The sequence below is a fragment of the Hahella sp. CR1 genome (genome assembly GCF_029813005.1).
Classification (GTDB): domain Bacteria; phylum Pseudomonadota; class Gammaproteobacteria; order Pseudomonadales; family Oleiphilaceae; genus Hahella.
This window is the reverse complement of sequence record NZ_JAPELK010000005.1, coordinates 173,014-288,356: the sequence shown is the minus strand read 5'-3', so window position 1 is coordinate 288,356 and position 115,343 is coordinate 173,014. Positions and strand designations below refer to the sequence as shown.

Here is a 115,343-nt window from a genome sequence, read left to right as displayed (position 1 = left end):
GCCGTGGCGATTATCCAGCAATACATCGCCCATGGCGTGGACTGGATCAAACACCGCGTACGCATCAACTATCAGGCTCTGATCGCCGGCGGCGTGCTGCTGGCGGCCCTTACCGGCGCCGGCGCCTGGGCGTTCGACCGTCCCTTCCTGACCAGCTGGTTCGATCATTTTCATCTGCCCTGGATCGGCGACTTCGAACTCGCCAGCGCCATGCTGTTTGACCTTGGCGTCTATTTGACTGTGGTGGGCGCCGCCATGCTGATTCTGGCGAATCTGGGCAAGCTCACCACCAGCGAGCGCCCGGCTTTTGAAAACGGCGACGCCCCGCGCGCGCCTGCGACGCATCACAAAGAGGAGTTTTAAATGGAAGGCGTTTACGCATTCTGTGTCGGCCTGCTGACGGCCTGCGGCGTATTCTTATGCCTGCGCGGACGCACCTTTTCTGTAGTGCTTGGGCTGACGCTGCTGTCCTACGCCGTCAACCTGTTCCTGTTCGCCAGCGGGCGCCTCGCCCTGTACGGCGCAGCGGTCCTGGGCTCCACTGAAAAATATGGCGACCCTCTGCCACAGGCCCTGGTGCTGACCGCCATCGTCATCGGCTTCGCAATGACCGCCTTCCTGGTCATCCTGGCGATGCGTTCGCGGGCGGACCTGGGCAATGATCATGTGGACGGACGCATTCCCTCAGAGCCTTCTCTGGTGCAAAGACGCACGGGGAGAAAAGGATGATGCAGCATTTGCCAATCCTTCCCATCGTCATTCCCTTGCTGGCGGGCGTCCTGTTATTGCTGCCCCCGCTCTGTCATTCCCTGCCCAGACAGCGTTTCATCGCCGTCGCAGTGAATCTGGCGCTGATCGTCACGGCGGTCATGCTGCTGCAGCGGACGCATCTGGAAGGCGCTCTCACCTACGCCTTGGGAGACTGGCCGTCGCCCTTCGGCATTGTACTGGTGGCGGACCGCATTTCCGCTCTGTTGACGCTGCTCACCTCTTTGCTGGGCCTGGGCGCATTGCTGTACGCCTGCGCCGGCGACGACAAAAACGGCATGTATTTTCACCCGCTGTTTATGTTCCAGCTTATGGGCGTCAACGGCGCGTTTCTGACCGGTGATATTTTCAACCTGTTCGTTTTCTTCGAAGTGCTGCTTATCGCTTCCTATGCCTTGCTGATCCATGGCGGCGGCAAGCAGAAAACACGGGCGGCGGTGCACTACGTGATTATTAACCTGGTGGGTTCCTGTCTGTTTCTGTTCGCACTGGGAACGCTGTATGGCGTCCTGGGCACGCTCAATATCGCGGACATGGCCGCCAAAGCCACGCTATTGGGACCGGATGAACAACCGCTGGCGAAAGCGGGCGGGCTGCTGTTATTGGCGGTGTTCGGCTTGAAGGCGGCGCTGCTGCCGTTCTATTTCTGGTTGCCGCGTTCGTATTCCTCCGCCTCCGCGCCAGTGGCCGCCTTGTTCGCCATCATGACCAAGGTGGGCGCATACAGCATCCTGCGCATCCACACGACGATTTTCGGCGCCGGCGCCGGCGCATTGGCGGAAATCGCCACCCCATGGCTGCAGCCTCTGGCGTTGCTGACGCTGATCATCGGCTCCATCGGCGCGCTCGCCAGCCCCAGTTTGCGCACGTTAACCGCCAACCTGACGCTGGTCTCCATGGGCATTCTGCTGACCGCCATCGCCCTGCAGCGCGCTGACGCCACTGCAGCGGCGCTGTACTACACCATTCACACCACTCTGGTTACCGGCGCGCTGTTCCTGTTGGCGGACATGATCGGACGACAGCGCGGCAAGGCGGAGGACCGCTTCGTCGCCTCACGGCGCATGCAGCGTCCGGTTGCTTTGGGCGTCGCCTTTATTATCGCCGCCATCGCCGCCACTGGCGCACCGCCGTTGTCCGGTTTCGTCGGTAAAGTGCTGCTGTTGCAGGCCACAGAAGGTCCCGTAGAAGCAGGCCTGATCTGGCCCATCGTGCTAATTAGTGGACTGGCGGCGATTATCGCCCTGTCCCGCGCCGGCTCGTCCCTGTTCTGGCGTCACAGCGAAGATGCGCCTGTGGCGGAGCCGACGCCGGCGCTAAGGATAATCGCGGTCTATCTGCTGCTGGCGGCCTCGCCTCTGCTGGTCGTGTTCGGCGGACCGATTACCGAATTTACTGACGCCGCCGCAACGCAATTGCATGACTCAGCCGCCTTGAGCGGCATGATGCAACAAGGAGGCTCCTGATGGTTAACCGCTTACGCCTGTTCTGGTTTCCCTCGCCCTGGCTCAGCCTGCTGTTGTTCGTCGCCTGGTTGATGCTCAACAACAGTGCGGCGCCGGGTCACTTGGTGTTGGGCGCTTTATTGGCTATCGCGATTCCAAGACTGACCGCCCGACTTGGCGACCCACAGCCCACCATGAAACGGCCTGTCCTGGCGATCCGCTATGTTCTGCGCGTGCTGGGCGATATTATTCGCGACAACTTCCGCGTCGCCCTGTTGATCATGGGGCCGAATCAGCGTTTGCAGCCTGCTTTCGTGGCCTTGCCGCTGGCACTGCACGAGCCTCTTCCTCTCACCATTCTCGCTGGCACCATCTCGTTGACCCCTGGCACCGTCAGCGTGGAGATCTCCGAAGATAAGCTTTGGCTCTATATCCACACCTTGCACCTGGACGACGAGGCCGAGCTGATTGCACATATCAAAGGCCGTTACGAAGCCGCCTTGAAGGAGATATTCGAATGCTGAATCTGGCTCTGCAAATCGCCATCGGCATGGTTTCCATCGCCATGCTTCTCAACCTGTGGCGTCTGCTGCTGGGCCCGGAACCCGCCGATCGGATTCTGGCCCTGGAAACCATGTATCTGAACAGCATGGCGCTGATCATTCTGTTTGGACTCTGGCAAGGCGCCGCCCTGTTCTTCGAGGCCGCGCTGCTGGTGGCCATGCTAGGCTTCGCCAGTACGGCGGCGTTGTGCAAGTTTCTTCTGCGCGGCGACATCATCGAATGACGCCGGAAAAGTATGTGAGAGTACTGATATGAGCTTTACGGTAGAACTGATTATCTGCGCTTTGGTCCTGCTTGGAGGCCTTTTCGCCCTGCTGGGCTCCATTGGCGTATTGAAGATGAGCGACTTTTATACCCGTCTGCATGCGCCAACCCTGGCCGCGACAGTGGGCATGGGATCGCTGTTGATCGCCTCCATTATCGCCTTCACTGTGCGTGAGCAACGCCTTTCCGCCCATGAACTGCTGATTACCCTGTTTGTGATGATCACCGCGCCAGTTACGGCGCATATGCTGGCGAAAGTTGCGCTGCACCAACGCCAGCAGTCGGTCGCAAACACCCGGAATAAGGCGCTGACCGAAAAGATACGCAAGCGCCTGCCGCCGGAGTAAACAAGCTAAGAGATAGGCTTCGTAGCAACTCTATATTGCCCGGTCGAAGGGGAATTATTCTCCGCGCCGGGTCTCCGCTATCGCGTCCGCCTGAATAATCGAGTAAAATACTCGGCCATTTTTTAATCAATCCTCCCGGTGAGTTCTGTATGCACGCGGCGCGTCCTCTGTTTTCCTATCAACGCTATTGGGCTGAATGCTTCGGCACGGCGGAATTTCTGCCGATGTCGCGCAAGGAGATGGAGGCGCAGGGCTGGGACAGCTGCGACATTATCATCATCAGCGGCGACGCCTATGTCGATCACCCCAGCTTCGGCATGGCGGTAATTGGGCGTCTGTGGGAATCCCATGGTTTCCGCGTCGGCATCATTGCGCAGCCGGACTGGTCCTCGAAAGACGCCTTCATGGCGTTGGGCAAACCCAACCTGTTCTACGCTGTGTCCGCCGGCAACATGGACTCCATGATCAACCGCTACACTGCGGATCGCAAACTGCGTCACGACGACGCCTACACGCCCAATAACGAAGGCGGCAAACGTCCAGACCGCGCCGTACTGGTGTACACCCAGCGCTGTAAAGAAGCTTACAGCGACGTGCCGGTGCTGGTCGGCGGCATCGAAGCCAGTCTGCGCCGCATCGCTCATTATGATTACTGGTCGGACAAAGTGCGCCGCTCGGTTCTGTTCGACTCCAAGGCCGACCTGCTGGTCTACGGCAACGCGGAAAGAGCGGTGGTGGAAATCGCCCATCGCGCCGCCGCCGGCGAACAAATGAAAGACATGACCAATATCCGCGGCACCGCGTGCGTATTGTCTGAACTTCCCCACGACTGGGAAATGAAGGACTCCACTCGCATCGACAAGCCCGGCAGGGTCGATCCGCTGCCCAATCCTTATGTGTACGCCAATGAGGAAGGAACGGAAGAAGGCTGCAGCTCCAAGCAGGCTGTCGCTAATGAGCCGGAAGAGCAAGTGGTGCATATTCTGCCTCCCAGCGGCGGCCACAAGCGCTTTATTCAGCTGCCCTCCTACGAGAAAGTACGCAACGACCCTGTTCTGTACGCGCATACGTCCCGCGTGCTGCACCTGGAAACCAACCCGGCCAACGCCCACACGCTGGCGCAGAAGCATGGCGACCGTTACCTGTGGATGAACCCGCCAGCGATTCCGCTACAGACCAAGGAACTGGATGACGTTTTCGAATTGCCTTTCCAGCGCATTCCTCATCCTGCGTATGGCAAGGCGCGTATTCCCGCTTACGACATGATCCGCTTCTCCGTGAACATCATGCGCGGCTGTTTCGGCGGTTGCTCCTTCTGCTCCATCACCGAGCATGAAGGACGCTGGATTCAAAGCCGCTCTCAGGATTCTGTCATCCGCGAGATCGAGAATATTCGCGACAAGACGCCTGGCTTTACCGGCACTATCTCCGACCTGGGCGGCCCCACCGCCAACATGTATCACCTCAACTGTAAGAGCGAGGAGATTCACGCCAACTGCCGTCGCTTGTCCTGCGTTTATCCGACGATCTGTAAGAACCTGAAAACTGATCACTCGGAGACCACGCAGCTATACCGTCGCGCCCGCGCGCTACCCGGCGTGAAGCGGGTGATGATCGCCTCCGGCTTACGCTATGACCTGGCGGTGGAAGATCCTGAATACGTACGCGAGCTGGTGACTCACCATGTCGGTGGCTATCTGAAAATCGCACCGGAGCATTCTGAGGAAGCGCCCCTGTCGAAAATGATGAAGCCTGGCATGGGCACCTACTACAAGTTCAAGGAGATGTTCGAACGCTTCTCCAAAGAAGCGGGTAAAGAACAGTATCTGATTCCCTACTTCATCGCCGCCCACCCAGGCACCACGGATGAAGACATGCTGAATCTGGCGATGTGGCTGAAGGAAAACGGCTTCCGCGCCGATCAGGTGCAGGCGTTCTATCCTTCTCCGATGGCCAGCGCCACCGCCATGTATCACTCTGAGCGCGATCCCTTGCACCGCATCAACTATAAGACGGACAAGGTATACATCCCGAAAGGCGAACGGCAGCGCCGTCTGCATAAAGCGTTTCTGCGCTATCACGATCCGGACAACTGGCCCATGCTCAGAGAAGCCCTGCAGCGTATGGGCAAGGCGCATTTGATTGGCTACGGTAAGAAGCACCTGGTGCCGCCGACGCAGCCAGCGAATCACCCCAGCGCCAAGAAGTACGGCTCCAAGCTGAATCCGCAAGGCGGACAGCCGCGCAAAGGCCGGGCTCTAACCCAGCACACTGGCCTGCCTCCCCGTCAGGGCGCTGGGCCCAAGCGCGGAAAACCTGCTGGACGCTCGCCGGCGAAAGGCTGATAACAGCATATCTGGCTTCAGATGACGTCCGTCGTCTGAAGCTTTTCTTCAGCCTCAGTGCTCACAGGCTCAGCACTCGGGCTTAATCCATTTTTTTCCTTGCCCATTTCCCTCGTCCTTACGCCTTTACGATTCTCTTTACCGCTCTCCCAGACACCGCAGATAACCCCCAGAACAATGCTGGTCGGCAGAACCATGTACGGCATAACAAACTTCATTTGAGGCGACAGAGGAAAAAGCAGAAAGAACACGCCGTAGTCGATCAAAGCGACGACCATGCTGATCAGCGTGATATGCAGAACCACCGTCTTTCTCGAATATTCCTTAAAGTAGGTCCACAGGAAATATCGACTGACCGCTGCTGAAAATAAGACTGAATAGATGACAAGAGGGAAGATGCCTGGCGGCAGCTCCTCAACGCCCAAAAAGGCCACCAGATAACCAGCAATGGTGGAGATGAAAATAGAACCTAAATAGACTCCCAGCGTTTCAACGCCCCTGTCCATGAAAGAGTCAGGAGCTTGAATCGCACCCATTACGAAGATAACCGTAACAAAGGAAAACGCGCTAAAAAACGGCCCGGTGATAAGCGTGAACAGTAATACTCGTAACTTCATATGATCCTTGCGCTACTGCCGGCTGTTAGTCCTGCACGTCGACAGCCGCTCGATTAAATCCGAGCGGCATTATGCGCACATAGACTCACGACCGCCAGAGCGGGACCAGGAAGGCGAGCTGTCAGTCCTCCTTATATAAAACTGACTCAATTCTTTTTAAGTTCATAGGTGAAGCCCGCCATATCCGCCGTCATCGTGTCGCCATCGAAAGCCAGCACTTTGATTTTGGCGTAGCCCAGGTCAATGGTTTGTCCTTTCACCGTGAAAGCGTCGGGAGAAATACGCCGCCCACCCAGGTTCTGATAGAAGTTATCGCCCTCGAATTCCCACTTGTCATTTTCGTCGTCAGACTCTCCGTTCATGGACAGAATCAACCAGCTTCCCTGCAAGGCCTGCTTGCTCAGCTCCGCCGCTTGCGCGCCTATCGCGAACAGCGCCAGAGCAGTAAATATGACTATTCTTTGCATTGCTTGCGTTTCCATTACCCATTGAAAGGACTTAAGCATAGTCGAAAGAGCGTTAACCGACGTCACGACGTTGCAACAACTCTTCCGCCTCCGCGTACGCCGCCTTGATGTGAAGCCTGAGCTGCTCCAGCAATGCCTGATAGCGAGCGTCGTCGCGCTGCCCCCCTTTAACCAGCTGTTCCAGCTCCGCCGCCAGCTCAGACACTCTGTTGGCCCCCACTGTGGAGGACATGCCTTTGAGACTGTGATAATTCCGCCGGGTCTCCTCAGGGTCCGAAGGCCATTGCGCGGGATATAGCTCCATCAATTTCGGCGCGTCGCGCAGAAACAGCTGAATGGCGCGGCAGTATATCCCCCAGTTGTCGCTCATTCGCGCCAGCGCGCAAGCGGAGTCTATGGCGCCGCTGCTCTCGATGGCGCAACCAGCGGTTTCCTGTGGGACAGTCTCCGTTTCTGGCGGAGCCTCCATTACCGATTCCATTTCTTTTACTGCTTCTTCTTTCGCTTCCGCCTCCGGAGAAGCGGTAGCTGGCGTTGGCGTTGGCGTTGGCGTTGGCGTTGGCGTTGGCGTTGGCGTTGGCGTTGGCGTTGGCGTTGGCGTTGGCGTTGGCGTTGGCGTTGATTCCAGTGAGCTATCCCAGCCCGTTTGTTCTATCAATACTTCCAGTAGATGATCAAAGTCGAAGGGTTTGCCGACATGCTCGTTCATTCCCACGGAGAGCGCCGCCTCCCGGTCCGAGGACATGGCATTGGCGGTCATGGCGATAATCGGCAACGCATTCATTTTCAGTTTGCCGCGAATCTCACGGGTGGCGGTATAGCCATCCATGCCCGGCATCTGGATATCCATCAGCACTGCATCAAACATCGACTCCGCGCTCTGTATCGCCGCCACCGCTTCCAGACCGTCCCCGGCAATGCTTACATTCGCCCCTTCGCTCTGCAGCAGCTCCATAGCCACCTGCTGATTGGTAGGGTTGTCCTCAACCAGCAAGATGGTCATCCCATGCAGGCGTTTACCCGCGGCTGCACCGTTGACGCGATTACGGGAGCGATCCAGCTTCAGGGTATCCGAGGCGGCGTCAAGAATCATGGAAGCGGTCACGGGTTTGGTGAGATAACCGTCAATCGTGTTCGGCGAGGACAGACGACGACGCTCCATCTCATCACGGGCCTGAGCGCTCACCATCATGATCAGCGGCGCCTGGCCCGCCGGATATTGCGCCTTGATCAGCTCTGCGGCCCGCCAGCCATCCATGCCGGGCATCATCCAGTCCATCAGCACCAGGTTGTAAGGCGTGGCGAAATCCGCCGCCTCCATTAACTTGTCGACGCCCTCCTCGCCGCTGACTGCGATCTCCACCGACCAGCCAAAGGATTCAATCACGCCTCTGAGCACTTCTCTGGCGCTGGCGTTATCATCCACCACCAACACACGCAGCCGTTTAGGCAGACTGCAGGCTTTTTTCGCCGCATTCCATGGCTGCGCCCGGAGACAAGAGATAGAAAAGCGGAACAGGCTGCCCTCGCCTTCCTTGCTTTCCGCCGTAATTTCTCCTCCCATCAAACGCACCAGACGCCGACAGATAGCCAATCCCAGACCCGCGCCGCCGAAGCGCCGGGCGGTTGACGCCTCCGCCTGCGTGAAGCCTTCGAAGATGCGCTGCAACTGCTCTGGAGAGATGCCGATACCGGTGTCGCGCACAGCGAAAGACAAAACCAGATTATCATCTTGCGCAGACTCCAGTCTGACGGATATCTCCACTTCGCCCTGCTCCGTGAACTTCACGGCATTGCCCGCCAAGTTAATCAGAATCTGCTGCAAACGCAGACCATCCAGCTCCAGCCAGTCAGGAATTTTCGGATCAACGTCAAACAGCACCTCCAGCGGTTTGTCGCCAATATTGGCGGTGATAATGACCGCCACATCCTGCAGCAGTTTATCCAGGCTGCAGGGCTCCAAATCCAGAGTCAGTTTGCCAGCTTCGATTTTGGAGAAGTCCAGAATGTCGTTAAGAATGCCCAGCAAAGCTCTAGCGGAAGACTCCGCCTTCTGCACATAGTCTCGCTGACGCTCTTCCAGATCGGTGCGCTTGAGTAAGTTGACCATCCCCAGAATCGCGTTCATGGGCGTACGGATTTCATGACTCATATTGGCCAGAAATTCCGATTTCGCGTTACTGGCTTTATCCGCCATCGACTTGGCTTCACGCAGACGCTGTTCGTACTCACGCTGTTCCGTGATATCTCGGTTGACGCCAAGCACCAATATCGGTTTACCCAGATCATTGAATTCCACCACCGCGGCGGCCTGCACATAGCGCACTTCGCCACTGGGGCGCACAATGCGATAAATAGGGTCGTATACCCCCTCCCCCGCCAGCGCCGCCTCCAGTTTCGCCACCGTGGACGCCTCGTCTTCCGGATGCAGCGCGTGACGCCAGTGGCGATGGCTCAGGCCGCCTGTATTCAATTCATAGGGCGCTTGATAGATCTCGAACATCTGCCGGTTCCAGGTGAGCGTGTCGCTCTCCAGGTCCCAGGTCCAGATTCCCAGCTCAGCCACTTCCGCCGCTTTCAGCAGCTGATCGCGCATGGAAGTCAGATTGCGTCTGTCCTGCACCTGCCGGGAGATATCCGTGGCGACGCCAAGGTAGCCGCTGGTCCGGTTATTTTCATCGCGCAGCTCGGTCACAGAAAGTTGCACAGGAAAACGGGAACCGTCTTTACGCACATAGGTCCATTCGTGTTCATTGGGCAGGCCGCGCTTGGTCTTGGCGATGAATACCTCAAAGCCCGGCGCCAGTTTCTCATCCAGTTCTTCGGAAAACTCCCGCGCCCGCGCCGCCACTTCCTCCCGCAAATGGAAAACTGCGGGCGTTCTTTTACCCACCATTTCCTTCGTGCTGTACCCCAGCATACGCTCCGCTGCAGGATTAAAGAGCGTGATCACGCCCTCCAGGTCCGTGGCGATAATCGCATTGCCGGCATTGTTGAGAATCGCCTGTTGCAGCGCCAGATAGCGCTGTATTTCCGCCGTCCGCGCCTCGACCTGACGTTCCAGAGACGCATTCAATTCGCGAATTTGATTCTCTATGGAGATCTGGCGGCTGATATCGCGAATCGTCTTGGCGGCGCCGACAATCTCTCCATCCGCGTTTCTGATCGGAGATACGGACACCGACACTTCCACCATCCGGCCATTCTTGCATTTACGCTGAGTATTGAAGGGTTTCACAGGTTCACCCTCTCCAATCATGCGCAGGATATTTTCTTCTTCCGCCACTCTCTCCGACGGCACAGTGAGCTTTTGTACGAAACGCCCAATCGCCTCATCGCGACGAAAGCCGAACATCAATTCGGCGCCCCGATTCCAATCCGTAATGACGCCGTCCAGGTCCATCCCCAAAACCGCATCCTGGGCGCTCTCCACAATCGCCGCCAATCGCGCCTGACCGGCGCTGACCAGTTGTCGCTGCCGCATGTTCAACCAGTAGAGATACAAGAAGCCGCCGACCACCGCCATGCCGCCAAGCAAAGCCAGCATGATATTCGAAACGATACGCCCAACTCGTTTCTCAGCCATCTCCTGAGGGTAGGTAATGTAGAGCTTTAGAAACCGGTCCGGCTGCCCCTCCTGCAAAGGCAGATCCCGACTCGTTACCAGTAATCGGCCCTCCTCTTCTCCTTCAAATAAAGACATGGCGCCGAACAAATCAGCATCGACCTGCTCCTGTGTAAATTCATCCTCCCAGACATGTCGCCTGCCCAGGTCGAACCCAAACGTTTTGTTATCATCAGGATGAATCAAAAAGTCGCCGGCCTGATTAGTGAGGTAAATGTTATATCCCGGCGGCGTCTGCTCCGTAATGTCGGCAAACATGAACTCCGCGCTCATATTGATCACCAGAACGCCGAACACAGAGCCGGCGGAGTTAATAACCGGAGTCGCCACCCTGATTGTCGGCACATGCGGCCATTGCACCATCCCGTATTCACGATTCAGGTTCAGGTCTGACACATACAAAGAACCGGGCGGAATCAAAATCGCCTCCTGGAAGTAGCCTTGTTGCGCTTTCGGCTGCAGCTCGTCATCCGAGACAATCTCTGGAAGCTCACCGATGCGGTCGACCCTGACGATCTCCCTGCCGCCGTCCGCAACGCCAATTAAACGCACCTGCGTGACCTCGGGATGAGTCACCACATAGCCGGAGAAAATCGTATTCAAGCGCCGCCGCCACAGCGCCAGGGAACTATCTTCCCTGACATCGTAGCCATCGTTTTCCGAAGCGCGCACGATGCCTTGAATGGGAGGAGTGAAGAGGAGAAAGCGCACATCGTGGGAAAGCCCTTCCAGTCGCTGGGTAAACTTCTCCGAACGGAAAGCAATCTGCGCCTGCATCAGCGAGTCCGTTTCCGCATAAAGCCGGCGACGCTCAACGCCGATACTGATGTAAATGACAAGCAGACAGACGCCGACAACGACTATCAGCGCAGATAGGATTCGCCATTGAGCTGAGGAGGATTTCCCTGACATCCAAGCTCCCGTCGCCTGTTCGGCGGGCCCGAACAAGCGCCCCGCCAATGGCCAGCCGCCTCCTCGCGCCAGAATGAGAAGCCGCCCCGCCAGGATTTATGACGACGCCGCTTTTTATCTATAAGAGATTAGCTGAAAAATCAGGACTACGCGGGTTCGTGTTTAGTCGCTTTGTTACGGCGTCACGGCTCTCCTGCATTAAAGCCACGAAAAGTGAGCTTTTTAGTACGCTTTTTTTGTTGGGAGTATCGACTTCATGACTATAAGCGCGCCAATATATAAAGCAGTGGCGCTATAGAGCGCAATGGTATAGCCATGCATGAAGTATATTTCTACAGTAAAGTTATTTATCCCCCACTGCGCCCCGAACCATCCAAGCATTACTAACGAAAAGGCAATCGCCAGGATTGTACGTCGCTCCCATAATGACGATATTGAGGCCAAATAGTATTTCTTCCTCCTACTCCAACTGAAAGTCGTAATAGCGTAAAAGAAGTATACGAATATGCTTGCCACCAACGGCGCAGATAATATGTCCAGTATTCCAAACGGGATATTGTACTTAGTCATCCAATACACTAGCGTGATGGAAGCTAAAACCCAAATGACAATTTTTAAAAATGTACGAGCCATTTTTCTCCCTGCATTTATTACTCTAATATGATGACCCTCCACGCCTATAAATAACGGAAATTCTTGGCGCGCACATACACCGAATACAATATCCCGGTCGATTAGCGCAAAGACGATAGATCAAAGGAAAGCTCTATGAAAGTAATATCAAAAGAAAACGCCGAGCATTACATCTGGGGAGAACGCTGCGACGGCTGGCATCTGGTTAAAAGTCCGACATTAAGCGTTATCCAGGAGCGGGTTCCCAGCGGCTGCTCGGAAGTGCGCCACCTGCATCAGAAGGCGGAACAGTTCTTCTTCGTCCTATCCGGCATTGCGACGCTGGAGGTCAGCGGAGAAACCTATACCCTGTATCCTCACCAAGGCAAGCATGTCCCCGCCGGCGCGCCTCATCAACTAAGGAACGAGTCAACAGAGGAATTAATTTTCACGGTAACCTCAACCCCGCCCAGCCATGGGGATCGGATTGAGCAGAATAAATAGAGGGAACGGTCAGCAATCACCAGCCTCTGTGCGAGCCTTCAACATAATTATAGAGATACTGCGTATCTGTCTCCTCAGATTATCGCAAACGTTCCATAGAAATACGCCACCCCAGTTTTGGCGCATCAAATAGATCAAACTTAGATCGCCGGCATTGAATTAATATTCCAACGGAGAACATGAAATGAGCTGGTACGCAGTCAAGAGCCTTTACCATTTTGGAATCAAGGAGTCAGGCAAAAATATTTACGAAGAACGCATCGTATGTTTTAAAGCGAAGAGTTTCGATTCCGCTCACGCAAAAGCCTTAAAGGACGCTGAGAAATACGCAAAGGACTGCAACTTCGAGTTACACCCGGAGCAAAGTGCTTATAAACAAGACGGAAAAAAACTGAGAAACGGATATGAAATATGGTCTGTATTATATGAGTCAGACCTGGACCTGGAGGCTTTCTATAATGAGCACTATCTCAAGTATGACTACAATCCCGATTCCTAAAGCGCTTCACACAAGAGTTTAAAGGGCCGCATACAAAGTATTGCTCACGCCCCAACCATAAGCGCGCCCTTGTCGTCAGGCTTATTAAGTCCCCTCACTCCGGCTTCCGATAAGCCATGACCTGACAATATTTACGATAGGCCAGGTCGCGACACTCTTCCTCTGGTGTCAGCATATCCGGTTGAATGCCGGTGAGTTCCATCAGACGGCGCTCCAGTTCAGGTTGCGCCTCAATGTCGCCCTCATGAGAGATATGTCTGACGGTAATGCCTTCACGTTGCAGAGCATAGGCGATCAGCAGGCTACGATGGCAGCTGGCGGGGTCTTTCTCGGCGCACATAAGAGCGATGCGAAAGCCTTTATCCATTCCGTCTTTCAGTCTTTCCACCCCACTCTGAAACAAATCGGATTGAATCAGGCGGTCAAACTGCACCTGTCGGCTTTCGTCGTAGTGGGCCGGGTCTTTGGAGCGCGGTCCCAATTCCTCGCCAAGATAGACGTAACGTAAGCCATGCTCCTTGAGGTGCTGGATCAGGGTTTCCCGATGGTAGTCGTGAAAGGCGCGACTATATGGCACAGAGCGGACATCAGCGACCACGTCGATACGATGGTTCTGCAACTGGCTGATAAAGACGGCTACCGGCTTGGTGGCGTAGCCAATACTGTAGAGCGAAGACGTTGAAGCGCTCATTCCGATGTGACTTCCGTCGGCTCCAAGGTCAACCAGCGTTCATCTATCCGAGTGGAGAAGCCCGCTGCGCGCGGATGCCCGCCGCCGCCGAACTTTATCGCCACTTCCGCTACATTGACGCCATCTTCCGTAGATCTTAGCGACCAGCCGCGCTTACCGCCTTTATCACTATACCCTGCCGCGAAGGGATGCCCCTGCGCCAGCACATTGAGCAACTCGCTGGTCACCGCCAGAGGGCAGTTAACAATAGGCACCGCATAGCCGGCGACCTCGCCCATCACCGCCCGTCCCTTGTAATACTCGATCATCTGTTCACGAAACCGGTTAATGGCGCGTCCCTCGTCCGCCAGACGCGACAAGGCCGCCCCTGACTGCGCCAGCTCATCCCATACCTCAAAGTCCTTGGGATAAGACATCAGCGCCGCATTGACGTCACGGCTGTCAGCGATGCGCCATTGCCAAAGGTCGCGGTCCTGAATCATCGCCAGCAAAGCTGGAGGCGGATCTTCATGAAAATACTCCCAGGCGATCACCGCGCCGGAGCGGCTCATATCGAACGTCAGACTTAAATTCGGGCATTCCTGATCCAATCCGGCGACCTCTTCCGCCGCGCTGATATGGTGATCCAGCACGATAACGGCGTCAGCGCTGGCGCACAGTTGCTTCAACGCCTCTCGCTTGTAACAGAAGTCCAGCAGGTAAACGCGCTTGCCCGCGCAGTCCGGCGGCGGTTCGCCGTGGGTCGCCGCGTAGTAGTCCGCATCCTGTTTATCCAACATCGTCAGACGGCGGTACGCCGCATAAGCCGCGCCGAAGCCATCGAGGCAATTGCCATGATAAATTACGAGAGTCTGAGTCACCGATCGCTCACCTTAACAGTCCTTATAACTGCATATATACGCTAAGTTCAGAGGACGGCTCAACGCCACTTTCCGGTAAGCCAAAATGAAAAAGCCCGACTCTCCTTCAGGAAAGCCGGGCTTTCGTAGAGCAGAAACAGCCTATGGCAACAGCATGCCGCGGATCATGAAATACAACAGGGCCGCCAGCAACGCTGACACAGGCACTGTAATAACCCAGGCGGCCACAATCTTCTTGATGCTGGCGCGCTTGACGAGTTCTTCACGATACACATGCTTCAAACGCTTGCGCTCTTCTTTGGTGAGAGGGACGTCTTCTTTGTGCTTTTTGGCCTGCTTCAACATCTGCTTCATGTCTTCCACAGACGCTTTTTCGAAGTTGTTCAGAAACTTCTGCAGCTTCTCACGCTCCAGGCCTGCATGCTCATCCAGAATAAGGTGCAGCTGGCTGGCGTAGTTCACTTTCAGGTATTCCCGCAGGAAGCCCACGCCAAAGACCGCGCCGACAGCGATATGAGTGGAGCTGACCGGCAAGCCCAACTGAGAGGCCACAATTACCGTGATCGCCGCGGCCAGCGCGATACAGAAAGCCCGCGTCTTATCCAGCTCAGTGATCTCGTTGCCAACCGTCTTGATCAGCTTTGGTCCGTACAACAGCAGGCCAATGGAGATACCCAGCGCGCCGACCATCATTACCCACAACGGAATGGACGCCTTTTGCACGATACCGTGATTAACGATAGCGTCATTGATCGCCGCCAACGGCCCGATTGCGTTGGCCACGTCATTGGCGCCATGAGCGAAGCTCAGCAACGCCGCCGCGAAGATCAAAGGCACAGTGAACAACTTGTTGACGCTTTCACGGGTGTTTTCCATTTTCCGTGCGGCGCGGCCCACCAACGGCAACAGCGCAAAATACAACGCGGCGGCGGCAGCGAGACCCGCCAGTAAGGCAGTCATGAAGTCCAGCTTGATAATGTTTTTAGTGCCTTTCAACAGCAGGTAGGTGACAAACGCCCACGCCATGATCGCGATAAGAACAGGAACGTAACGACGGGCCGCGCCCAGTTTGTCTTCTTCATACAGCATGGAGCGCTTGATGAAGTACAGGGTTCCCGCCGCGATAACGCCGCCCAATGCCGGCGAAATGACCCAGCTGGCTACGATAGCGCCCATTTGTCCCCAGTTCGCAACGCCAAAGCCGCCGGCTGCAACACCCGCGCCCAATACGCCGCCAACAATGGAGTGCGTGGTAGATACCGGCGCGCCCAGGTAGGTCGCCACATTCAGCCACAGCGCGCCGGCTAACAGCGCAGCCATCATCAGCCAAATAAAGGTGGTTGAATCTTGAATGAACTCCGGGTTGATAATGCCGTTCTTGATGGTGCTGACTACGTTGCCCCCGGCGACCAGCGCGCCCAGCGCTTCAAATATCGCCGCCAGCGCCAGCGCGCCCAGCAGAGTGATCGCTTTCGAGCCCACAGCGGGCCCCATATTATTGGCTACGTCGTTGGCGCCGATATTCAACGCCATATAACCGCCGATCATAGCGGCGACTACAAGCAGGTATCCTCCCTCAAGATCGCCGATCCGAAGATTGGTGTATATCAGGATGCCCAGAATAAAAAGTAGCGCAATACCAATGCGAGCCAGTTCTTGCTGCCCACTGGAGGCGGCCTCTTCCAACTGACCCAGGTTGCGAAACTCCATCAGATTTTCCCCTCAGTAAATTTGAAGGCGCAACTTTAACAAAACAGTCATCTGATGGACATAGTCCAAAATCGCGGAAATAACGGCTATTAACGGGGAAATTCCTGGAAGATTGATCTGCGTCTCGCCAGGTTATTGATTCAACCGATTATTTTGTATACATTAAGCGAGTTCGTGCATCAAGAGAAGGACTGACGTCCTCACCAACCTGCCGACCTGGGCAAGGTGGTGCCAGAACCGTTACAGGAAACATTTTGTTTAAGTCATTAATGTCGATTACCAAACGAATTACCAAGGGCATGTTACCAACCGGTAAATAAGCCCCGATCGTTTGCGCCTCTTTAGGCAATAGACATTAGAAAAAACTCCCACGTGCGGGAATGACTTAATCAAAAGACTGTTTTCCGGGTTCTGAGATGTGGCCATCCTGGCAACTCACAGGCAAGCCCCACGTCAGTTCTCGCACGTTTTAATCGATAGTATTAACGTGGAGAACCAAGAACATGTCATTAACCGCTTCATTAGCAGATCAAGCTGAGGCCCATGAGCTTCAGGATCAGCCCGAGCTACCGCCGCCCGGTCTCGAACAGCTTCTCACGTCCGGCGCGACGATCAGTCATTACGTTCACCTTTGTCCCTTGTATGTTTGGATGGCGCACGGCTCATACCGGTGCAAAACTCAAGGAAGCCACGCCTGCTATTGGGTCTACGCGGAATACCGCGACCGCCGCGGCGCCAGCCGTTACGCCAGCTTCCGGTTTTCTTCCGCGCAACAGGCTCTGGATTTCGTACGCTTTAGGCTGGCTGCTATTTCACTGCTGGGAATCAGCTCCGAACAAACCCATCGCCGCCCGTTAGGTTAATCCGACGGGTGCCGCCTGATTTCCTGATCTTTCGCCGACCGCCGCCATCGCATTCCGAAATAATATTTAACAGTTGTTGCGGGAAATACCTGATAGTGTCGGCAATTTATCGAATATATGTGGACTATAATAGAAACAGTCACTTGCAGAGGCGGCCATAACAATAAGACATGACAGAGCGTAACCGCAAAACCAACTTCCATCTGTTAAGCGCAGTCCTCGACGAAGAAGCCAAAGTCGTTAGCGTCATTAAAGCGCTGGCTTATGCAGCGTCCTTCATGTCCTTCGCTATCGGCGTGAAGTCCTGGCTGTGGTCCCATACTGCGCACGCATCCGCGCTGTTCCTGTTTTGCGCGCTGATGTTGATGAACGTGATTTCCTACAACCGCACTCTCAATCAGCAACTGTTCAAAACCCTGTTCTTGTGGCTGGTGGGTCTTTTATTCCTGTATCTCATCGCCGGCGGCGGCGAGAGCAATACCGGCATTCTGTGGTTTTACGTGTTCCCGCCCTTCGTCTTTTATGTGGCGGGGCTGCGCACCGGCAGCTGGATGTTGATCATCATGGTGGCGCTGATCGCCATTATCTTCCGTTTCCCGGAACTCCCCTGGGTGCGCACCGTCTACAATCTGGATTTCCAACTTCGCTTCGCCGCCACGGTTTCCTTCGTCTCCGTCTTCGCCTTTGTAATGGACCATTCCAGACGCAAGGCGCGCCAGGAGCTGATCAACATGGCGCGCCTGTATGAAAAAGCCGCCCGCACCGACGAACTGACCCAATTGCCGAACCGACGCGACATGCAGCAACAGCTTGAGAAAGAGTATTTCCGCTACAAGCGTCATGGCAGCCACTTTTCGGTGATCCTGCTGGATATCGATCACTTCAAAATGATCAATGACACATACGGCCACGACGCCGGCGACTTCGTACTGATGAAAATTTCAGAGTTATTGGTCAACGCCTGCCGCAAAATGGACATGGCGGCGCGCTGGGGTGGCGAGGAGTTCCTCATTCAATTGCCGGATACCTCATTGGTGCAGGCCCTGACTTTGGCGGAAAGGCTACGCAAGAGCATCGAGGCCAGTCCGCTGCAGTACAAAAACCAGGATATCAGCTACACCATCAGTTGCGGCGTCTGCTCCATCAGTCAGGCGAAGGATCTGGCCTCTCTATTAAAGCAGGCGGACGTCAATCTGTATCAGGCCAAAATCAAAGGCCGCAACATGGTGATTCCGTTAGTGGTGCAAAAAGCCAGCGAGGATGAGCCCGTCTAAGCCCGTCAAGTCATCGCCATAATCGCGCCCCACTCATGGGGTTCTACCGGCATCACAGAAAGCCGGCTGCGTTTGACCAGCGCCATGTCCTGAAGCGCCGGATTCAGCTTAATCTCCGCCAGCGGAACGACCTTTTTCAATTTGCGCACGAATTTCACTGAGACGCACCACCAGCGGGGGTTCTCCTCCGTGGACTTGGGGTCGTAATAAGGCGACTCCGGATCAAAAGAGGACGGGTCCGGGTAGGCTTCCCGGCAGACTTCCGCGATACCCGCCACGCCCGGTTCGGGGCAACTGCTGTGATAGATGAACACCTGATCGCCCACTTTCATATCGTCGCGCATAAAATTACGCGCCTGATAATTCCGCACGCCATCCCAGCCGGACACGCCTTCCGGCGAGTTCGCCAGATCATCGATGCTGAATGCGTCGGGTTCAGTTTTCATCAGCCAGTACGCCATAGGTTTGTCCTCCTGTTGAGATGCGGGATGGCGGGGTCTAAACAATAAATGCAAAGCCGGGAAAATTCTAATGCGGCGCACTCCGATAACAAATCCTGGCGGAGACGCTTAAAATTCCTGGCGCGGATGCTTACAATACCCGACTGAATTAATCGGACATTGAATCGTCCCAGTAACCGGGAAAGAGCATGAAAAAGATTGTTATCTGCGTCGGCACGGTGTACGGCGCCGCGCTGGAAGCCGCCGAGGCGGTGCAAAAGGTGCTGAATGAGGAAGGATATGAAGCCCGGGTGGCGCAAAATCCCACTCTGGAAGACATCACGGAAACAGACTCCGCCGCGCTGATCTGCACCTCCACCACCGGCAGCGGCGACCTGCCCGACAACATCGCGCCTTTATATACGGCGCTGACCACGCAATTCCCCAATATCGTCGGCAAGCCTTTTGGCGTTATCACCCTGGGCGACAGCTCTTATTTCGACAGCTATTGCGGCGCAGGCGAGCTGATGGAGCACGCCATGACCGAGCTGGCGGCGGTGAAAGTGGGAGACGGTCTCAAGATCGACGCGATGGAAACCGCCGATCCCGCCGCGGAAGCCGTCGCTTGGGCGCAAACCTGGGCGCAGCAATTGGCTTAACCTTTCTCGTCGCCACGCCAGTCTACGACTACTTTCAACAGGCCATTGATTCTCAATGGCCTTCCCTTTCTCTCTCCGATGAACGCCCCAGGTTGGCGTGATCGCCCATCCCTACCTAATCTTAAGTTGTATACGCCGCCTTCGCTTCTCCCCATTACCGCCTTGATGGGGCGACGCTAATTGCTGAATTCAAAAGAACAATGCCAAATATCAAAGCGTTCCTGTTCCTATGTCTGCTCGCGCTAAGCGCCCACTGCCTGGGGGAAGCAGCGCCGCGCAACTATGTCAGCGCGGAGGATAAGGCGATACCGGTTGTCGACTACTGGCGGGACGTTACCGGGGAAGAAAGCCTGGAGGAACTGCTCAGCCACGCCGACCACTCTTGGGAGACCATCGCCGCCAACCACGCCAATTTCGGCTATACCAAAGACAGCTTCTGGTTCCGTTTCACCCTGGCCAACGCCACCGATAAGCCGAAACGTCGTCTGCTCGTAGTCCGAGCGCCTCATCTGGATGATGTTGTCTTTGTCGAGCTGATCAATGGCGAGGTCGTCCGGCGCAGCCAGACCGGCGAATACTACCCGTTCAGTCAACGGGAGACCCTGCACCCTCTTTATATCTATCCCGTGGAGCTGGAGCCCGGCGAAGCCCATGAGTTTATGTTCCGCATTCAAAGCGAGGGTTCCCTGAGCCTGCCTCTGGAAATATGGAAGGAAGACGCGTTCTACCTGCGCAATGATCGGGAGGCCCTCACTCACGGACTTTATTACGGCTTCCTGCTCTTCGTCGTCACCTTCAACCTGTTTATTTTTCTGGCGCTCAGAGAGCCCATGTATCTGTTCTACGTCATCTTTACCCTGATGATTCTACTGGTGCAGGCGACGTTGCAAGGCCGCACCTTCCAGTTCCTCTGGCCCACCGTACCGCAGCTGCAGAACTTCACTATCCTGGTCTCCGTGCCGCTAATCGCGCTGTCGGCGGCGGAGTTTTCCCGGCGTTTCCTGAAACTGCCAGTCAAAGCCCCGCGTCTGAATTACTTGTTGATCGGCATCAGCATCGCCGGAGCGGCTTCAATCGTCGGCGTATTCGCCGCGCCTCCGCACTTGTCAAAAGGCGTGTCCACCGCGTTAGTGCTGGTGACCGACCTGATACTTGTCATTATCGGCCCCTATCTCTGGTGGAAAGGCGTGCGCTCCGCTCGCCTGTTTACCTGCGCCTGGCTGATGCTGGAGTTGGGCGCCAGTTTGACCCTGTTGCTGGTCCTGGGGGTCGTTCCCCATAACCTGCTGACCGCTTACGGTTTCGAAATCGGCTCCGCCGCGGAAGCCGTGCTGCTGTCGGTCGCCATTGTGGAGCGCATCTATGTTGAGCGGAACGAGCGTCTCAAAGCCCAGGAGCAAATCATCGAAGAGCAGCAGGAACTGCAATTGCTGGAGCAACGCCGTTTATATGAGGCGACCCACAGCCATGTCACCGAGCTGCCCAGCCGCGCCTACCTGGAGCGCTTCATCACCGATCGCATCAGCGCCAGGCCCGGCTCCGCCTTTATGGCCTGCCTGATCAGCCTGCAGCGCTACCGTGACATAGACCGCACCCTGGGCAACGAAAACGCGCGCCAGCTGATGTATCAGATCGCTCATCAGCTCAATGAGTTCGTCGAAACGCTGGATGGCGTCATCCCCATCGAGCAGTCCGTACAGGGGCCGCTCTACGTGGCGTCCCTGGATGAAATCACCCTGGCGATGCTGCTGGAGCGACGCCGCGACAGCGAAGACGACCAGGAAGTGCTGGCCTTGTCGAAGTTTCTGGGGCAACGCATCCAGTTCGGCTACCTTTCTCTTGATCTCGATCCGCGCTTTGGCCTCGCGGCCTACCCCCATCACACAGACAGCGCCGAAGGCCTGTTGCGACTGGCGCGCATCGCCTTGGACGCCACCCATCACAGCAAGGGCTGCGCCGCGGTTTACCAGTCTCAGTACAACCCTTACAGCGAGCGGCGCCTCACCCTGCTGGCGGAGCTGGACAAAGCTATCGACGCCAATAAGCTCAGTCTGCATTTCCAACCGCAATTGGACATTGAGGCCGATGTCATTACCGGGTTTGAGGCGTTGATCCGCTGGACTCATGACGACTTCGGCCAGGTGTTCCCGGATGAGTTCATCCCCTTGGCGGAGCAGGCCGGACATATCACCAAACTCACACTCTGGGTGATCAAGCAGGCTCTGGGCCATCTACAGGAGTTAAGCGAAGCCGGCTACGAAGACATCGGTATTGCGGTAAATATTTCCATGGTGGATCTGGAGAACAACAGCTTTATCGAGAAGGTGCAACGATTACTGGCTGGCGCCAGCGTTCCCCCGGCGCGACTGACGCTTGAACTCACAGAGACCGCACTCATGCGTGATCCCGAGGGGGCGCTATCGGCGCTGCAGGCCCTCAGAGCGGCAGGCGTGTTGATTGCGCTGGATGACTTCGGCGTGGGTTACTCTTCTCTCTCCTATATCAAGAAGCTGCCCCTGCATAAGGTGAAAATTGACCGCTCCCTGGTCAGCGATCTCGCCAGCGCACCGGACGCAGGCGTCGTGGCGCGCACCGCCATCGATATGTCCCATGGACTGGGCTACGAGGCGATTGCGGAAGGCGTGGAGGATGTTGAGTCGCTCAATCTGCTGCGATCCATGGATTGCCGTTACATTCAAGGCTACTGGCTGGCCCGGCCAATGCCCTGGGAGTTCGCCATCGAGTGGCTGCGCACTTACGCCGCCCATGCTCAAGAGCGGGCGGCGGAACGAGATATGCGCGCCAAGTCCGGTTGAGGCGGTTACAGCGCGGATATCGCGCGGGTTTCACCGATTTTCATAACGCGTCTCTGCGGCCCCGAGCCAGGAGCCATAAAACGGTCTCGCGGCTCCCAGAACGGTTCAGTGGTCAGTCTCACCGTGCCCCAATGCATTCCCACCAATCGCGCCGCTTTCAGGTCCTTGCCCATTGAAACCGCTTCTTCCGGGCTCGCGTGCACCCCCGCGAAAACTTCCCGCGGCGCATAAGCGCCGATAGGCACTAAGGCGATATCATAAGGGCCGGTTAACTCGCCAATGCGCTTAAATTCATCGCCATATCCGGTATCGCCGGCGAAGAAACATTTAACACCCCCGCCCTCTATCGCGAAGCTCGCCCACAATGTCTGGTCCGCATCCCAGAGCGAACGCCCTGAAAAGTGATAGGCCGGCAGCGCAGTGTAAAGCACGCCGTGAATACGGCAGCTCTGATACCAGTCCAACTCGACAACTTTGCGATAGCCTAAGCGGATAAAATCCGAGCGTAACCCCAAGGTTGTCACTACCTGCACATTTTCTTTGTTCTTCACCCGCGCCAGCGTCGGCGCATCAAAATGGTCATAGTGATTGTGGGACATGACGATGACGTCGACATCCAGATCTTCAATCTGCAGCGGCGACGCCACCAGACGCTTTGGACCGCTGAACTGCAGAGGCGACGCCCGCTCCCCCAGAAACGGGTCCGTCAGTATTCTCTGATCCCCCAGACGCAGATAAAAGCAGGACTGCCCCAGCCAAGTCAGACTTTGTTCCGCCTGCGCCGCCGCTAACTCCGCCATCGCCGCATCACGATGCAGGCAATGATCGTGAGTGGCGCGCACCGGGTCATTGCCATGACGGAACAGCTCCCACAGGACTTTCGCCATCTCCGAGGAATGCCGGCCATCATGATGCCCTCCTGGCGGAGACCGGAAGCGACCGCCAACATGGTGGGGGCGATTGCGGTATGCGTGGGGAACATCCAGGTCCAGTATTTTGGTCATGCGCCAGTCTCTCAGTGATAATAGAAGTCTTCCGCCTCCAAACTATCCAGAGGCGTTTAGTATTAAGAATAAAGCATGCTCTGAGGCTCAATCCGTGCGACGACGAATCAGCGCCTCTTGCGCGGTGGAGGCCACCAGCCGACCGGAACGATCATAGATCAGGCCGCGATTAAAGCCGCGACCATGGGAGGCGCTGGGACTGTCCATCGCGTACAACAGCCAGTCATCCACGCGAAAGTCGCGATGAAACCAGACCGCGTGATCCAGACTCGCCACCTGCATGCCGCGTTGAAAAAAAGAGACCCCGTGAGGGTGCAGGCTGGTTCCCAACAGACCGAAATCCGATGCATACGCCAATACGCAATGATGCCAGCGCACGCCCTCAGACATGTCGCGCACCGCACGAAACCAGTTGTACTTTTTCGGCTCCTGCTTCTCGGGATTCAGAGGATTAACCGGATTCAACGGGCGAATCTCGATCGGGCGCTCACGGGTCAGCTGTTCACGACGACTCTCAGGGATCAGATCCTTGAAACGACGACGCATCTCCAGCTCCGATACGATGCCCTCCGGCCCTGATACGTCAACCATCGGCTCTTGATGCTCAAACCCCTGTTCAGGCGTCTGGAACGAAACCATGAGAGTAAGTATTTCCTTACCATGCTGGCGGGCGGCGACGCGCCTGGCGCTGAACGAGCGGCCATCACGAATCGGCGTCACCTCATAAATAATGTCATGGTCTGGGTCGCCAGCGCGCAAAAAATAGGCATGCAGGCTATGGGCGACCCGCGTCTCATCCACTGTGCGGTAGGCCGCCATCAGCGCCTGACCGACAACCTGACCGCCAAATACGTTTTTAAATCCCAGGTCTTCGCTTGAGCCCTGAAACAGGCAATCATCAAGCGCGTGCAGCTGCAACAAATCCAACAGTTTCTGGACTACATCGTTCATCTTGCTTTCCTGTTTGAGTAGGTCATAAAACTTTAACTGACCGCCGACCAGCAGTAAATCAACCCGCTTTTCGGGACGGCTTGCGTCGAATTTCAAATGCTCCTAACCTAAAGCAGGTCGCCTTAGTGATAAGCGCCCCGTCCTTTTATTGACTTGGAAGACGTCTAAGTATAAAAAGCAGCCCGCAGCTATCGGGCTGGCTAACGATCAATACTACAGCTTCCGGAGACCGGCAAAATGAAAAACGCCGTCAACATCGCCTTTCCCGACCCCGCTTATTCGCACGCCTGTCCGGGCTGCGGTCGTCCAGCTCAATGCGATCTGGAGAAAGGCAAATCCACATGCTGGTGCTTCTCCCTCCCGCCTTCGGGACTGACCTCCGAGTTATTCACGGAAGGCGCGAAGTGTTACTGCAGAAGCTGTCTGAACGAGCGCCTGAAAGCCAAGCAAAGTGAGGCGGACGCGGCTGACTGAGCATTATTAAAGAGCGCTAGCGCCGCCTTCAACTGTAAGGGGCGAGTCTGTCGCCGCCATGAACAGTCGATGATTCTGAATATAATGATAATCCATGTTTGGTAAACTTTGGCCCGGCGTCATTTTGAGCTAGTATGCCAGCCAAATAACGTACAACAGAACGACATAAGAAAAGTTCAACTGGGGAAGACAGATAGACTCTGCATTCGGCTTTGTCGCCGCCTCAAATCAAACACGGACTACCGAATAATGTTTATTTCCAAAAAGCTATATCGTCTCTTCACCGCCTCCTCTTTGGCCCTGGCTATCGCAGCCTGCAGCAGCACACCCGTGCTGAAACAGGAGCCCGCCGCCGTTTCTCTGGATGAGGCGAAGCAGCTATACGCCCAAATGGAAACCGCGCGCGACAACGGTGTGCATCTGTACGCGCCGGATGCTTATGGAAAAGCCGTGGAAGCCTATAATGAAGCGCTGGACCTTTCCCGCAGCAAACCCACTGTCGCCGCCGCCAAGGCCCAGGCTGGCCTGACCTACGCCGCCCAGGCGGAAAAGCAGGCGGACGCCGCCCGCGGAAAACTGCAGGCCATTGCGAACGCCCGTCAGGCGGCGATAGCCGTGAGCGGAGATGAGCTGCTCGGAGACGAGTTCGCTTCCGCCGACAAGCAACTGCGCGATATCGCCGCGCAACTGGAGAAGCAACCCGGCGCCGACAACAGCAAGGCCCAGACCGCCCTCGCAGGCGTATACCGGGATATCGAACTGCGCTCACTGAAACTGGACGTGACAGGCAAAGCCCGCAAGGCGATCGAACAGGCCCGCAAAGAAGATATCGACGACCGCGCTCCTAAAACCCTGCGGGTAGCGGAAGAGGAAATGTTGCTGGCACTGTCCACACTGGAAAATGACCGCACGCAACAGGAAAAGGCTCGTCGTCACGCCAACAGCGCCCTGACCCAGGTGCAACACGCCCGCGCCATCGCCGCCCAGGCCGCAGACTTCGACGCCAAAGACGCCAGTCTGGAAGATATTTTACTCTGGCATGAGGCCAGACTGGCCGAGGCCGTGCAGCCTGTCGTTCCCGAGATTCCTTTCGAGAAAGGGCCTGCGCAGGTCAAAGAATCCATCAACGAAGCCCTGAACCGTCTACAGCAAGAAAAGCTGACCCTGCGTCATGCTTTGGCTGAAGCGGAAGTTCGCGAGGTCCAAAGCGCAGCCAGCCTGGAGACAATGAAGCAGGAAATGGATCAGAAGCTGCTGGCGGTCCAGTTGGAGACTGACGCGGCCAAACGCGCCAGCGAGGAAATCCAACGCCGCTTTGAGTTCGTGCAGGAACTGTTTACCCTGACGGAAGCCGATGTTTACCGGCAGAACGCCAATGTGCTGATCCGCGCCCACGGCTTCAAGTTCGCCTCCGGCTCCAGTGAAGTGCAACGTGACAACGTCACCCTGCTGAACAAGATCATCGACGCAATTGAAGCCTTCCCCAATTGCAAAATTCGCATTTCCGGTCATACTGACAACCGCGGCGACCGGGCCCTGAACCAGTCTCTTTCTGAGAAGCGCGCCAGCAACGTCGCCAGTTTCCTCGCCAATGTGGGCAGCATAGATTCCAGCCGGATAGAAGCAGAAGGCTTCGGAGCCTCCCGTCCGGTGGCGAACAATGACACCAAAGAAGGGCGCGCGGCTAATCGCAGAGTTGAAGTGCTGATTATCAACGACGCCAATCTACCTTAGTTCAATATTTCCTTGGTAACTTATGAAAATAGCCATTTTGTCGCGCAATCCTTCTCTTTATTCCACCTCCCGTTTGAAGGAGGCAGGTGAAAAAAGGGGGCATGAGGTGCATGTAATCGACACACTGCGTTGTTACATGAACATGGCGACCCACAAACCCACCATCCATTACCAGGGTCAGGTGCTGGAAGGGTTTGACGCCATCATTCCCCGGATCGGCGCATCCATCACTTTCTACGGCACGGCGGTATTGCGCCAGTTCGAAATGATGGGAGTATTTCCGTTGAATGAGTCCGTGGCCATCTCACGCGCCCGCGACAAATTGCGCTCATTGCAGTTGCTCTCACGCAAAGGCGTGGGCATGCCGGTCACCGGATTCGCCCACTCCCCTGACGACATTCGCGACCTGATATCCATGGTCGGCGGCGCGCCGCTGGTCATCAAGTTGCTGGAAGGCACACAAGGCATTGGCGTGGTGCTGGCGGAAACCCGCAAGGCCGCGGAAAGCGTTATCGAAGCCTTTATGGGCCTGAAAGCCAACATTCTGGTGCAGGAGTTCATCAAGGAAGCTGGCGGCGCCGATATCCGTTGCTTCGTCGTCGGCGATAAAGTGGTCGCCGCCATGAAGAGGCAGGCTCAGCCGGGCGAATTCCGCTCCAACCTGCACCGGGGCGGTCAGGCGTCGGTGATCAAGATTACTCCCGAGGAGCGCTCCACCGCGGTAAGAGCCGCCCGCGTCATGGGCTTGAACGTCGCTGGCGTCGACTTGTTGCGCTCCAACCACGGCCCATTGGTCATGGAGGTTAACTCCTCACCAGGCCTGGAAGGCATTGAGAACGCAACCGGCAAGGATATCGCCGGTTTGATTTACGCCTTTATCGAGAAGAAGATTCAGGAGAATAAATCCAGCACCCGCACCAAGGGTCAGGGCTGAGATAACAAGGGCCCCGTTCAGTCGTTATGAATGGGGTCCAATTGCTGAGCCAGTTTCTGCTTTTCCATCACATGCGCACCGGTTAACGCAAACCCTTCCAATGCGCCCTTGGCGTTGACGAACAGGGCTTTGACGTCACACTCTCCGGACTGCTCCACTTGCCAGTCGCCTTCCGCGCCAACCGGCGGCGGAGCCACCACTACCGGACAAGCCGGCGTTTTCACCACTACCGGCATCACCCCGTAACTGACCTTGGTCGGCTCACCCGCCAAACTCTTCGCCAGGGCTTTAGCGCATGCCATCAGCGGCAGGACATACAGCAGCACATGCCCGTCTACTTCCGCGCAATCGCCCAATGCATAGACATCCGGCGCGCTGGTGCGCATTTCCCGGTCCACGACAATGCCTCGGTTAACCTGAACGCCAGCATGTTTGGCGAGAGACGTACGCGGTCGCAGTCCGACGGCTGACAGCACGATATCCGCCTGCACCTTGACGCCGTTATCCAATGTCAGCGCCACGCCGTCGCCAGTATCCTCCACCGCTGTCGCCACTTGTCCCAAATGGAATACCGCGCCCTGGCTCTGCAAGCCTTTCACTACCGCATCGCCAGCGGCCTTCGGCAGCATGCCCGGTAGCGCCGTATCAGAGGGCGCAATCAGCTCCACCTCGTAACCGCCTTGCAACAGGTCGTTGGCGAACTCACAGCCAATCAAGCCGGCGCCGAGAATCGCCACTCTCTTTTTCTCTTGCAAGGCTTCGCGAATGCGACGGTAATCCATCAAGTCATTCACTGCGAAAACCTTACCTGCGCCGGAGCCGGGTATATTCAGATGAATCAGATCCGCGCCCCAGGCCAGCACCAGTTTGCTGTACTCCACCACCTCATCCCCGATGTACAAACGATGGCCTTCCGGGCCCAGCGCCGTCACCGTGGCGAAGGTGCGCACTTCGATATTCAATTGCTCCGCCATCTTGCCGGGGTCCGCCATGGACAGTTGATCCGCGGTTTTGGCTTTAGCGAAGCCAGTGGAGAGCATCGGCTTGGAGTATGAATGGCCGTCGTCCGCCGTCAGCATCAGCACTGGCGCGTCTTTATTGAGTTTGCGGAACTCACGGGCCAGCGTATAGCCAGCGAGACCGGTTCCGATAATGACGATGGGCGCAGTATCCGGCATGACGTATCCTTTTAGGTTTCAAGTAGAGAATTGAGCGGCTTGGAGAGCGAATTAACCGATTTGAATCATTTCAAAGTCTTCTTTGCCGACGCCGCAGTCTGGGCAAATCCAGTCTTCCGGCACATCTTCCCAGCGGGTTCCGGGAGCGATACCGTCTTCGGGCCAGCCTTCCGCCTCATCATAAATGTATCCGCACACCACACATTGCCATTTACGCATCACAGTATCCTATTCAAATTTGTCAAAAAAGCCGCAAAGAGCTTCTTATTTATGGTAAAACGCCTGATTCACAGTGAGTGCATTTATAAGGTTCCGGCCGGCATTGATCAAGTCATTCCGGGGCTAAATCGTTATACTAGGCTTTGTTGAGGCGCCGGCGTCGCCAACAAAGCCGGTAACTTTTATAAATTCTTAGAACATTCATCATCACAACGGTAACTCTCAGGTAATTCCAATGTCCCATAATATGGAAAACATGCAGCAGGTATTTCAGGAAGCAGACTGCCTATTCGACGAAACACAGGTAGACCAGGCGATCGAACGTCTGGCGCAGGAAATCACGGCGCAGCTGAAAGACAGCAACCCTTTGGTGTATTGCGTGATGACCGGCGGCGTCGTGTTCGCAGGCAAGCTGCTTCCCAAGCTGCGCTTTCCGCTGGAAGTCAGTTATATTCACGCCACCCGCTACAACAACCAGACCAGCGGCGGCGGTCTGAAATGGAAAGTGGAGCCGGCGGAAAACCTGGAAGGACGCACGGTCATCATCCTTGACGATATCCTCGATGAAGGCGCCACCCTGCATGCCATCTGCGATTATTGCCAAGACAAGAAGCCGGAAAAAGTCTACACCGCCGTGCTGGTGGACAAACAGCATGAACGCAAGGTCTACCCCGGCCAGAAGTGCGATTTCACTGGCCTGGAAGTCGCTGACCGCTACATATTCGGTTATGGCATGGACTACAAAGGCTACTGGCGCAACGCACCCGGCATCTACGCCGTAAAAGGCCTTTAAGCCAAGCCCGCCCGGGCGCTAAACCAATTCACTAACAGGCGATGTTGGTTCCTTACCTCTTATGCATGAAGCTAATCTGAGTCAGTTTTTGGTGCTGATAACCGCGGCGGTCGTTGTATCGTCGCTGTTCCGGCGCATGAACATTCCCTCTGTCCTGGCTTACCTCGCGGTGGGCCTCGGCGTTGGCCCTACCGCTTTGGGGTGGGTGGATGACGTAGAAACGATCCAGGTGCTGGCGGAGTTCGGCGTGGTGTTTCTGCTGTTCTCCCTGGGACTGGAGTTCTCTCTGGCCAAGATGATTGCTTTACGCAAGGTGGTGTTCAACCTGGGCGGTTGGCAGGTGGCGGTGAGCAGTCTGGTAATCTTCGGTATCGCCCGGCTGTTCAAAGCCAGTACGGAAGAGGCCATTATCATCGCCGGGGCCCTGGCGCTGTCCTCCACCGCGGTGGTCAGTAAAGAACTGGTGCAGCGCAACGAGCTGGGCCAGCCGCACGGCGTGATGTCGATGGGGGTGCTGCTGTTTCAGGACCTGGCGGCGGTTATCTTTTTGATTCTGATCCCGTTTTTGGCGGGCGGCTCAGATAGTTCTCTGGCGGCGGCCCTGGCCATCACCCTGGGCAAAGGCGCTCTGCTATTCGCGTTGATGCTGGCGATTGGAAAATACCTGCTGCCGTTTATTTTCACGGAAGTCGCCAAGTCCCACTCGGAAGAACTCTTCGTTCTGACCGTACTGATGGTGTCTCTGCTGGCGGCGGCCTTGACCCACAGCTTCGGGCTATCCATGGCGCTGGGCGCGTTTATCGCCGGCATGATGCTGTCGGAGACCCACTATAAACATCAGATTGAGGCGGATATTCGCCCTTTCCGCGACCTTCTGCTGGGCCTGTTTTTTATCAGCGTAGGCATGATCGTGGACTTCCAGGAAGTGCTCGCCAACTGGCCGTGGATTATCCTCATCACTGCAATGCTCCTGCTGGCCAAGGCGACGCTGATCGGCGCCCTCGCCTATCGTCACCAGAAAGACAGGGCCGTGGCGCTGAAGACCGGCCTCTATCTGGCCCAGGGTGGCGAATTCGGTTTCGCGCTCTTCGCATTGGGCGAGAAGTTCCAGCTGATATCCAAACAAGCTGGCGCAGTGGTGATCACCACCGTCATTCTCAGTATCACATTGACGCCCTGGCTGATGAATCTGGCGCGCTATCTCAGCGCCCGCTTCCCTTCCGACAAAGGCCAGAGCGTCGCCCAGACTCGCATGGAAGCCTTAACCGACGCCTGTTCCGAACTGGAAGGCCATGCCATTGTCTGCGGTTTCGGCCGGGTCGGACAGACCGTCGCCCGCTTCATGCGTCGCAGCAGCATGCCCATGACCGCCGTAGACAAGGACCCTGTGCGGGTAAAAGAAGCCGCAGCCGCAGGCGAACCCGTGCACTATGGCGACTCCGAGCGGTTGGATATTCTCAAGGCGCTGGGCCTGGAACGCTCTCGTCTGCTGATCATCACCTACGCGGATGTGGACAAGAGTCTGGCGGTCATACGCAAGGTCCGCTCCACTGGCTCCAATGTGCCTATCCTGGTGCGCACGGCGGATGACTCAAAAATGTCGTTGCTACAGGAAGCGGGAGCGACGGAAATCGTACCGGAGACGCTGGAGGCCAGCTTGATGTTGGTGACTCAAGTGCTTACTCTTATGGGCGCGCCGGCCAGGAAGATCCATCGTCAAATCGAGGAAGTGCGCCGTAGCCGCTACAAAATGCTGCACGGTTATTACCCAGGTATTAATTCCCAGTTGGTCGGCGCTGACGGCACGCCGCTGGAAAAACTGCATGCGCTGACGCTGCCGGATGGCGCTTACAGCTGTCATCGCTCTCTGGCGCAGATGAAACTGGCCGCCTGTAATGTCGACAGTATTCGACGCGGTGATGAGGAATTCTTCGACCCTGCCGGTGATTTCATTCTGCAGCCTGGCGATACGTTGATCCTGCATGGATCGGCGGACCAGGTTGAACAGGCGGAAAACAAGTTGCTGGGCGGCTAAGCTTGAACGCAGTTGCAAACCACACACTAAATCAGGATTCTGTTTGGCTATGAAATCCCAAGGGCGCCCACTTCCATCCCTGGCGGAACAATTCAAGGCGAAATTGCCGGTATATATCGACCTCACGCGACTGAACCGCCCTATCGGAGCCTATCTGTTGCTCTGGCCGACACTGTGGGCACTATGGCTGGCTTCAGAAGGCTTCCCCTCCATCAAGAACCTGTTCATATTCGTCTTCGGCGTGCTGCTGATGCGCTCGGCAGGCTGCGTTATCAACGACTACGCCGACCGCCGCATAGACATGCACGTGGAGCGCACCAAAGGTCGTCCATTTGCGCAGAATCGAGTGACGGAAAAAGAGGCGCTCACCCTGTTCGGCGTTCTGGTTGGGGTTTCTTTCATACTGGTGTTGTTCACCAACGCGCTGACAATTTATCTCTCCGCTGGAGCGCTGGCGCTGGCTTCAACCTACCCCTTCATGAAGCGCCATACTTACCTGCCCCAAGTCGTACTGGGCGCCGCCTTCGCCTGGGGCATCCCCATGGCTTTCGCTGCAGAATTGGGCGCCGTTCCCCAGCAGGCATGGCTGCTGTATACCGCAACGGTGGTATGGACCGTCGCTTATGACACCATGTACGGCATGGCGGACCGGGAGGACGACCTTAAGATCGGGGTCAAATCCACCGCCATTCTATTTGGCGAGGCTGATCGCGCCGCCGTGGCGGGCCTGCAGGTATTGACGCTGGGCATCCTGTTCATGGTTGGCGCGCAATACGAGCTGGGCGTTTACTTCCAAATGTCCTTGATCGTCGCCGCCGTGCTGTTTGTGTATCAGCAGCACCTGATTCGCGCCCGCGTTTCCCAGAACTGTTTCAAGGCGTTCCTTAACAATCACTGGGTCGGCGCAGCCGTGTTTCTCGGTTTGGTTCTGGAGTTTATTTTCCGGCCCTAAAGCCCGTCCCGCCTCGCTTACAGCCCGACTGCAAACAGCCGGGCTCATTTCCATCACATTAATTAAGCGCCTGTCATATACTTGTAACAAAACGCCGTTGTAATAATTCGGCAATCGAGTATTCAAAAAGGTGTTTTGCATGGCAAGCAAACAAGTTCTCATTGTGGACGATGAGCCCGCCATCCGGGAAATGATCGCAGTCGCTCTGGAAATGGCTGACTATGACTACCTGGAGGCAGGGGACGCGCGGGAAGCGCATGCGTTGATCATTGATCAGAAGCCTGATCTCATACTGCTGGACTGGATGCTTCCCGGCGTCAGCGGCATTGAATTCGCACGCAGACTGAAGCGCGATCAAAACACCTCGGAAATCCCTCTTATCATGCTCACCGCCAAAACCGAAGAGGACAACAAAGTCCAGGGCTTGGAAGTGGGCGCAGACGATTACATCACCAAACCATTCTCTCCCAGAGAACTGGTCGCGCGCCTGAAAGCGGTGCTGCGCCGTACCGCCGTACAAGGCATGGAAACCCCCATTGAAGTCGAAGGACTGCGCCTCGATCCAGTGTGCCACCGCGTCACCGCCAAGGGCGATGCGCTCAACATGGGCCCCACGGAATACAAGCTCCTGCAGTTCTTTATGACGCATCAAGAACGGGTGTATACTCGCGGGCAGCTTTTGGATCAGGTATGGGGCGGCAACGTCTACGTGGAAGAACGCACGGTTGACGTGCATATTCGACGTTTACGCAAAGCGCTGGAGCCCAGTCATCATCATCTGGTTCAAACCGTGCGTGGGACGGGCTATCGCTTTTCGACCCGAGCGCCATAAGCGCCGCGACCCGTCTTAAAAAATAAATAATTCCAAAAGAAGTATTCATAAAACGCATGCGCAATCACTGGCGTCATTATGTACGGCTACTGGTTTACAGTTTGCTGGGCTGTATCGTTGCCGGCCTTATTATCGGTTCAGTAGCTTGGGCGCTGGTGTTCGGCCTCACCGCCTATCTGGGATGGACGCTCACCCAGGCGTTTCGCATGCATCGCTGGCTGTATCAAGCAAAAATGGAAGACCCTCCCGAGAGCCGCGGCCTATGGGGAGATCTGTTCGACGGCATTCATCGTCTCCAGGTTCAGCACTATCGCTCCCGCGATCGACTGCAAGCCATGATCGACCGCATCCAGGAGTCCACCAACGCCCTTAAAGACGCCGTCGTCATGACCAATAGCGAAGGCGCCATGGACTGGTGGAACCAATCCGCAGAGAAGCTGCTGGGCTTCAAATACCCGACCGACCGGGGCCAGTTGATTTACAACCTGATCCGCACGCCTATTTTCAAGCGCTACTTCACCTCCAAGAAATACCAAGAACCGTTGATCCTCAACGCCCCCAATAATCCCAACTTGAAGTTACAGTTTCATATCACGCTGTTCGGAGAAGACGACCGCCTGCTACTGGTGCAGGACGTGACGCGGCTATATCGTCTGGAAGAGATGCGACGGGACTTCGTTTCTAACGTATCCCATGAGCTGCGCACGCCATTGACGGTCATATCCGGCTATCTGGAGACCCTCATCGACAACGCGGATGAGCTGCCGCCGCGCTGGAATCGCGCCTTGAATCAGATGCAGCAACAAGCGCAGCGCATGGAAGCCCTGGTCAATGATCTACTGCTGCTTTCCCGCATAGAGAATGACGGCTCCAACTTCAAAGCCACGTTGGTGGATGTGGACAGCATGCTGCGCGCTATCTGCGATGACGCCCGCGCCCTGAGCCAGGAAAAAGGCCACCGCATCGAGCTGAACCTGGAAAGCGGCGCCGGGCTTACCGGTAACGAAACTCAATTACACAGCGCTTTTTCCAATATTGTTATGAACGCAGTGAAATACACGCCTCCCAATGGCGAGATTCGGGTGCGCTGGTTCGAGGACAAGAAAGGCGTGCATTTCGCCGTAAGGGACAGCGGCATCGGCATCGATCCCCTGCACATTCCCAGACTGACGGAACGTTTTTACCGGGCTGACCCTTCACGCGCCGCGGACACTGGCGGCACAGGGTTGGGACTGGCGATCGTCAAGCATGTCCTGATCAACCATGATGGCGAGCTGGAAATCACCAGCCACATCGGCGAGGGCAGCACCTTCACCTGCCACTTCCCGCGCAGCCGCATGGCTTCTGCGGAAGCGTTGGCGGAAGCTGAGGATGTCAGCGATTAAACAGGGTTAGAATTTGGCGATAAACTTGGACAGCGACGCCATCTTATCCGGGTCCTCATCCACAAACCGAATAACGATGCTGATAAAGTCCGTGTCCACCCGCTTCTCAACCGCCTGCAGCATGTGTACGTAGCCGTTGATCCGCTCCAGAGTTTCGCCATCGTCGACTTCTATATCCACCACGGCGGGATCAAGAATCATCGGAAACTTCTGCCCCCGTTTGGCGATCACTTTCACTTCAGTCAAAGTAATAGCCTTGATCACACAGGGCAGGTTGAACTCAGCAAAGCGAATCTGCGCCAGCGCTTTCTTGCCAGAGGTTGGGTCCGGCGCTGATTTTTTGGGCGCAGTGGCGCCGCCAGTCAACAGGGCCGCACTGTCAGCAAACGGGCCTGGCGTCGCGGCTGGAGCCGAGGCCTGCTTGGCGCTGTCAGACGCCTGCATCAATACGGAAGCGGAATCAGAGCCCGGACGGGCCGAAGAGGACTTTTCACCAGCAGCGCGTTTAAGTTTGGCGGCCAATTGCTTGTTCACTTTCTGCGCCAGCATTTCAGGACTAAAGGGTTTGCCCAGATAATCGGAAACGCCGCTCTGCACCGCTTCCACCACATGGCCACGATCCCCTCGGCTGGTCACCATAACGAAGGGCGTTTTCTTGTAGGCGTCTTGTCCGCGCGCCCACTGCAGCAACTCAAGTCCTGACATTTCCGGCATTTCCCAGTCGCACAGGATGAGATCATAGTGCGTCTTATTCATCAGGATCTGCGCTTTTTTCCCGTTGATGGCTTCTTCCACCGTCACCTGAGGAAAATAGGTTCGCATCGCCCGCTTGACCATATCCCGGACGAAACTCGCGTCATCAACCACCAACACCTTTAAAGCCATGTCAGAGCTACACTTTCCGTTAATCACATAACTATAAGGCTAGCACTGTCTGACAAAATTCCCACTTTATTCAGTACTTAAGCGGCGGCGTAACGACCACGCCGCCGCTGCAGGATCACCTCACCGTTACTCCTGCGCCAGAAGCGGGGTTTGCTTTGGGTAACTGACCGTGCTCTTCCAGCCAGAATTTAACGCCGCCGGCGACCGCCGCCTGCATGGACACCAAATTCACAATAGGAATCAAAGTGCTGCCCCAAACGCCTAAGCCGAAGCCCAACGTCCGACTGCGACGCTCACGCATGAAACGAATCACATCATCAATTTTGCGCTTGTTGTTATCCGCAGGATAATCCACAAACTCAAGCGCCATGATCCAGGAGGAGAATACCGCCCATAACACCGGCGACAATAGGTTTACCAGTGGAATAAAACTGAGCACAAATGTAACTACAAATAGACCTAAGGCGCGAGGCAAGTAATAAAGAAACTTTTTGACTTCGCGCCAAACACTGGCGGGAATATTCATAATCACTTGCTTCCAAGGGGTGTCTTCATCCACCTCTTTTCCAGTCAGCAACTTCTGCGTCTGCTCCGCCAACAAACCATAGAAGGGAGCGCCAACCAGTGTGGCGACAAACACAAAGGTGTAAAACACCAGAACGCCCACCAGAATGGCGAAAACCAGCCACACTAACCAGCGCAAGAAAGACAGCCAGTCTGGTAGCCAGCTGACCATGGCGTCCACCCAGCCGGAGAAGTAAGCGCTCATGCCCCAGATGAAGCCGATAAATACCAATATATTGATAATCAAAGGGATAATGACAAAGACCCGCAGCTTGGGATGCTGAATCAGGCGAAACCCCTCAAGCAGGTCGTTAAAGCCTTTAGCGAATAATTTCACGCTCTTTTCCTTTCTGCCTCATACAAAAAATTAGTGAGAGCCGCCGTAGCACTCAATTTAAAGGCTCCGCGCTAAGGCGAAACCGGGACGCGCTCATTTTTATTTGAAATGTCCGCAATTGACGGTAGCGCATATCCACCTGAAGCAGTTGCGTCAACGCATCCCGCAGTTCAGGGTCCACGGCGCAGCCGAACATGATCGCAGATATGGCGTTGGAGGGAAACTTACAAAGGGACAATGCCTCACCATCCCAATGTATTTGCTTCTGTCCCGTATCCAAGGGGCGCAACAAGCGCCATTCCCCCTCTCCAGAAAACTCAGTGGAGCGCTGAAACAAAGGACTGAAGCCGAATGCGCCAGTCTGCGGCCGCTCGTCACAATATTCGACTTTTTTGAACGTTTGCGGGCTGTCTTGATAGTGACCATCCATTAGTCCCGCCTTATCAGGATCGATCTCCAGCGCGACGCCGCGATGGCGATCCCCCTGAAACCGCCACAGCGCAATACTTTCAACAGATTCAAACAGACCAAGCCCCCCCAACGACAGCATAAAACGAGGGCTCAGAAACAAAGGATCGCTCGCGACACCCTTCAATAATATGGCTTCTATTTCTTTGCGTTTATGCTTGGCCTGCTGCAGATAATACTCGAAGGTGACCAGACTGCTCAGATCCTCTGGAAGCGCGTCATATTGCCGCTTTACTTCCGCCACGAACTCCGCTTGAGTGATATCCCTGACCGGAGCGGCCGCCAAGGGAAGTTCTGGATTCAGAAAAGGGTCGTGCAAGCCGTCCAGCCCACGTAAAGGCAATTTACCCTCTCTCAAGATGGTAATGCTCAGCTTGTCGGCGTACAGATATAATTTCATGTTTTGATGCCCAGGAAGCGCTTTCCCATGTTCAGTTTGTCTCAATTATATAAAAGCTTGATCGTTCTTGGAGGACATTGGTCCGCCCGTGTCGCCTTCTACGTACTGATGGTGGTGGGGCTGGTCATTGCGCTCACTCCCAACGAGTACACGCCGTTGGGAACTGTGAACGATAAAATACGGCATGCGTTTTCTTTCGCCGTCATGAGCGGCATGGCTATGTGGAGTCACCGTAATAGCCGAGTCCTTCATGTTTTTATCGCCATGACTTGTTATGGCCTGCTGATTGAAGGCTTGCAGAGCTTGATTCCCTACCGGGACGGCAGCTTGGGAGATATTGTAGCCAATACTATCGGCATTGCGATTGGCGTGTCCCTGGCGAACTGGCTGGTAGTCTCCGCTCGCCCCACCAAAGCCTCCTACTGAAACCGTCCATCGGATTTCTCTGACAAGCAGGCTTCTACAGAAAATGCACTAATGTATTAGTAGTAAGACATCAGCCTTAAATCTTGTGCGAAATATCTCACAAAGCCGTAGGAAATTAGCGGAAGTTACTGTAATCATTACGGATTTACTTGCTGAGACATTTCGTAACACGTTGTTTTATATAACCTTTTCAAAACAGAGCGAGTTAAGCGGCGTACCCGCTCTTGAAGATTGTCACAAAAAGGTCATTCGGCCCGAGGTATATTTACAACCGTCAAGGCAGACAAGGAAATGGAATCCAGCCAGGATGGTTTCTTCGCAGGAAGCGAAGGGAAGCAAGGATAAGGAATGATGCTTGAGGGAATTTTTGGAGTTAATCCAGGAATAAAACAGGATAAAGTTGGCGCATAGGATGGCGCTTTACCAAGGAACGGCGGATCGGAATCCAAAACCTATTCCAAATGAGGCGACCTGATTAGTCGCCTTTTTTTTCGCCTGAGATATGGCGGCGCCCGCTCTCGTAAATTCTCACCTCATTAAACTCTTCGAATTCATTGAGATCCGGAAACGTTCTGCCTGACGCAGTCTTCTTTAACTCATATCCAGGCGCCGACAGATTACGCACCCGCGAATCCGCTAACAGCACTTTCGACGCTTTATCCCGCCACTCCGGCAACCATTGCAGGTTGTCTCGATCATAGAGAACATCCGCCGCCGTGATCACATCAGGCTTGTCGGCAGACGGCAGCGTCTCACACACCCTCACCTGCACGCCATTCAACACCGCATTCTCCGCCGCCGCCACTTGCGCCGCCAAATCCAGGTCACAGGCCATGACGGCGGAGGCTCCCGCCAGCGCTGCGGCAATCGCCACCACGCCGGACCCCGCTCCGATGTCCCACACCGTTTTGCCCGCCACCAGCTCAGGGTGATCCAGAATATATCGCGCCAACACCTGCCCACTGGCCCAGCAAAAACTCCAGTAGGCCGGTTCAGCGACGACAGCCTGGGCCTCATCATGGGAGAGCGGCCCTTCCATCACTGCAGGGTCGAATAGATACAGACGGATTTCAGGAATAAGCGGCGGTGCGGCCACCCGCAGAGCGCTGCGAGGCAACGTGCGCTGCAGCAAAGGCAGTAACAAGTCCGACATGAGAGGTTCATCCACTACTGAACGTAAATTATCGAATAAGACGAAAATTCCAGAAAATAGCGGCCATTATGTCACAAATAGCGCCAAATCAAGGGAATCCGGTTATGAAAACTTTTCGTAGACTCTAGCTTGGAATTTGCGTCAGATTTTCGTCACACCTACGGAAATGCACTTATTGCGCGGCTAACTCCAGGATTCTGCGCGTAAAAGCGCTTGGCAGAGCGTCGGCTTCTGCTAGACTAGCGCTGTCTGGCTTCAATGTCCGCGCGCTCGCCGTCATCCTTTGCAATGCAATACCCAACCCCACCCATGCCAGGTGGCGGGCGCTGACGCATAAGAACTAAAACCGCTAAGGAGTCTTCAATGGAGAACCTAGATCAGTATTTAGATAAGGGCGTCGAACTGGTGATGGAGTACGCGCCGCAATTGTTGCTCGCCATCATTACTCTCATAGTAGGTATGTGGCTGATCAACAGAGCGCTCAAGTTCACAGATGACCGCCTGCAGAAGAAGTTTGATCCCACACTCACCAAGTTCGTGCACAGCATTGCGTCAGTGGGTCTCAAGGCGTTGCTGCTGGTCAGCGTTGCGCAAATGGTGGGCATTGAAACGACTTCCTTTATCGCCGTCTTAGGCGCCGCCGGCCTGGCTGTTGGCTTGGCTCTGCAGGGCAACCTGTCGAACTTCGCCAGCGGCATCATGATCCTGGTGTTCAAGCCTTTCAAAGTCGGCGACGTGATAGATGGAGCCGGCTACATCGGCACAGTCAGGGAAATCCAGATATTCACCACGGTCGTAATGACGCCGGATAACCGCCGGGTCATTATTCCCAACTCCAATCTGGCGAATAATCCCCTGATCAATATCGCAGCGGAAGCAACCAGACGTGTGGACATGGTATTCGGCATCAGCTACGGCGACGACATCGACAAAGCTAAAAATATAATTAAATCCATGCTGGAAGCCGATTCACGCGTGTTGAAAGATCCAGCCCCCGTGATCGCCGTCATGGCGCTGGCGGACAGCTCCGTTAATCTCGCCGTACGCCCCTGGGTCGTTACTGCGGATTACTGGCCGCTGTATTTCGACATGCATGAGAACGTGAAGAAGCGCTTCGACGAAGAAGGCGTCACCATTCCGTTCCCACAAAGGGATGTCCACATTTATCAAGAAACTCAATAAATCCCTTAATCCCTTTTATTTTTGGAAAGTTCCCCCCGGGCCGGCAGGTTCGGGAATAGATTACACAAAGAGGTGGCAATGAAAGCAAAACTACTCCCATCTATTTTACTTATGGGCGCTATTGCATCCGCGCAGCCGGCGCTTGCCGACGGTCGCGAAAAAGGTGCGTATTTCACCGGCCTGCTCGGCTACACATTCTTCGACCATGAGCGTCAAATTGAAGATGATCCCAGTTTGGCCGCAGGTTTGGGCTATAACTTCACGCCAGCTATTTCCGCTGAAGTTCTGATTGGCGCTGCGGATTTAGAACGCAAACATAACGCCGGCTATCTTGATGGCGTGTTCTACCGTGTAGACGCTCTCTACCACTTCAACCAGGGTGAAGCATGGCGTCCATATATTGTCGGCGGCGCCGGCAACTATAGGCTCAAAGACGATGAAGGCGGCAGAAACGAAGAGACTCAATACAATCTGGGCGCCGGTATCAAGCACGCCATCAGCGAATCTATGGACGTTCGCTTTGACGCCCGCGGCGTGTATGGCGATGAAGACGAAACCAAAGACGCCATGCTGAACCTGGGCTTCACTTACATGTTCGCCTCCGCCGCGCCTGCTCCTAAGGATAGCGACAGAGACGGCGTATATGACGACGAAGACGCCTGCCCTGGCACGCCTTACGGCGCTAAAGTCGACGTTCGCGGATGTGAGGTGATTGGCGATGCGGACGGTGATGGCGTGACCGATGACAAAGATCAGTGTCCCAACACCAAAGCCGGCGCGCGCGTTGACGCCACAGGCTGCCCTGTTGTCGGCGACGATGACGCAGACGGCGTACCGAACGAAAAAGACCAGTGCCCGAACTCTCCGGCAGCGGCGAAAGTGGACAGCAGAGGCTGCCCTCTGGACACCGACCGTGACGGCATCACCGACGGTCTGGACGCATGCCCTGACACGCCCTATGGCGCTAAAGTGGACAACCGCGGCTGCCGTATTCAGTTAAGCGAGACGGTCACCATTACCATGAACGTCACGTTCCCCACTAACTCAGCGGCCATTCCAGAGGAGTTCGTGTCAGAAGTAGAGAAACTGGCTGAATTCATGCGCCAGTATCCAGACACGAAAGCGGTTGTTGAAGGACACACTGACGATCGCGGTCAAGACGCCTACAACCAGAAGCTGTCTGAGAAGCGCGCCAGCGCTGTGCGTCAGATGGTCGTTGAACGTTTCGGCATTGCTGGCGAGAGAATCTCCAGCGTCGGTTACGGCGAAGCCCGTCCAATTGGCGATAACAACACCGCAGAAGGCCGTAGCGCCAACCGTCGCGTTGTCGCAGTCGTAGAAGCGACTGTTAAAACTAATCAATAACGGCTCATTCGCCAGATAATCCAAGCAAGGGGAACTCAGGTTCCCCTTTTTATTTTCCCAACCGTTACCCAGTTCCCAACTTTCAGCCCCGCTATTTGCTGCAATCGCAACTTAATAGGCTATCTTAATTATTAAGAGCGAATGTTTCTTATCCAGGCTGGAGGTGGCTTATGCCTGTACAATCTTTGAAGAACTTCCTCGATGGACATCAAGTCCGATATGTGTCGATACAGCACTCCCCGGCTTATACCGCTCAGGAGATCGCTCAATCCGCGCATATCTGCGGGAAGATGCTCGCAAAAACCGTGATTGTCATGATGGACGGCAAATTCGCGATGGCGGTTATGCCCGCGACATCGCGTATTCGTTGGGACCGGTTCATGCGCGCGATGGGTACGGATTTCATCGAATTGGCGGACGAAGAGGACTTCAAAGACCATTTTGCGGAATGCGAAGTCGGCGCCATCCCTCCTTTCGGCAATCTGTACGGCATGTCCGTCTATATGGACGAGCATCTGCGCAATAACGAAGAGATCGCCTTCAGCGCAGGCACTCACAGCGAAATACTGCGCATGTCTATGAGCGCCTATGTCGACTTAGCGCGGCCGCTAATCATGAATGAAGGGTTCGTTCAGCCCAACAGCCCGCCGCTACAGCGGGTGCGGCAAGGCCGTAAACGCGCCCACAGGCACGCCTGACCCCGGAGCAGTCAATATTCGCCAGCATAGACCGGCAGCGTTGCCGATATACAAATATCTGTCGCTTGTGCTGGCGGCGTTATGGCTGCACGCGGGCTTCGCCAGCGCGGAGAAGCCCACGCTGATCCTGGGCGGCCCTCCCTGGCCGCCTTACCTGGATGAAGATCAGATCCACCGTGGCCTGGCCACGGAAATCGTGGAGTCCGCCTTCAATAAAGCCGGCTACCCGGTACAGATAAAGATTTTGCCCTGGCCTCGACTATTGCGCGCAGCGGAATTCAAAGAAGTCGATGTCATGATCGGGCTCTGGTGGACGCTGGAAAGAGAAGAAGTCTTCGTCTTTTCCTCCCCTTATTACGTCAACGTCATTGGTTTCGCCGCGCCGACAGAGAGCACATTCAAACCGGCGCGTCTCAGCGACCTCACCAACGCCCGCATCGGCGTACGCCAAGGCGCCCGCTTTTGGAGTCCATTTGACTTCTCAACATCGCTCAACAAAATCACCGTTAATACCACGGAAAGCGCCCTCAATATGACCGCTGTCGGGCGTCTGGATCTGACCGTAGAGGATGTCAGGATTCTGCATAGCCTCATCAACCATGATGACCGGCTTAGCGAGCACCTGAAGATATTGCCTCTCCCCCTGGTGTACCGCCCTCTGCATATGGGGGTTCGTCGTAACCTGGACAACGCCGAGACCATCGTCGCCGACTTCAACGCAGCACTGGCAGAGCTTCTGCAAAGCGGCTGGGTGGCGACCATCTATCGGCGCTACGGCATAGCGGAGAGCCCTCTGGATATCCTTACCCGCACGCCGCCTTCCATGGCGGACGAATAAGGCCCTGGAGCCTGCGCCGAGGCTTTGCAGTCCCCTTCCCTCTTCCTCTATCATTAGGCTCCCGGCTTATCCAGCCGCCGTCCGGAACCTATTGACATTACTATGACAGACAAGGCTTCTTCCCAGCTCAGCGCCGCTCCCGATTATGACGTCATTATCGTCGGCGGAGGCATGGTCGGCGCAGCCATCGCCGCAGCGTTAAAGAACACGGCGTTAAAAACGGCGGTGATAGAGAGAGAACTGCCCGCGCCCTTCAACCCAGATGAAACCCCGGACCTGCGCGTATCCGCGATTAATTTCGCCAGCGAGCAGTTTCTCACCCAGATTGGCGCCTGGAAGCATACACTGCATATGCGCGCCCATCCCTACCAACGCCTGGCGGTGTGGGAAAAACTGGGCAATCCTTTAGGCGAGCGGTTGTCGTCGGTGGTCAACAAAACAGAGTTCGACTCCCGCCATGTTGGCCACTCTCATCTTGGTCACATCGTTGAAAACCGGGTCATTCAATTGGCGCTGCTGCGTGTGGTCGAGCAGGCGGAAAACGTAACCTTGTTCAGCGGTCGGCGCATTCACGCCATCAACTTTCGCGCATCGTCGCCTGAAGTCATGCTGGATGATAAAACCCTGCTGCGCGGACGCTTAATCGTCGGCGCCGATGGCGGCTCTTCCCTGGTTCGGGAGCAGGCGCAACTCGGGTTGCTCAGCGACGCCTATGAACAGCATGCGCTAGTGGTTAGCGTCGCCATCGCCGGCGAGCCTCAAAATATCACCTGGCAGGCATTCCGACCTAATGGGCCTCTGGCGTTCCTACCCTTGTGCGCCATCGACGGCGTCGCCTACGCCTCATTGGTCTGGTACGACCAGCCTGCCAAATTAAAGGCTTTACAACAGCTCTCTCAGGACGAATTTATCCGCGCCCTGCGCAAAGAGTTTCCCCGTCAGTTGCCGGAACTACGCCAAGTGCTCGGCAAAGGCTCATTCCCCCTCGTGAAACGACACGCTCAACACTATGTGGCTCAGGGCGTCGCGCTGGCGGGGGACGCCGCGCATACAATTAATCCCCTGGCGGGACAGGGAGTTAACCTCGGGTTTCAGGACGCCGCCGCCCTGGCGGAGGTGATTCAACAAGCTGCAGAGCGAGGACTGGACATCGGCGATCTGCAGACTCTGCGTCAATATGAGCGACTGCGCCGAGGAGAGAACCTTAAAATGATGACGCTGATGGATGGATTTTATTACGCCTTCAGCAACAACCTCGCCCCGGTGAAACTGGCGCGCAACCTGGGACTCGGGCTTGCTGGCCTGTTAGGACCGGCGAAACGCAAAGTCATCGCCTACGCCATGGGACTGAATGGCGCACAGACGGAACGTCCGTTGACGCGCTGACTGTCGCAGCAAAACATAACCACACCGTAAACGCAGCCAAAGGATGCAAGACCATGTCTGAAACGATTTTCAGCAAAATCATCAAACGGGAAATCCCCGCCGACATTATCTACGAGGATGAGTTCTGTCTGGCGTTCAACGACATCAACCCCCAGGCGCCAGTGCATTTCCTGGTCATTCCCAAAAAGCCCATCGCCACCATCAACGATATTGAAGAACAAGACCGCGAGTTAGTGGGCCACTTGTATATCGCCGCGGCTAAAATCGCCCAAGAAAAAGGGTTTGCCGACGACGGCTACCGCGTGGTGATGAACTGCAACGAAAACGCAGGACAAACGGTTTTCCACATCCACCTTCACGTTCTGGCGGGGAAACCTCTGGGCTGGCCGCCTTATACGGACAAACTCAAAGTCTAGGCTTGCCTTCTTAGACGATAGACAGGGTAAGGTGAACTTACCCTTTCAACTCCCTTCCGAGACCGCCAAAGGCGACTCAGATTGCAGAGCGCTGCGTTCCAGCCAGTCGCCCACACGTTGCGCCAGACTCTCTGAATACTTGATCCAATTGAAGTGTCCCACACAGGCGCCGCCGAAATCAGCGTCCGTCAGACGCCAGTGCGTTACCTCCGCAGAAGGCATTTTGCGATACAGGTTCGCCACGGCTTCAGCCGGAGCCAGTTCATCGGACTCGAAGGAAATCGCCAGCACAGGCTTGGTGACCGCCTCCAGCAGACGCTCATAATTTATCGGGCTTCGCTCCGGGTAGTAGTCGCCAGTGCGGGCATTGCGCGCCCAATCACGAATCAGGCGACGCGCCTCCCGCCCCGCGAAACCGATACGATCCCCCGGCATATATCCCCAGATCTCGCTGATACCACGCAGCAACTGCGTACCGGCGAGAGTCCGCAAAGGTTTGGCGTATCCTTTGTAGTAGACATTACAGGAAGCCAGCAAAATAAGCCCTGCGACAGATCCCGGCTGCTCCGCCATGTAAAGAGAGCTTAATTGTCCGCCCAGACTGTGGCCAAGCAGCCAGATCGGCGAATCCGGCAGATGCAGCCTCACACAGTCCAGCACGGCCGGCCAGTCGTATTGGATCATCTCATAGTAGCCGAAGTTGGTGCGCCGGGAGGCGCGCACTGAGCTACTGCCATGTCCGCGCAGATCCGCCGTCACGCAGTGAACGCCGCGTGCGGCTATCGCCTCCGCCAAGGGCGAATAAAAACTGGCGCGGACGCCCATGGCGGGCATGCAGACGACCACTGGCGCCAACGCATCTTCCGTGCGATAGAGCGACAGCGTGGAACGCACTTGGTCCGGACTAATGACAGGAAGGATTTCAGGGGACATGGCGAAGGCTCTCTGGCGTCAATGTGTTCCATGCTAACATTGATAAGCAAGAAACGTGAAGACCCGGTTTCACTTCAACCGGATCTTCCCTGAACGCCGACTCAGGTTCCGTTGATGGCCAAATGCGCGGCGATAGATACGCCGTAGCCGATAAAAATGGCCCAGGACCACTTCAGGTGCGACAGGAAAGTGTAGCTGCCTTTCGACTGCCCCATCAACGCCACCCCGGCAGCCGACCCAATGGACAGCAGGCTGCCGCCAACGCCGGCGGTGAGCGTAATCAACAGCCACTGGCTGACGTCCATGTCCGGCTCCATCGATATAATCGCAAACATCACCGGAATATTATCCACAACCGCCGAGATGGTGCCCGCCACGATATTGGCGATCGTTGGCCCCCAGTTGTCATACATGCCATGAGACATCATCTGCAGGAAGCCCAGCGTCGCCAGGCCGCCTACGCAGAAAATCACGCCGAAGAAGAACAGCAGCGTGTCCCACTCCGCCCGCGCCACCCTGCGGAATATATCAAACTGAATGTCGTCTTCGACGGTTCCGGTTTTACGCAGAAAATACGCAAAGAACATAAGCACGGACATACCGGTCATCATGCCGAGAAACGGCGGCAAGTGGAAAAAGCGCTCAAAGCAGACCGCCGTCGCAATGGTCAACAAAAACAAAATACAGATGCGCAAGCCGCCGCGTTTGATGGGCACCAGCCCCCCATGTCCTGTTGGAACGCCATTGGGCAGGAAGAAATTCATAATCAGCGCAGGCGTCACAAAGTTCAGCACAGAGGGAATGAACAGCTCAAAGAACTCTTCAAACTGCACTTTCTTGGACGCCCACACCATCAAGGTCGTAATGTCCCCAAAAGGACTGAACGCCCCGCCTGCGTTGGCGCCCACCACCACATTAATCATCGACAGGGAGACAAACTTGGTGTCTTTGCCTCCCACCGCCATGATCACCGCTCCCATCAGCAAAGCAGTGGTCAGGTTATCCGCCACCGGCGAAATGAAAAAAGCCAGCCATCCGGTAACCCAGAACAGCTTGCGATAGCTCATGCCTTTGTGAACCAGATAAGAGCGTAAGGACTCGAATACATGGCGTTCCTCCATCGCATTGATGAAAGTCATCGCCACCAAAAGAAATAGAAATAAAGCGCCGTATTCCAGCAGGTTGTGGGCGACGGCGCCGTGGATATCGTCATTGCTTCGCCCCATGTCCTGGGCGACGCTCGCCACCAACACCCAGATCAATCCAGCGGCGAAAATGACCGGCTTGGATTTCCTTAAATGCAACACTTCTTCCGCCATGACGGCGATATAAGCGACGATAAAAAGGATGACGGCGAGTATCGCCTTGGGTGAGTCGGTGGCGTCTAGAACGAGCATGCCGCCTTCAGAGGCGTAAACAGGGCCAGCCGCGCACAGCAGACCGCCCAGCAGAAGTTGCAGTTTTTTCATTCAGCTAATCCGTACTTTAGTTCTCGGTTATTTTTATTGAGCGCCCCTGTCAACGATTTACTACAAACCATCGCCTGCAGACGCAGAACATAATGAAAAACGTTGAGATTCTATGGGCTGGGATCACTTTGCGCAATTACGCTTAAGTCTCTTAGGTATTGATAGCCCTAAGGATAATCCGGATAAAACGCTGAGGTTGTTGATATGCGTCAACCCTGATGCGAAGGGAATTGGTTACAGTTCCGCACAGCGCTGGCGGATTAGCGGCAGGACTGAACTCAAGGGGTCCGGTGATGTTGCAACGCCATCCGGCGCTCCATCCAGTTTCGACAGGGTGGTCGCCCGCGGGTCATCTCTCCCTCCTCCCGACCCGCGGGCAACTTATCTTTCAGGTTATGCGTTTAACGCCACTCGCCAGTCAAAGAGCCAAAGCGGTTACTGCGCCCCAGCCAATTGATTCAGCCGTTCGCCCAGCACCTCTGAGCGCTCTTGCAACACATCAAACAACGCCGTCTTTAACACTTCCACAAAACGCGCTCCCGCGTCAGTGCGTGCGAATGCAATGTAGCCCTTCATATCGGCAAGCGGCACATCCCGATAGGTATAGAGATAATTCAGATAAACCTGCTGCCCCACCATGCCGCGAATGGAAAAGCGACGCTCTTCAATGACTCTTTTAAGGTCATGGTACGAAGGCAGCTCAGGACCTTTCACCACCGAAGTAATAGCGGCGGCCATCGCCAGTTGAATAGTGACGGTATTATCCAGCATGGAGTCCGTCGCCAGGGTGGCGCGATCATAGGCGGAAAACAGATGCTCCCGCTCACCGCCTTTGTTTTCCTCACTCAGGCGCTCCATTCTTTTCTGCGCCTCGGCATACTCCTCCGAACTCATGGCGTTGAGTTCCGCCGCCACGATTTTCTGGCCGATGGGCGAGCGATACCACTGCAAGACATGGCGCATTTCCGCTGGCGACAGCTGTTGCTCCAGGCGTCTCTCCACCTGACTTTGCAGGTCGTCCGCCTGATAAGCGCCATCCACCACCCGCTCAAACAGATCCATCAGATCTTCCGACGCGCCAGTGCGACGGATGTTGGCGCGAATCCCGGTTTTTATCATATCCGGGTAGCGCGACAGCAATTCATCCACACCGGTCTGAGCCAGCAAATTTGCGGACAACGAAGTGTCCGATTTGACGGCGAAAACAGGAGTGGAGAGTAGAATAGCGGACAGCAGACAGAAAATAGCGCGGAACAACTTCATATGAGTGCATCCCAAAAACAACGACAACAGGAAGACATGGCGAGCGGCATGAATCCGTTCGCCTGTCTTCCAGTATAGTTGTCTAAATTTTCAGCGCTTTGGAAAACCGGCTTATATTACAAAAACCTACAATTCACTAAGATAGTTAACCAGACTTTCCCTTAGAAAGGTTTCGTAACGCCAGATAAGGGTGGTCAGTTTCTCAGGCCGGCGATAAAGATAAATCCAGGCAGTCAGGCGGCCGCCTCCCGGTGTCCTGACTATGGCGTAACGGCGCTCATAATCATCGCCTTCATAATGGTCAAGGCGGGCGATGTCATGTTGAGTCAGGCCATAGTAGAGGTGACCGGGACAAATAGCGCTACGATCGCGCCAAAGGCCTGGATAAGCCTTCCCGACGACCTGCAGACATCGATATCCCGGCAGTCTGGCGGCGGAAGCTTCGGGCGCCCATCCTAACAGCCGTTGCATCACATGAGGATGACGCAGCGTGCCATAACAAAAAAGCGGCGTAGACAATGCACAAATCCTGATAACAGTGGTTGAAACCGCGGCCTAAACGCAAAAAACGCAGCCGAAGCTGCGTTTTACCATGAAATGAGTCGCCGAAAAAAGATCAGGATCTCTCAATAAGCTTCTCTGTCTTCTCCAGAGAAGCGTGGCGCACATCCTTGCCTTTCACCATAAAAATTACGTGCTCGCAGATGTTTCTGGCGTGGTCGCCGATGCGCTCCAGGGCACGCAACACCCACATGACGCTGAGGATACGGGAGATACTGCGCGGATCTTCCATCATGAACGTCACCAGTGAACGCATCGCAGTTTTGTATTCGATATCCACGGACTTATCTTCTTTCATAACCTCGAAAGCCAGATCCAGATCGAAACGGGCGAAAGCGTCCAGAGCGTCATGCACCATTTTTCCGACATGACTGCCGATATGACGCACTTCCACGTAGCCGCGCGGCGCTTCGCCTTCTTCCAGCAATTGCAGCGCGTTCTTGGCGATTTTCTCCGACTCGTCGCCAATACGCTCCAGGTCGTTAACCATTTTCGCAATCGCCACCACCAGACGCAGATCGCTCGCCGTCGGCTGACGCTTGGCGATTACCCGGGTGCACTCTTCATCGATGGTTATTTCCAGTTTATCGACGTCATTGTCATTCTGGCGCACCATCTCGGCCAGTTCTGAATCCCCGCGCACCAGCGCCTCAACTGCGTCCGCCACCTGCTTTTCCACCAGGCCGCCCATCACCAGAACATGGTTCCGAAGCTCCCGCAAATCCACATTGAACTGTTGAGAAATATGCTGCAAATGAACGTCTGAGTTCGCCATATATGCTTCCTATTACTAATTTCCGCCGGGGAAAACTGTTACCCGTAACGCCCGGTAATATAATCTTCTGTCTGCTTGCAGGACGGATTGGTGAACAGCTGGTTAGTGCTGCCGAATTCAATCAGATCGCCCATGTACATGAACGCAGTATAGTCCGATACTCGCGCCGCCTGCTGCATATTGTGGGTGACGATGACAATGGTGTAATCGTTTTTCAGTTCATGGATCAGCTCTTCGATCTTCAGCGTCGATAGAGGGTCAAGAGCCGATGCAGGTTCGTCAAGCAAGAGAACTTCCGGTTTCACCGCTACGGTGCGGGCGATAACCAGACGCTGCTGCTGGCCGCCGGACAGACCCAAAGCACTGTCATTCAGGCGGTCTTTCACTTCATCCCACAACGCCGCGGACTTGAGCGCCCACTCCACGGTTTCATCCAGAATACGCTTCTTGTTGATACCCTGAATTCTGAGCCCGTAGGCCACGTTCTCATAGATGGTCTTGGGGAATGGGTTCGGCTTCTGGAACACCATGCCTACGCGACGGCGCAACTCCGCCACGTCCACGCCCTTACGGTAGATATCTTCTTTTTCCAGCAGAATCTGCCCGTCAATACGACACCCGTCAACCAGATCATTCATGCGGTTAAAGCAACGCAGCAGGGTGGACTTACCACAACCTGACGGACCGATAAACGCTGTCACCCGCTTTTGCGGAATGCGCATATCAATGCCATGCAACGCTTCTTTCTCGCCGTAGAACAGCTTGAGCTTGTTCACCTCCAGGGCGATCGTCTCATTGTCGATCGACAAATCCTCCATCGAGCGCTCGATCGCGCTAATGTCGATACCGTGAGAACGGTGTTTGGATTCGTTGAATGGCTGCTCTTCGTTCACTACGTTCTGATTGGTCATAGTTTCACTCATTATAGTCCTCCCCACCGGCTTCGGGGCGTCATCCGGCTCAGGTTACATCTCAAGGGCTTTGTACTTTTCACGCAGGCGGTTACGAATCGCCACCGCACTCAGGTTAAGCAATGCGATCACCGCCACCAGCAACAGGGCCGTCGCATAAACCAGTGGGCGCGCCGCCTCTACGTTCGGGCTTTGGAAGCCAACGTCATAGATATGGAAGCCCAGGTGCATAAATTTTTGATCCAAATGCAGGTAAGGATAATTGCCATCCAAGGGTAACGACGGGGCCAGTTTGACCACCCCTACCAGCATCAAAGGAGCCACTTCCCCAGCCGCGCGCGCAATCGCCAGGATCACGCCCGTCATCATCGCCGGACTGGCCATCGGCAGCACAACCCGCCACAACGTCTCGGCCTTGGTCGCGCCCAGCGCCAAGCTGCCCTCACGAATCGAACGGGGGATACGCGCCAGGCCTTCTTCGGTAGCGACGATCACCACAGGCAGGGTCAAAATAGCCAGGGTGATAGAGGCCCACAATAATCCGGGAGCGCCAAAAGTCGGCGACGGCAGCGCTTCTGGAAAGAAATGCTCGTCAATACCGCTACCAATAAAATAAATGAAGAAGCCCAGGCCAAACACGCCATACACGATAGAGGGCACGCCCGCCAGGTTATTCACCGCGATGCGGATGATTCGCGTCAAAGCGCCCTGATGCGCATACTCTCTCAGATAAACCGCTGCGATCACGCCCAGAGGCGTCACCAGTACGGACATGATGACCACCATCAGCACCGTACCGTAGATAGCGGGGAAAATACCGCCTTCGGTGTTCGCCTCGCGCGGGTCATCACTGATGAACTCCCAGATTTTGGCGAAATAGAATCCGATTTTATCTCCCAGCCCCATTTGGTTCGGCTGGAAGGCGCGCACTACTTTGGACAGAGGGATTTCCAGCTCTTTACCGTTCATCGCACGCGCCACCAAAGCGTCGCGTTTGATTTCCTGATACAGCTCGTTCAGATCCTTTTGCAGCACTTCATAGGTGGCGTGCTGTTCAGCGCGCTCGGCTTCAATCTCCGCCATGGCTTCCGGCGTCTTGCGGCCATCCAGCTCAAGACGACGTTCCTTCAGACGCAGACGCTCCAGCGTGTAGTTCACCTTACCGATCTGCTGTTTCTCGATGTCATAGATACGGTCGTGCAGCGACAAGGCGCGATCAATGCGGGTCTGTAACTCATCCCAGGCGCCAGAGCCTGAGGCCACTACCGAGCCGTCTTCTTTGACGGACACCAGATAGCCGTAAAAATTACCCCATTCGCGTCGCTCCAGCGTCATCAACTCTTTGGGGTAGCGCACGTCACGCATGCGGTCCGCCAGCACCCAACGGAAGTCGGAGCCGAGCACATCACGGTTGCCGGTCTTGATCAGATCCCGGCGCATATAATCTACGCCCGGCGGCACCTGCACACCCGCGGCGTGCAATTGCTCCGCTGGCACTTCTTCTGTTTCGACGATCTCACCAATCAACAGCGTGGTTTTATCGTTCTCGCCCAGATAATCGGTTTCCATCAGGCTGTGGGGCCAAAAGTGGGCCAAGCCGCGCACGCCAATCAGCAACAGCAGACCGAACACCATCACCAGACTGATTGATACAGCGCCGGCGTTAATCCAGATCCAGGGATCGCCTTTGTTAAACCAGGTTTTCAGTGAAACGCGCATTCTGTTCTCTCGATTCTCTCAGATTTCTTTACTGCCCATCGGACTTCCGCATGACTCAGCGCGATCTTAGATCACGCTGTACTTGGCCCGCAGACGCTGGCGCACGAATTCAGCCACGGTGTTCACCAGGAAGGTGAACAGGAACAACACGAACGCCGCCAGGAACAAGATCCGGAAGTGGGAGCTGCCAACTTCGGACTCCGGCATTTCCACCGCAATGTTAGCGGCCAGCGTGCGCATGCCCTCAAAGATATTCATATCCATAATCGGCGTGTTGCCTGTCGCCATCAGTACGATCATGGTCTCACCGACAGCACGCCCCAGACCGATCATCAGCGCGGAGAAAATACCGGGGCTGGCGGTCGGCAACACTACGCGAATCATGGTTTGCCAAGGCGTAGCGCCCAGCGCCAGAGATCCGTAGGTCAGATGCTTCGGCACGCTGAACACCGCGTCTTCGGTGATGGAGAATATGGTTGGGATCACCGCAAAGCCCATCGCCGCGCCGACCACAAGCGCGTTGCGCTGGTCATAATCCAAACCAACCGTTTCTTTCAGCCAATGGGGCATATTGCCATCGAACAACGCCACTTCTACAGCAGGACTGATAGCAAAACTGAGCCAGCCGATGAAGCAAATAACCGGCAGCAACAGCAACGGCTCCCAGCCTTCCGGCACCATCAGGCGCACGGACTGCGGCATATTCGCCCATGCAAAACTGAACACAAGGATCGCGATCGGAGTCAGCACCAGCAGCGTAAATACGCCTGGCATGTGAGACTCCATGAACGGGGCGAAAAACAAGCCCGCCAGGAAGCCAAGGATAACCGTCGGCAACGCTTCCATCAGCTCAATCGCCGGCTTCACTTTCCGACGCAGGGTCGGCGACATGAAATGAGCGGTATACAAGGCGCCGCAAATCGCCAGAGGAATTGCGATCAACATGGCGTAGAACGCCGCTTTGATCGTGCCGAACACCAGAGGCGTCAGGCTGTATTTGGGTTCAAAGTCATTACTGGCGGCGGAGGACTGCCAGACGTAGTCAGGCTCGGAGTAGCCTTCATACCAGACTTTGCTCCAGAGCGCGGACCAGGACACATCCGGGTGTTCGTTGTCGATACTCCAGAAATGCAGACGGTCATCCTGCGATTGCAGCAGCATGAAGTTGGCTCTGGGCGCAATCGCCAAGTGTTTGACGTCTCCATCGACAACCTGCTCCTGCAACAGATTGCGTTCGGCAGTGGTGTTAAAAATCGCCGCTTCGCCCTGAGCGGTAGCAATCAAAAAGCCTTTACGTCTTGGCTCCACTGCGATCTTGGCGATAGCCGCATTACCCGCCTGGAAGCTGCGCACATGCTGCAGGTGATACTGGTTTTCAGCATCGCGAACAGGGAACCACTGACGAATTTCACCCCGGTTGTTAGCGATCAACAAGGAATAGCCGCCCAGCAGAAAGCTCATATCAGTGATCTGGGAGCCTGAGGCGACCGCGTCGACGCGAGCGATCAAATCCGGCGACTGCTTGTTGGAGATGTCGTACATATCCAGCTTGCCGCTCTTAGTCGCGACATACAGCCAACGGGTGTCTGGGCTGATCTGGATAGAAACGATATCGCCATTCACTGAGGGCATGGTGACGGAGGATTCTTCCAGCGTCACATCGCCAGTCAGAAAGTTCGCTTCCTTTTCGTAAAAGCTGGCGAACAGCTTGTTCGACTCATTGGAGCCGACGACCAGCAGATAATCATTATTGTCACGCACCGCCACATGGGTCAGCGCCGCACCGGATGGATCAAGCGCCATAGGAGATTCGCCATAGGGAAACTCCAGCGATGGCGTGATTACCCGAACATTGTTGGGCCAGGTGATGTTATAGGTGTGTTTGAAAATAACGACGCTGCCGTCACTCACGCCGGCTACCACAGTGTTGGAGCCCGGCGCGCCTTCGTTGACGCCAGTCAAGGACGCACTATCAGGAATAGGCAGACGGGTCGCGGAATCGACGGAGCCGTCTTTCAAATTGAAGAAAGTAACATTGCCATTATCGTCCAGACGCAGCCCCTTCTCGGCCTGCTCTTCCATGCCCAGCAGCAGGGTTGCCCCCTTCTCGCCGGGAGCATCATAACTGGCGACGGCGTCTACGGACGCAGATTCAAAAATCGGCGCCACTTCATACAGTAAGTAAAAGAAGATCAGGGTGACTGCAACAATGACGCTCACACCGCCAGCGGCGATAAACCCTTTCGCCATTTTGTCTTTCAGGGTTCTGATATTGCGGTGGCGCTTGAGCTGGGGGGTATTGAAGTCTATCTCCGGGGCTTTGACAGATACCGCCTCATTCATAGTGAAATCCCAATATTAAAAGATGCGCAAACGATAGCGGCATAATGTGACAGTTATGTTACAACCCTGTCACATTTGTCGCTGGCGGAATCTTCATTAAAGCAGAGGGATTTTAAGCTTCTGTGACAGCTTGTCAGGACGTGAGCCCAGCTGGCGCCGATCATCAACGCAGCCTGCGCGTAACGCGCAATTTAAGGGAATATAGAAAGGAAGCGTTAGCGGGGACGAAGCCGTTTCGTCCCCGCGTATTACTGCTGATAACAGCGGATTACCGTTACAACAGGTTGGAAAAGTCGCCGATACGTTCTTGTAACAATGCGTTGATATCCACCAACCCATTCAGCTCGCTGTCCAACCCGCCAACTTTCTCGCTGACGATTTCATTCAGCTTCGCCTGAACTTTGCCGGAAAGCTTTTTCTTCTCTTCATCGATCAGCCCTTTCACGCTTTGCGACAGGATTTTATCCAGGCTGGAAGTGATCTTCACTTGTGGGTCCTGCAATGCGCCGGAGGCCAGCATGTTCACATCGAACTGAGAGATATTCTTCAACGTGTTCAGCAACGCCTTTTTCAACGGAGCGCTCTCACCCTCCAACAGATTAGCCAGCTGCACTTCCAGGAACTTGGCGTCGACATTCATCGCCAGTTTGCCGTCCGTGATATCCGCCTTGCCTGCAATAGCGGCGATGGCTTTGCTCAAGGTCACAGGGAAATCTTCTTTATCAGAGAAAACAAGATCAGTGACAGGCAGATCTTTCAGGTCGAAAGAGAAGGAGTCTTTGGCGATCGCGGTGACATGATCGAGAACGCCTTTGAAGTCCATTTTTCCAACGCCCTGCGCCTGACTTTGCAATGCCAGTTGCGCAGGCTTGCCCCAAACGTCAGCGCGATCCGTCAAGTTGTTGAACTTACCGGAGAACGGCACATCCTGCTGCGGGATCGGCAATTTACCGCTGATGCTCAGCGTCTTCACCAGGAACCGTGGCAAGCCATCGCTGTAATCGGTTGTGTCAGGCTCGGGAGCGGATTTCTGCGCTTCTTCGCCAGAGCCATTGATGTAGGGCTGCAAGCGACCGTACCACATATAGGCGTTATTCGCCCATTTCGCCACTTCATCGCCGAACAAGGCTTTCGCCAGCCCTTCCCAGGCGCCTGGATTCAAACCAGCCAGCTCCATCACACGCTTCATATCTTCTTGCGGCGCGGCTTTTACTTTGGCCAGATCCGCTTTCAACTGAGCGACTTCCTTTTCCAGATCCGACTTGGCGTCGCGAATTTTCTGCAAGTCCTTCTTGGCGTCGCTCTGCAAATCTTTCACCTTGGCGACCGCCTGCAGTCTTTCCAGAGGATTTTTCGCCTCTTTCAACGCCTTGATGCGCTGCTTATAGCTTTCCAGGGTTTCTTTGTTCGGCAGACCGTCGATGCGCTCTTTCCAGGCTTTCTTGCGCGCAGCCAGAGACGCCTCCATCTCTTTGGCCATGGATACAGTCTTGAGGTCCACTCTGGCCAGCAGTTCATTCGGGTCTGGGATATCAATGGCCGGCAGTTTCATATCTTCTTTGAACTGATCAACCAACGACGGCTCCTGACTGGGCGGCGGCGTCAATCCTGGCACAGCGCCGGTAACCGAGCGAGCAGTATTAAAACGCATGCCTTCCAGCGCGGCGGTCTCCACAATCACTTTGGACTTCAGCAGAGGTTCCCAGTCCAGATTAGCGTCGATCAGTTCCGCCTCAAATGCGTTGGTCATCGGCGCTTGAGGATTGGTCACCTTCAAACCATGAATTGAGGCGCCAAGGGGAAAGAATCGGACATCCACCGAATCGACTTCAACCTTGGCCTTAACCGCTTTGGTTCCTTCTTCTTCAATCGCGAACTTGGCGATGATATCTATAAAAAAGAGAGCGGCTATGACTATTACGATCAACAGAACGAATACATAGCCAACAAACTTAAGTACGCGCATGGCTTTTCCTTATGTTTTCTTTGGCGAAAGAGTTACCCCGATAACCGCATAAGATAGCAGCGCGGATGTGAAATGTGTATTGCGGGATGGCGGGGATTATGCGTAGAACCAGAGCAGGTAAGTGCGCTTCACAAAAGAAAAAACCGCCTGCATGAGGCGGTTTTTTTCGACCTTTAGGCTTTGTCTGTAAGAAAGTCTTACAGCGACAGCTCTTTCAGGTATTTGCTGGTGACGGAAGCAGGCAGCGGCACATAGCCGTCTTTCACAACCACTTCCTGACCTTGCTTGGACATGATCATCTTAACGAATTCGCCAACGATAGGGTCCAGGTCTTTGTTTGGCGCCTTGTTAACGTATACGTACAGGAAGCGGGACAGTGGGTATTCGCCAGTGATCGCAGTTGCTGGTGAAGCTTCTACGAACTTGTCGCCTTCTTTCTTGGCCAGAGGAACCAAACGTACGCTGGCGGTTTTGTAGCCGATGCCAGAGTAGCCGATGCCGTTAACGGACTCGGAAACGCCTTGTACAACAGAAGCGGAGCCAGGTTGCTCGTTCACGTTGTTTTTGTAGTCGCCTTTACACAGCGCGTGCTCTTTGAAGTAACCGTAAGTACCGGATACAGAGTTACGACCGAACAATTGGATAGAGCGGTTCGCCATGGAGCCAGTCAGGCCCAGATCGCCCCAGGTAGTGATGTCTTTGCTGTAACCGCACTTGCGAGTAGAGGAGAACACAGCGTCGATTTGCGCCATGGTCATGCCTTTAATGGGGTTGTCTTTGTGTACGAACACCGCCAAGGCGTCGATCGCAACAGGGATGGCGGTTGGCTTGTAACCGAATTTCTTCTCAAAGGCTTCCAGCTCTTTGTCTTTCATCTTGCGGCTCATTGGGCCCAGGTTGGAAGTGCCTTCGGTCAATGCAGGCGGAGCAGTGGAAGAACCAGCGGCCTGAATCTGAATATTGACGTTTGGATAGTTGCGCTTGAACTCTTCAGCCCACAGTGTCATCAAGTTGGCCAGAGTATCGGAACCTACGCTGGATAGATTGCCGGAAACACCACTTGCTTTGCTGTAATCAGTCAGCTTGGGATCCAGATCCGCGGAAGCTGCGCCTGCCCAGAATGAAGCAGCTACAACTGTGGCTGCCGCAAAAAATTTTTTTAATTGCATAGGGATGAACTCCTGGTTTCGATTGCGACGTATCCGATAGGTTCGTCGGATTGATCGCCACTATAGGATTCGAATATGACAAGGATGTTACAAAATGACGCGTTGTGACATTCAGATTGCAACGTGATTTCACCCAAGGCTCATCGCATTCCCCTTTCACTCAGGTTAAACTTAGCGGTTGAATTTCCGCCCCGGTTAAGGAAACAAGAGACTGCTTCACATTAGGGATTTTTCGGGCGTCGTATGCATAGATATGTCAGAAGTAAGAGCTGTGGACATGAAGGGCTGCTGACTCGGTCGCCACACCGATAGCCCCATCTAACAACAAGAAGGAAAATCCATAATGACTAACGGCCTCACTGCTGTTGTGAGACTCATTGACGCATTCACCGAGAAAACCGGCGCGATCATCGCCTGGCTCAATATCGGAATGGTGGTCGGAACCGTCGCCGTCGTCCTGCTCCGATACGTCTTCAACAATAGTTCCATCGCCCTGCAGGAATCCGTGCTCTACATGCACGGCTTCGTATTCATGATTGCTTCCGCCTACACCCTGAAACACGACGAGCACGTCAGGGTGGATATTCTTTATCAACGATTTTCCGTACGCGGCAAAGCAGTGGTGAACCTGCTGGGAACCTTGTTGCTGCTCTTCCCTCTGATTATTTATATCGGCATTGAAAGCTGGCCTTACATCGCGCAAAGCTGGCGCATTCGCGAGGTGTCCGCCGAAGCGGCCGGTCTGCCTGCGGTCTTTATTCTCAAGTCACTCATTCTGGCGCTGGTTTTTGTGCTTGGCGCGCAGGGCATTGCAGAGGTTCTGCGCAACCTCTGCCTGATCATCGACCCCAGCCATTCCCGCGGACAAGAGGAGCAAGACTGAGATGGAGTATATGTCGCTGTTCATGTTCGCTGCGGTGTGTCTGGTACTGCTCTGCGGTTATCCTGTCGCGTTCTCGCTCGCCGGCACCGCCCTCGCCTTCGCAGGCATTGGCGCCATGGCGGGTGTTTTTGACAACAGTTTCCTGCTGGCCACTCCCAGCCGCTTATATGGTTTGATGAATAACCAGACCCTGTTGGCGGTTCCCTTATTTGTGTTTATGGGCTGCATGCTGCAGAAGTCAAAGATCGCGGAGAACCTACTGGAAAGTATGGCCATGCTGTTCCGCAATATTCCTGGCGGTCTGGGTATTTCTGTGGCGATCGTCGGCATGTTGCTGGCGGCCAGTACCGGCATCGTCGGCGCCACCGTAGTGACGATGGGTCTGATCTCCCTGCCCACCATGCTGAAGAGCAATTACAGTAAAGCGGTAGCTACGGGCACAATCTGCGCCACAGGCACCCTGGGCCAGATCATTCCCCCGTCAATCGCCCTGGTATTGCTGGGCGACGTGCTATCCAGCGCCTATCAGCAAGCCCAGCGTGACATGGGCATCTTCAACCCGGACACCGTATCCGTAGGCGACCTGTTCGTGGGAGCGCTGATTCCCGGTCTGGTACTGGTTCTGCTGTACATCATTTATCTATTTGTATTGGCGCTGGTTAAACCCGACCTGCTGCCTGCGGGCGAAAAGCTGAACAAGCAGGAAATGCACTCCCGCGAACTCTCCTTGTTGCGCGACCTGACGCCGCCATTGGCGCTGATCATCGCCGTTCTGGGATCAATTCTGTCCGGCATCGCCACGCCAACGGAAGCCGCAGGCGTCGGCGCATTTGGCGCCATTATCCTGGCGATCTACAAACGCCAGATCTCAATTTCCGTATTAAGGGATGTATGTCAGCAAACCACCCGCGTCACCTGTATGGTGTTCATGATTTTGATAGGCGCCACCATTTTCTCACTGGTGTTCCGCGCCTATGGCGGCGATGAGCTGATCAAAGATATTTTCGCATCCATGCCCGGCGGCGTGTTCATGGCGGTGCTGGTAGTGATGCTGGTTATTTTCCTGTTGGGCTTTATTCTCGACTTCATCGAGATCACCTTCGTCGTGGTGCCCATTGTCGGCCCGGTATTACTGGCGATGGGCGTAGACCCCATCTGGCTGGGCATCATGATTGGCTTGAATTTGCAAACATCGTTCCTGACCCCGCCCTTCGGGTTTTCGCTGTTTTATTTACGCGGGGTCGCCCCAAGCCATGTGAAAACGACGGACATTTATATGGGCGTGGCCCCATTTATTGCAATCCAGGTATTAATGCTTTGTCTGCTGGCGGCCTGGCCGTCACTGGCGACCTGGTTGCCGGAGGTGGTTTACGGGCCCTGACCGCCTCCTTAGTTCAGGCGCCTCGGCCACGGCGGAGAAACGTCGCGACAGCGCCTAAACTTGCAGATATCGGATTTTCATAAATACAAGAGAACTGTCATGAAAGCTTCTAGTAGCTCAGCACCCAACGGAGAACTGGCGCTTCGCGTCATCGCTCTCGATAAGGACACCAACTCCAACGGCGATATTTACGCCGGCTGGTTGATGTCGCAGATGGACTTGGCCGCCGCCAGCATGGCTGGCCGTATCGCCAAAGGCCGCACTGCGACAGTGTCCGTGAAACAACTGGATTTTCTATCTCCGGTTAGAGTCGGCGCGGAAGTCAGTTGTTATGCACGCATGGTTAATATCGGCACCAGCTCTATGCATATCGAAGTGGAAGTCTGGACTCGCGACAACCACCAGAATACTCCCCGCAAGGTGACTGAAGGCGTATTTGTGCTGGTTGCGATTGACGACTCCGGACGCATTCGCGCGGTGCCTGCCGGAGAGTGAGCCAAACTATGGCGCAAGGCATAAAAAAAACCGCAGTCTGAGCTGCGGTTTTTTGTGTCAGTCGATCGTATTAGGATCTGGCGTTGATATAGGCTTTTTCTGAGATCTCGTGGTATTTCCACACATTGCTGCGGAATTTCTCATAAGACTCATATACTTTCTTCACTGCGGGATCTTTCTCCGCAATCTCCTGAATCGTCTGACGGGAGATGTCTTGTAACTCCTTCAACACGTCGTCAGGAAAACGTCTGACATCCACACCGTGGTTGTTAACCAGTTCGTTTAACGCCGCATTGTTACGCGCCGTGTACTCATCCAGCATGTCCTGGTTGATCATACGCGCAGCCACCTCGACGATGGCTTGCAGATCTTTCGGTAGAGCCTCAAACGCTTTCTTGTTGAAGGTAAACTCCAAGGAAGTGCCAGGTTCATGCCAGCCTGGGTAGTAGTAGTATTTAGCCGCTTTATGCAGGCCGAACGCCAGATCATTGTACGGGCCCACCCATTCGGTGGCGTCGATAGCGCCGGTTTGCAGAGCAGTGAAGATTTCGCCGCCAGGCAACTGCACAGGCGTGCCTCCCGCCCGTTGCAGCACCTCGCCACCCAAGCCTGGGATACGCATCTTGAGACCTTTCAGGTCATCCAGAGAGTTGATCTCTTTGTTGAACCAACCTCCCATCTGTACGCCGGTGTTGCCGCCAAGCATAGGAATGACGCCGAACGGTTCATACAATTCACGCCATAACTCCAGACCGCCGCCATAGCTGATCCAGGAATTAATTTCCTGAGCGTTCAGACCAAAAGGAACGGTTGAGAAGAACTGTGCGGCGGGAATTTTGCCTTTCCAGTAGTAGGATGCAGCGTGGCCTGCTTCCGCAGTACCCTGAGAGACCGCGTCAAATACTTCCAACGCGGGAACCAGTTCGCCGGCGCCGTAGACTTTGACCTTGAGGCGGCCATCGCTCATGCGTTCGACTTCTTTAGCGAAGCGTTCTGGGGCCTCGCCCAGTCCAGGGAAGTTTTTCGGCCAGGAAGTCACTAGCTTCCATTGGATGGTTTGCTTGGGCGCCTGCTGGGCAACCGGGGCCGCCGCTTCTTTCTCGGCGGAGCATCCGCCCAACAGCATTCCCAACATGCCCGCGCCCATCAGGGAAAACAGATAGCGTCTTTTCATTCGATTGCGTCTCCTTTTTGTCTTTATTCTTATGCGATCTCGGCGCCTTGCGCAGCCAAGCATCCAGCGCCAGTCGCCAAGCCTTCTAAACAGGCGGATAAAACCTGCTTAGATGAGCCGACGAGAAGGCTGCGTTCCGCAGTATAACTCGATTATCCGGCAAAAGGACACTGGCGAAGCGCACGCAAAATCTAACGGATCACTTAACAGTCAGGCCGCTCAAATCACTTCCAGTTTGGCGTATGAAAGCACCAGCCATTTACTGCCCTGATCGTCGAAGTTCACCTGAATCCGGGAATGCGGACCACTGCCTTCATAGTTCAGCACCACGCCTTCGCCAAACTTTTCATGTCGCACCCGTTGCCCAAGGGAAATACCCGACTGCTGCGCGGATTCGCCAATTGCCCCATGCGCCGGACCACGATCCCAAAACATAGGTTTGCTCACGACGGAGCGCAAACGCACTTCACGTAATAATTCATTGGGAATTTCGCGGACAAAGCGAGAGATAGAGTGGTATTTATCCTGACCGTACAAGCGGCGGCTTTCCGCGAAAGTAAGCACCAGCTTTTCCATGGCGCGCGTGATGCCGACGTAGCACAATCGACGCTCTTCTTCCAAGCGACCCGCCTCTTCCAGCGCCATTGAGTGAGGAAACAGTTCTTCCTCCATGCCTGTCAGGAACACCAAAGGAAACTCCAAACCTTTAGCGGAGTGCAGCGTCATAAGCTGCACTGCATCTTGATCCGCATCCGCCTGCCGTTCGCCAGCATCCAGCGCCGCCTGAGTCAGGAACTCCGCCAGCGGCGATTCATTGTCGAGCGTCTCGTACTCAGCAACCGCATTCACCAGCTCCAGCAGGTTTTCCTTGCGCGCTTCCGCCTTATCTCCTTTTTCGTTGGCGTGGTGCTCCAGTATGCCGCTGACATCCAGCATATGCTTGGTCAGATCCTGCAAACTGTTCTCTTTGGCAAACTCACGCAGGGTTTCGACTATTTCAATAAAGTGCTTCAGGCCGGTCCCCGCCTTGCCTTTGATCAGGCCTGCGCCAACCGCCGCCACCGTGGTCTGCCACAACGACCCTCGGCGCTCGCGAGCCGCGTCGCGCAATGTCTCCAATGACTTGGCGCCAACGCCCCGAGGCGGAACATTGACCACCCGCTCAAAGGCGGCGTCATCATGAGCGAAATGAGCCAGACGCAAATACGCCACAGCGTTTTTAACTTCCAAGCGATCATAGAAGCGCAACCCCCCATAAATTCGATAAGGCACACTGTGGCGAATCAGCGCTTCTTCCAATACCCGCGACTGCACGTTGGAACGGTACAGCAGCGCCACTTCCGAACGGGAACGCCCCTGATTCACCCAGGACTGCACGGACTCAACAATATAGTTGGCTTCATCCTGCTCGTTAAACGCGGCGTACACATCAATCACCTCGCCTTCGCCCTGATCCGTCCAGAGCTGCTTGCCAAGGCGACTCGGATTGTGGGCAATGACGTGGTTGGCGGCCCGCAAAATGGTCTGTGTCGAGCGGTAGTTTTGTTCCAGACGCACCAACGCCGCTTCGCCGAAGTCATTCTGGAAACGCTGGATATTCTCAATCTTGGCTCCGCGCCAGCCGTAAATGGACTGGTCATCGTCTCCAACTACGGTCATAGGGACGCGGTCCCCCGCCAGCACGCGCAGCCATGCATATTGAATGGTGTTGGTATCCTGAAACTCATCAACCAGAATATGTTGGAAGCGTTGCTGATAGTGCTGTAACAGATCCGGCTTTTGCAGCCAGATTTCATGAGAGCGCAGCAGTAACTCGCCAAAATCCACCAGTCCGCTTTGCCGACAATATTCGTCGTAACGCTGGTATATCTTGTTCATGGTCTGCCGCCAAGCGTCGCTACCCGGCTCAATGTTTTCCGGTCGCATCCCTTCGTCTTTCTGGCTGTTGATAAAATATTGCGCCTGGCGCGCTGGCCACTTGGACTCATCCAGTCCCAGCTCGCGAATCACACGTTTCAGCATGCGCTGTTGGTCATCGGAGTCTATGACCTGAAAGTTTTCCGGCAGGCCGGCTTCCCGCCAGTGGGCGCGCAGCAGTCGATGCGCCAGACTGTGAAAGGTGCCAAGCCACATGCCGCGAGTAGGAATATGCAACAGCGACTCCACCCGCTCACGCATTTCCCGTGCCGCCTTATTGGTGAACGTCACCGCCATTATTGCATGAGCGCCAATACGCTCGACTTGAATCAACCATGCCATGCGGTGCACAAGAACGCGGGTTTTGCCGCTACCGGCGCCTGCCAGAACCAGCAGGTTGCGGGCGCTGGCGGTAACCGCCTCACGTTGAGCATCGTTAAGCGGGTCCAATACCGCCGTTACGTCCATTGCTGAGACTTACCTCTCTTTGTTTGAAGGGCTTTGTTGTTAACGGCTTTCCGCGTATGACATGTCAGGAAAATTAACCGCAGACCAATCTCCGATTTTATTCGAAGTGCTTGTGCGCGAGTTCACTATCGGGTTAAATGGGACAACGAACAAAAAATAACAAAATGTTACATACAGTAAGCACACTGAACCGCTAAACCGGAGTCGCCGCTTTGCATATTTGCGGCGATTAATACTGGATAATTTTACAGCCTATTACAACATTGCATCGCTGCTTTCCAGGTTCGCCAACCGTCAAAAGCAGATATGACGGGTTTGTTTGTGCGGCGGGATTCCAGTGAAATCGGACAATTATACTAACATGCACCCCGGGACAAACGATATTCAAGCAAGCAGTTTAAAGCTGATGTCGACCATGGCGCGCCCTAAACCTCTCATGGTGCGTCGGGAGCAACTCATAAAGCTGGGGCGTCGCAGTCGCCACGCCGCCGCATTGCTTTTTTTAATCACCATGGGGTTTGTCGCCACCGCCTTTCCCCATCAGGCCATAGAGCCTCTGATCGGCCTCGCTGCGCTGGGAGCTTTCTGCGCAGTCTTGCTCGTCGCCTTCGGCTCACAGGCTCAGGCGCAATTACAGAATGAGAGCGCCAACCTGCCTCGCAACGTCGCCAACCTCAGCAGGCTTTATGTATTACTCAGCGCCATAATCGCCACCGTGTTGGGGCCGATAACCGCATACGTCATCATGGATCTCCCCGCTTCCTGGCTGGACAGCGCCACTATCGCCCAGTTTGTCGGCGCGGGTCTTCTATCCTTTTTCCTTGGCGTCTGGCGCACCCCGTTTATTGTTCTCAGCGCGATGCCTCTTCTGTGGCTTGCAGTGCTGCTAAACGGCAGACAGCCCCTGCCTCAAGAGTTACTGACCAACGCCGCCATTCTCAGCGTCTTTCTCTATCCGCTCGCCGCGCTATGGTATCTCGCCTCCAGTCGCTACCTTAATCAGAATCTGCAGATGCAAGGCTTGATCGCCTACCTGGATAACGCCCGCTCCGCGTCAGAACAGCTTAATCAGCAGCTCGCCCATGAAATAACCTACCGAGAAGAGATTGAACAGGAGTTGCGGGAAACGCAAAAGGAGCTGGAAGGCGCAATCTGCGAGCGCACCCACGAATTGTCCGAAGCCAACCGTATTCTGAGTCAGCAAATCATACTACGGAAAAATATCAGCGATGCGCTGATGAAAAGCCAGACCCGTTTATCGCAAGCCATTGAAGCCACCGGGTTGGCCTTGTGGGATTGGGATATTCCGAGAAACTCCCTTTATCAATCATTCTTTCACGACGCCTTTGGTCCTCGTGAAATGTCGGCGACCGCTTTCGTTGAGCGCATGCACGGGCTGATACACCCTGACGATCGCCCACGCATTAGAAAAGAAATGATGCTGTGCCTGAAAGGTTTGAGTAACACTTATCGGGTGCAGTATCGCGTCATCACCGCCAAAGACGCCTGGATCTGGGTTGAGGATTGCGGAAAACCAGTCAGCTTCGACAAGCTTGGCCGCATTACCCGCATGATTGGGTCACGCAGAGATATCAGCAAAGAGAAAAGCCGCGATGAGCAGCTGCTTCTCGCCAAGTCTGTGTTTGACCATACTCCCCAGGGCGTCTTCGCATTGGATACCGAGTTCCGCTTCCTCACCGTCAACAATGCATTCAGCCAGATTACAGGTTATGAAACAGAAGAAGTGATCGGTAGCAGTCTTGAGGATTTCAGCCAGGCGCCCAACAAGCGACAAGTATTCAGCCGAATCCGCGATGAGCTGTCTTTGCGAGGCCGTTGGCAAGGCGAGTTATATGAAAAGCGCAAGTCCGGCGAATTCTATTGTCAGTGGCTGCAGATTACTTCGATCATCAATACAGAAGGCGCCACCACCCATTACGCAGGCCTGTTTTCCGACCTGACTGAGCGTAAACAGGCGGACGAGAAGCTCCACTATCTGCTGAACTATGACGAATTGACCGGGCTGGCGAATCGCATGCTGTTCCGCGAGCGACTGGATAAAATTCTCCGCAAAGTGCGGGAGCAAGGACTCAGCATTAATATGCTGCTGCTGAATGTCGACCGCTTTCGGCAAGTGAACGAAAGCCTGGGTCAGGACCGAGGAGATGAGCTGTTAAAGCAGGTTGCTACACGCATCTCACAAACCGCATCCCACGCCCATACTTTGGCGCGCCTCGGCAGCGATGAGTTTGCAATTCTCACCCCGGCGAAAAGTCGCTCCCAGATGAGCCGTTTCTGTGACCAACTGCTGGACGAACTGAAAGCGCCCTTCAATATCGACGGACATGAGTTTTACGTTTCAACCTCAATAGGCGTCACTCAAGCCCCAGACAACGGCTGGGAAATCCAAACCCTGATGCAGCAAGCCAATATGGCGGTGCGGCAGGCCAAATACCTCGGCGGTAACACCTATGAGTTTTACAGCCGCATGTTGCGCAGCATGTCGCGCATGCGCCTGGAAGTAGAGACCGAACTACGCCGAGCGATACAAAATCAACAGATGGAAGTCTTCTTCCAGCCCAAGTTATCGCTGGATAGCGGTCGCATTACCGGAGTGGAGGCGCTGGCGCGCTGGCGGCACCCTCAGAGGGGACTGATCGGTCCCAGCGACTTCGTGCCCATGGCGGAGGAAAGCGGTCTGATCACCGAGCTGGGAGAGCAGATGCTCGGCGCCGCCTGCGCTCAGGCCGCCGCCTGGAGCCGGGAGGGGCTGGATAATATACAGGTATCCGTCAATCTTTCCGCACATCAGTTACGTCAGAGCAATTTACCGCAACTGGTGCGCAAAGTCCTGCAGGACACCGACCTTCCCCCGCATCTGCTGGATCTGGAGCTGACAGAAAGCACGCTGATGGAAAACATGAGCCGCACCCAGTTTATGCTCTCCCGTCTGAGAGAGATGGGCGTGCGCATCACCGTGGACGATTTCGGGACAGGCTATTCCTCTCTCTCCTACCTCAAGCGCTTTCCGCTAAACGCTTTGAAAATAGACCGCATGTTCATCAAAGACGCACACAAAAACGCCGACGACGCCGCCATCACCCGCGCAGTCATCATGCTGGGTAAAAGCCTGAATCTTGAAGTCATCGCTGAAGGCGTGGAGCACGAAGGTCATTTGGAGTTCTTGCGAGAAAGCGGCTGTCATACTGTGCAGGGATACCTCATCGCCGAGCCACTGGGGGCCGAGCAGATGGCGAACCTATTGAGAGAGCAATGCACTGGTTCTCCGGCACTGCAAAACCCAACGCCGGTCATTCAATAACATCTAGCGACTTTTGGTCAGTGTAATCCTGCTCCGCTTTTGTCTATTCTTAAATCAGTTTTTCAATCCCGCCCCGAAAGCGGATTCACGGGCTTACCCTGCCTACTGATCCCACAGGGCTGATAGACACACCAAGGTAGTTGGATGGGACGCCCCCACGATATATTGAATTGGCTTCGACAAAACCGGGATTCGCTGCGCAAGAGCGAACAGAAAGTGGCGGAATGTGTGCTGCGCAACCCCAACGATGTCATTCACATGCGAATCGTTGATCTGGCGACAGAGGCTGGCGTCAGCGAGCCGACTATAGTGCGCTTCTGTCGCACCATCAGTTTTGACAGCTTCCAAAGCCTGAAAGTGAGCCTTGCCCAGCAGCTTGCAAGTATACAAAGGCAAACGCCGTTTCCAATAAACTCTGGCGGTAGTCTGCAGCAGACTGGCGCCAAGATATTCAGCGACGTGCAGTCGTCATTGCAGCAGGTCTTCAATCAACTGGCCTGGGAGCGGATTGAGCAGGTATGCGCCTGGATTTCCGAATCCTCCCGCTTATACTTTTTCGGCTATGGCGCATCCGCAGCCGTGGCGGCGGATGCGCAACAAAAGTTCTTTCGCTTAAAGTTGAACTCACAGGCCTGCCCCGATCCAGATATGCAAATGCTGATCGCCGGTCTGGTGGAAGAGAACGACGTTATCGTCGCTATCTCTCACAGCGGACGCACTAACAACCTGATTCAGTCCTGCATGCGTGCGCGAGCCTCCGGCGCAAGGGTTGTCGCCATCAGTCCGCCTCAGTCGGCGTTGGCTAATATCGCCAATCTAAATATCGGCGTCGCAGTGGACGAAGATACTGACGCCTTCACTCCTTTGGCTTCACGCCTTGCCCATTTAATGGTTCTGGATACCATCGCCACCAATCTGTTTCAAAAACTTGATAAGCGTCATGCGCAAAAACTCAACCAGGCTAAAAAGAATCTAAGCTCGTTGCGGCTCTCACCTAATTAATTGTATTATCGGTGAAATAATATACAGCATAAGACCGACGCTCCTCAGTCGGCTGGACAAGGCATCGCACCAACGCAGGAACGGATTGATAACACGCGTTATCAAGCAGTAAGCCGGTTGTCATTCCAGTGTAAAAAATAACAACTACAGTGAATCGTCACTAGGCTAAGGGGAAAGCCATGCAAAATATGAATCAACCTTCCGATTCCGTCGCCAGTACAATTCTTGACGTTTTTTACGAGTCCGAAACTCAAGAGAGGAAAAGCAAAGAAAAGCAAGCCTCAAAGCGACGTCTTCAAGCCCGCAGGGCGATAGAAGACTATCTGGAAAACAAGCGGTTGCGTGAGGCTACCGAAGATTACTATCTTTCTAAATAAACGCATTTCATAGCGTTCTTCGCGTGCGTTCCCACTTCCTCCCGGACGCACGTGCGTCCTCCGCTTAACCAAGCGGTCGCTGGATATTTCGTCAAAATAAACCAGACTTGTTGATGCCGGTGAGCGGCTGAAGCAGACATGGGGACATCCAGGGAGCATGACGATGGAAACGCTGCAATTGCGGGATATTTCAGAAACCGCACTCCTGCCTCTTTGGGCCAGGGCGATGGAAACTTTGCGCCCCGACGCCATCATTCACGACGACAAGGCTCTGGAAATGTACCAGCGCCTCAATTATGACTTCAAACGCTTCAGCAACGCCTGGCTGTCACAGTTAGCCATCGCCATCCGCACAGATCTCATTGACAAACTGGTGACGGATTTCATCAACGCCCATCCTCATGCGGTCATCATTAATCTTGGGGCCGGCTTCGACAGCCGCTACCTGCGCGTGGACAACGGTCAGATTCAATGGTTCGACCTCGACCTACCAAATGTCATCGCCGCTCGTCGCCTGTTTTTCAGCGATTCTGATCGTTACCACATGCTGGAGCAGTCACTGTTCGACGTATCCTGGCTGGAGTATGCCGCCGGTGAGTCTGACAATTGCCTGATTTTGGCGGAAGGCGTGCTCATGTACTTCACTGAACAACGCATCAAACAGTTTTTCAATGACCTCGCCGAACGTATCCCTCACGCTCGCATGCTTTTGGAGATGCTGCCTCATGGAGCCCTGGGGCAAGCTCATTTACATGAGGCCATAGGGTGGATGAACGCGGCCTTTCAATGGACACTGCATAATATCCGTCGCCTGGAAAGTTGGAACTCCCACATCAAAGTCAAACAGGAATGGTGCATTCTCGACTACCACTGGGAACGCTGGGGAGCGTTAAGCTTGCTCGCCTGGTCTCCCTGGCATCGTTACCTGCTTGGCGAAAAGCTGGCGTTACTTGAGTTTGATTGAGCATCCGCTCGATATGTACAGCCAGCGTCTATACTAAAAACAATCGCCTCCACATCGCGGCGTAGTCGCACAAGGGGATGTCCGTATTCAACAGGAGCCCGATATGTCATGAAGCCAATTACCTGCCCACAGTTTGTTGAGTTGGAAAAAGACCTGATTGACGAGTTTGTCGCCTGCTTTCAGGAAAACGTCGAAGAGATCGAACACACGATTCAAACCCTGGAGCATCAGGTTAATCCTGATTTGATCAACGAGCTGTTCCGCAGCATGCACTCTCTCAAAGGCAACTGCAGAATGGTGTTTCTGGACGCCATGGTGGACGTTATCCATGAGTTGGAGGAAATCGTTTCCGACATGCGCAAAGGAGAGCTGCCTTATCAGCCTATGTTCGGCGTATTCTTTATGAGTATCATCGGCTATGTCGAAACCCTGGTTGGGCAGTTGGCGAGTGACCACACTGCAGACGGAGATCTACAGGAATCCCTGCTTAAAGTCATCGCCAAAGTGCGTAACGCCTCCCCTGGAAACGTGATCGCCGTCATCAACGAAGGTTTGGATGAGTTGTTGTCCGGCCCCAAAGACGCAGGAGAAGCGCCACGCCCCGAAGCGGCTATACCGAGCTACTTCGCCCCCGGCAAAGACTCTGATCAGCAGTTATTTCGCTTTCTGGCGCGCCAGCTGGATCAACTCAGCATCTACCGAAAGGATCGCACGCAAAAGGAACTGGAGCTGTGTACAGCCATCAACGAAGAGTTGGGCGGTCCAATAAACGAAGAACAACTCAGCGCCGCGGTGCTGCTGCACGATTTAGGCATGGCGTTTGTGCCAGTTGGGCTAGCCCACAAACATGAAGAACAGCTGTCCCGCGAAGAGCAGAAAATCATGGCCGCTCACGTCGCCACCAGTTCGCAAATTCTGCACCGCTTTGGCGGCTGGGAAGACGCAGCGCAGATTGTTCTGCATCATCATGAGCATTATGACGGTAGCGGATATCCATTCGGAGTGAGCGGTAAGGACATCCCTATGGGCTCCAAAGTGCTGGCGATATGCGACGCATTCTTCGAAATAACCAGCGAACGTGAAGATCGCTCGTACAAGAAGTCGCTGTTTGAGGCCGTGCGCTACGTTAACAGCTATAACGGCTCACTGTTTGATCCCGATTGCGTTGAAGCATTCAACATGGCGGTAAGAAAGCTCTATATCGCCAAGGAAAGTTAGGACAACAGCCCAACGACAACACATACAAAAACCGCGTATGGCGTCGCCTACGCGGTTTTTCTTTAAGAGCGAAAGATCAATGATCCACGCTTTATTACATAAGGCTTATTAAGCAGCCTGCTTGCGACGACGCAAACCAACCGCCGCCAGACCAAGGCCCATCAGAGCAAGAGCGCCAGGCTCAGGTACTGAGAAAGGAACTTTGCCTTCAATAGTATCGTTACCGCAGGTCATACCCCAATGGAAAGCAATCTCATCGCCATTCACCAGATCAGTACCAGCAATATCAAAGGTGAAAGAAACTTTACCGTTTACAGTGTCTACCAACCAAGAGCCGGAACCGACGGAAGTTACGTTAGAGCTGCCAGTCTTGACAGCAACTTCCTGACCGTGACGATAGTTGGCATAAGTGCCATTAATGAAGTTGTTAGACAAATAGGCGTTATCACGGTTTGCCGCTCCGTTCAGTTCGTACAGAGCGCCATCGCCACCTACCGTACTCCAACGGTCATCCAAGCTAAAACCGTAGGTCCACTTAGTGCCAGTACTATGCCTATCTTCCAAATAACCGGTATCGGCATCGCCATTGGGTGTCCAAGAAGAAGACAAGAACAAATCGCCAAACGCGATGCCTTTTTTCTGGCTCAATGCAGTATCAGTGACGTAGTTATTAAAAACACCAACATGGTTAACAAAGTTAGTGTAAACGTCTACTGTCAGCATAGTTCCAGCTACACTTACGTCAATTCCCTTTACATCGAATTTCGAGGCGTCGCCGATAACATCGCCATATCCATGATCTTTGCCCACATACTCATCGTTAATTTGGTATGCAAACGCGGAGACAGAGGAACCCAAAGCTACTACAGCAGCCAGTACTTTGAAAGTTTTCATAGATAGTTACTACTCGACAATTGGTTTATTGATTTGTAAGCCCAAAGGCCCGTACAAAAATTAGTGACAGAATATAAGCATTTTTGAGGCCAACTTTGATAACTACTTGTTATTAATAGAACAAATGAAAAATCTTAGCGAAGGACGCTTAGTCTTTAAGTTAATGATGTAAATTTAACTGACATTCTAACCGGCCAAATGTCAGCTTCGTCAGCGTAATATGACGATGAGCTCTTAAAAAGAGACCACTAGAAGAGGTGGGGTTACTAATTTTGATCTACTTTTAGATAAGGAGAGACCGCACGCTCAGCATCGTGCATTCGTAAAGTAAGAGCTATCGCAGAAAGACAGCGGCTCAGAGTGGGAACAATTTACGACGCCAAGCAACGAGCGAAAGCCATGTCAGATTTCGATGCGCTGTTAGCAATATCAGGTACGGCCCTCGTCATTGCCGGACTTATTTTGTTTATTGCGGAAAAGGTAATACATCACAATCATCAGGGCCGGCTCCCACCAGATATTTTATACCCCGCCCTCATGCTTACTGTTGCGGGCGTCGGTGTAGCACTGGTTCCAACGCTACAGCCCGAATTAACTGAACTTGAGCAATTACCGCCTCCCGGCGCGGGATCGGTTTATGATACAGGCATGGTTGTTCGCGGCAGCCCGACACTATTCACCGACTCACTTGTTCAAGCTCCAGAGAATAGTTCTTCAAGGCGAGAAGGCGCTCATGCCGGCACATTCGATCTGCTGTCTTACAGCGTTAATGGAATGCCTCAACAGCTCAACGGTTCAATGGATATTCGCCCAACTGCAGAGGATACGTATGAGTGGATCGCTGATATTGAGTCTTACACCGACTTTGGCTTGCCCGTTATTTATTACTACACTGGCCAACTCTACCAGGAAAACGGCGCTTGGCGTCTGCTGATCACATCCAGTAATGACCTGTCTTGGGAAAAAGGCTTTTCGGTTCCCGCACAGGTTGAGATGCGTAGTGACTATCTAGGTATGAGTTATGACTACAATGGCGTGAGCGTCCTTGCTGAGTGGAGCTCGAATTAGCGCTCACGCCATACTGCCCCTCTAACCTTCCTCTATCGTCACCCCTCTCCAGAAAGCAACATAGTTCTGAATATTGCTGGCGGTTTCTGAGGCGGTAGGATAATACCAGGCAGCATCGCGATTGGTTGAGCCCTCTACTTCAATGTCGTAATAGCAGGCCGTACCTTTCCATCCACAGACAGTGCGGGTATCACTTGGCTTGAAGTATTCCGAGCGGATTGCAGAAGGGGGAAAGTAATGGTTTCCTTCCAGTATGATTGTGTTCTGACTTTCGGCAATGACTGCGCCATTCCATATAGCTTTCATAGTCCGTCTCCTGATTGTCTATCGATTGTTGTTATTTTTGTTCGCATCCCGCGTTTCAATACCGACAGAACTGCATGCGCGAGCCCAGTATAGATATACGGCCCCGTTGGGAAAAGGTATCAATTATCTTGTGAAGAAGGCGGGCTTCGATGCCCGAATTTAAATGCGACGTAAATGACAGCCAGACTCAACAGAAACCAGCCTACACCCCAAAGCATGCCTGAGCCGCCATAAGCCTCTCCAAGCATCACCGCGTCGGACCGCAGGTGAGAGCGTTCAATCGTATCGCTGTATATGTCCAATGGCGCGTATAACATGCTGGTGACGCCGATCACTCGCAGCACAGCGTCATTAAACGACATCGGCAGCCAGATCGCGCTGGCTATCATGGCTCCCCCGGTAGCGAGCGCAAACCCCAACGCAAAGACATCTCTTATCCACCAGGCGGCTATCGCCAGTAATGACAGGCCAAGAATGAACATCAGCGCACGATCAAGCCGGCTAAGCAGGGCCGTCAGATAAATCAGTACGCCCCAGATCAACGACCCAAGATAACCGGCGGACAACGTTAGAAACCGGTTACCGCCGCGGGATAGCACATGTCCGCCCTGATCAACGGAGATAACCATTTCCACCACTTCCCCTCCCGTCGCCACCGTCATAATGGCGTGCGAGGCCTCATGAAAGAATACCACCAGTAATTTAAGAGGAATCAGTACCGGATAGGGCCAAAGCACCACAACCAAAAGAATAACGCCAATAAGAGGAAGGTATGCTTTGGCCAAAATAGACTCCTTTATCGCATTCAGGCTGGAATACTGGAAACGGCGCTATGGACGCCTTTCGGGCTATCCGCCAATTATATTCGGCTGATATCTTACCTGAAAAACTAGGCTATGGTGTCATACTCCATAATTTCATAAGAGTCGCTCAGGCCTATCGCTGGCGTTCCATATCCCGCCAGATGCCAGAAGCGGGGAAACCACCCCTGGAAGGCGTTTGTCGTAGGGAACCAGAACTCGCCAAAGTTGGGATCAAAAAAGGTGACATCCGTATCGCTCCAAGCTGCGACAGCGTGAGCAAAATTAGGCCCGGCAATACCAATCATTTTGTATGACTTGGCGCTGGAAGTAATAGCCCGCCCAATGTCTGCGGAAAAGTCCCTACGACGCCCGCCACGAGTGCCAGTCGATCCTCGCGACATGCCCTTAAACCAGCTTGGACCACTGGAAATATGCTTACGTCTGGTCACACCTTTAGATTGCAACCAACGTTCTGTCGCATAAGTTTGGTCTTCTCTGCCGCTGCCTGGCTGGCCCACGAGCGCTCCGGAATTCATCGTGCTCCCGATAATAAACATCTGCATAATCTGGCGGACTTTATTAGGATCGATATCTCCACCAGCGCGGCTTATCCAACCCGCCAAAGAGGTCGCCTCACCGGAACGAGCATATTTCCCTGCATTGGCGTGCACTTCCAACCACTTCGCCGCCAGCATCTCGCATATTCCGCCACTGGATTCAGGGTTGGTAAGAATTAAGCTTCTTACTGGGTTCTTCACCTGAGAAAAGCGCCAAGTGCAATGACCGCCAGCGGCTGTTGCGGAGTTCTGCACTCCCGCCACACGCAAAGACAAGATATTGTGGGCTAACCAATCGAACATAACGGGCATTTTACGTACTCCTAAATACAACTAAATCTCGTAAATAACGCACTTCCCCCAGGTATTAAGGGGTGAAACTGAAAGCGCAAAACTGTAGTCGCGACTGATGTAGATACTAATTCAGGTCGACCGCCGGCTTGTATCTGGGAAAGCGCGCACAAACCACCTTTGCATTCCTAGACTTTAGTCCAACTCTTCACAGTGGGTCTGACCAAGCAAGGTTGGACCAGCGATATCCGATCAAGTTCCCAATGAGCTGTTATATTTAACTATACGCCCCCTATTCATCCGTTTATTGCACAGGTGATGTTATGGACCCCAGGGAAGTGAAATCCGCCGAAGACGCACGCACGCTTATCGAAGACTCGATGTTTAAGCACATAAAAGTTGGCGTATTTGACATTGATGGCGTCATGCGCGGCAAATACATGTCGCGAGACAAGTTTTTATCGTCATTGAACAAAGGATTTGGCTTCTGTGATGTTGTTCTGGGCTGGGACGTAAAAGATCAGCTTTATGACAATGTCGCCTACACTGGCTGGCATACAGGCTACCCTGATGCGCAAGTGCGTATTATCCCCTCCAGCTGCCGTACATTACCTCTTGAAAGCGGCGGCGTATTCTTCCTCGCTGAATTTGCTGATCAGGCAGAAGCAATCTGCCCTCGCGGCCTGCTCAAAAGAGTGGTGGCGAAAGCAAGAGACATGGGGCTGGAAGTCGATTGCGGTTTTGAATATGAATTCTTTGTTTTTGAAGAGACGCCTCACAGTATTCGAGAGAAATCTTTCCAAGGCCTCACTCCCATAGCGCCGTCAGAATTCGGTTATTCCGTCATCCGCAACAGTGTGGAGTCAGATATCTATTTGAGCCTGCTGCAATTGGCGGATGATATGGACTTTCCTCTTGAGGGCCTTCACGAGGAAACCGGCCCCGGCGTCCTTGAAGCGGCGATTACCCACGATGAAGCAATTAACGCAGCCGATAAAGCGGCATTATTTAAAACGTTTACCAAAATTGCGCTGCAAAAGCAGGGCAAGATGGCCACCTTCATGGCCAAGTGGTCTAAAGACTACCCAGGACAAAGCGGCCACATACACTTATCTCTAAAAGACGATAAAGGGCTGAATCTTTTTTATGATGGAGAAAGAGAAGCCAACATGAGCGCCACGATGCGCCATTTCATTGCAGGCCAACAAAAGCTGATGCCTGAACTGATGGCGATGATTGCTCCCACGGTTAACTCTTATCGAAGACTCATTCCTGGGTTTTGGGCTCCTACAGAAGCCAGCGTTGGCATAGATAACAGAACCTGCGCTATCCGAGTCATTCCTGGAGACGTACAGTCCCAACGTTTGGAGTATCGAATTGGCGCCGCCGACGCCAATCCCTATATCATCCTCGCAGCAGTTATTGCATCGGGTTTGTGGGGAATGGAAAACAAACTTGAACCTGAATGTATGGTGGAGGGCAACGCCTACGATCAGGCTTTTCCTGAGCATCTGCAGCTTCCATCGACTTTATGGGACGCTGCGCAACGTCTGAAAAACTGCCAGATGGCCAGAGACTTCTTTGGTTCCCCTTTTGTCGAACACTTTGCAGCAACTCGCGAGTGGGAGGAGCGGGAGTACAGGAAATATATTTCAATGTGGGAGCTGGAACGCTACTTCGAGATAATCTGAGTATAAACGTCAGCTAAGAGAGAAGAAGTGTGTAGATGTCTGGATCGGAGGAAAAGATCCTCCCTCCGATCCAAGATCATCAAAGCTAGCTACGACTAATATTATTTAGCGCGCTTTCTAGCTACCAGGCCAACCAGGCCCAGACCCAACAGTGCGAAAGTAGTGGGTTCAGGTACAGAGTGAACAGAGATTTTCCACTCTTCAGTTTCGCCTTGGTAGTAGTGACCAGTTGGAGTCATGCGATCTTCATAGCTACCAGTGTATTCAGTTTTCCACTGGTCATTCCAAGTACCGCCGTACATGTTGGTGATGGAGTGGCTGCAGGTTACGATAGCGCGCAACCAGAAATCGCCTACGTCAGCGTTAGTCAGCGTGTATTCGCTTGAGAAGAAAGAGAAGTCAGGGTTGGTAGGCGCTTTCCAAGAACCCAGAACTGGCTCGAAATCAGTCAGTTTATGTTCGCCGTATGCAATTTCGTCGCTAGCGTCGAATACGCCATTTTGGTCCCAGTCAATCCAGGCCTTCATCAGGTCGGCGTAGTGAGTACCCACGTTTTGCTTGTGAACGTTGAATTTGAATTGAACAGTTTGGCCAACAGTCAGATCGTTACGACCCCAGCTTGCGCCGCCGTCAGTAGTCCAGGAAACGCCATAGGAATCGCCATTAGGCGCGTCAGCCAGTTCTTGCCACGCAGTTGTGTCGTGAGTAGCTGTGCCGTAAGAAGCAGGAATAGCGTATGCGCTGGCCGCGCCCAGCATTAATGGAAGGCTTGCTAGAAATGCGAGTTTCTTCATGATGTCCTCTGAACAAATGTCGGTTAAATTGATTTAGCGTAAATGCTAGTTTTTATAGTGAAGAGTCGTGCCCTTATTGTCCCCGTTATATAGCAACCCGCGTGCCAACTTTTAGAGCTTTGATTTATAAGGACAAAGCTTTTTTGTCTTACTGGATATGTAAAAATAATGGACTATTTGCTGAAACTAGTGCATACCGCACCGACACTCTAACGCATAATGAAACCGGGAACTCGTTTCCTTTATTCCTATCTCTCCATAGACCTCCCAAATTCAAATAGGAAACGTTCCACAAGATTTACAAAACCCCGCGACATCCCCCAGTAATTTGCAATAATTAAAGCTGAGCAGAGGGAAATTTATTGCGACGACAAGCATAGGGAAGCAACTACCATGAGAATCATTTCACCCATTGACGGATCATTAGTGGCGGAAAGGGAACCAGCCACGGACACGCAAATCCACGCAGCGCTTGAACGCGCACTCACCGCCCAAAGAATTTGGCGCACAGTCTCCATCACAGAGCGAGCACGCTACTGCCGTCTCGCCATTGCCGCACTGGCGGCGCAAACTCGGGAGATCGCTCCAGAGATTACACTCTTGATGGGCCGTCCCGTGCGAGAGACGCCTCAGGAAATCAAAGAAGCGGAAGTCTGCGCTGAGTACATGATTGATATCGCCGAAAGATATCTTGAAGACCTAATAACGCAACCAAAAACTGGCTTTCGCCGTTATATGAGACGCGAGCCTCTGGGCGTAGTATTGTGTGTCGCCCCCTGGGATCACCCATACCTGGCCGCGGCCAATGCGATTATTCCTGCGCTCATGGCCGGCAACTGCGTTATTCTCAAACATTCCATACAAACGTTATTGTGTGCGGAGCGGTTCTCTCACATTTTTTTTGAGGCCGGGCTCCCAGACGGCGTATTTCAGCATTTACACGTCAACGACGCAGATACATTACGCTTGATCAGCGACCAACGAATAAGCCATGTCTCTTTTATGGGCTCCAGTGCGAAAGGCGTCGCCATTGAACGCGCCGCCGCTGGAACATTCAAAAAGCTAACCATAGAGTTAGGCGGCAACAATCCTGCTTATGTTTTATCCGATGCGTCATTGCGTATATGCGCCACCGGTATCGCTAATGGCGCACTATTCAATTGTGGGCAATCCAATCGCGCCATTAACCGGATTTACGCTCACGAGGACATCTATGATGAAATATTGGACGCCCTGGTTGCAGAAGTTAAACGCTACAAACTGGCGAACCCGATGGACCCCTCCACTACATTAGGGCCAATGGCGAGTCCGCAAAAAGCCATGGAAGTCAAAACACAACTGGACGCGGCTATCGCCCAGGGCGCAACGCCTTGCATTGAGCACACTCACTACTCTGACGCAAGCCTCGGCCCCGCCTACTTGCCGCCACAAGTGTTAACGAATGTCGATCATTCCATGGCGTTGATGACAAGTGAAACATTCGGTCCAGTTATGGGCGTCATGAAGGTGAAGGATGACGCTGAAGCCATCCACTACATGAACGACAGCCTCTATGGATTGAGGACCTCACTTTGGACCCAGGACGCCGCACGCGCCCAGGCAATTGGGGAGCAACTGCAGACTGGCGCAGTGCTGATGAATCAAAGCACTCAAATTGACCCCGCCCTGGCCTGGGGGGGCGTTAAGAAATCTGGATGCGGCTCACTGTTATCGGAACTTGCCTACACGCAACTCACCCAAGCCAAGTCTTACTATTTGCGTATGGCTTAGCCTGATAGATAACTTCTTTTCGTTTCAGGGGTGTTCAGATTATAAAATCAAGCGGCGGCTGAGCCGTCGCGCCTTTACACCCTATTGTCACTTTGCGATAGCGCCGATAATTGGAAACTTCATTTGTACACCTGTGGAGCTCTGCCCGCCCATGAATATTCTGCGACTGGAAAATACGCTTAACGTCATATACAGCAAAACCCATGTAGCGATATATGACTTTAACTTCGAGCTGTTTTTCCAGTGTAGTCATCCCAGCTTTTTTGAGTCGCCATCCCTGTGTATATTGAGGGTTGGCGCAGTCGAAAACTACGCAGAGAAGTACTCTGAGTTGGCCGCCATGGGATTGCAGCCTGTAAACTCTCCAGACGAATTTCTGCGAGCCAGTGAGCTATCCCACTGGCTGCCTTATATAAAGGACATGACGCCCAGGACACTTTGTGTAGAGCAATTCCCAGAAGCTGAGAGCATAGAAGAGCAGTTTGGCTGGCCTGTATTTATCAAAGGGTCGCGTCAAACCAGCCGACACAACCCAGAACTATCTATCGCCCACGGGCCGGACGATTATCAACGCATCGTGGACAGTTACCAGCGGGACAAAATTCTGCATTGGCAGAAAATAGCGATACGGGAGTTCATCCCACTGGAGCCCGTCCCTGGCGGTATTCCGGGAAAAATAAGTCCCTCTCAGGAGTACAGGACATTCTGGTGGCATGGTGAGTGCGTCGGCTGTGGCAGGTATTGGCCCTCGGATTACAGCGCCCCTGACCTGAAGCAGGGCTTACAACTTGCTCAGGAAGCCGCGGAGCGCTTGAAGGTCCCCTTTCTGGTTATCGACATCGCCAAAACCCGGCAAGGGCATTGGATCATCATCGAATGCAACGACGCCCAGGAATCTGGTTACGCCAGCATCCCCCCACTACAGCTTTGGCGCAATATCCTGGAGCAGGTCAAAAGCAATAGTCAGGCTGATCATTGAGCGCCTCCCCTCTTGCAAACGCTGCAATGGTTGGCGAAGATTCCGCGTATCTGTTTAAAGGACTTTTTCAGGCAGAAGTATGACAAGAAAAATATTCTGGGAAGACCCCTATCTCACGACTCTCAGCACTTACGTCACTGGCGTCCAGGGCGCAGTAGTAACGGTTGAGGAAACTATCTTTTACGCATTTTCCGGCGGTCAGGAAAGCGATCATGGGACCATTGGCGGCTTCAGAGTGATCAGCGCGCGCAAGGAAGAACAGGAAATTTTTTACGAGCTGCCGCAAGATCATGCGCTTCAGGTTGGCGACCCAGTGGAAATCACCATTGACTGGGAAAGACGGTATCGCCTTATGCGGCTGCACTTTGCAGCGGAGCTGGTGCTCGAACTGTTCTATCGCAAGCTGGGCGGCGTGGATAAAGTTGGCGCGCATATCGCCGAGGAAAAGGCGCGTATCGACTTTTCCTGGCCTCAAAGCATTTCTCCTCTGTTGCCGGACATCGACGCCGACGCGCAACGTCTCATCGACGAAAACCGCGACATCATCAGCGCGTTCAGTGACGAAGACGCGGAAAGACGCTACTGGCGAGTAGAGGGGTTTGCAGAGGTCCCTTGCGGCGGTACGCATCTGACTCGTACTGGCGAAGTCGGACGCATCTCTATGAAACGCAAGAATGTCGGCAAGGGCAAAGAGCGCGTGGAGATTTACCTGAGCTAAGCTCCGGGCGCGCCCGGAGCCGTTGTTCCTGGTTATTCGCAGTATTTGATCGTCTTGGTCACACTGTGCACTTTGACATTGGCTCCGGCGCGTATGACAAACTCGCTCAATCCCACTTCCGACTCCGGGTTGCCCCAGTCATAGGTGTAACCCAACCGGGTCCAGGGATAGCCGTTTTCGCCGTACGACGTTTTGCGCAGATTTTTGAACCATTCCTTATGCTCTTTGCTGACAGTGACAAACCGATCGGAGACCGGGAAGTCCAGCTCCGCTTCATGGTCGCTGATTTCTGGATCTGGAGAGGGGCGGAACAAATCTGACGGACTCACCCACATTTCCACGAACTTGGTTTTATTATCCCCTGGCGGCAAACCCAGTAATTGCTCCAGTCGCAAAATGGTCTGTTCTGGAAACTTATAACGAGCGCGACAGAAGTTTTTCACTTCAGGAACCACCGTCACCCATACTTCTCTGGACAGAGCCTGCGTCTGGCCCACTGAGTTGTCGTAGCCGTCCCAAGATGTCCATGTCGTCACCAACACTTTTTGCCGGTCGCCACTCCATTCCAGAGCGGGATTCAGCGGCGTAATCGCCGTCAGGTTTTTGGATATCTCATTCGGCTCTACTATTTCAGCATCCCTGACCGCATCAGCATACGCCTGGCTCAGGTTTTTCTGTATGGGAGGCTTGGCGCTCTGATGGGCGCATGCGCCTAGCGCAAGCATCGCCCCCAGGGCGAGAATTTTTTTGATATCCCTATATCCATCTCTCCTGAAAATCATTCTTCACTCTCCGTTCTGTCCCGATTCTGTTGAGGCATGCATCTCCCTGGCCTGCGCCGAGCGCTATCGCCTATTGGGAGGCCAGCATGAAATATATATTAAAATTAACCCCTTACATAACCTTTACAGGGAAACATGCTATCATTCTCTACGCTAGCCATGATGTCTGCGCAAGACATGGGAGTCTTGGATATGATCGGCAAAGTATGCCTATTTTCAGAAGTTTACGGCGTGATTACCTACGCTGGCGAACCTGTATCAGGCGCCACAGTGACCCGCTGGGTCGAATGGCGTCAAAAATCCTCCGACAGTGTACGCACCGCCCAGGATGGGAGCTTCCGCCTGCCCGCTCTATATAAAACTTCTCTGCTGGCGACGCTGTTGCCGATCCCGTTCCGTGCGGCGCAAACTATTTACGTCGATGTAAACGGCACTGAACACCTGATCTGGAGCACGATTAAAATTGGCCCAGAGCCCAATGACGAGCTGGCGGGACGCCCCCTGCGCTTTACCTGCGAACTGACGCGGAAGCGAAGATATGTACATCTGGGGGCAGCCAGCATTGAAAGTAACTGCGAGTGGCGCTGACCGCCAGGGATCAACCCATCACCCGAATCGGCGCGCCGTCCAGGTAAGCTTGAATCGCCTCGACGATCTGAGTGTAGTAAGTGCGGTAGTTATTCTCTGTGACATAGCCCAGGTGGGGGGTCGCCAGCACATTCGGCAGCGTGCGCAGAACATGTCCTTCCGGCAGCGGCTCCTGTTCAAATACATCCAACCCCGCCCCAGCGATGCGCTTCTGCTGCAGCGCTTCCACCAGCGCCGTCTGGTCGACGATTTGAGCGCGGGAAGTATTTATCAACAGCGCAGACTTTTTCATCCGCAACAACGCCTCCGCATCAATCAGCCCCCGGCTGCGATCTCCTAACACCAGATGAATGGAGACAATATCGCTGCACGCCAGCAGAGCATCTTTCGAATCTGCAAGCGTCACGCCCATTGAGCTGGTCAGTGTCGCAGTGAGGTTGGCGCTCCAGGCGACGACGTTCATGCCAAACGCCTGACCAATCATCGCCACTTTCTGGCCAATATGACCAAACCCCAGCAAGCCGAGCGTTTTCCCTGCGAGATCAACGCCAACCGTGTTTTGCCATGGACCGTTGGCTTTGAATGTAGCGTCTTCTAACGCTATGTGGCGCGCCAGCCCCAGTATCAGCGCCCAGGTAAGTTCTGTCGGCGGCGCTTTCGAGGCCTGGGTGCCGCATACCGTCACGCCATTAGCGGCAGCGGCGGCAAGATCAATGGCGGCATTGCGGGGGCCGGAGGTCACCAGAAGCTTCAACCTCGGTAAACGATTCAATAACGTGGCGGCAAAGGGGGTCCTTTCACGCATGATGACAATCATGTCGAAGTCCGCCAGTTGCGCGGCGACCTCATCTTCATTGCCAAGATGGCGGTTGAACACCTGCAGATCTATGCGCGTTTCCAGCGCGCTCCAATCCGCATAGGACTTAGCTACATTCTGATAGTCGTCCAATACCGCACAGCGCGGTCTCCTGCTCATCACCTCATCCATTACACGGCTACTCCTGTATATCGTATTAAGAGATATGGCGCGGCAGTATAGCAGGGCCCTCGCCGACCACGCAGCGAGCGAGCCCTGCATGAGGCGGGCTAATTGCGTCCCGCCATCACGCCGCCGTCTACGTCCCAAATCGCGCCGGTCACCCAGTCCGCCTGATCTGACAGCAGAAATATCGCCGCATTCGCCACATCCCCAACGTCGCCAATCCGACCAATAGGATGGAATGCGTTTAGCGTCGCCAAGGTCTCGTCGACCTCTTCAGGGGCGATAAAGGCTTCATAGATCGGCGTTTTCACCACTGCCGGCGCGATGGCGTTGACGCGAACGCCATCATCCGCCAGCTCCATCGCCATATGCTGAGTCAGCGCGTGCAAGCCCGCCTTCGCCATGGAGTAGGCGGAGGACGGCGTGGCTTTAACCGCCTGCTTCGCCCACATGGACCCAATGTTCAGCACAGCGCCGCCGCCGTGCTTGCGCATGTTCGCAGCGACCGCCTGGGAGATAAAGAACAGCGCCTTATTCAACCCCAGGTAGGCGTCATAATCCGCTGGCGTATGCTGCAGGAACGGCTTGGGGTTGAAATACCCGGCGGCGTTGACCAAATAGCGAATGGGCTCCCCCAGATCGTTCAGTTGAGCTATCAAACCAGTGACTTGCTCGTCGTCATAAAGATCCACGCTAAACGTCCTGATTTCCGCAACGTCCCGCAATGCGTCGCCAGCCAGCTGCAGTTTTTCCCGACGCTTGCCAACCAGCATGATATTCACCCCCGCCGTCGCCATCCGGCGCGCAATTTCCAACCCCATTCCACTGGAGCCGCCCACGATCAACGCCCAGGAACCTTTTACCAATTTCATGATGTCTCACCTCTCTAAAGTCATTCGAAACAGGCCCCAGAGTAGGCTTCCAGAGAGAGTCAAAAAAGTAAGCACAAATTGGTCAGGTAGGCACTTATCGGTATAGATAGTTGATTCCAGACAAGAAAAAAATATTATTGCGCGACAACGCCAGTTAGGGACATACAGATAGCGCATCTCCTCCTTCGCATTGGACCTGGCTTGTACTATTATTCCGCCGGATATCCCGGGCATTATCTGATTGGACGCAAGATGCTCAAACCACTCGCATTACTTATTCTCACCAGCTTAATCAGCCACCTCGCCTGTGCGGAGGGGCCGGAACGCGTGACCTGGGCCACTCCAGAGTGGGAAGGCAGCGTGGAAAAAGACGGAACAGGACTGTACAACGAAGTCATTTTCGCCGCCTTCAAACATGTGAATATCGAGGTAAATCAGATTATCGTGCCGTGGAAGCGGGCCGAGCTGATGGTGAAAGACGGACACGCCGACATGTACGGCGGCCTCGATCCTACTGACGAGTACCCGCAAGCGCTCTACCCTATTTCCGTTATCACTGAAGCGGTCACTTTTCTGCCGGAGCACTTTGGTGAATGGAAAGGAGTCGCGTCGCTGGAGGGGAAAAACGGTGTATGGATTCGCGGTTATACAGATTATATCGACGACAAGGTGAAGCAGTATCTACAGGGAGAAGATCTGAACTCCCGGGAAAGCGCGCTCTCCAAAGTCTATTTGAAACGAGCGGACTACTACTTCGACAACCTGCGTCAAACAAACATTACTTTCAGCAATATTCTGGTGGATAAAACCCAGTTTCGCACTGAGCCGGTAACCCGGGTCTTCTTGTACATGACCTTCGCCAAAAACGAACGTGGCGAATATCTACGCGAGAAATATAACGAAGGCGTCTCTTACCTCATTGAAACCCATCAGCTCCTGCCGCTTTATGAGAAATACGGCAGAGAGTATCCCATTGAGTAGCGTCTCTTAACGGGCTGGAACCACCAGCTCAGCGCTCTCTCCAAAGGTGATCCGATGAAAAGCCGTACAGAAATAGCGCCTGCGCTACCGCTAGAGTAAACAGCGGGTCAATCGCCATCGTCCAATCCAAAGTAGGCGGCTCATTGTATGGAAACACGCCGAAGCCAAACGGCAGGATAAAAGCGTATGACACATACCAGACGACATATGCAGGCAAGGCCGCTCTCCATAGGGCCCTTCCGCCGATACGCCTGGAAAATGCGTACCCAAACAGCCCAACCATCATGGCGCATTGTATCAGCCAGTCCAGATAGTCCAGCGCGCCAGCGTTAAGCTCTATCTCCAAATAGTCTGCGCCAATGAAGGACATAATCAAAAATGGCGCCGCGAACAGATTCAACAACACATAAACCACAAAGAATATTTTCCATATGACGATTGGCTCTTTAATCGCCATTTCGCCTTCCGACACTTCGCTTTTGGGCGGCGCATACAAGTCGCTCATTCGTTGATCCTCAATTATTCCATTCTCATTTCACGATATGGTTGACGAATTGAATTAACGCCGCCATAAGCCCTGCGACTTAAATCCATAGTTATAAATACAGCGGGAGCTGACGGCGGTAACGCCCAACGGGAATATCATTGTCCAGTTAGCGTGAGCCCGCATGCCCATCTGCGGGAAGTCATATCCAAATGGCAAAACAAACAGATATAACAGCGACCAGACAGGGTAAACCCATAACAGGCATTTCCAGAACCCGGCGCGCCCGATTCTTTTGTGAAAGGCGTAGCCATAAATCGCCAGTAAGTTGATGTAGAAAAACGCTAAATCCACATAATCATGCCAGCCAAAAGACGCCTGCGTGACAATCACCGCAAACACGACTGCAATCAGCGCGCATAGGCAAAAATAAAGTTTCCACCCCAGACGCCACTCGGCCAGTTTCGCCGTCAATTTCATGTGAGCGCCTAACCCAGCTACTTGTCAGCGCCTTTGACGGCGATGGGTTTGATCGCTTCCGGCTTACTGGCGACCTCATCAATTCCTTGCTTGACGAGTCGGTCGATCGACTCACTGTTATAGTGATGGTACAACACCTTATATTCCGGGTTTTCGTCGTTGCTGAATAAAATCAGCGTCTCCACGCCCTTCCCGTTTGTATAGGTCGTCTTGTAGGTGAGCGTCACAAACATACCGGACAACCCATTTGTCTGCACTTTGTCCTGCGCGCGCCATGTATCAAGGGAGTAGCTACGCAAGTCGCCATTGGCCTTTTGCACCAACCGACGAATGCTATCCCACTCTTCAGGGTCCACGGAATCGATAAAGTGCGGCGAGTAGAAGCGGTCCGCTCCGGGCCCGCCCTCCTTGATTCTGTCGTCAAAAAAGGTTGCGGCGGCGGCCTTGGCGTCATCAACGCCTTCCACAAAACCGCAACTGGTCAGCGACAGCAATAATAGAATCCCCAAAATACGCAACATCTTTATCTCTCATTACTGGTTCTCAACGTTGGCTCGCATTATTGCTGGATTTGGGCCGAAGAAGAACCTTTTTGGCGGCGCGCCGCTGATCAAACCAATGGCAAATAGATATCGATGATCGCTTCATGTTCAGGAACGTCTGGATACATTGTCACGCGCTGAAGGACGCAAGGGGTGTCACGCAATGTTTCCCCACTCCCAGGCAGCCACTCGCCATATAAGAAGTGGAAAGCCGCCCGCATGCCGGCGTCGGGGCCGATATGACGCAGCACGGCATAACGTCCCGCCGGGATTGTTTTAGCAATGACGCCGTACAGATTTTCCTCAACCGCTGAGTTGACGCCTGCGCACAAGTCCATGCGGAACGCCTCCGCTGGCGTAGACTCAGGATCGTTGTACAGAATGTTATAAGTGGCGCTGACTGAGGGAGGCCGTTTGTTGGCTTTACGCCATTCAATAAAGCGTCGGATGGACTCGCCGAGACGCTCTGGAGCGCCGTGATGTTCCAGCGCCGCAACAGGAATGGCCTCCTGCTCCAGGATATTGACTGAATAGTTCGAGTTATCCGTCTGCATAATCTCCGCCCTTGCTTTGAAAAGAAATTCATCATGATCTCGCCAAGGCTCCCACCGCGGTTGTCGCCGAAATTGGGAAGGCGTTTGTCCGCACGCTTTCTTGAAGGCTCGGGAAAAGGCTTCCAGGCTGTCAAACCCGGTATTCAACGCAATATCCGTCACGCTGTAACGACTGCGATAAGCCAGCTCATGAGCGGCTTTTTTCAACCGTCGCCATTGCACATACTTGTATACGCCCATTCCCATGCTCGCAGAAAACTGCCGGTGGAAATGAAATTTGGAGAAGTGAGCGACCTGACTCAACTCTTCGACGCTCAAGTCATCCAACAAATGCTGATCAATGTGCGCCAGCACGCGCCGCAGTCTGTTTTGATACTTGGTTACAGTCGTCTCATTCGCCATATTCGCCTCAACGAGGAGCAGTGTGGCATCGCGGGCGCAGATTCGCCTGATTGATCTTGCTGACTATCGCTGACGGCGGCAGCCTGGGTTTAACCAGCAAAAGCGCCGCCGAAAACTGGCTCACTTCAGCCCCAGTTTCTTGGCCATTTTATGCAGATTGCTCGAATCCACCTCCAGCTCACGAGCGGCGGCGGCCCAGGAGCCATCGTGGCGATTCACCGACTCGCGGATAACTTCACGCTGACAGTCCTCCACCGCGGCGCGCAGGGAGCGGACACGCGGATAACTCAGGCTTTCCGACGGCGCGCTTTCTCTGGGCGCCGACACCGCGTCGCCATAATCCAGGTCCAGTAACGCCGCATCCAGCGTCACAATGTCATTTCTATTAGCCCCCCGACTGATCGCTTTAAGCGCTGCGCGACTGATGACATGCTCCAACTCCCTCACATTACCCGGCCAGGAGTATGCGCACAGCGCCTGCTCCGCCGCACGCGACAGCCGCAGACTGCGTACGCCAAGGCGGGAGCGGTTAAGTTCCAGAAAGTGCCCCGCCAGCACCAGCACGTCTGAGCCCCGCTCGCGCAATGGAGGAATCCACACAGGATAGACGGACAGGCGATGATACAGATCCGCCCGAAAATCGCCGGCGCGAACGCTGTCTTTCAATTGTCGATTGGTTGCGGCGATGACCCGCACATCCACCTGCCTGGGTTTGTCCTCGCCCAGGCGTTGAATCTCGCCGTTCTGCAGCGTCCGCAACAACTTCGCCTGCACGCTGAGCGGCAGCTCTCCCACTTCATCCAGAAAGATCACTCCGCCTTGCGCCGCCTCAAAACGACCTGCGCGATCCGCCGAAGCCCCCGAAAAGGCGCCTTTGCTATGACCGAACAATTCACTCTCCACCAGCGATTCCGGCAGCGCCGCGCAATTCACGTGGATCAACGGCCGTTCCCGACGCGGCGAGCGACTGTGCAGCCGCCGCGCAAACAGCTCTTTACCCACCCCGGTTTCCCCCATCAGCAACACCGGTAGTTCTGAGTCCGCCACCACGTCCAGTTCCCGCAGCAGGTTTCGGATGCTGTCGCTGGAGCCAATAATTTCGCCTTCCTCCTGCGCTACGCCCCGCCGATCGCCATCCTGCCGCATCAGCGCCAGATTTCTGCGCTCCTGCTCTAACCGGGTCACTCTTACCGACGCTTCGATGATCAACGTGAAACGCGCCAGGTCCTGCTGCGCCTGGGCGTCAAAAGTGCCTTCCTGTAGCGCATCCAGGGTCACCGCTCCCCACAGGACCCCATCCACATAGAGGCTCACGCCCATACAGTCATGTACGGGCAAAGGCTCGCCGACACAGCTCTCCAGCAGACCGTCGTAAGGATCGGGCAAGCTCGAATCGCAGGGGAAACACACTGGCCGTCGACTGGCCAGAATCGCCGCAAGCCGGGGATGCTTTGCGATAATAAAACGGCGTCCCAGGGTTTCCACCACCAGCCCCTCCGCCGCCAGCGGCCGCAGACTGTCGCCATCAAGCCGTAATAGCGCCACCGCGCCGCAGTGGAAATATTCCCGCATGGCGTTCATTAAGCGCTGATAACGCACCGCATGGGGCAGCTCCGTCACCAGGTCCGCCAACAGACTGGCTTCAATCATGGTATTAATCACCTTAAAAGGGTTTTTATCACCCTATTCGATTTGGGTAAAAAACACCATATGTAATTTTTATTCTATAAATATCAACAACCTAATCAATGGCACAAAGGTTGCGATGGCTATAGCGAGTTAGTCACTAGCAAAGGAAACCCGCCATGACCTTACTGGATCGCCCCGTCGGCTGGATCGCTCGCAACCTCCCCGGCTCCACCCGCCTCTTTCGTGAATACCAACTGGATTTTTGTTGCGGAGGCGCGAAGAAGTTACGTGATGCGCTGGCTGAAAAAGAAATAGAGCCGGACCTTGTGCTGCAGCGGCTCAACGCCCTGCAGGAAGAGCCTGCGGACACTTGGAGCCAGGCCGGCCGTCCTGAACTGATCGACCATATCCTCACCCGCTACCACGCCCGCCATCGCGAGCAGCTTCCGGAGCTGATACACCTCGCTCGCCGCGTGGAGCATGTTCATGGAGAACGAGAGGAATGTCCCAATGGACTCGCCCAGCACCTGACGGAAATGCTCCAGGAGCTGGAAAGCCACATGATGAAAGAGGAGAACATTTTATTTCCGATATTGCTGGCGGGAATGAGCGGCATGCAGGCGCAAGGCCCTATTTCCGTCATGCGCATGGAGCATGATCAGCACGGCGACGCACTGGCGCATCTAGAGGCGTTGACCAACAACATCACGCCACCCAAAGGCGCCTGCAACACTTGGCGCGCGCTATACGCCGGTCTCGCCCAACTGCGCGACGACCTGATGCAGCACATCCATCTGGAAAACAACATATTGTTCGCCGACGCCGTGGAGAACGCCCATGTCTGACTATCGTAAACTCTGGTGGCTGCTCATCGCCGTATTGGGCGTCACCTTCTGCTTGCTTGGTTTCTTTGGCCGCGAGGTTTACCGGCAGGCGCCGCCGATTCCGGAGCGTTATGTCACCACTACGGGAGAGACCATTTTTACCCAGGAAAATATCCTCGATGGGCAAACCGCCTGGCAGTCCGTTGGCGGCATGCAACTGGGTTCAATCTGGGGGCACGGCGCCTATCAGGCGCCGGACTGGACTGCAGACTGGCTTCATCGCGAACTGGTGCGCTGGCTGGAGCTGGCGGCGCAGGAGGTCTATGGCTCCACTTACACGGACCTGGATGACGAACGGCAAAACATCCTGCGCCATCGCCTGAAAAACGAATACCGCACCAACACCTACAACACAGACAGTGGAGCGGCGACAGTGAGCCCTCGACGCGCTCAGGCCATGGCGGATATCTCAGATTACTACAGCCGTCTGTTCAGCGACGCAGTGGAGTTACAGGGAACTCGCGAAAGTTACGCCATGAAGGAAAATACCCTGCCCGACGCCCAACGCAGAGAAAGACTCGCCGCCTTTTTCTTCTGGACCGCCTGGGCCGCCGCCACGCAAAGGCCTGACAGCGACGTCACCTACACCAACAACTGGCCCCATGAGCCCTTGATAGACAACCGCCCCACCGCTGAAAACATCATGTGGTCCATTGTCAGCGTCGCCCTGCTGATCGCCGGCGTCGGCCTGCTGATTTGGGGCTGGGCGTTCCTGCATAAACATGATGAAGCGGAGCCCGTGGCGCCGCAATCAGATCCACTGACCCGTTTCGCGCTGACGCCTTCTCAACTGGCGCTGGGCAAATACCTGTTCCTGATTGTCGCCCTGTTCGCCTTTCAAGTGCTGGTCGGCGGCTTCACCGCCCACTACACCGTTGAAGGCCAGCATTTTTACGGTCTTGATGTCTCCCAGTGGTTTCCCTATTCGCTGGTGCGCACCTGGCATATTCAGAGCGCGCTGTTCTGGATCGCCACCGGCTTTCTTGCCGCAGGCTTGTTTCTGGCGCCCATTATTAACGGCGGCAAAGACCCCAAATATCAGAAGCTGGGCGTCGACATCCTGTTCTGGGCGCTAGTCGTGGTGGTGGTCGGTTCCTTTGTCGGCAACTGGCTGGCCATCGCACAGATTATGCCGCCAGAGCTGAATTTCTGGCTCGGCCATCAAGGGTATGAATATGTGGATCTGGGACGGCTCTGGCAGATCGGTAAATTCCTCGGCGTTGCGTTCTGGCTGGTATTGATGCTGCGGGGCATCGTCAATGGCCTGCGACGTCCCGGCGATAAAAACCTGTTAGCGTTGTTGACCGCGTCCGTGATCGCTATTGGTCTGTTTTACGGCTCCGCCTTTTTCTATGGCGAACGCACACATCTTTCCATCATGGAATACTGGCGCTGGTGGGTGGTGCACTTATGGGTGGAAGGCTTCTTCGAAGTATTCGCTACAACCGCGCTGGCGTTTATTTTCTCCACTATGGGACTGGTGTCGCGGCCCATGGCGACCACCGCCAGCCTGGCTTCGGCCTCACTGTTTATGCTCGGGGGCGTTCCCGGAACGTTTCACCACCTTTACTTCGCCGGCACCACGACGCCCGTGATGGCTGTCGGCGCCACCTTCAGCGCGCTGGAAGTGGTTCCCTTGATTGTGCTGGGCTACGAAGCCTGGGAGAACTGGCGTTTAAAAGCGCGAGCCCCATGGATGGAAAACCTGAAATGGCCGCTACTGTGCTTTGTCGCCGTCGCTTTCTGGAACATGCTGGGAGCAGGCGTGTTCGGTTTCCTGATCAACCCGCCAATTTCGCTGTATTACATCCAGGGGTTGAACACCACGCCCGTACACGCCCACTCGGCGCTGTTTGGCGTCTACGGCTTCCTGGCCCTGGGCTTCACTCTGTTGGTGCTGCGTTATATCCGTCCCCATATGGTCTTTAGCGATCGTTTGATGAAAACCGGCTTCTGGTGGCTGAACGCGGGATTGGCGTTGATGGTGGTCGTCAGCCTGGCCCCAATCGGGCTGCTGCAATTCTACGCCAGCGCCAGCCAGGGTCTGTGGTACGCGCGCAGCGAGCTTTTCATGCAACAGGACATCATGGAAACTCTACGCTGGGCGCGCACTTTCGGCGACGTCATCTTTATCGTCGGCGCTTTCGCCATGGGCTGGCAGGTGGTGCGTGGTTTGTTTAGCGAATCAGGGGAATCGCTACAGGCTGACGCAGTGGCGGAATAATCCCTTCCTATGACGGAAAACCCGGAAATCTTATTTAGGTTTGCGGGTCTTTTTGTTTATTATCTGGGGTCGTTGCAGCCCTGACGCCATCGTCGTCCGTTTATGGTTTCGAGTCTATGTCCGAAGATACCGTCCCCTTGAAAACGCCCCCATTGGAAAGCGCCCGTATGGTGGAAACCATTTATGGCTGCAAATGGTCGCTGACCGTCTTCGGTCTGCTGGCGAACGGCGTCAACCGCCCCGGTGAAATGGTGCGTCGGGTGGATGGCCTGACGACCAAAGTGCTTAACGACTGCCTGCGCAAAAACCAGAGCTTCGGCATTATCAAACGCATCGCCTACCCGGAAATTCCGCCGCGTGTGGAATATGAAATCACCCCATTCGGGCGCAAGTTCATCCGCATTCTGGACGATCTGGAAAAGCTGCAGGACGAAATAATGGCCGCCAGCAAGGATGCGCATCAGCAATGAAGTCACAACCCAAATTAGTGATGTTGCCAGGCATGGACGGGACCGGGGATTTGTTTGCGCCATTTCTGGAGTGTATCCCTCAGATTGAGACGCAGATTATTCCGCTGCCGCAGACCGGCGCCCAGGACTATGACTCGCTGGCCGCTTACGTTCGCGAACAGCTTCCTGACGACGACTTCTATCTGCTGGCGGAGTCTTTCTCCGGCCCCATCGGCGCGCTGTTGGCGGCGGATGGCGTCCCGGGCCTGCAAGGCGTCATCTTCGTCGCCACGTTTTTATCGATCCCCAGTCCTTGGGCAGTATGCGTCGGTCGACGGCTGCCGCTGCAAGGAATGATGCGTCTGCCTTTTTCCAGTTGGACGCAACGACGCCTGTTGCTGGGCCCGGATGTCGGCGATGACTTCCTGCAACATTTCACTGCCGCAGTGCGTTCTATACCGACGGCGACGCTCAAGGCGCGCCTGGAGACGCTGCAACACCTGCACTGGCGTCGCGAGCCGGTCTCTTCGCCCTCTATCTACCTGCAAGCCACCGACGATTATTTAGTGTCGCCAGGCAAAGCGCTGGAAATCCAACAGCATTTCCCAGACAACCGTCTGGTGCGCATCCAGGGCCCTCACTTTCTGCTCCAGGCCAACCCCGCCGCCTGCGCCCGCACCCTGCTGGACACCTTATCCATTTGGGAAAGCCGCCAGCGCGCAGCCAGGTCCTGACGTCATCCGCCACAAAGGCGTATACTCGGATGAAGTCCATGGGATAGAGGCCGCTCATGTACAAACTTATAAGCTGGGTCGCTTTGGCGACTCTATGCGTATCGCCCTGGTTAGGCGGGTGTGACGCTCAGTTCCACATCGCCGTCAATTCAGGTTGCGATGATCCTGCGCCGCTGGAAGGCGACATTGCAGGCCTTGAAAGCGGCGCTACCGTGTTTCTGAAGTCTGGGAATGACGCGCTGAGCGAGGCGAACCGCATGTCCGAACAGTTCTCAATAGAAGTGGCGGCGATTGATGTGGATGGCGGCAGCTTCTTTATCTACACCTCCAGCTCCACTCTGGGCTCTCTGCGCTGCGAGGGCGTGGTCGCCAGCGTCCGCATATCCTGACCGGCTCATTCTGACTGCCGTCTCACCCTGGCCAAGCGGAGCCGCCCTCCACGGTTCTTTCCACTTCCAATAGCGCGTCCGCCGGCGGCTCCACGAAATAGCGGCGCATCAGTTCTTTATCCCGTCCCGCCGCTTTCAAACGGTCAAAGCTTTTCTGCAACGCCTGTTTGACGGCGTCAGACGTTTTCGGACTCACCACCGCCCACAAGCGTCCAGACAGTTCTTCGATTCTGAACAGTTTCTCGAAGTTGGACGGGTTGAGATTCACCTCTTTCAGACGAATCGGAAAGCTGACTTCGACCTGCATCATGAGATCTGTAAAGCCGCGATACTCGCGCATGATGTTCTGCGAGTTATGCACCACCGTCTCCACCATCGTATTGTCCGGCGGGAAACCAATGCCCTTGCGTTTCAGCAGCTCTTCAAAGTTACTGCCGCTTTGTACGCTGATGCTGTAGCCCTTGCCAAGGATATCCTCCCATCCCTTCGCTTGAATGTCTTCCCGGGAGCTGAGTTTATAGAGATAGACGTCGTAAGGCGCCACCCAGCCCAACCAGTGGAATTTGGTCTCACGCTCAGGGGTGCGCGACAGGGAAAAGAAGATGACGTTCGGCTGACTCTCCGCCAACAGCATCGCCCGCTTCCAGGGCGCGAACATAATGCTGCTCTCAATGTCGTTTTCTTTGGCGACATCCGCCATCACTTCCTTCATAAAGTCGATCACGAAGCCAGTGTACTCGCCATGCCCCGTCATCACCTGCAATGGAGGAAAATCCTGGGTCACCAGCAAAATCTTTTCTTTCGCCATCGCGCCGTCAATCATGGCGATAAGAGCAAGGGTAAATAATAGTCTTTCCGTCAGGCGCCTCATCAGGGTTCCTTAGATAGCAATTGAGCCGCACCGGGCGACGCTTTATTGAGTATAGTCTCGGTCGCTGCCCGCCATGGCGTTCCGTGCTTGCGTTTGCGAACTGGGACAATTCGCATACACTTAATCTATTAGCGGATTGTCATGATGACATAACGGGAAGGACTCAAAGTCTTTCGCAGGATATGTTTTTCACTTGCGCGGCCGTCTAACCATGAATACCTGTCTCTGGCGCTTCTTGCTTCTTGGGTGGGCTTTGAGCCTGATATCCTTCGCTCACGCCGCCGACGCCAAACGCGTCGTCCGCCTCACCAATGGCGAATGGCCGCCCTATGTCTCTCAGGAACTCAAGTACGATGGCGTCGTATCGCTGATCGTCAAAGAGGCCTTCGCCAGCGAAGGTTATGAAGTCAAATTCACCTTCCTGCCTTGGAAACGCGCCCTGCAAAGCGCACAGGACGGCGAGTGGGACGGCTCCATCCTGTGGGCCTATCGCGAAGAACGCACCCAATACTTCATCTATAGCGACCCGATCTCCAGCACCCAGTATGTATTTTTTCATCTGCGCAACGCCGAGTTTGACTGGAAAGATTTCAGCGACCTGAAAAAATACCGTTTCGGACTGACCCTGGGTTACAACTACAACGACAAATTCATGGACATGGTGCGCAATGAGGAAATTGCCCACGACTACGCCAGCGACATCGTCAGCAGCTTCAAAATGATGTTCAAACACCGGGTGGATGTGGTGCCGGAAGATGTCGAAGTGGGTTACTTTATCTTATCCAGCGAATTCGCCCCCGGCGTCGACCGCATGGTCACCAGCCATTTGAAGCCGTTGTCCGAGGAGAAGCACTATCTTTTGATGTCCCGTCGCACTCCCGACGCCAATGAGTTAATCGAGGCGTTCAATCGCGGCTTGAAGAAGATGCGCGCAAGCGGACGCCTGGAGTCGCTGTTTGAAAAGTCCCGCATGGGCGACTTCATTCAGAAAAAATAGGCGCTACCTCACTGCCTCCCGGCAGATTTCCCCCAGCCTGCGCACCGCCGCCTGCATCTTTTCATCAAACGGCCAGCCCGCGTTCAATCGGATGCAGTGACGATAGCGTTCTGTAATGGAAAAAACCGTCCCCGGAGAAATACTCAGACCTTCCTGCGCCGCCTGTTGAAACACTCGCCAGCCATCGCATTGCGGCGGCAGGGTGACCCATAGCACATACCCGCCTTCCGGTTCCGTGACGGTGGAGCCGGCAGGAAAAGACTGCAATATGGCCCGGCTCATGGCGTCCACCTGTTGCGCCAGACTCAGGCGCAACTTGCGCAAGTGGCTGCGATATTCTCCGCAGTGCATGAAGTCCGCCAAGGCCGCCTGCAAAGGCAGGTTGATACTGATCGTGAGCGCCCGGCGGTGCTGCAACGCAGCCTGTCGCCATTTACCCGGCGCGCACCAACCCAGGCGATATGCCGGCGTCAGCGTTTTCGATACGGAGCCGCACCAAAACACCCAGCCCTCGTCATCCCAGGATTTAATGGGCAGCGGTCGCTGGCGGCCATAGCCGCACTCACCGAAGATATCATCTTCAATCACCGGGCATTGGTGCGCCGCCGCCCAGGCGGCGATGTCCTTTTTTTCCTGCGCCGACAGCGTAAACCCAAGCGGGTTATGGTTATTGGCGCTCAACAGGCAGGCCTTCACATCCGGCCGCGCCATCGCTGCACGCAAACGCTCCGGGTATATGCCCCGGTAATGCAACGGAATCTCCAGCACCTTGCGTCCGAGGCTTTCTATCACCTGCAACAGTCCACTGAAACAGGGGGTCAACACCGCCACCGTTTCTCCAGGTTGCGTACACAACTGTAACCCCAAACTCACCGCATCCATGCCGCCATTGCAGATCATCAGATCATCCGGCGAGAACGCCATGCCATCGTCTTTGAAATGCCGCGCCAGCGCCTCCCGCAACCCTACGTCGCCTTGCGCGGGGCCATAATGGAACAAACGCTCGCCCAAGCGCCGGGAAGCGCGGATCAGGCTGCGCTGCAGCAAGTCGGAAGGAACCAGCGAAGGCGCTAACAGGGAAACCCCGAAAGGCGCAAAATCCCGACGGCTGGAAACAGCCTGCACTTCTTCGATCGCCCCAATGTTGGCGACCCGCGCAGCGCGCCCGGTGAATACCGGTAGCTCCGGTCCCGCAGGAGGCTTTTCTTTATGCCTGACGTAAAAACCAGATTGAGGTCGCGCCTGCACGAAACCCTCCGCCTCCAACTGGCGGTAGCACTGCAGCGCCGTTGTCAGGCTGACCTCACGCTGACGGCTGAAGCGCCGCACCGAGGGCAGGCGCTCTCCGGGTTGCAGACGACCGCTATGGATATCTTGCATCAGGCTTTCCGCCAGGGTCTGATATAACGCAGGCAAATTGTACTCTTTTTATGGGTGTGAATTGTTACTGTTATGCTTTCACTCCTGCTCCGATAATGCAATGCATATTCAGCAATCTTATTCAGGAGCGCCGCCATGTCGCAGCTACACAACGATTTTCACGATCTGGACAGATTGACCACTGACGTTCGCCAATGGTGTCTGGACTTCATCCGTTCCGTCGACGATCGTCCTGCAGCCATGACCGCCGACATCACTCCCCCCGCATTAGCGGCGCCGGAGCTTGGTGAGGGCGCGGAGGCGGCCGTGGCGCGCTTCATCAAGGAGATCAGCCCCCATCTCGCCGCCGCCATAGGCCCCAGATATTGGGGCTTCGTTACCGGTGGAGTGACTCCAGCCGCGCTGCTGGGAGACTGGATCGCAGCAGCGGTGGATCAGAACCTGTCCACCCCGGGAGACTCCATCGCCTCAGCCCTGGAGGTACAGACCATTGAGTGGCTGCTCGACCTTTGCGATCTACCGGACAGTTTTTCCGGTTGCCTGACCACCGGCGCCACCGCATCCAATCTATTGGGGATTCTCTGCGGTCGTCAGTTCGCAGGCCAAAGACAAGGCGTGGATATCGCTGCTGACGGGTTATCCGGCGTTGTAGTGGAAGTGTTCTCCGCCACGCCTCACGCCAGCGCGCTAAAAGGCATGGCGATCGCCGGATTGGGGCGCAAGCGCCTGGTTCAGGTAGCGCGGCTCGCCGACAGTGAAGCTATGGATGTGGACGCCTTGCGTATTGCTCTGGAGAACAGCGACTGTGCGGGGAAAATCGTACTCGCCAGCGCCGGAACGGTGACAGGTACGGATTTTGACGACCTTGAAGCCATCGCCGACCTGTGTGAGCAACATGGGGCCTGGCTGCATGTGGACGGCGCTTTCGGCTTGTTCTCCCGCTTGCTGGAAGATCGTCGCGAATGGACCAGGGGGCTGGAGCGCGCTGACTCCATCACCTCCGATGCGCACAAATGGCTGAATACGCCTTATGATTGCGGCATCTTCTTCTGTCGTCATATGTCAGTGTTACAGACCTGCCTGGAAGTGCCCGCGCCTTATCTGGCGGTAAACAGCGTCACGCCGTCGTTCATGAATCTGGGAATCGAGAACTCGCGTCGTTTTCGCGCTCTGCCCTTGTGGATCAGCCTGTTAGCTTACGGCAAGGCAGGTATCCGTCAGATAGTTGAAGACAATTGTTCGCAGGCTGAACGCCTGGCTCAATGGCTGGAACAGTCACCTGACTACGAATTGCTCAAGCCGGCCAAACTCAATGTGGTGGTGTTTCGTCCTCAAGGAATAGATGACGCAGAGGTCTCCCCTTTCCTGCAGCGCCTCAACGCCACCTGGGAAGTCTTTATGACGCCGGGCCAATGGCGGGGACGCAGCGCCATTCGAGCCGCCTTCAGCAACTGGCGCACCACGCAGAACGATGTTGATCATGTCTGCGCCTTGCTGGAGAGAAACGCCCGGCGATAATCAGCGTCCGGAGCGCCAACAGGCCCAAGGGAACCTCTGAAAAACTACCTGCGTTGCCATTGCTGCGTCAAAAGTCGTCTCAAAATGCTCATTTATTCACGATAAACTGCGCTTTTTCAGCGACTTTTTCCTTGCACTGGCGGCCTCGCCAACGTTTTTCAGAGGTTCCCTAGGCCTGATACCGGGTCATACGTTTGATGAAGGGCGCCAGGGAGAAGCCCAGCTGCGGCGACAGCTTTTTCGCCGCGGCGGTCAGCTGTTTTTCGGTGAACTCCACAGCGGGCTTGCCCGCCAGGATAATCCAGTTGCCTTCCTGGGTGGCGCATAGATAGACACTGCGAAAGCGCCGCCCCAACTCCGCCAGCATGACTTTTTCCAGGCGATGATCCACCCAGCAATTCATCACCAGCCAGCCATCGTCGCTCAACAGGCGGTCGCTCTGCTCAAGAAAGTCCGGTTGCAGCAGACGACCGTCCAATCCCTCTCCGGTAAATACGTCGCACAGAAGCAGGTCTGCTGAATGCGCCGGAGCCGTCTCTAAATAGGTTGCAAAGTCAGCAATGGTTACCTGCACCCGTTCGTCCCGCGGCAACTGGAAAAAGCGCTGCGCCACCCTCGTCACTTCCGCCCGCAGCTCCACCGCCTGCAACTGCAGGTCAGGAAGTCGATGATACAGACAATTGATCAGACTGCCGCCGCCCAAGCCCAACATGACCGCGCGTCTCGGCTCATGCAGCAATAGACACAACAACATGGCGCGGGTGTAGCCATGCGCCAGCAAAGAGGGGTTGTCCTTCAGCAGACAGCTTTGTTCATCGTTTGAGCCGAATCCCAGATAGCGCTTCTGGCCGTCGTCAAACACCTGAATGCACCCGAATTCGTCATAGGTGCGAAATATTTCTCTACCGGGAATCGCCATAAAAAGTGCGCCTGAGCGTCATCTTCGTCTTAAAAAATCGCGCAAAGTGTAAATTGCGCCGGGGACAAAAAACAGTAGTCGGCGCCCCGGACACTATCGCCTTAACGGGAACTTAAATTAAGCGTTATGGCCATATACCCCCTTTCGCCCCGTTTTGATACGCCCAGCATGGTCGGCGCCCCACATCAATACGTAGATATACAAAAAGTACATATAGGTATACGGCATTTCGATTGACCAAGTTAGCGCCTCTCTCCACACTCGTTGTCCAATGACTGGCATGATGCGTAATTAACAATAACTTAAAACTGATGCTGTACCATCACAGAGGCCTCGTGCGCTCTGAAAACGGGTCAGCCTCGTAACCAGTCCGCTATGGAAAAAACAATAAAACCATTGAGGACATCAACATTAAGACGAGAGGATTTTATGAGTTTTAAATCTCGCACAGGGAAAATATTTTCCGCCTTAACGCTGACACTTTCTCTGCTGGGAGCGCCCATCGCCCAAGCTGACACAACACTAAGAATCGGCAACCAGGGTGAGCCGGCGTCACTGGACCCTCATTTCCTCAGCGGTGACTGGGAGAACCGCATCGCTGGGGATCTTTTTATGGGCCTGACGACCGAAGACCCTGAAGGCAACGCCATCCCCGGCGCCGCAGAGAGCTGGACCGTTAGCGACGACGGACTGGTTTACACATTTAAAATCCGCGACCACAAATGGAGCGATGGCCAACCTGTTACCGCACAGGATTTCGAATACGCCATGCGCCGCATCCTGTTGCCGGAAACGGCGGCGGAATACGCTTCACTGCTGTATATCATCAAAAACGGCGAAGAGCTGAACACCGGCAAAGCCAAGCCTGAAGACCTGGGCGTACATGCGCTGGACGACAAAACCCTGGAAATCACGCTGAAAGGACCTGCGCCTTTCCTGATCAGCATGCTGACCCACTACACCGCTTTCCCAGTGCCCAAGCATATCGTTGAGAAGTACGGTAAGGACTGGACCAAGAAAGAACATATCGCCACCAACGGCCCCTACAAGCTGGTGGAATGGCTGCCTAACACCCACGTCAAAGTGACCAAGAACGAACTGTTCTGGGACGCGGCGAACGTCAAAATCGACAACGTCATTTTCTATCCACAGGAAGACGCAGCGGCGCTGATCAAGCGTATGCGCGCTGGCGAGATCGACTGCATCTACAAATTCCCTTCCGGTCAGATCGACTGGCTGCGTCAAAACATGCCTGAGGAGACCAAGATCGCGCCTTACCTCGGCACTTACTACTATCCGATCAACACCAAGCGCGCGCCGTTCACTGACAAGCGCATTCGTCAGGCCCTGTCCATGGCTATCGACCGTGAAATCATCATGGACAAAGTGCTGAAAACCGGCGAGCTGCCTGCTTACAGCATGGTTCCCCCTGGCACCAGCAACTACAAAGAACCTTCTTACGTCACCTGGAAAAGCATGCCGATGGCGGACCGCATCACTAAAGCCAAAGAGCTGATGAAAGAAGCGGGTTACGGCGACGACAAGCATTTGAAAGTGCAATTGCGCTACAACACTGACGACAACCACAAGCGTATCGCTATCGCTGTTGCGCAAATGTGGAAGAAGATCGGCGTTGAAACTGAACTGTTCAACAGCGAAGTTAAAGTTCACTATGCTGAACTGAAGCAAGGCAACTTCGAAGTCGCTCGCGCTGGCTGGGTGGCTGACTACAACGATCCGCAGAACTTCCTGTTCCTGCTGGAGAGCACCTCCAAGTCGTTGAACTACGGTAACTACGACAATCCTGAGTACGATAAGCTGATGGAAGACGCTTACCTTGAGTCTGACCTGAAGAAACGCGCGCAGATCATGGGCAAAGCGGAAGCGATCGCCATGGAAGACGCTCCTATCATTCCTATCTACTACTACGTGTCCAAGAATCTGGTCTCCACCAAAATCAAAGGCTGGAAAGACGCTATCAACGATACGCACCGCACTCGCTGGTTAAGTATCGAGAAGTAATCGCTAAACCTTTTCGCGGAGGCGCCCTTATGGGCGGCCTCCGCTCAGCCTATTCTGCGTAACCGTTATGTTGAACTATTTCATTCGGCGGGTGTTGGCGTCTATTCCAACCCTGCTCATCGTTATTACTATCGCTTTTTTCATGATGCGGATCGCACCCGGCGGTCCCTGGGATAAAGAACGTTCGCTGCCTCCGGAAATCGAAGCGAACATTATGAAAGCCTACGACATGGACAAACCCTTGGTGGAGCAATACTTCATCTACCTCGGCAAGATCCTGGTGGGTGATTTCGGGCCGTCATACAAATTCCGCGACTTCAGCGTCACCGACCTGTTGATGAACGGCTTTCCCGCCAGCTTTCAAGTGGGCGGAATGGCTATTGTCCTCGCAGTTATATTCGGCACCTTACTTGGCGCTGTGGCCGCCTTACGCAAGAACAGCCCGACGGACTATTCCGTCATGACCATGGCTATGACAGGCATCGCCATCCCCAACTTCGTCATGGCGCCAGTGCTTACCCTGATTTTCGGCGTATATCTATCCTGGCTGCCGGTGGCGGGCTGGGGGGACGGCTCGTTCCAATACAAAATTCTGCCAGTGCTCGCCCTGGCGCTGCCGCAGATCGCTTATATTGCGCGACTGACCCGCGGCAGCATGATTGAAGTCCTGCATTCCAACTATATTCGCACCGCCCGCGCCAAAGGTCTGCGCGAGCGCCTGGTGCTGCTGCGCCATGCTCTGAAAGGCGCTATGTTGCCCGTCGTTTCTTACCTTGGTCCCGCCACCGCCGCCGTCATCACCGGTTCTGTCGTTATCGAAACGATTTTCGATATTCCCGGCGTCGGTCGTTACTTCATCCAAGGCGCCCTTAACCGGGACTATCCCCTGGTAATGGGAACCGTCATTTTCTACGGCGTACTCATTATCGTTCTGAACCTCATTGTCGACATGCTGTACGGCCTGCTCGACCCGAAAGTCAGTCTTCACGACTAATGGGAGGCGCAGATGAATCAATCCCAGGATCAAGCAATGTTCAGTCAAAAAAGTAAGCTCGCCGCCATGATGCCCGACGCGGAAAACTCCATTGAAGGGCGCAGTTTGTGGCAGGACGCCAGACGCCGTTTGTTTCAGAACAAGGCGGCGGTGGTATCTATGGTGATACTGTCCATCATCGCGCTGATGGCTATTTTTGCCCCCTATCTAAGCCCGCATCCGCTCGACGAAATCTATTGGGACCGCATCCAAGTCGGCCCCGACTACGCCAATGCGCACTGGTTCGGCACCGACAGCAGCGGACGCGACCTGTTTATCCGCGTTCTCTACGGCGCTCGCGTGTCTTTGATGGTGGGCATTCTCGCCACCGGCGTGAGTCTGATTATCGGCGTCACCTATGGCGCTATTTCCGGCTACTTCGGCGGCAAGGTGGACAACTTTATGATGCGCTTCGTCGACATCATGTACTCCCTGCCGTTCATGTTTTTCGTCATCCTGTTAATGGTGGTGTTCGGCCGCAACATATTCCTCATCTTCGTCGCCCTGGGGGCAGTGGAGTGGCTGACCATGGCGCGTATCGTGCGCGGTCAGACGCTGTCCATCAAGCGCAAGGAATACGTGGAAGCGGCGCATGCAGGCGGCGTCAGCAACCTGAAAATTATCTTCCGTCATATCATTCCGAATGTTCTGGGCCCGGTGATCGTTTACGTCACTCTGACAGTGCCCCAGGTCATTCTGACCGAGAGTTTCCTGTCGTTCCTGGGCTTAGGGGTGCAGGAGCCGCTGACCAGCTGGGGCGTGCTGATTTCCGAAGGCGCCAAGCTCATGGAAGTAGCTCCCTGGATGCTGGTTTACCCGGCTATTTTCCTGGCCACCACCCTGTTTTGCTTCAATTTCATCGGCGACGGGCTGCGTGACGCACTCGACCCGAAAGACAGATAACGACGGAGATTTTAAACATGCATCCCTTATTGGACGTAAGCTATCTCTCAACCAAGTTCAGCACCCCCGACGGTCAGGTGAACGCGGTCAATGACGTTAGCTTTCAATTGTTTCCCGGGGAAAGCCTGGGAATAGTGGGAGAGTCTGGCTCCGGCAAAACCCAGGTGTTCATGTCAATCATGGGGCTATTGGCGGATAACGGCAAAACCTCTGGAAGCGTCCGCTTCAAAGGACAAGAACTTCTCTTAATGTCCAAAGAAAGGCTCAATGAGGTCCGCGGTAGCGATATGTCATTGATATTTCAGGACCCAATGACATCCCTGAATCCTTTCTTGAAAGTATCCAAGCAGTTAACGGAGGTGCTGGTCGAACACACCGGCGTTTCTATGCAGGAAGCCCGAGAGCGGTGCATTGAGATGCTCAGCAAAGTGGGTATTCCTGAGCCGGCCAAACGCTTCGATATGTATCCCCATGAGTTCTCCGGCGGCATGCGCCAGCGAGTGATGATCGCCATGGCCCTGCTGTGTCAGCCGGACCTATTGATCGCTGACGAACCCACAACGGCGTTGGACGTTACTATCCAAGCCCAGATTCTAAAATTAATGAACGACCTCAAACGTGAAATGAACACAGCCATTGTTATGATCACCCATGACCTGGGCGTCGTAGCAGGCTTGTGTGATCGCGTATTGGTAATGTACGGCGGTCGGATTGTGGAATCTGGAACCGTTCGGGAAATCTTCTATAGCCCCAAACACCCCTACACCATGGGATTACTGGCCTCCATGCCGCGGCTGGACGGCTCTGGACATACGTCTTTACAAGCAATACCCGGACAGCCACCTAACCTGCAGAACCTACCCAAAGGGTGTTCTTTCCACCCACGTTGTCCGTATGCCCAAGATCGCTGCAAGCTGGATCATCCGCCGTTGCGTAAAGTCGGCGAGAATCGCTTAAGCGCCTGCCTTCTGGAGACGTTTTCATGACACAGCTATCCTCTATTCAAGCAAACGCAGAAGCCAATGCAGTCTCTAGCGGCAAAACGATACTGACCGTCAACAATTTAAAAGTACACTTCCCTCTCGGCAGTGATGGCTTTTTCAAGAAAAACGACCGCTTTGTAAAAGCCGTCGATGGCGTCTCCTTTGATGTGCGCGAAGGGGAAACACTGGGCATCGTGGGCGAATCCGGCTGCGGCAAGTCCACGCTGGGGCGGGCCGTATTGCAGTTAATTTCGCCCACAGACGGCAAAGTCGTCTGGCTGGGACAGGACATCGCGGGACTGGACAGCAAAACCATGCGCCCCCACCGCAAGTCCATGCAGATTATCTTTCAGGACCCGCTGGCCAGCCTTAACCCGCGCCGCACTATCGGCGATATCATCGCTGAGCCGCTGATGACGTTCTACCCAGAACTCAGCAAGCAGCAGCGTCGCGAAAAAGTCAAAGCCATGATGGACAAAGTAGGTCTGCTGCCGCAGATGATCAACCGCTATCCGCACGAGTTTTCCGGCGGCCAGTGTCAGCGTATCGGCATTGCGCGGGCGATGATTCTGCAACCCAAGCTGATTGTCTGCGACGAGCCGGTTTCGGCGCTGGACGTCTCCATCCAGGCGCAGATCATTAACCTGCTGACGGAACTGCAAAAAGAATTCGGCATGTCGCTGCTGTTTATCAGCCACGACCTGTCGGTGGTTCGCCACGTGAGCCATCGGGTGATGGTGCTGTATCTGGGCAAGGTGATGGAGCTTGCGGACAAAGACTCCATCTATCGGGAGCCCAAGCACCCTTACACCAAGGCCCTGATTTCCGCGGTGCCGATTCCGGACCCGGATATCGAGCGTCAGAAAGAACAGATCGTTTTGAAGGGCGACCTGCCTTCGCCGATCAATCCGCCCAGCGGCTGCGTCTTCCGCACGCGCTGCAACTACGCAGAAAGCCGCTGCGCGGAGAAGATCCCGGTGCTTGAGCATACCGGCGCAGACCATCAGGTCTCGTGCCTGAAATGGAAGGAAGTCACCGACTAATCTTGTGGTCCCCGCTTCCACTTATCCAGGCGGAAGCGGGATTTCCAACAAGTCCTGCAACAAAAGTTTATTCCACTCTCGCCGGCGTCGCAGTTTGACTGCCGGCTCTTTTTTCAGCCCCCCACCCCATATCGCGCCATTTTCTTCAGCAACCCCTGTCTTGTAAGACCTAGTTGTGCGGCGGCCCGGGTTTTATTGCCTTGTTGTTCGCTCAGGGCCTGTTGGATAAGGTGGATCTCCAGTGAGCTGACTTGTTCATCCAGCGTGTCGCCTTTTATCTGCGCGACCGGAGCGGAGGCGGTTCCGCTGATCAGGTTGACCTCTTGCATGCTCAACACGTCTCCCATGCAGATAGCAGCGGCGCTTTCCAAAGTGTTCTTCAGTTCCCGAACGGCGCCAGGCCAGGGCTGCGCGCAGAACCAGCGCATGGTTTCTCCATCCACTTGTAATTCGCGCCCGCTCTTACGCGCCATTCCCTGCAGAAAGTGTCGCACCAGCAGCGGAATATCCGAGCGTCGTTCCTGCAATGGCGGCGTCATCAGCGTGAGGCCCTTGATACGATAGTACAGATCGTCACGGAAGCCGCCTTCCTGAACCGCTTTGGGCAGGTTTCGGTTTGTGGCGCTGACCAGACGCACATCAATATGCTCCACTTCCCGACTGCCAACCGGGTAATAACATCCCTCCTGCAGCACCCGCAGCAGCTTCACCTGCATGGGCAGAGGCATCTCCCCTATTTCGTCGAGAAACAGAGTGCCTTTATCCGCCAGGAACAACAGTCCTTTACGGTCTTTATCCGCGCCGGTGAACGCGCCTTTTTTATAACCGAACAGCTCACTTTCCAACAGTTCACCTGGAATCGCGCCGCAGTGAACGGAAATAAAAGCTTCCGCCGCGCGCTGACTGAGACGGTGCAGCGCTTGAGCGATCACCTCTTTACCTGTGCCGCTGGGCCCCTGGATCAAGACTGGCACGTCAGTAGGCGCAATACGCCGGATCAACTCGCGCAGAGAATCCATGCTGGCGCTGGCGCCAATCAGACCCAAATCATCGGACTCCGTCGGACGCCCCACCACCCGCCGCAGACGCTCCACTTCCTTCGCCAGACGTCGTCGCTCAATAGCCCGTTGCACCACCACCCGCAGCATATCCGGGTCGACAGGCTTACCGATAAAGTCCCAGGCGCCCGCCTGCATCGCTTTAATCGCCAGCTCCTTTTCATCATGCCCGGTCAACACCACCACCGGGGTATCCGCGTACAGGGCGATCAGTTGCAGTCCCTCTTCCGGCAAAAAAGTCGGCGGCAACGCCAGATCCTGCAACACCAGATCAAAATCCTGCTCGTTGAACAGACGCCGCGCGGACTCTGCGTCGCCGCAACTGCTGACCTCGTATCCCGCTTGCTCAAGCCATAATGCGCACAGCTCGCAAAATGCGCTTTCGTCATCCACTATCAAAATTTTCGCTGCGCTCATGCTGTTTCCTTCTCATCATGTTCAAGGGGAAGATGGATCATGAAACTCACCGGCCATCCCTCCTCATCGCTATGCCAGACATCGCCGCCATGGGCGTCGACAATACGCCGGACGATCGCCAGTCCCAGACCGCTACCGCCAGCTCGCTTGCTGACAAAGGCCTGAAACAGGCGCGGCTTCATCGCGTCAGGCACCGCCGGCCCATTGTTGTGAATCGCAATCAGAGCCCCACGCTCATCCTGTGCAAGCGCCACTAAAATTTTGCCTTGGGGCGTCTGCCTGACAAAGGCGGCGGCGTTATCCAGCAGGTTTATCAACACTTGCTGCAGACGTTGTGGGTCAACGGACAACCAGACTTCGTCAGGGGTCTCCAGCTCTATTTCCACCTCATGCAACTGCCGCATCTGCGCCACTGTGGCGGCCGTTAACGCGCATAAATTGGTTGGCTTGAGGTCCAGGCGAATCTGTCCGGCGTAGGTAAGCACGTCCTTGATCAAGAGCTCCGCCCGCTCCACCTGTTTGGAAATATGCTCGCGGATACGTGGGTCGGTCTGCGCCGCCGCCATGGTGATGATATTAAGCGGATTGCGAAGCTCATGGGCGATTGCCGCCGTCAGGCCGCCCAGCTCCACCAGATGCTGCTGCTCCAGGCGTTTGCGCTCCGCCTCCGCCAGCAACAGCGAACGCTCCAGCGTAGCGCAGGCGGACGGCAACAGTTTCGCCATAAATTCCGCCAGACGCTGGTGCGATGGAGCAATGTCCTCCCAGCCTTGCAAACGACAATCCCACTGATCGCGCTTTTCGCACACAAACACCGGGCCTGACGGGGAGTCGAAGCGACCGTCAATATTCACGCTGGCGGTCACTCCGCTCTTTTTCAGCCAGAGCTGTTCGGCAGTCTGACGCAACTCCCCCCATCCTCTCACAGCATTAAGACGGGTAACCCACTGGTCCAGCGTGGACTTATCCAGCACCGCGCCCGGATACACCAGACGATCGGCGAATTCTTTGGCGGGCCCATACGCCAGCCAGGCGAATGCCAGCAAAATGCCGGAGTACACCACCAGCTGACTCAACGGCGCCTGCGCCAGCTCAGCCAGCCCCAACGGCGCCAGTAGCGCCAAGATCAACGACATGGCCAGCATACTGGTGGCGAGCAAGGCCAGCCAGATCACCGCCTGATTCACCCAACGGTTCACCTCCACCAGGCGATAACGCACCACGCTGTATACCACCAGCACGGCGTAGCTGGGCAGGGCCAGCATGGCGTAGGGGAACAGGTTGATATCCAGCGAGGGAAAGATAAAGCTGGTGGAAAGGGCGAACCCCCAGCCGCCGGTAATGAACATGGCGGTAATGGAACGTCTCAAGTTGCCCTTGCTGCGCTGAAACGCCATTAACAGCAGCAAGTGCCCGATTACGCCAATCGCTACGGTATACGCAAGATTCAGCCACCCCGTGAAGGCCAGATGAAAAAATCCGTCGAACTGCATCCAGGGAGAAATATAACCGCCCCCTGTCAACCAACTGGCCAGCACAACCGCAACGGCGGTGAAGTAGAACAATGGAGCCAGCCTTCGCAATTGTTGCGGCAGCTCCAGCGGCTCCCCCAGCCACAACAGAACGAAGTGTAGGAAAGCGGTAGGCATCAATGGGTTGCCCAACAGGATCAGCGTTCCTATCCCCTGATGATCGTCCAGCACCAGAATATGGCCAAAACACCAGATTGCCATCGACAGACAAAACCCGGACAATGCCCTTAACGCAGGCTCTTGCCGCCGGCGCGACCATAACCATAGTGAAACGCCCCCGGCGGACAGCACCGTGGTCCACATGGAAACGGAAAAAAGCTGAATCGTATTCATGTCCCCAAGCGTAAACTTTGTTTACGCCAGCCTCCCCAAAAACAGTAAACGAAGTTTACACCCAGAACCCTAAATTAGGAAAAAATTGCCGCATATCAAGGCGTCTCAGCGCGTTTTGTGATTGGCGCGCATGTTGCTCTTATTACTGCATAGCGAATTTCGTACCCAGCCGCCTTCAGGGTGACAAGCGATCACCTCAGCCGACGCGGCGAAGTCAAAGTTGTGAAGTCATAGAACGTTTGAAGTAATAAGAGATAGGAGTATTCGTATGAGCGCCTGGTTAATCGATCTGCTTTCCGTATCCGCTGTCATCCTGTTGGCTTGTGGCATGACTCTCGCCCCAGTGCTGCAGCGCAATCGACGCTCCCGCAAAACCGCGCTCAGAACCGCACGCCTGCAATTCGAGGGAGGAGAGCAAAATGCCTGATCCCGCGTTACTGTCACGCATCCAGTTCGCATTCACAATTAGTTATCACATCATTTTTCCCACTATCACCATCGGGCTGTCGCTGTATCTGGCCCTGATGGAGGGGCTCTGGCTTAAAACAGGCCGTCAGGTTTACCTGCAACAGGCCCGTTTCTGGCAGAAGCCCTTCGCCATTACGTTTGGTATGGGCGTCGTCTCCGGCGTCGTACTGTCCTATGAATTCGGAACCAATTTCAGCCGTTTCTCAGAAATCGTCGGACCGGTACTGAGCCCCCTGCTGACCTATGAAGTGCTCACCGCGTTCTTTCTGGAAGCGGGCTTCCTCGGCATCATGCTGTTCGGCTGGAAAAAAGTTTCCCCGAAAGTGCATTTCATCGCGACCTGTGTGGTCTGCGTCGGCACCATGATTTCCGCGTTCTGGATTCTGGCGGCCAACTCCTGGCTCCATACCCCGGCGGGTTATGAAATTGTTGACGGCGTATTTCATCCGACGGATTGGTGGGCGGTGATTTTCAATCCCTCATTCCCCTATCGCCTGACTCATATGCTGCTGGCCAGTTTCCTGTCCGCATCGCTGTTGTTCGCCGGCGTCAACGCTATTTACCTGTTGCGGAAGCAGCATACCGAGTTCGCCAAAAGCGGTTTTTCCATCGCCATGTGGGCGATCCTGGTTCTGGCGCCGTTGCAGATCCTGGCGGGCGACATGCACGGCCTCAATGTGCATGAACACCAGCCCGTGAAAGTCGCGGCGATGGAAGCCGTATGGGAAACCGAACAGGGCGCGGGATTTCGCTTGTTCGCGCTGCCCAATCAGAAAGAAGCCAAGAACGATTTCGAGATTGTCATTCCCAAGGCCGCCAGTCTGATTCTGACTCATGACATCAACGGCGAAATCGCCGGACTGGACCAAGTGGCGCCGGAAAACCGGCCGCCCGTGGCGGTGGTGTTTTTCTCTTTCCGCATCATGCTGGCGCTGGGTGGACTGATGCTGCTGCTTGGAGTATTGGGCTTGTGGGCGCGCAGCAAAGGTCGTCTGTTCGACAACCGTCTGCTATTGAACCTCTCCCGCCTGATGATTCCTGCGGGCGTCATCGCGACTCTGGCGGGCTGGTATGTCGTAGAGGTGGGTCGTCAGCCCTGGCTGGTGCAGGGACTGGTGCGCACAGTGGATGTGACGTCGCCGCTGCCGGCCTCGCAAGTCTTGTCTACGCTGATTCTGTTTGTTGCAGTGTACTCCCTGTTGTTCGGCGTCTATCTGTACTTCATGCGTAAGCTGATCCGTCAGGGTCCTGCTGACGTCGCCGGCGCCGCTCAGGATGATGAGCTGCCCACTACGCTAAACCCCGCACACTAGGAGAATCGCCATGGACATTGCGCTTATATACCTGTTACTCATCGCCATCGGCGTTCTGATGTATGTATTGCTGGATGGCTTTTCTCTGGGCGTAGGCATCCTGTCGCCCTGGCTAAACAAAGCGGAAGACCGCGCTATCGCCATGAAGAGCCTGTCTCATCTCTGGGACAGCAATCAAACCTGGCTGGTTTTCGGCGGCGTAGTGCTGTTCGCAGGCTTTCCCAAGGCGTACGCAACAGTACTGTCGCAGCTGTATCTGCCGATTATCCTGATGCTGATTGCGCTGATCTTTCGCGGCGTGGCGTTTGAGTTTTACTTTAAATCCCATACCAGTCGCGGCTGGTGGGACTTCAGTTTCAGCTTCGGGTCCACGTTGGCGACTTTAAGCCAGGGCATTATTCTCGGCTCGCTGGTGCAGGGATTCACTCTCACGCCTCATGCATCCGAGCAAATTGCCTGGTTTACGCCATTCTCGCTGATGACCGCCATCGCCCTGGTTTGCGGATACGCCCTGCTCGGCAGTTGCTGGCTGGTGCGCAAGACATCAGGTCGCCTGCAAGTCTCTGCCAGACGCCTGGGCATCATCAGCCTGTTCGCCGTCATGTTCTTTCTGGCGCTGGTCAGCGTCTGGATGCTGCTCGCCCAGCCTCAGGTGTTCCAACGCTGGTTGACCTGGCCCACGGGACTTCTGCTGGCGCCCGTGCCATTGTTGAGCGCTTATGCAGGTCTCCGTCTGTGGCAAACCCTGCGCAGCGGCGAAGGCAATGATTTGAAGCCTCTGGGTCTGGCCATGGCGTTGTTCGGGCTTTCCTTCATTGGATTAGCCGCCGGCATGTTTCCTTACATCATTCCCGGACAGCTCACTATCTGGGAGGCTATTGCTCCCGAGCGCAGCACCACGTTCACCCTGGTGGGAATCGTGCTGTTCCTGCCAGTGATCATCGCTTACAACATCTACAACTATCGGGTGTTCAGCGGTAAAACCACTACTCAGGACGGCTACTGATGAACAAATGGCGTCAGACTCGCAATGCCGTGCTGCTTTACCTGGCGGGAGTCGTCGCTCTGACGCTCGCCGCCGGTGCAGTGCGCATGGCTCTACAGGCGTTATCTGCTTGAGAGCCCGGGGAGTTGAGTGATGAATGAATTAGCGGACATCGGTTGTCATTTACTCCGTTGGTAAGCGTCGTTTATAGGGTTGGCGGCGCTCTGCCTATGCTCTTGCTCAGGTTAAAGCGGCGCTAATCTCTCTTTTAAGCCTCATATACCAGGAAACGATGAGCCTTGCCTTTCACGTTTTCCTGGTCATGTTTTCCTGGTGCGATAAATCCCCTTAAGCCCGCTCTATCTCCATGTAATCCTTACAAATCCTTGGAATTATTACCCCAATTCCCCCTCATCACACACGCCTCGCGAAACGTTTAATTCTCTCTAATCCAACGCGTCCCAAGGGCTTCAGCAAATCGGCACAGTTTCTGCGTTTTAGGATCAGGCAGCCGCGCAAAATTGTTAGCGCGGCGATGAACATCATTCATTGAGTCACTAAAAACGAAAAGGAAAAGTAGCCATGAAACACTTAATTACCGCCATCAGCCTGATCGCCATCCCCGTCGCCGCTTACTCCGCCCCGGATGTGGGAACACAGGAATTTTCGATTTCCGGCTCGGGCTCCAGCGATAAAGACTTTGATAGCAACATCTTCTCCATGGACGGCGCTTACGGGCAATATCTTTCTCCAGACGCAGAAATAGGGGTGCGCCAATCGGTCAGCGTCTCTGATAACGAAGGAGAAGAGAGCGTATGGAACGGCTCCACCCGTGTCTTTTACGATTACCATCTGGGCCGCGATAATCTGAGACCTTACCTGGGCGCCAACCTCGGCTACATTTACGGCGAGTCCGTGGATGAGAGCTTCATCGCCGCCCCCGAAGCCGGCCTGAAATATTATGTGGCGGACAACACCTTTGTGGTCGGTCAGGTGGAATACCAGTTCTTGTTTGAAGATGCGGACGAGGCGGATAACCGCTTCAGCGACGGCGTATTCGTCTATAGTGTCGGTATGGGCTACAACTTCTAATTCCAGATATGGAAAGCTTTATTACCGAATATCAAGGGCAGTTGTGGGTGCTGATGCATGTCTGCATCGCCCTTGTCCTGGGTGGAGCCATCGGCTTTGAGCGGGAAATGAAAAAGCGTCCCGCCGGGTTTCGCACCCACATGCTGGTGGCCGCCACCGCAGCGCTGTTTACGGATTTGGCGACCCTGTTGACGTCGTCTATCGACGCCAACCTCACTTCCACCATCAATGCCGATCCGACCCGGGTGATCGTCGCCATCGCCACGGGCATCAGTTTTCTCGGCGCCGGCACCATCTTCCGTAGCGAAGACGGCGTCACCGGACTCACTACCGCAGCGACATTGCTGATGGCCAGCGCGCTGGGCGTCGCAGCCGCACTGGAGCAGTATGTGCTGGCGGTCGGACTCACCATTATCGTATTGATTGTCTTGAGAACCCTGGGATGTATCAGCAACCGCTGGACGGATAACGGCGACAAACGCTGACGCCCGTACTGGATGTTCCCCTGAGCACGGTGACGTTAACGGAAGATCTGGGCATAGCGGCGATGGCGCTGATGCTCATCCTGATGCGCAGCGGCGTCATATAAAGCCGCCGCGCCAGGGCGCTACGCCCGCGCTTTGGCGATCGCGTAGGTTTCGCTGAAGCCCAGCAGGATACTGCCGCCTTCGTCGGTATCAATCTGCAGCGATGCGCTACTGGCGCCATGAGGCGATTCAGCCAGACGCTTGGGACAAAAAATGGAGATTTCATGAGGTTTGCCGGTGTCGAGCACGCTGAGCTGAAACACATCGTCTCGCGCGTCATAATCCAGGCTCTCCAAAGGCAGGTTCTGAAACTTCATTTCTTCGTGACGCCGCGCCTCCACAGGCGCAGGCGTTTCTTCTCGAAAAGAGACTAACCAGCCATGATGCTCATGACTGAATTGCCGACAGTATTCAGACCAGTCTGTTTTCTCCAGAGTATGAGGCTCCTCGTCTGAGCTTTTCGACTCTTGCGCCCAGGCCGCCTTTAAAATTTCAATAACCTCGTTATCTGAGGTCTGGCCAAAGTCCGTGTAACAACCGCCAATGGCGTAAAAGGGCTCCGGCGTCGCCAGACACACCACCTCATCAACCATCCCCTGTAACTCCGTTACCGTTTCACTGGGCGCGACAGGGATAGCCGCCACAATCGCCTCCGGCTGCATTTGTCGTAACGCAGCGACGCCGGCTTTCATCGTGGCGCCAGTAGCCATTCCGTCATCCACCACAATCACACAGCAGCCTCGAATCTCTGGCGCAGGCTTATCGCCGCGATAAGTCTGTTCTCGTCGGCGCAGCTCCTTCTCTTCTCTCTTCCTGACGCTGGCGATTTCCTCTTCACTGATTTGATGAACGTTAACAACATCTTCATTCATAACAATCGCGCCGCCGCTGGCGATTGCCCCCATAGCCAGTTCTGGATATCGGGGCGCGCCGAGTTTGCGCACCAATAGCAGATCCAGCGGAGCCGAGAACGCCACAGCGATTTCATTGGCGACCGGAACGCCGCCTCTGGGTAAAGCCAAAATAAGAAGATTGTTGCGGGAACGGTAGGCATCAAGCGCTTGCGCCAGCATCCGGCCGGCGGAGACGCGGTTTTTGATCGGGAGGTCCATGTTTATCCCCCTGCAAGACGATGAATTGAGAAAGTAAATATCGGGAGCGACCATACCGCTCCTGATAATAACTGTAACGCGCTCAACCCAGGTCTGCACAAGGAAACATCAAATTTCCTCAGCATTCTTGGCGACGGTCGCCAACAGGCTCTGCAACTGCTCCCGATCATTGGCGGAGAAACCGGCGGCAAAGGCGATCGCCACCGATTCCAGTGGGTATTTTTTGACTAAAACAGCGGCGCCGGCATAAGGGTCATGGGTTTCCACGCTTGCCGCAGGGGCTGGCCGTCGCGCTTTTCTGCGCAAGCCAATCCACATCAACAGGCATGGCGTCGCCAGTAAAAGAAAGCAGGCCAGCCCCGTCAGGGAGTAGGCCGCCGCCGCGCCCAGCATGGGCTGCAGCACCATGACCAACGCCTTAAACTGTAGAGCCAGGCCGCCAAGAATCAACGCCAGCGCCAACAACCATATTCCCATTGCCGTCAGCACATAGAACAATAGCCATCGCACTGCTTCTTTCATGGTCATTTCCTCCGGGCCGGAAAAAACAAGGCCGCCACAGCGGCCTCTTTACGCCCATTAAACGTGAGCGGGACGCTTTGGCGCATCAGGAGTGCTTTCTTGAATCCAGCACCTTCGCCATCACCAATCCCAAGACAAAACTCATCAGCAGACTCAGAAACGGACGTTCGCCGATCTTTTCTTCCGCCGCGTGCACCGCTTTGTTGGACTTTTCACTGACCGCGTCAATGGCTTCTCCTGCGCGAGATTTGGTGTCGTTGTAGACGC

The 115,343-nt window shown here is 54.8% G+C and carries 109 protein-coding genes and 1 riboswitch (2 of these 110 only partly in view); of the genes, 60 read left to right on the top strand and 49 right to left on the bottom strand.

The features are described 5' to 3' along the window. The 7 genes from ONV78_RS14510 to ONV78_RS14480 all read left to right on the top strand — a co-directional run. Positions 1-363: the end of a monovalent cation/H+ antiporter subunit A gene (locus ONV78_RS14510; protein ID WP_279504069.1), read on the top strand. 2,472 nt of this gene lie to the left of the window's left edge; 363 of the gene's 2,835 nt are visible here — the last part of the coding sequence; its start codon lies off the left edge, out of view; it ends in the stop codon at positions 361-363. Further along, positions 364-729, top strand: a complete 366-nt coding sequence (locus ONV78_RS14505; protein ID WP_216739957.1) for a Na+/H+ antiporter subunit C — start codon at positions 364-366, stop codon at positions 727-729. Continuing rightward, the gene (locus ONV78_RS14500) at positions 729-2,234 is read left to right on the top strand and encodes a monovalent cation/H+ antiporter subunit D (RefSeq protein WP_279504396.1); all 1,506 of its coding nucleotides are present in this window, start codon (positions 729-731) and stop codon (positions 2,232-2,234) included. Before ONV78_RS14505 ends, ONV78_RS14500 begins: the two co-directional genes overlap by 1 nt. After that, complete coding sequence (locus tag ONV78_RS14495; RefSeq protein ID WP_279504065.1) at positions 2,234-2,737, top strand: Na+/H+ antiporter subunit E; 504 nt, start codon at positions 2,234-2,236, stop codon at positions 2,735-2,737. The genes ONV78_RS14500 and ONV78_RS14495 overlap by 1 nt, the downstream gene beginning before the upstream one ends. After that, positions 2,731-3,000, top strand: a complete 270-nt coding sequence (locus ONV78_RS14490) for a K+/H+ antiporter subunit F (RefSeq protein ID WP_279504063.1) — start codon at positions 2,731-2,733, stop codon at positions 2,998-3,000. Before ONV78_RS14495 ends, ONV78_RS14490 begins: the two co-directional genes overlap by 7 nt. Before the next feature lie 28 nt (positions 3,001-3,028). Next, positions 3,029-3,388, top strand: a complete 360-nt coding sequence (locus tag ONV78_RS14485; protein WP_216739954.1) for a Na+/H+ antiporter subunit G — start codon at positions 3,029-3,031, stop codon at positions 3,386-3,388. 149 nt (positions 3,389-3,537) lie between these two features. Further along, the gene (locus tag ONV78_RS14480; protein ID WP_279504061.1) at positions 3,538-5,733 is read left to right on the top strand and encodes a YgiQ family radical SAM protein; all 2,196 of its coding nucleotides are present in this window, start codon (positions 3,538-3,540) and stop codon (positions 5,731-5,733) included. Positions 5,734-5,750: 17 nt separating this feature from the next. On the opposite strand, the gene ONV78_RS14475 is transcribed toward ONV78_RS14480, so the two are convergent. The 4 genes from ONV78_RS14475 to ONV78_RS14460 form a co-directional block, all read right to left on the bottom strand. Then, on the bottom strand, positions 5,751-6,350 hold the full coding sequence (locus tag ONV78_RS14475; protein ID WP_279504060.1) for a hypothetical protein: 600 nt from the start codon (positions 6,348-6,350) through the stop codon (positions 5,751-5,753). 146 nt (positions 6,351-6,496) lie between these two features. Further along, positions 6,497-6,817: a hypothetical protein gene (locus ONV78_RS14470; protein ID WP_279504058.1), complete on the bottom strand. Its 321-nt coding sequence runs from the start codon at positions 6,815-6,817 to the stop codon at positions 6,497-6,499. A gap of 52 nt (positions 6,818-6,869) precedes the next feature. Continuing rightward, entirely contained in the window at positions 6,870-11,354 is a 4,485-nt protein-coding gene (locus ONV78_RS14465) for a PAS domain S-box protein (RefSeq protein WP_279504056.1), read from the bottom strand. A gap of 222 nt (positions 11,355-11,576) precedes the next feature. Further along, entirely contained in the window at positions 11,577-11,987 is a 411-nt protein-coding gene (locus ONV78_RS14460; protein ID WP_279504055.1) for a hypothetical protein, read from the bottom strand. A 135-nt stretch (positions 11,988-12,122) separates the two neighbouring features. Here ONV78_RS14460 and ONV78_RS14455 point away from each other — a divergent pair, with 135 nt between their 5' ends. Both ONV78_RS14455 and ONV78_RS14450 read left to right on the top strand, forming a co-directional pair. After that, positions 12,123-12,470: a cupin domain-containing protein gene (locus ONV78_RS14455; RefSeq protein ID WP_279504053.1), complete on the top strand. Its 348-nt coding sequence runs from the start codon at positions 12,123-12,125 to the stop codon at positions 12,468-12,470. Positions 12,471-12,654: 184 nt separating this feature from the next. Then, positions 12,655-12,969 carry a DUF4288 domain-containing protein gene (locus ONV78_RS14450; RefSeq protein ID WP_279504050.1) on the top strand — a complete coding sequence of 105 codons (315 nt, stop codon included), beginning with the start codon at positions 12,655-12,657 and terminating at the stop codon, positions 12,967-12,969. A gap of 94 nt (positions 12,970-13,063) precedes the next feature. Here the strand turns inward: ONV78_RS14450 and ONV78_RS14445 are convergent, their stop codons facing one another. From ONV78_RS14445 to ONV78_RS14435, 3 genes are all read right to left on the bottom strand, one after another. Beyond that, positions 13,064-13,660 carry a DUF488 domain-containing protein gene (locus ONV78_RS14445; RefSeq protein ID WP_279504048.1) on the bottom strand — a complete coding sequence of 199 codons (597 nt, stop codon included), beginning with the start codon at positions 13,658-13,660 and terminating at the stop codon, positions 13,064-13,066. Continuing rightward, on the bottom strand, positions 13,657-14,520 hold the full coding sequence (locus ONV78_RS14440; protein WP_279504046.1) for a DHHA1 domain-containing protein: 864 nt from the start codon (positions 14,518-14,520) through the stop codon (positions 13,657-13,659). The genes ONV78_RS14445 and ONV78_RS14440 overlap by 4 nt, the downstream gene beginning before the upstream one ends. Before the next feature lie 141 nt (positions 14,521-14,661). After that, positions 14,662-16,230 (bottom strand): inorganic phosphate transporter, encoded by a 1,569-nt coding sequence (locus ONV78_RS14435; protein WP_216739354.1) that lies wholly within the window; start codon positions 16,228-16,230, stop codon positions 14,662-14,664. 171 nt (positions 16,231-16,401) lie between these two features. Next, positions 16,402-16,494, top strand: a riboswitch (SAM-I-IV-variant riboswitch). 239 nt (positions 16,495-16,733) lie between these two features. Here ONV78_RS14435 and ONV78_RS14430 point away from each other — a divergent pair. Both ONV78_RS14430 and ONV78_RS14425 read left to right on the top strand, forming a co-directional pair. Next, on the top strand, positions 16,734-17,093 hold the full coding sequence (locus ONV78_RS14430) for a hypothetical protein (protein WP_279504043.1): 360 nt from the start codon (positions 16,734-16,736) through the stop codon (positions 17,091-17,093). Between the two features lie 170 nt (positions 17,094-17,263). After that, entirely contained in the window at positions 17,264-18,367 is a 1,104-nt protein-coding gene (locus tag ONV78_RS14425; RefSeq protein ID WP_279504042.1) for a GGDEF domain-containing protein, read from the top strand. Positions 18,368-18,372: 5 nt separating this feature from the next. On the opposite strand, the gene ONV78_RS14420 is transcribed toward ONV78_RS14425, so the two are convergent. Next, positions 18,373-18,828: an EVE domain-containing protein gene (locus ONV78_RS14420; protein ID WP_279504040.1), complete on the bottom strand. Its 456-nt coding sequence runs from the start codon at positions 18,826-18,828 to the stop codon at positions 18,373-18,375. 188 nt (positions 18,829-19,016) lie between these two features. Between ONV78_RS14420 and ONV78_RS14415 the strand changes: the two genes are divergently transcribed. Beyond that, positions 19,017-19,466 (top strand): flavodoxin, encoded by a 450-nt coding sequence (locus ONV78_RS14415; RefSeq protein ID WP_279504039.1) that lies wholly within the window; start codon positions 19,017-19,019, stop codon positions 19,464-19,466. Positions 19,467-19,666: 200 nt separating this feature from the next. Then, on the top strand, positions 19,667-22,282 hold the full coding sequence (locus ONV78_RS14410) for an EAL domain-containing protein (RefSeq protein WP_279504037.1): 2,616 nt from the start codon (positions 19,667-19,669) through the stop codon (positions 22,280-22,282). A gap of 5 nt (positions 22,283-22,287) precedes the next feature. Here the strand turns inward: ONV78_RS14410 and ONV78_RS14405 are convergent, their stop codons facing one another. Both ONV78_RS14405 and tesB read right to left on the bottom strand, forming a co-directional pair. Continuing rightward, positions 22,288-23,286 (bottom strand): MBL fold metallo-hydrolase, encoded by a 999-nt coding sequence (locus ONV78_RS14405; RefSeq protein ID WP_279504036.1) that lies wholly within the window; start codon positions 23,284-23,286, stop codon positions 22,288-22,290. A gap of 87 nt (positions 23,287-23,373) precedes the next feature. Continuing rightward, positions 23,374-24,237, bottom strand: a complete 864-nt coding sequence (gene tesB / locus ONV78_RS14400; RefSeq protein ID WP_347815417.1) for an acyl-CoA thioesterase II — start codon at positions 24,235-24,237, stop codon at positions 23,374-23,376. A 237-nt stretch (positions 24,238-24,474) separates the two neighbouring features. On the opposite strand from tesB, the gene ONV78_RS14395 reads away from it, so the two are divergent. From ONV78_RS14395 to rimK, 3 genes are all read left to right on the top strand, one after another. Further along, positions 24,475-24,711 (top strand): cysteine-rich CWC family protein, encoded by a 237-nt coding sequence (locus ONV78_RS14395; RefSeq protein WP_279504032.1) that lies wholly within the window; start codon positions 24,475-24,477, stop codon positions 24,709-24,711. 249 nt (positions 24,712-24,960) lie between these two features. After that, entirely contained in the window at positions 24,961-26,445 is a 1,485-nt protein-coding gene (locus tag ONV78_RS14390) for an OmpA family protein (protein WP_216739362.1), read from the top strand. A gap of 22 nt (positions 26,446-26,467) precedes the next feature. Continuing rightward, complete coding sequence (gene rimK, locus ONV78_RS14385; protein ID WP_127968342.1) at positions 26,468-27,379, top strand: 30S ribosomal protein S6--L-glutamate ligase; 912 nt, start codon at positions 26,468-26,470, stop codon at positions 27,377-27,379. A 17-nt stretch (positions 27,380-27,396) separates the two neighbouring features. Here the strand turns inward: rimK and ONV78_RS14380 are convergent, their stop codons facing one another. Together ONV78_RS14380 and rd are read right to left on the bottom strand one after the other, a co-directional pair. After that, a complete protein-coding gene (locus ONV78_RS14380; protein WP_279504029.1) occupies positions 27,397-28,557 on the bottom strand; it encodes an FAD-dependent oxidoreductase in 1,161 nt (386 codons plus the stop codon). A 51-nt stretch (positions 28,558-28,608) separates the two neighbouring features. After that, a complete protein-coding gene (gene rd / locus ONV78_RS14375) occupies positions 28,609-28,776 on the bottom strand; it encodes a rubredoxin (protein WP_011394749.1) in 168 nt (55 codons plus the stop codon). Between the two features lie 235 nt (positions 28,777-29,011). Here rd and ONV78_RS14370 point away from each other — a divergent pair, with 235 nt between their 5' ends. The 5 genes from ONV78_RS14370 to phoR all read left to right on the top strand — a co-directional run bounded on the left by ONV78_RS14370 (position 29,012) and on the right by phoR (position 34,773). Further along, positions 29,012-29,569 carry a hypoxanthine-guanine phosphoribosyltransferase gene (locus ONV78_RS14370; protein WP_216739364.1) on the top strand — a complete coding sequence of 186 codons (558 nt, stop codon included), beginning with the start codon at positions 29,012-29,014 and terminating at the stop codon, positions 29,567-29,569. 61 nt (positions 29,570-29,630) lie between these two features. Beyond that, positions 29,631-31,604, top strand: coding sequence for a monovalent cation:proton antiporter family protein (locus ONV78_RS14365; RefSeq protein ID WP_216739365.1), 1,974 nt, complete (start codon positions 29,631-29,633; stop codon positions 31,602-31,604). A 49-nt stretch (positions 31,605-31,653) separates the two neighbouring features. Further along, positions 31,654-32,556 carry a 4-hydroxybenzoate octaprenyltransferase gene (gene ubiA, locus ONV78_RS14360; protein ID WP_279504025.1) on the top strand — a complete coding sequence of 301 codons (903 nt, stop codon included), beginning with the start codon at positions 31,654-31,656 and terminating at the stop codon, positions 32,554-32,556. 139 nt (positions 32,557-32,695) lie between these two features. Then, entirely contained in the window at positions 32,696-33,388 is a 693-nt protein-coding gene (gene phoB / locus ONV78_RS14355; protein WP_011394745.1) for a phosphate regulon transcriptional regulator PhoB, read from the top strand. Between the two features lie 56 nt (positions 33,389-33,444). Further along, positions 33,445-34,773 (top strand): phosphate regulon sensor histidine kinase PhoR, encoded by a 1,329-nt coding sequence (phoR, locus tag ONV78_RS14350; protein WP_279504022.1) that lies wholly within the window; start codon positions 33,445-33,447, stop codon positions 34,771-34,773. 6 nt (positions 34,774-34,779) lie between these two features. Here the strand turns inward: phoR and ONV78_RS14345 are convergent, their stop codons facing one another. From ONV78_RS14345 to ONV78_RS14335, 3 genes are all read right to left on the bottom strand, one after another. Beyond that, entirely contained in the window at positions 34,780-35,658 is an 879-nt protein-coding gene (locus tag ONV78_RS14345; protein WP_279504020.1) for a response regulator, read from the bottom strand. Between the two features lie 115 nt (positions 35,659-35,773). Beyond that, a complete protein-coding gene (cysZ, locus tag ONV78_RS14340; protein ID WP_279504018.1) occupies positions 35,774-36,559 on the bottom strand; it encodes a sulfate transporter CysZ in 786 nt (261 codons plus the stop codon). Positions 36,560-36,611: 52 nt separating this feature from the next. Further along, positions 36,612-37,427, bottom strand: coding sequence for a DUF2971 domain-containing protein (locus tag ONV78_RS14335; protein WP_279504016.1), 816 nt, complete (start codon positions 37,425-37,427; stop codon positions 36,612-36,614). Between the two features lie 27 nt (positions 37,428-37,454). Between ONV78_RS14335 and ONV78_RS14330 the strand changes: the two genes are divergently transcribed. Continuing rightward, positions 37,455-37,853, top strand: a complete 399-nt coding sequence (locus ONV78_RS14330; protein ID WP_279504015.1) for a VanZ family protein — start codon at positions 37,455-37,457, stop codon at positions 37,851-37,853. Positions 37,854-38,328: 475 nt separating this feature from the next. Here ONV78_RS14330 and ONV78_RS14325 read toward each other — a convergent pair whose 3' ends face one another. Then, positions 38,329-39,006: a 50S ribosomal protein L11 methyltransferase gene (locus tag ONV78_RS14325; protein ID WP_279504013.1), complete on the bottom strand. Its 678-nt coding sequence runs from the start codon at positions 39,004-39,006 to the stop codon at positions 38,329-38,331. Between the two features lie 363 nt (positions 39,007-39,369). Here ONV78_RS14325 and ONV78_RS14320 point away from each other — a divergent pair, with 363 nt between their 5' ends. From ONV78_RS14320 to ONV78_RS14295, 6 genes are all read left to right on the top strand, one after another. After that, positions 39,370-40,188, top strand: a complete 819-nt coding sequence (locus ONV78_RS14320; RefSeq protein ID WP_216739373.1) for a mechanosensitive ion channel domain-containing protein — start codon at positions 39,370-39,372, stop codon at positions 40,186-40,188. Positions 40,189-40,266: 78 nt separating this feature from the next. Further along, positions 40,267-41,553: an OmpA family protein gene (locus ONV78_RS14315; protein WP_279504010.1), complete on the top strand. Its 1,287-nt coding sequence runs from the start codon at positions 40,267-40,269 to the stop codon at positions 41,551-41,553. A gap of 170 nt (positions 41,554-41,723) precedes the next feature. Next, positions 41,724-42,251, top strand: coding sequence for a YbaK/EbsC family protein (locus tag ONV78_RS14310; protein WP_127968330.1), 528 nt, complete (start codon positions 41,724-41,726; stop codon positions 42,249-42,251). Positions 42,252-42,291: 40 nt separating this feature from the next. Continuing rightward, a complete protein-coding gene (locus ONV78_RS14305) occupies positions 42,292-43,089 on the top strand; it encodes a transporter substrate-binding domain-containing protein (protein ID WP_279504008.1) in 798 nt (265 codons plus the stop codon). A 102-nt stretch (positions 43,090-43,191) separates the two neighbouring features. Then, the gene (locus ONV78_RS14300; protein ID WP_279504007.1) at positions 43,192-44,475 is read left to right on the top strand and encodes an FAD-dependent monooxygenase; all 1,284 of its coding nucleotides are present in this window, start codon (positions 43,192-43,194) and stop codon (positions 44,473-44,475) included. 53 nt (positions 44,476-44,528) lie between these two features. Continuing rightward, the gene (locus ONV78_RS14295; RefSeq protein WP_216739377.1) at positions 44,529-44,891 is read left to right on the top strand and encodes a histidine triad nucleotide-binding protein; all 363 of its coding nucleotides are present in this window, start codon (positions 44,529-44,531) and stop codon (positions 44,889-44,891) included. A 45-nt stretch (positions 44,892-44,936) separates the two neighbouring features. On the opposite strand, the gene ONV78_RS14290 is transcribed toward ONV78_RS14295, so the two are convergent. The 10 genes from ONV78_RS14290 to ONV78_RS14245 all read right to left on the bottom strand — a co-directional run bounded on the left by ONV78_RS14290 (position 44,937) and on the right by ONV78_RS14245 (position 58,000). Beyond that, positions 44,937-45,824, bottom strand: coding sequence for an alpha/beta fold hydrolase (locus ONV78_RS14290; RefSeq protein ID WP_279504003.1), 888 nt, complete (start codon positions 45,822-45,824; stop codon positions 44,937-44,939). Positions 45,825-45,925: 101 nt separating this feature from the next. After that, positions 45,926-47,293 (bottom strand): sodium:proton antiporter NhaD, encoded by a 1,368-nt coding sequence (gene nhaD / locus ONV78_RS14285; protein ID WP_216739379.1) that lies wholly within the window; start codon positions 47,291-47,293, stop codon positions 45,926-45,928. A gap of 435 nt (positions 47,294-47,728) precedes the next feature. Continuing rightward, the gene (locus ONV78_RS14280; RefSeq protein WP_279504001.1) at positions 47,729-48,556 is read right to left on the bottom strand and encodes a DUF2059 domain-containing protein; all 828 of its coding nucleotides are present in this window, start codon (positions 48,554-48,556) and stop codon (positions 47,729-47,731) included. A gap of 126 nt (positions 48,557-48,682) precedes the next feature. Continuing rightward, complete coding sequence (locus tag ONV78_RS14275) at positions 48,683-49,075, bottom strand: gamma-glutamylcyclotransferase (protein ID WP_279503999.1); 393 nt, start codon at positions 49,073-49,075, stop codon at positions 48,683-48,685. A gap of 97 nt (positions 49,076-49,172) precedes the next feature. Continuing rightward, the gene (gene phoU, locus ONV78_RS14270; RefSeq protein WP_127968322.1) at positions 49,173-49,892 is read right to left on the bottom strand and encodes a phosphate signaling complex protein PhoU; all 720 of its coding nucleotides are present in this window, start codon (positions 49,890-49,892) and stop codon (positions 49,173-49,175) included. 38 nt (positions 49,893-49,930) lie between these two features. Then, positions 49,931-50,815 (bottom strand): phosphate ABC transporter ATP-binding protein PstB, encoded by an 885-nt coding sequence (pstB, locus tag ONV78_RS14265; protein WP_279503996.1) that lies wholly within the window; start codon positions 50,813-50,815, stop codon positions 49,931-49,933. Between the two features lie 42 nt (positions 50,816-50,857). Further along, entirely contained in the window at positions 50,858-52,522 is a 1,665-nt protein-coding gene (gene pstA, locus ONV78_RS14260) for a phosphate ABC transporter permease PstA (protein ID WP_279503995.1), read from the bottom strand. A gap of 66 nt (positions 52,523-52,588) precedes the next feature. Further along, positions 52,589-54,865, bottom strand: coding sequence for an ABC transporter permease subunit (locus ONV78_RS14255; protein ID WP_279503994.1), 2,277 nt, complete (start codon positions 54,863-54,865; stop codon positions 52,589-52,591). Between the two features lie 274 nt (positions 54,866-55,139). Continuing rightward, positions 55,140-56,831 (bottom strand): TIGR03545 family protein, encoded by a 1,692-nt coding sequence (locus ONV78_RS14250; protein WP_279503992.1) that lies wholly within the window; start codon positions 56,829-56,831, stop codon positions 55,140-55,142. A 197-nt stretch (positions 56,832-57,028) separates the two neighbouring features. Then, positions 57,029-58,000: a phosphate ABC transporter substrate-binding protein PstS family protein gene (locus ONV78_RS14245; RefSeq protein WP_127968318.1), complete on the bottom strand. Its 972-nt coding sequence runs from the start codon at positions 57,998-58,000 to the stop codon at positions 57,029-57,031. Between the two features lie 343 nt (positions 58,001-58,343). On the opposite strand from ONV78_RS14245, the gene ONV78_RS14240 reads away from it, so the two are divergent. From ONV78_RS14240 to ONV78_RS14230, 3 genes are all read left to right on the top strand, one after another. Beyond that, the gene (locus tag ONV78_RS14240; RefSeq protein ID WP_216739386.1) at positions 58,344-58,883 is read left to right on the top strand and encodes a TRAP transporter small permease subunit; all 540 of its coding nucleotides are present in this window, start codon (positions 58,344-58,346) and stop codon (positions 58,881-58,883) included. Position 58,884: 1 nt separating this feature from the next. Continuing rightward, the gene (locus tag ONV78_RS14235) at positions 58,885-60,264 is read left to right on the top strand and encodes a TRAP transporter large permease subunit (protein ID WP_279503988.1); all 1,380 of its coding nucleotides are present in this window, start codon (positions 58,885-58,887) and stop codon (positions 60,262-60,264) included. Between the two features lie 99 nt (positions 60,265-60,363). Beyond that, positions 60,364-60,759, top strand: coding sequence for an acyl-CoA thioesterase (locus tag ONV78_RS14230; RefSeq protein WP_011394720.1), 396 nt, complete (start codon positions 60,364-60,366; stop codon positions 60,757-60,759). 70 nt (positions 60,760-60,829) lie between these two features. Here the strand turns inward: ONV78_RS14230 and ONV78_RS14225 are convergent, their stop codons facing one another. Beyond that, positions 60,830-61,933, bottom strand: coding sequence for a TRAP transporter substrate-binding protein (locus tag ONV78_RS14225; RefSeq protein WP_216739388.1), 1,104 nt, complete (start codon positions 61,931-61,933; stop codon positions 60,830-60,832). 219 nt (positions 61,934-62,152) lie between these two features. Beyond that, complete coding sequence (uvrD, locus tag ONV78_RS14220) at positions 62,153-64,318, bottom strand: DNA helicase II (RefSeq protein ID WP_279503983.1); 2,166 nt, start codon at positions 64,316-64,318, stop codon at positions 62,153-62,155. A gap of 406 nt (positions 64,319-64,724) precedes the next feature. Between uvrD and ONV78_RS14215 the strand changes: the two genes are divergently transcribed. The 5 genes from ONV78_RS14215 to ONV78_RS14195 all read left to right on the top strand — a co-directional run bounded on the left by ONV78_RS14215 (position 64,725) and on the right by ONV78_RS14195 (position 71,201). Then, on the top strand, positions 64,725-67,640 hold the full coding sequence (locus ONV78_RS14215; RefSeq protein WP_279503981.1) for an EAL domain-containing protein: 2,916 nt from the start codon (positions 64,725-64,727) through the stop codon (positions 67,638-67,640). A gap of 144 nt (positions 67,641-67,784) precedes the next feature. Further along, on the top strand, positions 67,785-68,642 hold the full coding sequence (locus ONV78_RS14210) for a MurR/RpiR family transcriptional regulator (RefSeq protein WP_216739391.1): 858 nt from the start codon (positions 67,785-67,787) through the stop codon (positions 68,640-68,642). A gap of 179 nt (positions 68,643-68,821) precedes the next feature. Then, positions 68,822-69,019: a hypothetical protein gene (locus ONV78_RS14205; protein WP_127968310.1), complete on the top strand. Its 198-nt coding sequence runs from the start codon at positions 68,822-68,824 to the stop codon at positions 69,017-69,019. A gap of 163 nt (positions 69,020-69,182) precedes the next feature. Next, positions 69,183-69,983, top strand: coding sequence for a class I SAM-dependent methyltransferase (locus ONV78_RS14200; RefSeq protein ID WP_279503978.1), 801 nt, complete (start codon positions 69,183-69,185; stop codon positions 69,981-69,983). Between the two features lie 108 nt (positions 69,984-70,091). After that, positions 70,092-71,201, top strand: coding sequence for an HD domain-containing phosphohydrolase (locus ONV78_RS14195; RefSeq protein ID WP_279503977.1), 1,110 nt, complete (start codon positions 70,092-70,094; stop codon positions 71,199-71,201). A gap of 108 nt (positions 71,202-71,309) precedes the next feature. Here the strand turns inward: ONV78_RS14195 and ONV78_RS14190 are convergent, their stop codons facing one another. After that, on the bottom strand, positions 71,310-72,095 hold the full coding sequence (locus tag ONV78_RS14190; RefSeq protein ID WP_279503975.1) for a PEP-CTERM sorting domain-containing protein: 786 nt from the start codon (positions 72,093-72,095) through the stop codon (positions 71,310-71,312). A 399-nt stretch (positions 72,096-72,494) separates the two neighbouring features. On the opposite strand from ONV78_RS14190, the gene ONV78_RS14185 reads away from it, so the two are divergent. Further along, positions 72,495-73,163 (top strand): hypothetical protein, encoded by a 669-nt coding sequence (locus tag ONV78_RS14185; protein WP_279503973.1) that lies wholly within the window; start codon positions 72,495-72,497, stop codon positions 73,161-73,163. 21 nt (positions 73,164-73,184) lie between these two features. Here ONV78_RS14185 and ONV78_RS14180 read toward each other — a convergent pair whose 3' ends face one another. The 3 genes from ONV78_RS14180 to ONV78_RS14170 all read right to left on the bottom strand — a co-directional run bounded on the left by ONV78_RS14180 (position 73,185) and on the right by ONV78_RS14170 (position 75,141). Beyond that, positions 73,185-73,469: a DUF427 domain-containing protein gene (locus tag ONV78_RS14180; RefSeq protein ID WP_279503971.1), complete on the bottom strand. Its 285-nt coding sequence runs from the start codon at positions 73,467-73,469 to the stop codon at positions 73,185-73,187. A 119-nt stretch (positions 73,470-73,588) separates the two neighbouring features. After that, the gene (locus ONV78_RS14175) at positions 73,589-74,254 is read right to left on the bottom strand and encodes a M50 family metallopeptidase (RefSeq protein ID WP_279503969.1); all 666 of its coding nucleotides are present in this window, start codon (positions 74,252-74,254) and stop codon (positions 73,589-73,591) included. A 104-nt stretch (positions 74,255-74,358) separates the two neighbouring features. Next, complete coding sequence (locus tag ONV78_RS14170; protein WP_279503968.1) at positions 74,359-75,141, bottom strand: YopT-type cysteine protease domain-containing protein; 783 nt, start codon at positions 75,139-75,141, stop codon at positions 74,359-74,361. A 302-nt stretch (positions 75,142-75,443) separates the two neighbouring features. Here ONV78_RS14170 and ONV78_RS14165 point away from each other — a divergent pair, with 302 nt between their 5' ends. Then, positions 75,444-76,811, top strand: a complete 1,368-nt coding sequence (locus ONV78_RS14165) for a glutamine synthetase (protein WP_279503966.1) — start codon at positions 75,444-75,446, stop codon at positions 76,809-76,811. Between the two features lie 101 nt (positions 76,812-76,912). Here ONV78_RS14165 and ONV78_RS14160 read toward each other — a convergent pair whose 3' ends face one another. Continuing rightward, positions 76,913-77,605, bottom strand: a complete 693-nt coding sequence (locus ONV78_RS14160; RefSeq protein ID WP_127968301.1) for a PEP-CTERM sorting domain-containing protein — start codon at positions 77,603-77,605, stop codon at positions 76,913-76,915. Positions 77,606-77,998: 393 nt separating this feature from the next. On the opposite strand from ONV78_RS14160, the gene ONV78_RS14155 reads away from it, so the two are divergent. The 3 genes from ONV78_RS14155 to ONV78_RS14145 all read left to right on the top strand — a co-directional run bounded on the left by ONV78_RS14155 (position 77,999) and on the right by ONV78_RS14145 (position 81,072). Further along, the gene (locus ONV78_RS14155) at positions 77,999-79,375 is read left to right on the top strand and encodes an aldehyde dehydrogenase family protein (RefSeq protein ID WP_279503963.1); all 1,377 of its coding nucleotides are present in this window, start codon (positions 77,999-78,001) and stop codon (positions 79,373-79,375) included. A 151-nt stretch (positions 79,376-79,526) separates the two neighbouring features. Beyond that, entirely contained in the window at positions 79,527-80,354 is an 828-nt protein-coding gene (locus ONV78_RS14150) for an ATP-grasp domain-containing protein (protein ID WP_279503962.1), read from the top strand. 79 nt (positions 80,355-80,433) lie between these two features. Continuing rightward, a complete protein-coding gene (locus ONV78_RS14145; protein ID WP_279503960.1) occupies positions 80,434-81,072 on the top strand; it encodes an alanyl-tRNA editing protein in 639 nt (212 codons plus the stop codon). Between the two features lie 32 nt (positions 81,073-81,104). Here the strand turns inward: ONV78_RS14145 and ONV78_RS14140 are convergent, their stop codons facing one another. Further along, a complete protein-coding gene (locus ONV78_RS14140) occupies positions 81,105-81,854 on the bottom strand; it encodes a hypothetical protein (RefSeq protein WP_279503958.1) in 750 nt (249 codons plus the stop codon). A gap of 192 nt (positions 81,855-82,046) precedes the next feature. Between ONV78_RS14140 and ONV78_RS14135 the strand changes: the two genes are divergently transcribed. Continuing rightward, a complete protein-coding gene (locus ONV78_RS14135; RefSeq protein WP_127968297.1) occupies positions 82,047-82,442 on the top strand; it encodes a carboxypeptidase-like regulatory domain-containing protein in 396 nt (131 codons plus the stop codon). A gap of 10 nt (positions 82,443-82,452) precedes the next feature. On the opposite strand, the gene ONV78_RS14130 is transcribed toward ONV78_RS14135, so the two are convergent. Together ONV78_RS14130 and ONV78_RS14125 are read right to left on the bottom strand one after the other, a co-directional pair. Beyond that, entirely contained in the window at positions 82,453-83,418 is a 966-nt protein-coding gene (locus ONV78_RS14130; RefSeq protein WP_279503954.1) for a D-2-hydroxyacid dehydrogenase family protein, read from the bottom strand. Positions 83,419-83,528: 110 nt separating this feature from the next. Beyond that, positions 83,529-84,296 carry an SDR family NAD(P)-dependent oxidoreductase gene (locus tag ONV78_RS14125; RefSeq protein WP_279503952.1) on the bottom strand — a complete coding sequence of 256 codons (768 nt, stop codon included), beginning with the start codon at positions 84,294-84,296 and terminating at the stop codon, positions 83,529-83,531. 252 nt (positions 84,297-84,548) lie between these two features. On the opposite strand from ONV78_RS14125, the gene ONV78_RS14120 reads away from it, so the two are divergent. Further along, positions 84,549-85,277: a transporter substrate-binding domain-containing protein gene (locus ONV78_RS14120; RefSeq protein WP_216738776.1), complete on the top strand. Its 729-nt coding sequence runs from the start codon at positions 84,549-84,551 to the stop codon at positions 85,275-85,277. 28 nt (positions 85,278-85,305) lie between these two features. Here ONV78_RS14120 and ONV78_RS14115 read toward each other — a convergent pair whose 3' ends face one another. The 5 genes from ONV78_RS14115 to norR all read right to left on the bottom strand — a co-directional run bounded on the left by ONV78_RS14115 (position 85,306) and on the right by norR (position 89,389). Further along, entirely contained in the window at positions 85,306-85,782 is a 477-nt protein-coding gene (locus ONV78_RS14115) for a hypothetical protein (RefSeq protein ID WP_279503949.1), read from the bottom strand. Between the two features lie 54 nt (positions 85,783-85,836). Continuing rightward, the gene (locus ONV78_RS14110) at positions 85,837-86,241 is read right to left on the bottom strand and encodes a hypothetical protein (RefSeq protein WP_279503947.1); all 405 of its coding nucleotides are present in this window, start codon (positions 86,239-86,241) and stop codon (positions 85,837-85,839) included. Positions 86,242-86,258: 17 nt separating this feature from the next. Further along, positions 86,259-86,762, bottom strand: a complete 504-nt coding sequence (locus ONV78_RS14105; RefSeq protein WP_279503945.1) for a hypothetical protein — start codon at positions 86,760-86,762, stop codon at positions 86,259-86,261. An 89-nt stretch (positions 86,763-86,851) separates the two neighbouring features. Beyond that, complete coding sequence (locus tag ONV78_RS14100) at positions 86,852-87,739, bottom strand: AraC family transcriptional regulator (protein WP_279503943.1); 888 nt, start codon at positions 87,737-87,739, stop codon at positions 86,852-86,854. Positions 87,740-87,859: 120 nt separating this feature from the next. Continuing rightward, a complete protein-coding gene (gene norR, locus ONV78_RS14095) occupies positions 87,860-89,389 on the bottom strand; it encodes a nitric oxide reductase transcriptional regulator NorR (RefSeq protein WP_279503941.1) in 1,530 nt (509 codons plus the stop codon). A gap of 155 nt (positions 89,390-89,544) precedes the next feature. On the opposite strand from norR, the gene ytfE reads away from it, so the two are divergent. The 5 genes from ytfE to ONV78_RS14070 all read left to right on the top strand — a co-directional run bounded on the left by ytfE (position 89,545) and on the right by ONV78_RS14070 (position 94,048). Continuing rightward, positions 89,545-90,213, top strand: a complete 669-nt coding sequence (gene ytfE, locus ONV78_RS14090) for an iron-sulfur cluster repair protein YtfE (RefSeq protein ID WP_216738782.1) — start codon at positions 89,545-89,547, stop codon at positions 90,211-90,213. Then, positions 90,206-92,476: a nitric-oxide reductase large subunit gene (locus tag ONV78_RS14085; RefSeq protein WP_279503938.1), complete on the top strand. Its 2,271-nt coding sequence runs from the start codon at positions 90,206-90,208 to the stop codon at positions 92,474-92,476. The genes ytfE and ONV78_RS14085 overlap by 8 nt, the downstream gene beginning before the upstream one ends. Before the next feature lie 116 nt (positions 92,477-92,592). Next, complete coding sequence (locus ONV78_RS14080; protein ID WP_279503936.1) at positions 92,593-92,946, top strand: helix-turn-helix domain-containing protein; 354 nt, start codon at positions 92,593-92,595, stop codon at positions 92,944-92,946. Next, positions 92,943-93,659 (top strand): alpha/beta hydrolase, encoded by a 717-nt coding sequence (locus tag ONV78_RS14075; RefSeq protein WP_279503934.1) that lies wholly within the window; start codon positions 92,943-92,945, stop codon positions 93,657-93,659. The genes ONV78_RS14080 and ONV78_RS14075 overlap by 4 nt, the downstream gene beginning before the upstream one ends. Before the next feature lie 56 nt (positions 93,660-93,715). Further along, complete coding sequence (locus ONV78_RS14070) at positions 93,716-94,048, top strand: hypothetical protein (RefSeq protein ID WP_279503932.1); 333 nt, start codon at positions 93,716-93,718, stop codon at positions 94,046-94,048. Between the two features lie 22 nt (positions 94,049-94,070). On the opposite strand, the gene ONV78_RS14065 is transcribed toward ONV78_RS14070, so the two are convergent. Beyond that, positions 94,071-94,919, bottom strand: coding sequence for a transporter substrate-binding domain-containing protein (locus tag ONV78_RS14065; protein WP_216738787.1), 849 nt, complete (start codon positions 94,917-94,919; stop codon positions 94,071-94,073). Between the two features lie 211 nt (positions 94,920-95,130). Between ONV78_RS14065 and ONV78_RS14060 the strand changes: the two genes are divergently transcribed. Beyond that, positions 95,131-95,916, top strand: coding sequence for a transporter substrate-binding domain-containing protein (locus ONV78_RS14060; RefSeq protein WP_279503929.1), 786 nt, complete (start codon positions 95,131-95,133; stop codon positions 95,914-95,916). Positions 95,917-95,919: 3 nt separating this feature from the next. Here ONV78_RS14060 and ONV78_RS14055 read toward each other — a convergent pair whose 3' ends face one another. After that, positions 95,920-97,332, bottom strand: coding sequence for a PLP-dependent aminotransferase family protein (locus tag ONV78_RS14055; protein WP_279503928.1), 1,413 nt, complete (start codon positions 97,330-97,332; stop codon positions 95,920-95,922). A gap of 99 nt (positions 97,333-97,431) precedes the next feature. On the opposite strand from ONV78_RS14055, the gene ONV78_RS14050 reads away from it, so the two are divergent. Continuing rightward, positions 97,432-98,814, top strand: a complete 1,383-nt coding sequence (locus tag ONV78_RS14050) for an aminotransferase class V-fold PLP-dependent enzyme (protein WP_279503926.1) — start codon at positions 97,432-97,434, stop codon at positions 98,812-98,814. 169 nt (positions 98,815-98,983) lie between these two features. Here ONV78_RS14050 and ONV78_RS14045 read toward each other — a convergent pair whose 3' ends face one another. Next, entirely contained in the window at positions 98,984-99,733 is a 750-nt protein-coding gene (locus tag ONV78_RS14045; protein ID WP_279503924.1) for a spermidine synthase, read from the bottom strand. A 429-nt stretch (positions 99,734-100,162) separates the two neighbouring features. Between ONV78_RS14045 and ONV78_RS14040 the strand changes: the two genes are divergently transcribed. From ONV78_RS14040 to ONV78_RS14020, 5 genes are all read left to right on the top strand, one after another. Continuing rightward, positions 100,163-101,755 carry a peptide ABC transporter substrate-binding protein gene (locus ONV78_RS14040; protein ID WP_279503923.1) on the top strand — a complete coding sequence of 531 codons (1,593 nt, stop codon included), beginning with the start codon at positions 100,163-100,165 and terminating at the stop codon, positions 101,753-101,755. 67 nt (positions 101,756-101,822) lie between these two features. Beyond that, the gene (gene oppB, locus ONV78_RS14035; protein ID WP_279503921.1) at positions 101,823-102,749 is read left to right on the top strand and encodes an oligopeptide ABC transporter permease OppB; all 927 of its coding nucleotides are present in this window, start codon (positions 101,823-101,825) and stop codon (positions 102,747-102,749) included. A gap of 36 nt (positions 102,750-102,785) precedes the next feature. Then, a complete protein-coding gene (gene oppC, locus ONV78_RS14030) occupies positions 102,786-103,691 on the top strand; it encodes an oligopeptide ABC transporter permease OppC (RefSeq protein WP_279503920.1) in 906 nt (301 codons plus the stop codon). Between the two features lie 17 nt (positions 103,692-103,708). Then, positions 103,709-104,677, top strand: a complete 969-nt coding sequence (locus ONV78_RS14025) for an oligopeptide/dipeptide ABC transporter ATP-binding protein (protein WP_279503919.1) — start codon at positions 103,709-103,711, stop codon at positions 104,675-104,677. After that, positions 104,674-105,717 (top strand): dipeptide ABC transporter ATP-binding protein, encoded by a 1,044-nt coding sequence (locus tag ONV78_RS14020; protein WP_279503918.1) that lies wholly within the window; start codon positions 104,674-104,676, stop codon positions 105,715-105,717. The genes ONV78_RS14025 and ONV78_RS14020 overlap by 4 nt, the downstream gene beginning before the upstream one ends. Positions 105,718-105,830: 113 nt before the next feature. On the opposite strand, the gene ONV78_RS14015 is transcribed toward ONV78_RS14020, so the two are convergent. Continuing rightward, complete coding sequence (locus ONV78_RS14015; protein WP_279503917.1) at positions 105,831-107,192, bottom strand: sigma-54 dependent transcriptional regulator; 1,362 nt, start codon at positions 107,190-107,192, stop codon at positions 105,831-105,833. Further along, positions 107,189-109,057, bottom strand: coding sequence for an ATP-binding protein (locus tag ONV78_RS14010; RefSeq protein ID WP_279503915.1), 1,869 nt, complete (start codon positions 109,055-109,057; stop codon positions 107,189-107,191). The genes ONV78_RS14015 and ONV78_RS14010 overlap by 4 nt, the downstream gene beginning before the upstream one ends. Before the next feature lie 268 nt (positions 109,058-109,325). On the opposite strand from ONV78_RS14010, the gene ONV78_RS14005 reads away from it, so the two are divergent. From ONV78_RS14005 to ONV78_RS13985, 5 genes are all read left to right on the top strand, one after another. Further along, a complete protein-coding gene (locus ONV78_RS14005) occupies positions 109,326-109,484 on the top strand; it encodes a hypothetical protein (RefSeq protein ID WP_164887189.1) in 159 nt (52 codons plus the stop codon). After that, entirely contained in the window at positions 109,477-110,838 is a 1,362-nt protein-coding gene (locus ONV78_RS14000; RefSeq protein ID WP_279503913.1) for a cytochrome ubiquinol oxidase subunit I, read from the top strand. The genes ONV78_RS14005 and ONV78_RS14000 overlap by 8 nt, the downstream gene beginning before the upstream one ends. Positions 110,839-110,848: 10 nt before the next feature. Beyond that, the gene (locus ONV78_RS13995) at positions 110,849-111,844 is read left to right on the top strand and encodes a cytochrome d ubiquinol oxidase subunit II (RefSeq protein WP_279503912.1); all 996 of its coding nucleotides are present in this window, start codon (positions 110,849-110,851) and stop codon (positions 111,842-111,844) included. A gap of 561 nt (positions 111,845-112,405) precedes the next feature. Continuing rightward, positions 112,406-112,915 carry a hypothetical protein gene (locus ONV78_RS13990; protein WP_216738802.1) on the top strand — a complete coding sequence of 170 codons (510 nt, stop codon included), beginning with the start codon at positions 112,406-112,408 and terminating at the stop codon, positions 112,913-112,915. Between the two features lie 8 nt (positions 112,916-112,923). Continuing rightward, positions 112,924-113,400 carry an MgtC/SapB family protein gene (locus ONV78_RS13985; protein ID WP_216738803.1) on the top strand — a complete coding sequence of 159 codons (477 nt, stop codon included), beginning with the start codon at positions 112,924-112,926 and terminating at the stop codon, positions 113,398-113,400. A 122-nt stretch (positions 113,401-113,522) separates the two neighbouring features. Here the strand turns inward: ONV78_RS13985 and ONV78_RS13980 are convergent, their stop codons facing one another. The 3 genes from ONV78_RS13980 to ONV78_RS13970 all read right to left on the bottom strand — a co-directional run. After that, on the bottom strand, positions 113,523-114,554 hold the full coding sequence (locus tag ONV78_RS13980) for a phosphoribosyltransferase family protein (RefSeq protein ID WP_279503910.1): 1,032 nt from the start codon (positions 114,552-114,554) through the stop codon (positions 113,523-113,525). 108 nt (positions 114,555-114,662) lie between these two features. Then, the gene (locus ONV78_RS13975) at positions 114,663-115,076 is read right to left on the bottom strand and encodes a hypothetical protein (RefSeq protein ID WP_279503908.1); all 414 of its coding nucleotides are present in this window, start codon (positions 115,074-115,076) and stop codon (positions 114,663-114,665) included. Positions 115,077-115,161: 85 nt separating this feature from the next. Next, a protein-coding gene (locus ONV78_RS13970) for a hypothetical protein (protein ID WP_279503907.1) crosses the window boundary here: on the bottom strand, positions 115,162-115,343 show its 3' portion. The gene runs 112 nt beyond the window's last position; 182 of the gene's 294 nt are visible here — the last part of the coding sequence; its start codon lies off the right edge, out of view; its stop codon occupies positions 115,162-115,164.

Coding starts and splice junctions, on each gene's coding strand:
- ONV78_RS14505 (WP_216739957.1), top strand. CDS start 364: ATGGAAGGCGTTTACGCATTCTGTGTCGGCCTGCTGACGGCCTGCGGC.
- ONV78_RS14500 (WP_279504396.1), top strand. CDS start 729: ATGCAGCATTTGCCAATCCTTCCCATCGTCATTCCCTTGCTGGCGGGC.
- ONV78_RS14495 (WP_279504065.1), top strand. CDS start 2,234: ATGGTTAACCGCTTACGCCTGTTCTGGTTTCCCTCGCCCTGGCTCAGC.
- ONV78_RS14490 (WP_279504063.1), top strand. CDS start 2,731: ATGCTGAATCTGGCTCTGCAAATCGCCATCGGCATGGTTTCCATCGCC.
- ONV78_RS14485 (WP_216739954.1), top strand. CDS start 3,029: ATGAGCTTTACGGTAGAACTGATTATCTGCGCTTTGGTCCTGCTTGGA.
- ONV78_RS14480 (WP_279504061.1), top strand. CDS start 3,538: ATGCACGCGGCGCGTCCTCTGTTTTCCTATCAACGCTATTGGGCTGAA.
- ONV78_RS14475 (WP_279504060.1), bottom strand. CDS start 6,350: ATGAAGTTACGAGTATTACTGTTCACGCTTATCACCGGGCCGTTTTTT.
- ONV78_RS14470 (WP_279504058.1), bottom strand. CDS start 6,817: ATGCAAAGAATAGTCATATTTACTGCTCTGGCGCTGTTCGCGATAGGC.
- ONV78_RS14465 (WP_279504056.1), bottom strand. CDS start 11,354: ATGTCAGGGAAATCCTCCTCAGCTCAATGGCGAATCCTATCTGCGCTG.
- ONV78_RS14460 (WP_279504055.1), bottom strand. CDS start 11,987: ATGGCTCGTACATTTTTAAAAATTGTCATTTGGGTTTTAGCTTCCATC.
- ONV78_RS14455 (WP_279504053.1), top strand. CDS start 12,123: ATGAAAGTAATATCAAAAGAAAACGCCGAGCATTACATCTGGGGAGAA.
- ONV78_RS14450 (WP_279504050.1), top strand. CDS start 12,655: ATGAGCTGGTACGCAGTCAAGAGCCTTTACCATTTTGGAATCAAGGAG.
- ONV78_RS14445 (WP_279504048.1), bottom strand. CDS start 13,660: ATGAGCGCTTCAACGTCTTCGCTCTACAGTATTGGCTACGCCACCAAG.
- ONV78_RS14435 (WP_216739354.1), bottom strand. CDS start 16,230: ATGGAGTTTCGCAACCTGGGTCAGTTGGAAGAGGCCGCCTCCAGTGGG.
- ONV78_RS14430 (WP_279504043.1), top strand. CDS start 16,734: ATGTCATTAACCGCTTCATTAGCAGATCAAGCTGAGGCCCATGAGCTT.
- ONV78_RS14425 (WP_279504042.1), top strand. CDS start 17,264: ATGACAGAGCGTAACCGCAAAACCAACTTCCATCTGTTAAGCGCAGTC.
- ONV78_RS14420 (WP_279504040.1), bottom strand. CDS start 18,828: ATGGCGTACTGGCTGATGAAAACTGAACCCGACGCATTCAGCATCGAT.
- ONV78_RS14415 (WP_279504039.1), top strand. CDS start 19,017: ATGAAAAAGATTGTTATCTGCGTCGGCACGGTGTACGGCGCCGCGCTG.
- ONV78_RS14410 (WP_279504037.1), top strand. CDS start 19,667: ATGCCAAATATCAAAGCGTTCCTGTTCCTATGTCTGCTCGCGCTAAGC.
- ONV78_RS14405 (WP_279504036.1), bottom strand. CDS start 23,286: ATGACCAAAATACTGGACCTGGATGTTCCCCACGCATACCGCAATCGC.
- tesB (WP_347815417.1), bottom strand. CDS start 24,237: ATGAACGATGTAGTCCAGAAACTGTTGGATTTGTTGCAGCTGCACGCG.
- ONV78_RS14395 (WP_279504032.1), top strand. CDS start 24,475: ATGAAAAACGCCGTCAACATCGCCTTTCCCGACCCCGCTTATTCGCAC.
- ONV78_RS14390 (WP_216739362.1), top strand. CDS start 24,961: ATGTTTATTTCCAAAAAGCTATATCGTCTCTTCACCGCCTCCTCTTTG.
- rimK (WP_127968342.1), top strand. CDS start 26,468: ATGAAAATAGCCATTTTGTCGCGCAATCCTTCTCTTTATTCCACCTCC.
- ONV78_RS14380 (WP_279504029.1), bottom strand. CDS start 28,557: ATGCCGGATACTGCGCCCATCGTCATTATCGGAACCGGTCTCGCTGGC.
- rd (WP_011394749.1), bottom strand. CDS start 28,776: ATGCGTAAATGGCAATGTGTGGTGTGCGGATACATTTATGATGAGGCG.
- ONV78_RS14370 (WP_216739364.1), top strand. CDS start 29,012: ATGTCCCATAATATGGAAAACATGCAGCAGGTATTTCAGGAAGCAGAC.
- ONV78_RS14365 (WP_216739365.1), top strand. CDS start 29,631: ATGCATGAAGCTAATCTGAGTCAGTTTTTGGTGCTGATAACCGCGGCG.
- ubiA (WP_279504025.1), top strand. CDS start 31,654: ATGAAATCCCAAGGGCGCCCACTTCCATCCCTGGCGGAACAATTCAAG.
- phoB (WP_011394745.1), top strand. CDS start 32,696: ATGGCAAGCAAACAAGTTCTCATTGTGGACGATGAGCCCGCCATCCGG.
- phoR (WP_279504022.1), top strand. CDS start 33,445: ATGCGCAATCACTGGCGTCATTATGTACGGCTACTGGTTTACAGTTTG.
- ONV78_RS14345 (WP_279504020.1), bottom strand. CDS start 35,658: ATGGCTTTAAAGGTGTTGGTGGTTGATGACGCGAGTTTCGTCCGGGAT.
- ONV78_RS14335 (WP_279504016.1), bottom strand. CDS start 37,427: ATGAAATTATATCTGTACGCCGACAAGCTGAGCATTACCATCTTGAGA.
- ONV78_RS14330 (WP_279504015.1), top strand. CDS start 37,455: ATGTTCAGTTTGTCTCAATTATATAAAAGCTTGATCGTTCTTGGAGGA.
- ONV78_RS14325 (WP_279504013.1), bottom strand. CDS start 39,006: ATGTCGGACTTGTTACTGCCTTTGCTGCAGCGCACGTTGCCTCGCAGC.
- ONV78_RS14320 (WP_216739373.1), top strand. CDS start 39,370: ATGGAGAACCTAGATCAGTATTTAGATAAGGGCGTCGAACTGGTGATG.
- ONV78_RS14315 (WP_279504010.1), top strand. CDS start 40,267: ATGAAAGCAAAACTACTCCCATCTATTTTACTTATGGGCGCTATTGCA.
- ONV78_RS14310 (WP_127968330.1), top strand. CDS start 41,724: ATGCCTGTACAATCTTTGAAGAACTTCCTCGATGGACATCAAGTCCGA.
- ONV78_RS14300 (WP_279504007.1), top strand. CDS start 43,192: ATGACAGACAAGGCTTCTTCCCAGCTCAGCGCCGCTCCCGATTATGAC.
- ONV78_RS14295 (WP_216739377.1), top strand. CDS start 44,529: ATGTCTGAAACGATTTTCAGCAAAATCATCAAACGGGAAATCCCCGCC.
- ONV78_RS14290 (WP_279504003.1), bottom strand. CDS start 45,824: ATGTCCCCTGAAATCCTTCCTGTCATTAGTCCGGACCAAGTGCGTTCC.
- nhaD (WP_216739379.1), bottom strand. CDS start 47,293: ATGAAAAAACTGCAACTTCTGCTGGGCGGTCTGCTGTGCGCGGCTGGC.
- ONV78_RS14280 (WP_279504001.1), bottom strand. CDS start 48,556: ATGAAGTTGTTCCGCGCTATTTTCTGTCTGCTGTCCGCTATTCTACTC.
- phoU (WP_127968322.1), bottom strand. CDS start 49,892: ATGGCGAACTCAGACGTTCATTTGCAGCATATTTCTCAACAGTTCAAT.
- pstB (WP_279503996.1), bottom strand. CDS start 50,815: ATGAGTGAAACTATGACCAATCAGAACGTAGTGAACGAAGAGCAGCCA.
- pstA (WP_279503995.1), bottom strand. CDS start 52,522: ATGCGCGTTTCACTGAAAACCTGGTTTAACAAAGGCGATCCCTGGATC.
- ONV78_RS14255 (WP_279503994.1), bottom strand. CDS start 54,865: ATGAATGAGGCGGTATCTGTCAAAGCCCCGGAGATAGACTTCAATACC.
- ONV78_RS14250 (WP_279503992.1), bottom strand. CDS start 56,831: ATGCGCGTACTTAAGTTTGTTGGCTATGTATTCGTTCTGTTGATCGTA.
- ONV78_RS14245 (WP_127968318.1), bottom strand. CDS start 58,000: ATGCAATTAAAAAAATTTTTTGCGGCAGCCACAGTTGTAGCTGCTTCA.
- ONV78_RS14240 (WP_216739386.1), top strand. CDS start 58,344: ATGACTAACGGCCTCACTGCTGTTGTGAGACTCATTGACGCATTCACC.
- ONV78_RS14235 (WP_279503988.1), top strand. CDS start 58,885: ATGGAGTATATGTCGCTGTTCATGTTCGCTGCGGTGTGTCTGGTACTG.
- ONV78_RS14230 (WP_011394720.1), top strand. CDS start 60,364: ATGAAAGCTTCTAGTAGCTCAGCACCCAACGGAGAACTGGCGCTTCGC.
- ONV78_RS14225 (WP_216739388.1), bottom strand. CDS start 61,933: ATGAAAAGACGCTATCTGTTTTCCCTGATGGGCGCGGGCATGTTGGGA.
- uvrD (WP_279503983.1), bottom strand. CDS start 64,318: ATGGACGTAACGGCGGTATTGGACCCGCTTAACGATGCTCAACGTGAG.
- ONV78_RS14215 (WP_279503981.1), top strand. CDS start 64,725: ATGTCGACCATGGCGCGCCCTAAACCTCTCATGGTGCGTCGGGAGCAA.
- ONV78_RS14210 (WP_216739391.1), top strand. CDS start 67,785: ATGGGACGCCCCCACGATATATTGAATTGGCTTCGACAAAACCGGGAT.
- ONV78_RS14205 (WP_127968310.1), top strand. CDS start 68,822: ATGCAAAATATGAATCAACCTTCCGATTCCGTCGCCAGTACAATTCTT.
- ONV78_RS14200 (WP_279503978.1), top strand. CDS start 69,183: ATGGAAACGCTGCAATTGCGGGATATTTCAGAAACCGCACTCCTGCCT.
- ONV78_RS14195 (WP_279503977.1), top strand. CDS start 70,092: ATGAAGCCAATTACCTGCCCACAGTTTGTTGAGTTGGAAAAAGACCTG.
- ONV78_RS14190 (WP_279503975.1), bottom strand. CDS start 72,095: ATGAAAACTTTCAAAGTACTGGCTGCTGTAGTAGCTTTGGGTTCCTCT.
- ONV78_RS14185 (WP_279503973.1), top strand. CDS start 72,495: ATGTCAGATTTCGATGCGCTGTTAGCAATATCAGGTACGGCCCTCGTC.
- ONV78_RS14180 (WP_279503971.1), bottom strand. CDS start 73,469: ATGAAAGCTATATGGAATGGCGCAGTCATTGCCGAAAGTCAGAACACA.
- ONV78_RS14170 (WP_279503968.1), bottom strand. CDS start 75,141: ATGCCCGTTATGTTCGATTGGTTAGCCCACAATATCTTGTCTTTGCGT.
- ONV78_RS14165 (WP_279503966.1), top strand. CDS start 75,444: ATGGACCCCAGGGAAGTGAAATCCGCCGAAGACGCACGCACGCTTATC.
- ONV78_RS14160 (WP_127968301.1), bottom strand. CDS start 77,605: ATGAAGAAACTCGCATTTCTAGCAAGCCTTCCATTAATGCTGGGCGCG.
- ONV78_RS14155 (WP_279503963.1), top strand. CDS start 77,999: ATGAGAATCATTTCACCCATTGACGGATCATTAGTGGCGGAAAGGGAA.
- ONV78_RS14150 (WP_279503962.1), top strand. CDS start 79,527: ATGAATATTCTGCGACTGGAAAATACGCTTAACGTCATATACAGCAAA.
- ONV78_RS14145 (WP_279503960.1), top strand. CDS start 80,434: ATGACAAGAAAAATATTCTGGGAAGACCCCTATCTCACGACTCTCAGC.
- ONV78_RS14140 (WP_279503958.1), bottom strand. CDS start 81,854: ATGATTTTCAGGAGAGATGGATATAGGGATATCAAAAAAATTCTCGCC.
- ONV78_RS14135 (WP_127968297.1), top strand. CDS start 82,047: ATGATCGGCAAAGTATGCCTATTTTCAGAAGTTTACGGCGTGATTACC.
- ONV78_RS14130 (WP_279503954.1), bottom strand. CDS start 83,418: ATGAGCAGGAGACCGCGCTGTGCGGTATTGGACGACTATCAGAATGTA.
- ONV78_RS14125 (WP_279503952.1), bottom strand. CDS start 84,296: ATGAAATTGGTAAAAGGTTCCTGGGCGTTGATCGTGGGCGGCTCCAGT.
- ONV78_RS14120 (WP_216738776.1), top strand. CDS start 84,549: ATGCTCAAACCACTCGCATTACTTATTCTCACCAGCTTAATCAGCCAC.
- ONV78_RS14115 (WP_279503949.1), bottom strand. CDS start 85,782: ATGAGCGACTTGTATGCGCCGCCCAAAAGCGAAGTGTCGGAAGGCGAA.
- ONV78_RS14110 (WP_279503947.1), bottom strand. CDS start 86,241: ATGAAATTGACGGCGAAACTGGCCGAGTGGCGTCTGGGGTGGAAACTT.
- ONV78_RS14105 (WP_279503945.1), bottom strand. CDS start 86,762: ATGTTGCGTATTTTGGGGATTCTATTATTGCTGTCGCTGACCAGTTGC.
- ONV78_RS14100 (WP_279503943.1), bottom strand. CDS start 87,739: ATGGCGAATGAGACGACTGTAACCAAGTATCAAAACAGACTGCGGCGC.
- norR (WP_279503941.1), bottom strand. CDS start 89,389: ATGATTGAAGCCAGTCTGTTGGCGGACCTGGTGACGGAGCTGCCCCAT.
- ytfE (WP_216738782.1), top strand. CDS start 89,545: ATGACCTTACTGGATCGCCCCGTCGGCTGGATCGCTCGCAACCTCCCC.
- ONV78_RS14085 (WP_279503938.1), top strand. CDS start 90,206: ATGTCTGACTATCGTAAACTCTGGTGGCTGCTCATCGCCGTATTGGGC.
- ONV78_RS14080 (WP_279503936.1), top strand. CDS start 92,593: ATGTCCGAAGATACCGTCCCCTTGAAAACGCCCCCATTGGAAAGCGCC.
- ONV78_RS14075 (WP_279503934.1), top strand. CDS start 92,943: ATGAAGTCACAACCCAAATTAGTGATGTTGCCAGGCATGGACGGGACC.
- ONV78_RS14070 (WP_279503932.1), top strand. CDS start 93,716: ATGTACAAACTTATAAGCTGGGTCGCTTTGGCGACTCTATGCGTATCG.
- ONV78_RS14065 (WP_216738787.1), bottom strand. CDS start 94,919: ATGAGGCGCCTGACGGAAAGACTATTATTTACCCTTGCTCTTATCGCC.
- ONV78_RS14060 (WP_279503929.1), top strand. CDS start 95,131: ATGAATACCTGTCTCTGGCGCTTCTTGCTTCTTGGGTGGGCTTTGAGC.
- ONV78_RS14050 (WP_279503926.1), top strand. CDS start 97,432: ATGTCGCAGCTACACAACGATTTTCACGATCTGGACAGATTGACCACT.
- ONV78_RS14045 (WP_279503924.1), bottom strand. CDS start 99,733: ATGGCGATTCCCGGTAGAGAAATATTTCGCACCTATGACGAATTCGGG.
- ONV78_RS14040 (WP_279503923.1), top strand. CDS start 100,163: ATGAGTTTTAAATCTCGCACAGGGAAAATATTTTCCGCCTTAACGCTG.
- oppB (WP_279503921.1), top strand. CDS start 101,823: ATGTTGAACTATTTCATTCGGCGGGTGTTGGCGTCTATTCCAACCCTG.
- oppC (WP_279503920.1), top strand. CDS start 102,786: ATGTTCAGTCAAAAAAGTAAGCTCGCCGCCATGATGCCCGACGCGGAA.
- ONV78_RS14025 (WP_279503919.1), top strand. CDS start 103,709: ATGCATCCCTTATTGGACGTAAGCTATCTCTCAACCAAGTTCAGCACC.
- ONV78_RS14020 (WP_279503918.1), top strand. CDS start 104,674: ATGACACAGCTATCCTCTATTCAAGCAAACGCAGAAGCCAATGCAGTC.
- ONV78_RS14015 (WP_279503917.1), bottom strand. CDS start 107,192: ATGAGCGCAGCGAAAATTTTGATAGTGGATGACGAAAGCGCATTTTGC.
- ONV78_RS14010 (WP_279503915.1), bottom strand. CDS start 109,057: ATGAATACGATTCAGCTTTTTTCCGTTTCCATGTGGACCACGGTGCTG.
- ONV78_RS14005 (WP_164887189.1), top strand. CDS start 109,326: ATGAGCGCCTGGTTAATCGATCTGCTTTCCGTATCCGCTGTCATCCTG.
- ONV78_RS14000 (WP_279503913.1), top strand. CDS start 109,477: ATGCCTGATCCCGCGTTACTGTCACGCATCCAGTTCGCATTCACAATT.
- ONV78_RS13995 (WP_279503912.1), top strand. CDS start 110,849: ATGGACATTGCGCTTATATACCTGTTACTCATCGCCATCGGCGTTCTG.
- ONV78_RS13990 (WP_216738802.1), top strand. CDS start 112,406: ATGAAACACTTAATTACCGCCATCAGCCTGATCGCCATCCCCGTCGCC.
- ONV78_RS13985 (WP_216738803.1), top strand. CDS start 112,924: ATGGAAAGCTTTATTACCGAATATCAAGGGCAGTTGTGGGTGCTGATG.
- ONV78_RS13980 (WP_279503910.1), bottom strand. CDS start 114,554: ATGGACCTCCCGATCAAAAACCGCGTCTCCGCCGGCCGGATGCTGGCG.
- ONV78_RS13975 (WP_279503908.1), bottom strand. CDS start 115,076: ATGAAAGAAGCAGTGCGATGGCTATTGTTCTATGTGCTGACGGCAATG.